Genomic DNA, 111,832 nt, shown 5'->3' with positions numbered 1-111,832 from the left:
GTCTGTCCTTATCATTCCTGGTGCTACGGCCTAAACGGGAGCCTCGTCGCAGCGCCGCATGTTGGCGGATTGAAGGACTTCAACAAGGAAGAGATCCACCTCTCCCCAGTCCAGGTCGAAGAGTTCTGTGGCTTCGTCTACGTCAATCTCGACCCGCAGGCCGCTCCGCTTCATCAGCAATCTGGAGACCTGGCAAAGGAAATACTGAATTGGGCACCGGACATCGAGAAGCTCACCTTCGCCCACCGGCTTACCTACGAGATCAAGTCGAACTGGAAGAACGTTGTCGATAATTTCCTGGAGTGCTACCACTGCCCGACAGCTCACAAAGACTTCTGCACCTTGGTCGATATGGACACCTACAAGGTGGAGACGCACGGTATCTACTCAAGCCACATGGCAGAGGCCGGCAAGGGGCAGAACTCGGCCTACGACGTATCCAAGGCCAGCGTGCGCACCCACGCAGTGTGGTGGCTATGGCCTAACACCTGCTTGATGCGTTACCCAGGTCGTAGCTCGATGATCGTCCTGAACATCGTGCCAGTGGGCCCTGATCGCACCTTCGAAACCTACGACTTCTTCCTGGAAACACCTGAGCCAGACGACATGGAAAAAGAAGCCATTCGTTATCTCGATGAGGTGCTCCAGGTGGAAGACATCTCGCTGGTCGAGAACGTCCAGCGCGGGATGCAAACCCCCGCATTCGATCAGGGGCGAATCGTCACTGACCCGAATGGCTCTGGTAAATCCGAGCATGCACTGCACCACTTCCACGGTCTGGTTCTCGACGCTTACGCACGCAGTGTGAAGCCATGAGCAGCGGCGGCCTGAAGGGAAAGGTCGCTTTGGTTACCGGTGGCACAGGCGGCATTGGCAGGGCTGTATGCGAGCGCTTGCTGAAGGAAGGGGCTGTGGTTTATGCCGCCGATCTTTCGCAAAAGCAGCCAGTGCCGGGCGCAGTACCGGTGCAGCTGAATGTTGGCGATGAGGCTCAAGTGCAGACTGTCATGCACCAAGTGACTGGGGAACAGGGACGGCTCGATGTACTGGTAAACGCTGCCGGTATTGAAGTGGAGCACACCATCGAGCACACCAGCCTTGAGGTTTGGAACAGGGTGTTCGCAGTCAACGTCACCGGCACTTTTCTGGTCAGTAAATACGCCTTGCCGTTATTGCGCGAAAGCACTGGAGCCAGCGTCATCAATTTCGGTTCCTACGACGGATTCATTGCTGACCCTGGTCTGGCGGCCTACTGCGCAAGCAAGGGAGCGGTACATGCACTGACGCGTGCCATGGCGTGCGATCACGGCCCTGAAGGTATACGGGTCAACGCGGTATGTCCCGGTTACATCGATACACCGATGCTTCGTAGTTTTTTCCAGGATCACGGCGACATCGCCAGTCTCGAAAGCGCGGTGCGCGATGTGCATCCGACGCGGCGCTACGGCACGCCAGCTGACGTCGCCAACCTCGTTTACTGGTTGGCCAGTGATGAGGCCCGCTATGCCAGCGGCCAGTTGTGGATTCTCGATGGTGGCCTGACCGCCCAAGTACAACAAATGAAATTGTGAGCCTTGCCATGCCAAAATCCGTGATCATTACCTGCGCCACTACCGGTGGCGTACACACTCCGACCATGTCGGAATACCTGCCAATCACTCCGCAGGAAATTGCTGATTCGTCTATCGAAGCCGCCAACGCTGGCGCCTCGATTATCCATCTACATGCCCGCAACCCCGAGACCGGCAAGCCAGATCCTCGCCCCGAGCTGTTCCAGGATTTCATGGGGCAAATCCACCGTCAGAGCGATGCAGTGCTGAACGTATCCACCGGTGGCGGCCTGGGCATGACCCGCGAGGAACGCCTGCGAGCGGCACTGGCTGTCAGCCCTGAGATGGCTTCGCTGAACGTGGGGTCGATGAACTTCGGCATCTTTCCAATGAAGGCCAAGTATTCCAACTGGAAGCATGACTGGGAGCCGGCCTTCCTCGACAGTACCCGCGATTTTATCTTCCGCAACACCTTCGCCGACATCGAATACATCGTCAAAGAGCTGGGCGAGGGCCACGGCACCCGGTTCGAGTTTGAATGTTACGACCTGGGCCACCTGTACAACCTGGCGTGGGTGATCGACCAGGGCTGGGTCAAGCCACCGTTCCTCATCCAGATCGTGTTCGGTGTGCTCGGTGGCGTTGGCGCCGACCTGGACAACCTGATGCACATGCACACTGTCGCGCAGAAGCTGTTTGGGAAGGACTACGAATGGTCGGTGCTGGCCGCTGGCAAGAACCAGATGAGCTTTGCCACCCAGGCTGCAATGCTCGGCGGCAACGTGCGGGTAGGTCTGGAAGACAGCCTCTTCATCGGTGCCGGTGAGAAGGCCAAAAGCAATGCCGAGCAAGTGCTGAAGATCCGTTCGATCGTCGAAAACCTCGGGCTCAAGGTTGCCACGCCTGAAGAAGCGCGAGCGCGTCTTGGGTTGAAGGGTCGCGACAAGATCACCTTGTGATTCGTGATTGGGGATACGCCATGCATACCAAAATGTTGATCAACGGCGAGCTCGTTGAAGGCGCCGCTGCGCCCCTGGCTGTAATCGATCCGTCCACGGGCGAGGAGATCATCAATGTTCGCCAGGCCGACGATGCTCAGTTGGGAAGCGCCGTGCGTAGTGCTCATGAGGCGTTCGAGTCCTATTCGAAAACTACCCCAGCGCAGCGTGCTGCTCTCTTGCAGGACATCGCCGGGGTAATTCAGGAAAACGCTGAAGAGCTGGCCTCTCTTGAAAGCCAGAACGTAGGCAAGCCCTGGCCGTCGGCACTCGACGATGAGATGCCGCTAACCCTCGACACCTTTCGCTTCTTTGCAGGCGCTGCGCGCACCATGGCTGGTGTGGCAGCCGGAGAATACGTACCAGGTCATACCAGCCTGATTCGTCGCGATCCGATCGGCCCAGTGGCGGCCATCGCACCCTGGAACTATCCGCTGATGATGGCGGCTTGGAAGTTGGCGGCGCCGTTGGCAGCAGGGTGCAGTGTGGTACTCAAGCCTTCGGAAGTCACACCGCTATCGACTCTGCGGCTGGGGCAGTTACTGGCGGATGTAGTACCCAAAGGTGTGATCAATATCGTGCACGGGATTGGTACTTCGACCGGGGCACGCCTGATCAACGCTGATGGTATCGAGGCTGTAAGCATCACCGGTTCGCCGGCAACGGGAAGTGCGGCCATGCGAGCGGCTGCGCAGCAGATGCGCCAGGTTCACGTGGAGCTCGGCGGTAAAGCCCCCGTAATTGTTTATGAGGATGCCGACATCGATAAGCTGGTCGCGACTCTGCGTGCCACGGCTTTTTTCAATGCGGGTCAGGACTGCGCGCAGCCATGCAGGGTGCTGGTTGCCAGCAAGATCTATGACCGCGTCGTCAGTGCCCTTGCCGAAGCTGCGGCGACAATCAAAGTGGGTGCACCAAGGGCTCACGGAACAGAGATGGGGCCACTCGTGACCGAGGTGCACCGTCAACGGGTAGCCGGGTTCGTAGACCGTGCTCGGGCTTATGCTGAGGTGGTAACTGGAGGATCGATCGAGCCTGGCGGTGGCTTCTTCTACAGCCCGACTGTAGTCGCTGATGTCGATCATCATGCCGAAATCGCCACCCAGGAAATGTTCGGGCCGGTGATATCGGTATCCCGGTTCACGCCGGATCAAGACCCCGTCGCTATCGCCAACGCTACCCGTTACGGCCTGGCCTCGTCGCTGTGGACACGTGACAGTGGGCGTGCAATGGAAGCCAGCAGCCGCTTGCGTTATGGCTTCACGTGGGTCAACACCCATGGTGTTGCAACGCCAGAAATGCCTTGGGCGGCCATGAAGGGCTCGGGCCACGGCTGCGACATGTCGGTGTTTGCGCTGGATGCGTATACGAGTGTTCGTCACGTGATGCTGGCCCACGGGTGATTGAGCATGAACAGATCCGCTGTGATCGTGACAGGAGGCAGCCGTGGAATTGGGTTGGCGATCGTCGAGAAGTTTGTTGCTCAAGGTCGCCAGGTCGTGGCTTGCGGACGTGGAGTCAGGCCTCGCCACATGGATCCATCGGTCGAGTGGGTACAGGCTGATGTCTCTAAATCGGATGACGCCACCTACATCGTCGAACGCGCCGTTCAGCGCTTTGGTCGAGTGGGCGTTCTCGTCAATAACGCTGGGATACAGATCGAAAAAACGGTGATGGAGTCCACCGATGCCGATTGGGACGAGGTCATGGGGATAAACGCCCGTGGCACTTTCAACCTGTGTCGGGCAGTGCTGCCAAGCATGGTTCAGTGCGGGGGTTCGATCATCAACCTCGGCTCTATCTCAGGGCAAACAGCTGACCCCTCCATGGCGATCTACAACGCGTCCAAAGCGTTCGTGCATGGGCTGACGCGCTCGATTGCGGTGGATCACGGGCCACGAGTTCGCTGTAACGCCGTATGCCCCGGCTGGATCATGACTGCAATGGCCGAAGATGCCTTCGCCATGGCGGAAAACCCTGAAAGGGCCAAAGCCGATGCTTTGGCCCGTCACCCAGCAGGCCGGTTTGGACAACCTGACGATATCGCCGAAACGGTGGTGTGGTTGGCATCCGACGCGGCGCGTTTCATTACAGGACAGTGCTTTGTCGTTGATGGCGGCCTGACCAGTGCTTCCCCCTTACAACCGAGGTTTTTCTGATGAGTGAATTTCAAAATGTCGCGGTGATTGGCGCCGGTGTCATCGGTGCTAGCTGGGCCGCACTGTTCCTGGCGTCCGGGCGTAACGTTGCCGTCTATGATCCGTCGCCGACCATGGAAGCTGATGTTCGTAGCTACATCGACAATGCCTGGCCGACACTCCGTGAACTGGGGCTGGCGAATGCCGAACCGGGCCAGCTGAGTTTCCATGGCGATGTCGCGAGTGCAGTGGAGCACGCTGACTTCGTGCAAGAAAGCGTGCCGGAGCGTATTGCGATCAAACACGATCTGTTCGCCAAACTGGAAGCATCCCTCAAGCCAGGTGCCATCGTAGCTTCGTCCGCGTCCGGCCTGCGCCTGGGTGAGATGCAGGCGGGTTGGAAGAATCCGTCACACTTCATTCTCGGCCATCCCTTCAACCCGCCGCACCTCATCCCGCTGGTAGAAGTCATGGGCAATGACAAGACCGCTGCCGGTGTTGTCGAGAAGGCTGAGCGCTTTTATGACTTGGTCGGCAAGGTGACCATCCGGGTCAATCGTGAGGTGAAGGGACATGTCGCCAACCGCCTGCAGGCCGCTCTGTGGCGAGAGGCCATTCATCTGGTCAAGAGCGGTGTCGCCAGTGTTGAAGATGTCGACAAGGCTGTATGGGCGGGCCCAGGTCTGCGTTGGGCTGCAATGGGGCCAACCATGCTGTTCCACCTGGGCGGTGGGTCGGAAGGCCTGAGTTCCTTCTGCCAGAAATACACCGACAGCTTCAACGGCTGGTGGGATGACCTGGGTGACCCACGTCTTGATGCAGAAACGGCCACCATGCTCGTGGAGGGCGTTAATCACGAAGCCGGGGCCAACAGCTGGGCTTCTCTCGCGACAAATCGGGATGAACTGATCACTCACATGTTGAAGGCAACCGCGCCACTGCGGCGCCGTTGAGTTTGGGCCCGAGACGGATACGGTCTCGGGCCAGTTTGTCGTTGCGTGAGGTTTGCCATGCCTGATGACGTATTGACCCTACAGATAACCGACCTGATCGCCGAAGCCAAAGGCGTGATGGTCATCGAGTTGCGCTCTCCTTCGGGTGATGCGCTGCCGTCCTTCAAACCCGGCGCCCATATCGAACTGCATTTGCCTGGCGATATCGTGCGCCAGTATTCCCTGTGTAACGACTCACGAGAGAACCACCGCTATTGCGTTGGGGTTGGCCTTTCGTCCGTCAGTCGTGGCGGTTCCCGGCATGTGCATCAATCGCTTCGCGTGGGAGACACGTTGAGGATCAGCCCACCACGAAACCATTTCCCATTAGAGCAAGACGCGCCAGGTTTCGTGTTTTTTGCCGGCGGTATCGGCATCACACCGGTGTGGTCGATGATCCAGTGGTGCGAAGCCAACAAGCGTCCTTGGCACCTCTTCTATCTGGTGCGCAATCGTCAGCGTGCAGCCTTTCTTGAGGAGCTTCGTGCTTTTGGCAATCGGGTCACCTTGCATGCTGACGATGAGGCGGGTGGATTGTTCGATATCGCTGGCGCGATCGATCAGCAGCCGTCCAACGTTCACTTCTACACCTGCGGGCCTACCCCTCTGATGCTTGCTGTGGAAGCGGCAGCGAGCGGCTTTCCCGATGAGCAGGTGCATTTCGAATGGTTTACGCCGAAGGAACCGAAAAGCTCGGGTGCAGATAAAGCCTTCACTGTTCAGCTGGCTAAGAGCGGTAGGTCGTTCGAAGTGCCTGCAGACAAAAGCATTCTTCAGGTACTGGAGGCTAACGGCCTTCGCGTCGAGAGCTCTTGCCGGGAGGGGACATGCGCCTCGTGCGAAATTTGCGTCCTGGATGGTATCCCCGACCATCGCGACAGTGTGCTGACAGCAGCCGAACGCAAGAAGAACGACGTGATGATGATCTGCGTTTCCCGGTCGCTCTCAGAAAGCCTCGTTCTCGATCTCTGAAATGCGCCCATGACTTCTGGAAGGATTTACTCGTGAACAACCTGCTGCTGATTCACCAGGCCACCATTGGCGAAGACTGGATCGATTACAACGGGCATTTGCGCGATGCCTTCTACTTCCTGCTGTTCAGCCATGCCACCGATGCGCTGATGGATCACATCGGCCTCGACGCCGACGGCCGGGCCATTTACGGCCACACGCTGTACACGCTGGAGGCCCATATCAACTACCTGAGCGAAACCCGGCTAGGGGAGGAGGTGCAAGTATTTACCCAGGTGATCGACCATGACAGTAAGCGGCTGCACATTGTGCATCACTTGTATCGCCCCAAGGACGGAGAACTCTTGGCTGCCAGTGAGCAGATGCTCATGAACATCGCCAGTGAGGCTGGGCGTGCGGCTAAATTCGCCACATCTGTAGAAGCGAAAATCAGCGCGATTTACGAATCTCATCGATCACTGCCGCGTCCGGGCTATTGCGGCCGTGTGATTGGCATTCGTCGCTGAAGCATCTGTGCTGCACCCATAGAACAACAAGACTGCGTTGCCTCTGAATAACAAAAAACTGCCGCTCCCCATAGCTGCTACAGAGAGGATTTGCGTCATGAAAAATGCACTGCGCGTTATGTTCTGTTCCGCCTTGGCCCTGTCTGCGAATAGCTACGCAGCTGAGCCACCTCAATGCCGCTTGGTGCGGATGTCCGATCCCGGCTGGACTGACATTCAAACCACTACCGCCATCGCCACCACACTGCTGAAAAGCCTTGGCTATCAAACCAAATCTACGTTGGTCGGTGTCCCGCTGACTTTCAAGGCTCTGGCCGACGGTAAGAGCATGGATGTATTCCTGGGCACTTGGCTGCCAACCATGGAGCCGGATCTCAAACCGCACCGTGATGCCGGTGCCATCGATATCATCCGGGTCAACCTGCAGCATGCCAAATACACACTGGCTGTTCCGCAGACCTTATGGGATCAAGGGCTGAAGGACTTTGCAGACATCCCGAAATTCAAGAATGAGCTGGGTGGAAAAATCTATGGCCTGGAGCCCGGCGACGGCGGCAACAATGCGGTACTCAAGGCCATCGGTGATAACGCTTTCGGCCTGAAGGACGCTGGGTTTACGGTGGTGGCGTCCAGCGAGTCGGGCATGCTGGCACAGGTTGAGCGTGCGCAGCGGCGTAATCAGGCGATCCTCTATCTCGGGTGGGAGCCACACCCGATGAACACCCGCTTCAAGATGAAGTTCCTCACTGGCGGCGACGACTACTTCGGCCCTGATTTCGGCGATGCCACGGTCTACACCAGCACTCGTAAAGGTTACGCCGAAGAGTGTCCGAACGTTGGGCAACTGCTCAAGAACCTGAGCTTCACCCTGGATATGGAGAACCAAATCATGGGCTCCATCCTTTACGACAAGATGGAGCCGGAGGCGGCTGCCAGGGCCTGGTTGAAGCAGAACCCTCAGGTGCTCGATGGTTGGTTAGCAGGGGTGACTACATGGGATGGCCAGCCTGGCCTTGAGAAAGTTAAAGCGCAGGTGGCGCCATGATGAACAATCTCCAAGGGCTTAAGAAGCGCCCACGTGCGCCATCCTGGATTGCACTGGGTCTTGCAGGGGCAGTGTGTGCCCTGTCGAGTAGCGGCAGCTGGGCATCTGATCCAGCCGAGTGCAAGATGGTGAAACTGGGATCGACCAATTGGTCGGATACCGTAGCGACTTCTGCAATGGCTCAGCTCGCAATGGAGTCGCTGGGTTACCAGGTGAAGCTCACAACAGCTTCCCAGCAGATCATCCTCGCCGGCCTGGCTGACAAAAAGCTGGATACGTTCCTGGGTTATTGGCAGCCAACCATGCAACCGGTTGCTTCTCCCTATATCCAAAAACAGCAGATCCAGGTACTCGCTCCCGCAGCATTGCCCGATGCACAGTCCACCTTCGCTGTACCGCGTTACGCGTTCGATGCAGGACTACGCACCTTTGGCGACATCGCGAAATTCAAAGACAAGCTCGACTCCAAAATCTACGTCATCGAGCCTGGCAGTGGCTCAAACCGCATCACCGCGAAAATGATCGAGAGCGACCAGTTTGGTCTCAAAGGTTTCACTCTGATGGAATCGAGTGAGGCGGGGATGTTGACGGCGGTGAAGCGCGCCGTGAGCAGGCAAGAGTGGGTAGTGTTCTTCGGTTGGAAACCACATCCCATGAACCTTCAGCTGGACATGGTCTACCTCACCGGAAGCGATGATGTATTCGGCCCAGGCGAAGGCGCAGCGACCGTCTCGGTGATGACAGCCAATGGGTACGAACAGCGTTGTCCCAACTCTGGCCGGCTACTACAAAACCTGTCCTTCAAAAGCGATCAGGTAAGCCACCTGATGGTGCCAATCCTGGAACGAGTTTCTCCAAGGGACGCGGCGTTTGCTTGGCTCAAAGCCAACTCCGAACAGGTAAAGCCCTGGTTTGATGGGGTGACGACACTTGATGGAAAACCCGGTTTCGACGCGTTCCAGCATTTTCTGAATAAGTAACCCTGCCCCGAAAGGGGCACTTCGAAAGGGTTGTCTGAACGGCCAGGCCATGCCTGTCTGGGGAAAGGCTCGCCTGAAAATAAGGACAATAAAATGAAAGTCGAGAAGCGAAGTATCGAATTCGTACCGCACAACGAGCGTTATGGTCGGCCACGGCGGTTGTTCACTGTGTGGTTCAGTTCAAACCTGCAGGTGACAGCATTGATGGTCGGTACATTGGGTGTGGCCTCAGGGCTGAGCCTGATGTGGACGCTCGCAGGTTTATTGATTGGCTGCATGGTGGGCACCATCTTCATGGCAGCTCATTCGGCGCAAGGGCCGCACCTGGGTGTGCCTCAGATGATCCAAAGCCGAGCCCAGTTCGGCGTCTTTGGAGCTGCTATCCCGCTGTTGGTGATGGTGACTGCCGCAGTGCTGTTCATGGCGGCCAGCGGCGTCTTGATGCGAGAGCCGCTCAAGGCACTGATCCCAGTCTCGGACAACCAAGCGATCTTGATTGTCGGCATCACGACGTTCCTGATCGGAGTCGTTGGCTATGAGCTCATCCATCGCATGGGGGCGTGGATGACTTTGCTGTCATCTATTGTGTTCGGTGCTGCCTTGGTACTGATTTTGATCCGAGCGAGCTCTGCTGAGGCCATCCATTTCGATGCAGGTGGTTTCTCGATGCCGGTGTTCAATCTGGTGATCGCACAAGCTGCATCCTGGACGCTGGGCTATGGCCCCTATGTGGCAGATTACTCCCGCTACTTGCCAGCGGACGTCCGAACCAAAGATACGTTCTGGACGACCTATTTTGGCTGCGCCCTAGGCTCTCTGGGGATGATGGCGTTAGGGGCTACCCTGGCTGCTGTGGTGCCATCCGCGCTTAATGTCGACCCAGGGACTGCGATCGCCAACCTGTTTGGCCCTTGGGCGAAAGCCGCATTATTGATAGTCGCGCTCGGCGTCATTCAGTACAACGTTTTGTGCCTTTACAGCGCCTACATGTCCACCACAACGATTTTCAGTGGCTTCGCTAAGCTGCAGCATGTGCGGCATGGCACTAAAACATTGCTGATGGCGGTTCTCTCGGTACTGGCTTGTGTCATCGCTATTCAGACCCAGTACCACTTCGACACGTTCTTCGCTGACATTTTGATTGGCCAGCTCTACCTCTTGATTCCCTGGAGCGCGATCAACCTGGTGGATTACTACGTGGTTCAGCGAGGTAGCTACAGCATCGATGATCTCTACGATGCTCAAGGTCGATATGGCCGTTGGAACCGGAAAACCATGATCGTTTATGCCGTATCGATCATCGGTACCGTTCCGTTCATGAAACTCTCATTCTTCGAGGGCTACTTTGCGAAGCTGATTGGAGCAGACGTCAGCTGGATAGCTGGATTGGTCTTGGCGGGTTTTCTTTACTGCATCTTCAGCTGGAATCGTGCTTCGTCAGCGACCACTGAACGAGCCAGAGATCGGCAAGGTGTCGGTACCTTTGCCAATGCAGAGGAGTAGGGCAGAACCTGGTGCGTTGTCGTCTGCCTGAAAAGGCAGCTTTTGGACGGTCTGAGATGTCTTAAATGACAGCCTGGGGGCGAGCGCTCCTAGGCAGCCAGCGGCAGTAATCGGCTCAACTGTAGCTTTCCGAGAGCGGCTAAATTCCGTCGCGAGGGATAAAGGCAATGCCTTTCCATGGGGGCATTGGGGCGTGAATGGTAGGTGACCACATTAGATACGCTCATGCCACCGCTATGCAGGTGCGTGGCCTGATGGTGATGACATGAGCGCAAAACTTAAGCCAGGGGACTGGGATTATTCAACTGAAGATACCCAGCAGTACGGTGGCCCCGATTACGGTGGCTGCACCGCCAATACGAGTCGAAATTTGAGCGAACGGCATTAGTTGCATGCGGTTGCATGCGGACAGGATTGCCACGTCGCCAGTGCCGCCCAAGCCGCTGTGGCAGCAGGTTACGATAGCAGACTCAACGGGGAACATTTTCAACAGGTTGCCGATGAGGAAACCCGCCGCAGTCATCGCTATTACTACCGAAGCGCAGACCATCACGTAACCAACAGAAAACACGCTTGCAACGCTATCGAGAGGGACGTAGAGCATTCCAAGTCCGATCATTACAGGCCAGATGAAAGCAGTGGAGATGAGCTTGTAGAATTTCTTGCTGCCTTTCTCCAGCTTCTCAGGTAACACGCGAATGTATTTGAAGATTACTGCTACCAGAATCATCATCACAGGGCCTGGGATATGCACGACTTTCTCGAGCAGACCACCCAAGACGAAAAAGGCACAGATGAGTAGAACACCTGCTCCCATGTAGCGGAAGTCGATGGCGCTATCATCTTCAGCTTCTTCTTTGAACGCGTCATTCTCTTCACGCGCGCGAATCAGTTGGCCGTCGCCATTCAGGTTAGGCTTACGAGTTGCCCAGCGAGCCAAGGTACCGGCACAGATGATTGCAACTATGTTGCCTACGACTGCGGCAGGAACTAGCTGTGCAACGTATTGTTCCGGGGTTCCGCCAAGGATGTGCGAATATGCAAGCGAGAGGGGAAGGATGCCCTCACCAATGCCACCGCCGATAATTGGCACAATGATATAGAAGAATGTGTGATGCACGGTGTAGCCGAAACTAACGCCCACAGCCAAACCTACCGCCACTGCCGCCAGGGTGCCGATTACAAGTGGAACGAACATTCGGATCATGCCTTGGACAAGAATTGTCCGGTTCATCCCCAAGATGCTACCTACCACTAGACTTGCGATTACAAAATAAAGGAAGTTTGCGTCCTTCATCAGCATTTTGGTGGCATCGATCGTGGTGCTACCGAAGAACCCGTAGTAGACCAGGACAGAGGGGAGCAAGAGGCACAAAATAGCCCCGCCACCAATGTCGCGGAGCAGAGGCAATCGTTGACCCACCTGTCCGAGCAGCATGCCCATGGTCATGATGACCGCTAGGCCACCAATCATTGTTTTGGGCAGATAGCCCAGATGAGCTGAAAGGAAAACGATCAGGGCGATACCGAGAAAATATGGCAGCGGGATTACGCCAATTTCGTATTCCATGAGCGCGCTGAACCGACGCCGGGCCGGCAGTGCTTGGGTTGCGAGGGTCATTTTGAATTCCTCTGTTTATTTTTGTGTGAGGAGGCTTAATGCCAGGGGTCACGGGAATTTCCTTGCTGATAAAATGCTATCCTTCGCTGAAACGTAAAGAAACGGCCCTTCTATGCACGCTATGAACACGAATCATGAAGTAACACCGCTACCAGATGACCTACGGGTTTTCCTCACTGTGATTCGTGTGGGTAGCTTCTCAGGCGCGGCGCTGGAGCTTGACCAATCGCCGGCATACGTGACCAAACGCATCAAAATTCTGGAAGAAACACTTGGAACACGGCTGCTCCATCGAAGCCCTCGCCGGATTGCCCTCACGGAGTCTGGTGAAAGAGCTCAGCAATGGGCCGTGAGGATCTTGGATAACCTTGACGAGTTCATGGGAGAGCTGAGTCAGGTGCGGAAAGCCCCCAGAGGCTTATTGCACATATGTAGCAGCTTTGGTTTCGGTCGAAATTATGTAGCTCCGGCAGTTGCAGAACTTTCGAGTGCATACCCTGATTTGGAGGTTAAGCTAGATGTCTTCGATAGGGTTGTTGATATTGTAGGTGAGGGATTTGATTTAGAGATAAGAGTCGGCGATGATATTCCCGATAATCATATAAGTCGACTGCTCGTTGCGAATAAGCGAGTAATATGCGCCACACCTGAGTATCTCGCGCAGCGAGGAACGCCAGAAAAGCTTAGTGATCTGGTAAACCATGATTGTCTTGTACTCAAGGAAAGAAACAATCCATACGGCGTATGGCGGCTACTTGAGTCACAGAAAGAAGAGACCGTAAGGGTCAATGGCCGGCTTTCATCCAATAATGGCGAAATCGTTCTCCAGTGGGCGCTAAATCACCGTGGTTTATTGCTGAGATCGATGTGGGACGTTAAGCCGCTTTTAGAACAAGGCCGCCTAGTCCAAGTGCTTCACAAATATAGCCAGAGTGCTAACGTTTGGGCTGTTTACCCAACACGCTTGGCGGACTCCGCCAAGCTGCGGGTATGCGTGGAATTTCTTGAAGCGAGCTTCAGTCGTCTTAAAGCAGATTAAGAAAGCGAGTCAGCTCTTAAACTGGGCAGCCTTTACCACGAAGCTGCTCATCAAAGCGTTCGGGGTCGAGAGTACCCGCTGCGATGGATTTCAGGATGGTTGCCTCACGATCAAGCAGTTCCGTGCACCTTGAGTAGACTTTCGGCAGTTCATCTGCACGGACTGCCACCACTCCGTCGGCATCGCCAACGATGAGATCTCCAGGACTCACCAGCATTCCAGCACAGGCAACTGGAACGTTGATTTCTCCGCCGCCGTCCGTGCTTGGCCCTCGATGCACATACCCTAACGCGAACACGGGCAGCTCACCTCCCAGCCATTCTTCCCTGTCCCGGATGGCGCCGTTGACAACCACCCCGGCAATGCCGGCTTTGATGGCCATGGCACGCATGATGCCGCCGATCACTGCACGGCTAAGATCTCCACTGCCGTCAACGACCAGGACATCACCAGGCCGCGCCATTTGAATGGCTTTGAGCAACAACAGGTTGTCCCCTGGTCGAATCCTGACAGTCAGGGCGCTTCCGCAGAGGTGGCGGAATCCATGATATGGCTTAAGTCCCAGGCCGCCGGTATTTCGTCCCAAGCAGTCGCTGATGATGGCTGAAGGCATTCCTTCAAATGCTTCTCGCCATTTATCCTCGAGAGGTGGAGCGGAGGGGTTGATGCGGTAGCCAGTAGGCCATTCCCCATCGTTTGTTACGTCGAGCATTCGAGAATCTCCAGATGCCGACCCTTCAGGGTCGGCTGACGACTAGGGGTCAGGCCAACCAAGGGTTCGCTTGCAGATGACGCTGCTCAAAGCTACGGATCTGCTCACTTCGAACGAGCGTGCTGCCGATTGCGTCAAGTCCCTGGAGAAGAGCATCTTTCCGAAGCGCGTCGATCTTGAATTCGATGCGGCGACCATCAGACAGGAGGATAAATTGCTCCTCCAAATCCACAGCGATATTGGCAGTCTCAGGCTGACTCACCATGGCACCCAGCTCTTTGAGCTCTGCTGGGGACAATTGGATCGTGAGTACACCATTGCGCTGGCAGTTGTCGTAGAAGATGCCTGCGAAGCTCGTACCGATCAGCGCTCGGATGCCTAACTGTTTCATCCCCCAAACCGCATGTTCGCGGCTTGATCCACAACCGAAGTTCGGGCCGACGACTAGGAATTTGCTTTCATTCCAAGGAGTTTGGTTCAGGACAAACTCAGGGTTTGGAGTGCCATCGTCCAAGAAGCGCAAATCGAAGAAAGCTCCACGGTCGAGGCCGCTACGGTCAATACCTTTCAAAAACTGCTTGGGCATGATTACGTCGGTGTCGACATTCGCTGCCAGGATTGGCGCCGCTACACCTTCTACTTTGTTAAACGGCTGCATATCAGGCCTCCAGAACCAACGAACGTACGTCTACTAAGTGTCCAGTTACCGCAGCTGCAGCGACCATCGCTGGGCTCATGAGGTGGGTGCGAGCTCCCTGACCTTGGCGCCCTTCAAAATTGCGGTTGGTGCTTGATGCGCAGCGATCCCCTGGGTTAAGCACATCGTCATTCATGGCAAGGCACATTGAGCACCCTGACTGACGCCATTCGAAGCCAGCGTCGCGGAAGATCTGAGCGATCCCCTCGGCTTCTGCATTGTCACGTACCAGAGTGGAGCCAGGCACGATCATGGCTCGTACACCCTCGGCCACTTTCCGCCCTTTAACGACACGCGCGGCATCGCGAAGGTCTTCGATGCGAGCATTGGTACATGAGCCAATGAACGCATGGCTGATTTTGATGCTGCTAAGTGCGGTTCCTGGTTGCAGATCCATGTAGCGGAGTGCCCGCTCCAGGTCGCGGCGCAAGATCAGGTCTGGCTGTTCCATAGGATCAGGCACTGTGTCAGAAATCGCAGCTGCTTGATCAGGGCTAGTCCCCCAGGTCACCATCGGTTGGAGGTCTGCTACATCCATGCGGACTTCCAAGTCGAATTCGGCACCTGGGTCGGTGTACAGCGACTTCCAGCTTTCGACTGCCTGATCCCATACGGCCCCTTTAGGTGCCCGCGGCTTATCAGCGAGATACGCAAATACCTTCTCATCCGGCGCCATGAACGCACCGCGAGCGCCGGCTTCGACTGCCATGTTGCAGATGGTCATTCGTGCTTCGACGCTCAGAGCGCTGATAGCAGGCCCGGTGAACTCGATGGCATAGCCAGTCGCACCCGAAGCGCCGATCTGGCGAATCAGTTCCATGATGATGTCCTTGGAAACCAAACCGGGCCCAGGGATGCCATCGACAGTCACTCGCATGCTTTTCAGGCGCTTATACACCAGCGTTTGGGTCGCCAGGAGGTGCTCGATTTCGGAGGTGCCGATACCGAAGCCAAATGCACCCAGTGCACCGTATGTTGTGGTGTGACTGTCACCGGCCGCCACCACCATTCCAGGGAGGATGAATCCTTGCTCGGGCGCGACTACGTGTTCGATGCCTTGACGCTTGTCCAAGACGTCGAACAGTTCAATACCGAAGTCGCGGCAATTCTCTTCGAAGTAGTTGACCTGCAAGGCTCCACCAGCATCTGGCATTGCGGAGATGCGATCAGGTGCGGTCGGGTTGACGTGGTCGACTACACAGAGGGTTGCCGAGGGGCGCCAAACCTTGCGACCAGCTTCCCGCAGGCCGCTGAACGCCTGAGGACTGGTGTACTCGTTCGCAACCTGGCGATCGATGTAAAGCAGCACGTGCCCTTGATCATCAAGCTCGCAAACAGTGTGGGAGTCGATGTGTTTCTGGTAAAGAGTCTTTGGGGTATTCATGGCGAATTGGCACCCGATATTGTTATTGATACAGCCCGCAGGCATCACGATCACTGGCGAGCAGTGGTGGTATCAGCTTATCGAGTCAAATTTCTAAATAAAGATGCCAAGTAAATACCTTTGATGCACGATTCGTGAATTAGCTGCTTCACCCCTTGATGAACAGCATGGTGGCCGATGCCACCAGGAAAACGGCGAACAATATCCGGAGGTGACGCTCGTGCACCCGATAGGCCCACTTCACTCCCCAGCCAACGCTCAACAGTCCTCCTAACGCCATGGCTAGGCCCATAGGCCAATCCACATGGCCATTCCAGCAGTAGGTCGCCAACGTAATCACGGTGCTTGGAAGCGCGAGCGTCAGGGCCATGCCCTGCGCAGCCAGTTGGCTGAGGCCGAAAACACCAGTGAGGACAGGAACTGCCACCACGGAAGCACCCACTCCGAAAAAACCACCTAGTACTCCACAGCCAGACCCAAGTGCACCTAATCGGAGGGGAGATGGTTGAGCCTTGGGTTTGCTTTCCCGATGAGAGATGCGGTTCCTGAGCAAGGTGAGCGCTGCGAGGCCAAGCATAAGCACTGCGAAGCCCATTCGGATGTAGAGAGGGTTGAGGTGCACCGCTGCTCGTGCACCAATCCCTGCGGTGATGAAGCCCATGGCTGCCAAGGGGAACGCATGCGACCAGCGGATGGGGCTTCTCTGCTGATCCCTCCAGAGTGCAAGGGCGACGTTCGGAACCATCATGACCAAAGCGGTAGCCTGAGCCATGGTCTGGTTTAGGCCCAGGATCAGGGTCATGAAAGGAATGGCAACAAGTCCTCCGCCAATCCCGAAAAAGCCACCCAGTGCGCCCATAAGAACGCCGAAAAGGAAGTCAAAAGCGAAGTTGATCATGCAGCCAACCGTAAGAGTCAGTAGGTAAGTGGACGTCTGCCCGCCAGGGAGACTCAGGATGCCGTGATCAAATCAAGTAATGAACGCTTTCGCCGTGAATAGGATGTGCACGATATGGGAACGAGGCTGGATGTTACATATGCGATGGGGGTTGGGCTTCGCCAGCGTTGTCGTAGGAACTGTTACGCTTACTAATCAGGCTGCCGAAGATGACGCCTATTTCGAATAATAGCCACATCGGTACTGCCAGCAAGGTTTGAGAGAAAATGTCCGGTGGCGTCAGGATCATGCCGACTACGAAGCAGCCGATGATCACGTATGGGCGGATTTTTTTCAGATACTTCACATCGACCACGCCGATCCACACCAGCAGCACCACGGCCACCGGGATCTCGAAGGCGACACCGAAGGCGAAGAATAAGGTCATGACGAAATCGAGATAGGCGGCGATGTCGGTCATCATCGATACGCCTTCCGGCGTGGCTTTTGCGAAGAAGCTGAACATCAGCGGGAACACCAGGAAATAGGCGAATGCCATTCCGGCGTAGAACAGCAGGATGCTCGATACCAGCAGCCGAATGGCAATGCGCTTTTCATGGCGGTACAGGCCTGGGGCGATGAAGCCCCAGATCTGCTGGAGGATGAACGGGATCGCCAGGAACAGCGAGACGATCATGGTCAGCTTGAACGGCGTCAGGAACGGCGAGGCCACATCGGTGGCAATCATCGTTGCATTGGCCGGCAGGTGCTCGCACAGCGGCGCCGAGACCAAGGTGTAAATCTGTTGGGCGAAGGAGAACAGCCCGGCAAAGATCAGGAAGAAGACCGCCACACAGCGCAGCAGGCGGGTGCGCAGTTCGGTCAGGTGCGAAACCAGCGGCATCGGCTGGTCGTCTTTCGGTTTTTCTTTCATTGGATTACGGCGGTAAGGGTGGTTCGGAGTGTGTCGGTGGGGTCTGCGGCTTGGGTGCCAAGGGGGGCTCTCGCTGGAGGAGGTTTTCGTTGAGCAACTTGCCGCGAACATCGTCGATACCGATCTCGCGCTCGACCTCGTCCCTGATCGCGTTAAAGCTCCGCTTAAGCCGACCGATCCAGACGCCAGCCGTGCGCGCCGCACCCGGTAGCCGATCGGGGCCGAGGACTAGCAGCGCAACGAGGCCGACGAGAAGCATTTCACTAAAACTGATGCCGAACATTGATCAAGCCTGATCTTTACGCGGTGTTTCCTGTGCGGAGTGCCCGGGCGTTGTTGCCAGTTCAATCGGCTTGTCATCATCGCTCATTGCTTTGCGAAAGCCTTTTATCGACTCGCCAAGATCGCTACCAAGGTGCTTCAGCTTCTTTGTGCCGAAGATCAATACGACGACGCCCAGCAGAACAATCCAGTGCTTCCAATCAAAAATACCCATATTGTTCTCCTGTTCAGCCTGGGTGAATCATCACGTTGATGCGGCGACGCTCAACGACCCTCAATGAGGGTGGCTGGCCAACAAGCCGGTCGAAGGTGACTGTAGTGTCAGCATCCACGGAATCATTCGGCGTGATGCGGATGATCTGGTTGAATTTGCCAGTCTCCTGCTGTGTATTCGCGATGGATTGGAAAGCGATAACAGCGGCATCCGGCGTACTGGCGACCCATCGTTCACCGGGTTCAACTTGCAGATGCGCGTCATAGGTGTCGCCAGCAACGCTATGGAACGTGCAGCCATCAATGACTGGTTGTTGAGCAGGGCAGTGCGGCGCTTTGGCACCGGGTCGCAGTGGATTTTCAATCGCATAGGTTATGGCTTGCGAGTCCTTCTGGGCGTCGGCGAGCGCAATCGAACCCAGCGCACTGAGGATCAGAGCAGATGATAATTTGCCAAACATGTCAGGGCATTCCTGCGATACAAGAGGAAGTCAGGCTGGTGCAGGTGCACCAGCCTGGAGAATTTAGGCTTCAAGCCCGGCCTTCGCTTGCCCCGTGCGTAGGGTGAAGTTCACTCCGATCGAAAGCGCCGGCTGTGGTGGGTTCCAGTTGGGCTTCGGCGCTGCCAGCAGGAATTCCGTCAGCGGCTCCATCTTACCCGCCAGCATGTTCGCCAGGAGGGTGCCGGTGGCTGTGCCACGCACGGTGCCCAGGCCATTGCAGGCCAGTGCGCCATAAACGTTTTCGCGCAGTTCGCCGAAGAACCCTGCGCCGTTGCGGGTCATGCCCAGGCCACCGCCCCAGGTGTGCTCGAACGGTACGTCGGTAAGGGTCGGGAAGCGGCGCTCGAACGACAGGCGGTGGGCGACACGCACCTTGTCGGTGTAGCCATCTTTGGAGCGGCCGTCAGGGTTGAAGCTGAAGCTGTTGCGCACCAGGATGCGGTTGTCGTGTGTACGACGCAGGGTACTGCCGAACGGATCGGCCGGAATCACGCCCCAGAACTCCTGGCCACCAATGCTGGCCTGTTCGGCTGGGGTCAGCGGTCGGGTCAGACTTCCGTAGGTAAAGATAGGCAGCATACGGTTCTCGAGGAAGCCGAAATGCTGACCGAAGTGGTTGTTGCCGAGAATCAATTTTCCGGCAGTGATGCGACCGGTCGGATGATGCAGAACAATCTGCTGGCCGTAGTCGACGGCGGTTATCACCGTGTCCTCGTACAGCGTGACGTTCTCTGGGAGGCTGTCGGCCAGACCTTTGACCAGTGCCGAAGGCTGAACCAGCATGGTGCCAGGTGTGTATAGCGCCTTGCGGTAGAACGACGTGCCGATGTGATCTTTCAGCTCGTTGCCTTCGATTAGCTCGACCTTTTCACCCAGGGCTTCGAGGCCACCACGGTAGGCGTTGAGTACCGCGATACCCTTATCTTCAATGGCTGCCTGGTACTTGCCCGAGTGGCGCAGGTGGGCGTCGACGATGTTGTGCTGCTCAACCAAGTCACGAAGGATGCCCTGGCCGCGCTGATTCAAATGCAGGATGTTTTTGGCGTTGGTCTTGTCGCCGATATAGTCCGGTGCACCGATGTCATGGGGGACGTCGATCAGGAAGCCCGCATTACGGCCCGAGGTACCAAAGCCTACCTGTTGGGCTTCGACCAGAATGACCCGGTCTTGAGGGAAATTCAGAGCTAGTTGGCGTGCCGCGGCTAAGCCGGTAAAACCGCCACCAATAACTACCCATGGCGCTTTGTCGTCGCCGATTAGCGGAGCTTTCGGTTGACGCATGCGGCTAGTGTGGAACCAGCCTGGGGAAGAATCGTCACGAGGCAGCGCATCAACCCGTACCAGAGAGTCGGGATCCTTCGGCAGACCGTCACTGAGCAGAGAAGCGGAACCACCAGCCGCGATGACACCTGCTCCAACGCCGGCACCGATAAGCACATTTCTTCGTGTAACTGCCACTTCAATTCATCTCATTCAAACGGGACTGACGGAATGGTCAGGGCTGCGCAGAGACGAACCGAACCGGCAAAACCGCATTTGGGCCAATCACGTACATCAGCCCTGACCGGCGAAATACAATGTGTATACAGATAGTATAATCCGTCCGAGCCTGCGTCAATAAGCCGCTCTACATGGGCGTGTTCACCGAAGCTACACCGGTTGTTAAGCCGTAATGCGAGTGCTGAGCCACCCACGGTTTCAGACCCAAAGTCCCGTTCCCTCTTCAAGCGCTCAGGCCTTCAGCCGCTGAACCAGGGTCGGGTCTGATGAATCAAAAGTACTAATCAACTCGACGGCCAAATTTTCAAATGGTGCGTCTACGCAGGAGTTGCACCGCATCCCTGAGGATCGTCACATGCATGAAATCACCTTGGCTTTCTTGGTTTTTGGCATTGAACATCCGGAAGCGGTTGATGAAGTTAAAACTCTGACCGACGCGAACGCCGTTGAGGCCGGGGAGCCTTTGACTGACCTGCGGGATACGATGGTCAAGCAGATCCTGCAGGCCGAGGCGGATCGTCTCGAGATTTCACTCGAGGCACTGGTGCAGAAGCTTATCGGCCAGTCGGGCGAAGTCGTAGATAACCCGGACACAGTTCCAGGCCTAGAGAAATACAACCGGATGCGCGACTTCGCTGCCTCGCCCGAGCCTTCAGGGTCATCCAAGGCCGGGCAGCGAAGCAAGCGCACCGAGCCCCAGGCTTTGCTGTTTTGCGTGCAAAAGCACGACGCCACCGGGCTCCACTACGATTTCCGTCTCGAGCTCAACGGTACACTCAAGAGCTGGGCCATACCGAAAGGGCCCTGCTTCGATCCGAAGGTGAAGCGTCTGTCGGTTCACGTTGAAGACCATCCACTCGACTACGCCACCTTCGAGGGCACTATCCCCAAGGGGCATTACGGTGCCGGCGAGGTGATCGTCTGGGATCGCGGTATCTGGATCCCTCAAGGCGATCCGGACGAGGCCTACCGCAAAGGCCGACTCAAGTTCGAACTGCTGGGCGAGAAGCTGTCAGGCCTGTGGAATCTGGTTCGAACCAATATCGAAGGTAAGCAGGAGCAGTGGTTTCTCATCAAACATCAGGACGAGTCGGCCAGACCGCTCGCTGAGTTTGATGTCGTGGCAGAGCAACCGAACAGCGTGCTCAGCGACCGAACCGTCATCCCCAAGAAACGAGGCAAGCTGAAATCCTCATTCCCGACTGAGTCACCAGATAAAGCCGAGCCGCTCCGAACGGCTCATGCAGTGCCTGCAGATCTCCCAGAGAAGTTGGCACCGCAGTTGGCCACGCTCGTCGAGTCGAGTCCGCAGGGCAGTGAGTGGCGCTTCGAAATCAAGTTCGATGGCTATCGCATGCTCTGCCGAGTCGAGGATGACGATGTGCGGCTGTTTACTCGAAATGGACATGACTGGACTGACAAGCTGCCGAAGCTGGCCGCAGCAATCAAGCAGCTCGGTTTGGAAAGCGCCTGGCTCGATGGTGAGATTGTTGTCCCGAACGCTGATGGCGTACCCGATTTCCAGCTGCTGCAGAACGCGTTCGACGCGGGCAAGAGCCAGGGCATCATCTACTACCTGTTCGACCTTCCGTACCTCAACGGCGCCGACCTGCGCCTGGTACCTGTCGAGCAGCGGCGGGGCGCTCTCAAACAGGTGATGGAAAGCAACGAACATCCCTTGCTTCGGTTCTCGGACGACTTCACCGAAGACGTGGAGGCGCTGATGAACAGTGCGTGCCAAATGAAAATGGAGGGCCTGATCGGGAAGCGCTCCGGTAGTCCTTACGTATCAAGGCGCAGCGATTCGTGGATCAAGCTCAAATGCAAGCATCGCCAGGAGTTTGTGATTGTTGGGTTCACCGATCCCAAAGGTGCTCGCAGCGGCTTCGGGGCATTGGTGCTTGCTCTCACCGATAAGGACAGTGGAGAGCTTCGTTACGCTGGGAAAGTGGGCACTGGGTTCACAGAGTCGACACTTGCCACCATCCTGCAAAAGCTGCAGCCCCTGGAACAGAAAAAAGTGCCCGTGGTGGATCCGCCAAAGGGCGTCGACGCCAGGGGCATTCATTGGTTGAAGCCGGAGCTCCTGGCTGAGGTCATGTTCGCCGAGATCACCTCGGATGGTGTGGTGCGGCACGCAGTCTTCCATGGCATCCGAACTGACAAGCCCGCTAAGGACATAACTGTGGAGAAGCCGGCTCCTGCGCCGAAGGCAGCGAAGTTTGCCAAGACGGAGCCGTCCAAACCATCAAGCGGAAAGGTCAGGATCACGCACCCCGAGCGAGTCATAGATCCGAGCAGCGGGCTCACCAAGCGTGACCTGGCCGAATATTATGCCCAAGTGTCGCCATGGCTCTTACCGCACCTCAAAGATCGTCCCATCGCGCTTGTGCGAGCGCCTGAGGGCATTACTGGCGAGCTGTTCTTCCAGAAGAATGCTGATCGCCTGGCGATCCCCAACATCACGACCGTGCCAAAGGCTGAAGCAGGCAAAGCCGGTATGGTGATCAACAACGTCGAGGCTCTGGTCGGCGCCGTGCAGATGAGCACCATCGAGCTGCATTCTTGGAACGGCACAACAGCTCACATTGAACAGCCAGATCGCTTCGTACTCGATCTCGATCCTGACCCTGTGCTGCCTTGGAAAGCCATGGTTGAGGCCACGCAGCTCACCTTGGTGGTGCTGGACGAGCTCGGATTGCAGTCGTTCCTTAAAACCAGCGGAGGGAAGGGCATACACATTGTGGTTCCGCTCACGCCAAAGGCTTCCTGGGAAGAGGTGAAATCCTTTAGTCAGGCCGTAGTGAAGTACATCGCCAAGCTCATCCCTGATCGATTTTCGGCTGTGCTCGGGCCGAAAAACCGCATCGGCAAGATCTTCATCGATTATTTACGAAACGCTAAAGGCGCCACGACGGTCAATGTTTATGCGGCCAGGGCTCGCGAAGGGCTACCTGTATCTGTCCCGATTTACCGGGAGGAGATCATCGAACTTAAGTCCGCAGCGAGGTGGAACATCACCAATCTGCAGGAGCGCCTGGATGAGCTTGCCGGTGATAATCCCTGGGCAGACATGGCCGGCACCAATCAACTCATCACCTCAGAGATGAGGCAGCGAATCGGCATGAAACAGAAGGAGTAGAACCATGGACAACTACCACGTCAGTCCCACTGCAGAAGGTTGGGAGCTCAAGAAGGCTGGAGCTGAACGGGCTTCGAAGCGCAGCACCACCAAGCAGGAGCTGGTGGCCTCACTTTCCGAATTTTTCCAAGGCAAAACGGCGTCGGTAAAAATCCACAAGGCCGACGGCACCATCGAAGAGGAGCGCACCTACCCCCGCTCAGATGACCCGCGTCGTAGCAAAGGTTGAAGGACGTAACTGCCCGTGACCTCGGCATAGAGGTCGCGGATGACCTTGGCCTGTTCAGATGGTTGCTGGCCAGTTTTCTCATGGGCAAGCCTATCCGCTCAACCGTGGCTGTGAAGGCATACCGAATCCTCGTCCATGAGCAGGGGCTGAATACGCCGCAGAAGCTTTTCCAAACTTCTTATTCGGCCCTTGTCAGTTTACTCGGTCAGGCCGGGTACACACGATACGACGAATCCACCGCCCGACGGTTGCATGCCCTTGCCAACAAGTTTGAGGTGGAACTGGCTGCCCAAGTTGAGGCACTGCAGGGAGCCACAGGCATTGAGGGCTTTAAACGCTGGCTAATGGAGTTTGAGGGTATAGGCCCTAAGACGGTGGAGATATTCCTGCGCGAAGGCCGGGCCCATTTGACGACGTTGGTAGGCCGCTGAGCAGAGGGTGGCCTATAGCCCCCATCGCCGTGCGGACACATGAGTGAAACACTCGGTGATTGGACTATGGACTGGAGTGTCTGATGAGACTCGACATCAAGGGTTTGACGCTGTCAGGGAAGACAATGATCGTCATAGAAGACGATCTGACGCTTCGAACCCTGCTGGTGGAAATTCTTAGCGAATTGGGCGCCGCCTGCGCTGCGTTCGATAATGCAGAAGATGCCTTGATCAACATGTTGGGCCTTAAAGACGAATGCTCGCTGATCGTTGTAGATCACGGTGTACCTGGAAGCATTCAGGGAATGGAATTCATCTCCATGGCACATTAGAGGTGGCCTGGGCTGCCCGCAATTCTGACCTCAGGCTATCAGTTGGACGCGTCGCAGGTGACCCCGCCTGTGATTTACCTGTTCAAGCCATGGTCGATTGACCAGCTAGCGGACGCAATATGTAAAGCCCTCAACGCTTTTGCCGTGGTGAGTGATTGTTAGTCATCTGCGCTCCCATGGTTTGCTTAAGCCTCGCTGGCCGGCAGGGTTACCAGCTTGTTAATCAGCGAGGCCAGATCGGTAATCCCCCACGGTTTGGGCAGAAATGCCGCCCTCACGGGAAGTAATTGGGTATCGATGATTGCGTGTCCTGACGTCAAAATCACGGGTAGGGTAGGCCATCTGCGCCAAATGACGTGCGCCAGGCCTAATCCGTCCATGCGACCAGGCATGTTGATATCAGTCATTACCAAGGCAGGGGTTTCTTCATGTGAAAGGTGGTGAAGCGCCTCGTCAGCATTTGCAGTGGACGTAATGGTTACTGCGAAAAGTGACGAGAGACTCTCTGCGGTGAGATCTCTGAGTAGCTCGTCGTCTTCTACGATCAAAATGGTTTTGGTCATGCGTCGTTAGCTCGCTTCTGGTATGCGTTAGGGCCTCCCGGCCATACGACGTTGCTCCGAAGCGATGAGTGGTGCGCCAAGCGTCGCTTGGGATTAGCGGCTATCTTAGGAAGGCGACAAGCGAACCGCCTTCACGCTCTGCTCGGGTTTCGGGGCGAATACCGTCAATCTGAAGGGAAGACCATGCAGCAACTACCAGTTGACGAAACTATCCGAGCGGCCTTGAAGAAGACCCACATTCGCCTGCACCGCCAACATGAACTGGTGGTGGAGTTCGGCGTGATGTCCTTGAAAGTGACTGACCTGGATGTGTTGTTGACCCATGCCTGTGAAGTCGTCGCTGAAGGGATGAGCACTCGCTTCGCCAAGGTGCTGCAGCCGGCAGAGGAGGGGGAAGGGTTCATCTTGTCACACGGCGTGGGCTGGGACGCTTCTGACATCGGTCAGGCTACTGTGGGTGCTGATGAAGCAAGCCCGGCAGGCTATGCATTGGCTACCTACAGGCCAGTGCTCTCGAACCATCTGGGCATGGAGAACCGCTTCCGAACACCGGAGTTGCTAAAAAAATACGGAATCGAACGGGCTATCAACGTACCGATCCGGGGCGTGCTTAGCCCCTTTGGCGTTCTCGAAGCTGATAGCAGTGACGGGGACGATTTCGTAGAGAGCGATCTTGTATTTTTGGAGGGTATCTCGAACGTAATTTCCATGGCCCTTGAGCGAATATCTGCGGGAACAGATATCGCTCTTCCCGACCCGTATTCGGAAACACTTCTGAACGCGAGTCCAGACTGGGTCGAGATCCTGACTTCAAGCGGCGAAATGGAGTTCATGAACGAAACGGGGCTACTCTTCCTGGCTACCCAGCTGGCGGACGTGAAAGGCCAGCGGTGGCAAGACTTGTGGCCCGAGGAATCTCGCTCACTTGTGTGCGAGGCTATGGGAAAAGTAAGCGTCGCGGAAACCGCTCGATTCGAGGCCTATCACCCTATCTCTGCAGATGATCCAAAATGGTGGGACGTGACGGTGGCGCCGATCCTCGGAGCGGACGGCAAGGTCGAGCGAATGATTGCCGTATCGCGAGATATCACCGAGCGTCATCAATATGAAGCTCAATTGCTGTCGCTCATCGATGCTCAGAATAGCAAGCAAAACCGAAGCGACCTCTATCTCGAAGAGATCCACCATCGCGTCAAGAACAGCCTTCACCTGGTAAACACACTGCTGTTGCTGCAGGCCAATCTCACGTCTGATGTAGCGGTCAAATTGCAACTTGAAACCGCCGCAGGCCGAGTGGTGACCATTGCAACGGTTCACGAGCGGCTCTATCAAGCTGCCGAAGACCAGGATCTACGCGCTCGTGACTACCTCAATGCGCTGCTGGGGGATCTGGGCAGAGCCTTGGCCGACCGAAAAATTGTGCTGGAGGCTGACGATTTCGTCTTGCCCCCAGAAAGAATGGCGCCCTTGGGACTGGTCATTTCTGAACTGATCACCAATGCCCTCAAGTACGGCAAGGGCGCCATCGAGGTGACCGTCAAGCATGCCGGCGACCATGCCTTACTCACTGTCAGGGATGAAGGCGATGGCTTCCCTGATAATTACCCTAAGCCGACGGGCACTGGCCTCGGCATGCGCTTGGTCAAAAGTTATTCCGGCTACGGCAGCGCGGCTGTTGAGGTGGATCGGACAGATCGTAAAAGCTGTATCCACGTCCGCTTCAAACTGTAGAAACCAGGCGATTGAATACGTCCCCCGGCTCAGCCGTTGCTAGTTTTGATAGCTGGTCAAAAATTACTTCCTGGAGCTTGGTTACCGGCCAGGGCTTAGGCAAGAACAGCGCATTGTCAGGGAGAGCGCGAGCTACGAAGTCGTAGTAGCCACTCATTACGATGAGGCGAATCTCAGGATTTAGCTGGTTAGCGATCCAGGCGAGGTCGACTCCATTCAGCAAGCCCGGCGTTTGCACGTCCGTGAGCAGCAACGCCCAGTCTTGTTTCATTAACTCCAACTTACCGGCATCAGCGGTAGCCACCGCTGTGACAACGGCACCCCAATCTTCCAGATAGAGGGTCAAAAGCTCTCGAATCAAGGGTTCGTCCTCAACGATGAGGACGGCATGATGGTCTTTTTTTGCGACGGGGTGCAGCTCTGTCATTACTCATACTCGGGAGAGCGGCTGCTGGAAGGGAGAGACATCCAGGTCTATCTGCTGAATTTCAGCGAGACGTAGCAGCACGCCATCACTACGACATCGCGGTTACTCAGAAAATTCAGTTCGCTTCGTAGGCACACTCAAGGTGAACCAGCTTCCGCCAGAGAACTCCAATCGAGGGGCTCATGAGCCGCTGTGGTGATGCAACGTAGCGGCATGAAAGCGTGAAGCGGCCTAAGGACTAGCCGTGTTTCAGGGCAAGGATTTGTTATGCAGCGTCAGAATGTTGAACAAGCCGAGCAATTGGTGGCAGAGGTACTCGTAGCGGCCTGCCTGGCGGCGGTGGCTGACGAAGGCTCAGCCAAAGAACGCCGTGTCGTCCGTGAATTGTTACGTTGTGCCTTTGACACCCTCTGTGCCAGGCGGATCTCCGTCCATGCGCAGGTCGGGGGACTGGAAGTCAAGCTGCCCTGTGCCCAGGACGGAAGCGTCGTTAAAGAGCAACTAGCGAAATTTTTGATGAGGAAACGCGGGGGGCAGGTGGTGTTAGATCGAGCTCGTCTCCAATCTCATGCCACGCTCTTGGCTATGGGGGAGTGGTGCCGGTCGGCGTTGAGGAGCAATCTTCGGAAAGCTTTCAAGATTCTTGGTCATACCGAGTTTTGCTGAAGGCATTGACATTGCATACGTCACATCTCGACATCTTGCTACGACTTTTCCGCTCGGCGGGGATGCGTTGCCGCTCAGTTGCGCTATGGTACAGACACCCTGGCATAAGACTAAAGTCGTAGGAGGGCGGCATGCGCATACGCGGTGACATTTTCTGGAAATGGTCAGATCCGACGCTTCATCACCGAACTCACGATGAGACGCTGGACGACGGTACGACGATGGATATCCAAGTGCGGTTATCGCGAACGGGCAGCACGCAAATGTTCATAGGCGTGTATGCCTTTAGCGGTATGGCGCTGCATGAGGAGGCCTTCGACACACGCCCAGGAGAGTCAATGACCAGGGCTCTGGCCTAGGGTGTTGGCCGTGCGAGGTGCCTTGCTACCGAGCGAAACCAGCCTTCGCAACGGCTTGCTTGAACACACTGCTGGAAGCCGTGGGGCGCAATTTTCTCAGCGATCCACGGCTTGATGAGTCCAGGCGGCATATTCCGCTTTGAGAGACTGAGGTAGGTGAGGCAAATCGGGTTTCAATCCGCCCGGCTTCTTCACCCACTCGGTGAGCCAGGCGATGACCAGAGTGCGAGTCACAGGGCTGGGCCCAACCTGGCGCTCCAGCTCGGCAGCTACCTGATCTAGGAACGCGATCTTAGCGTCCAAGTGGGCCAGCTGATCAACCAATGCCTATCCTCCTAACCCATGTGCTGCTTTGGCTCCAAGGTGGATGGAGCCAGCGCACGACCCCGGCGAGCACCCCACGCCATGGCTCGAGTCACCGATTCACCGGGGCGTTTTGCATAGGCTTCCTCAATCCTTGCCAAGCCCGAGCGTTCATAGATCCCTATAAACAACTGAGTGTTCCCAGCGCGGGAGAGCCGAACCTGAATATCGAGTTTGGCTCCGTCATCTAGCTATTCATCGTGGGAATGGTGCTGCAGGGCTGGATCAGCCCCTGCCCAAAATACTGTTCCTGGATGTCGCATCCTTGCCTCCTGATTACATCTCCTTCAAGCGAGCTTAGTCCGTTTCGTCTAGGTCGGTGTTCTCAATCATTTCAGGACATTCCAGTGCATGCTCAAACATGACTCTCGTGATTTTTAGGTGCCATCCAGGCTGGAACTGCCCCAATAGCTTTCATACGCATGATCATTGCCCATGAGCCGTGCCTGTCCTAATTCCACAAGCGCGGCGGCTCCAGTGGATGCTTGCCGGTGAACTCAGCCATGCAGCATGAGTAGTCTTGAGGTTTCTGCACAAGGAGACTAATACTTAGGTCATGCTAGATGAGGGATGATCATGCAGATGCGCTTTGTCGTGGTTCCCGCTGTACCCACGGAAAAGGAGATTTTTCCTCGCCGCATCGGAGTTCCCAATGCTTCTGGGGCAGGCTTCGACCTCTACGATAACCACAGCAAAACCAGGTTGGTTTTGAATTTCCCTACTCGTGCCGAGGCGGATTACGAATGTGCCCGTCGCAACAACCAATTCGGCGCGAGCGGATCAACCTGTACAGAAGGTGACTCAAGCTATATCGGGCGCGAGTTGGGCTTTGAAGGAGCTGGATCTAGGTGTGTAGGCCATGGCTGAAGATTCGTAGTGACACCGAGCACTATGATCTCTAACCCCCATTTCCGAGCGCCGACGGATGACCTGAACTCGTTTCCGAACGTTGGTGTCATCAGCATACGGAAGCCCGCCCCTGCGTTCAGGATGTCGCGCATTCTTCAGGTGCGATCCCTCATGAGCGTCGCCAAGCATCACCCGCCCAGAGCTAAGGCCACGATCATCTGCTCACGAAACGACAAGGTTCTACTTGTCCGCAGGAAGGGTGCTAAATGGAAGTTTCCAAGCGGCGTGCTTGCGCCCGGTGAGGCGCCAATCGTTGCCGCTGCTCGCGAGCTTTGGAAGGCTCTCGCGCTTCATTGCTCAGGCTTAAAAGCTGTGGGCACCGTCGAGGTGGGCAACGTTCTTCACCACATTTTTGCGACTGATTTACCTGACAGTTGCAGCGTCGTGCTTGGCAGAGGCATCGTCGCCTGTAAGTGGGCTTGTTGGGAGGACTTGAGCTCAACCATGCTGAAGCCCACAGCCGCTGCTTTGCTTTCACGAGACCTCCAAGAGCTCGTTCACCATGATGGGCGCCCGCAATCAGTGTCGGCTTTCAACACAAACTGAACGTCAAGATCAGCGTTCGGGTCAGATCGTTAACTGTCATAAAAAAGGATGTTAGCGATGAAAGCGATGACTCGAGTGTTCACTGGCCTGGCATTAGTTGGTGCTATGGGGGCTACTTCGGCATGGGCTGATACGCCCGGTGCTGATTGGAAGGTGAACAAGGATCAGGCTGAGGCCACCTTGAAAGGCGCAGGCTACACCCAGATTACCAAGATCGAAGCCGACGATGGTCATTGGGAAGGCGAGGGGATCAAGGGTGATGGCAAGCAATACGAATTCCAGGTTGATCCGCACGACGGCAAGATTATCAAAGACGAACTGGATAACTGATCAGGGCGGGTCTTGCTCTCTGAGCGGCCCGTGCCCAAAGCGCGGGCTTTTTTTCGTTAGTCACCAAAATAGTTTTTCTGGGCCAGTCTCCCGGCAGCGCAGGCAAGCGACGGCTTTCGACCCAGCTAACCTTAAGGTTTCTCTCCAAAGTCAAAGAGCAAGCTTTCGCTTGTTAAAGTGGGAGGGCTTATGTCGTTGGCTGTCTCGGAAAACTCACCCTAAAAGTCGTGCCTTGCTCAGGACTAGATACAACATGAATGGTGCCGGCATGGCTGGCTGTAATTTCCTTGGCTATGAACAAACCTAGCCCTAAACCTTGGCTCTGCTCACCGCCAGCACGACTTGCGCGTGTCAGGCGTGCTTCAGGATCAAACAGGTAAGTGATCTGCTCGGCAGAGATTGGTTTTCCCCAGTTATGTACCTCAATTACGGCCATGTTCTCAACGCAGGTTGCACCTACTCGGATTGGTCGCTCAACATCCCCGTGTCGTATGGCATTTACCATCAGATTGGATATCACCTGACTCATGCGTAGCGGATCGACGCTCGCCGCCAGTGCATCGGTACGTTCGAAAACGACGTTAACCTGTGGATGGGCGAAGCAGACCTCTTGTACCACCCTGGCACACAACGAAGTCAGATTGATATCCTGACGTTGTACCGTGATGCCTAGGCCTAGGTTACATCTGGCGAGATCCAGCAGATCATTTACCAACTGATTGGCGCGCTCGGCACTGGTGTCGATCTGCACCGCCAAGCTCTGTTCACGCTCTCCCCACTGCTTCGCTTTGGTAAGCAGGGCCGCTCCCATTTTAATGGCCGTTAGTGGTGATCGAAGATCGTGACCCAGTACCCCCAGCACCATTTTGCGTGTGGTATCGACAGCCTTGCCATAGGATGCGATGGACTCGACGAGCGCCTGGTCGATAGCTTCGTTGAAACGGATGATTTCGGGTACTCGATCCGCTTGATCGAGTGAGGCTCCCTGTGAAAGCCAAAGTCTTAGCACGCTAGATCTGAGGGCTCTGTATTCGGACACCATCTGATCGAGGGTGAATCCATCCAGAAAGCGAAGTGCAGCATGTGTCTCAGCAGCGCTTTCTTCCACAACAGATGGGCCTAAGCCCTGAGATTTGTCGATCTCCTGCTGCAAGCTTTGCGGCGTATCCATATCGCGAGCCACGGCTTGCAGGATAAAGGCAGCATGATTTCTCAAGCCTTTGTCACTGAGCGGTTCGCGAGGTAACTCAACGGTACGAGCAAAGTCCTCCCAGGCCTGGAGGATGGTGTCCATGTGCTGAGTGATGAATGTCGACAACCGCATACAGCCCGCCCTCCGTCCTAATTGCGTATCTTTTTCGTTGAGCCTGACTAAGCGTAGCGCGTGGGCAGTGGGCGCAACGCGACTGACTTGATACTAAACCAAGCGTTCGCTATGGGCGACGGCCCTCCCTTGCCAAAGGAGATTGAGGTGCCGGCCATCTAATCTGCTCTGCTCTAGATTGACCAAATCCGGTGAAAACGCTTTACTGTACGAATATACAGTATAGGTGTTTTCGGCATGGTCACCATCCTCGGCCCCCTTGAACCAAGCGGAGTGAAGCTCCCGCTATTCTCATTTCATGTCCCTGCGGGCTTCCCCTCGCCAGCAGCGGATCATCTGGAGAAACGCATTTCCTTGGATGAGCTGCTCGACGTCCGCGCCCCGCACATTTACCTGGTGCGTGTTGAGGGCGACTCGATGATCGGTGCCGGCATCTACCCGGGCGACCTCGTGATCGTGGATCGCTCCATCGAGGCTGAGCCAGGCCACATTGTCATCGCCGCAGTGAACTGCGAACCGCTCTGCAAACGCCTTGCCCGTGACGGTAGTCAAGTGGTGCTTAAATCGGAGAATCCGCGCTACCCATCAAGGTATTTACTGGAGGGTGAAGAGCTTCAGGTATGGGGTGTTGTCACCTTTAGCGTGCGCAGTCATGACAAAGCCTGAGCGAGTCTTCGCCCTCATCGACTGCAATTCCTTCTACGCCAGCTGTGAGCGCGTTTTTCGCCTGGATATCCGCAGCAAGCCCGTCGTCGTTTTGAGCAACAACGATGGATGTGTGATCGCTCGCTCGGCGGATGCCAAGCCTTTCGTGAAGATGGGTGAGCCGTACTTCCAGATAAAGGACAAGCTCCGTAAGCATGACATCGTGGCGTGCTCGTCGAACTATGAGCTCTACGGCGATATGAGTGAGCGCGTCATGACCGTCATTGAGTCCATGGTGCCAGCAGCTGAGGTCTACAGTATCGACGAGGCCTTCGCTGAGCTCACGGGTATGTCTGGAGATCTAGAGAGGCTGGGCAGGCAGATTCGAGTCGAGGTATACCGGCGCACGGGCATCCCAGTCGGCGTCGGTATTGCCTCGACGAAGACCTTGGCGAAGCTAGCCAATCATGCTGCCAAAAAATGGCAGAGCCATACCGGTGGCGTTGTAGACCTGCGCGATGAACTGAAGCGCAACTGGGTGCTCAAGAAGAGCGATGCAGGAGATGTTTGGGGCATTGGCCGTCGTCTCTCCGCCCACCTGGCGGCTATGGATATCCGTACTGCGTGGGAGCTTGCACATGCCGACGCTTGGTCGCTCAGAAAGCAGTTCAGCGTTGTGCTGGAGAAGACTGTACGCGAGCTTGGTGGTACCACCTGCCTGGAGCTAGACGAGCCCGATCCCCCCAAGAAAGAAATTTGCTGCAGCCGCATGTTCGGTACCCGGCTCACTGAGCTGGCCCCTATCAAGGAGGCAGTGGCGACCTACACGTCCAGGGCTGCCGAGAAGCTTCGTGCGCAGCAGTCGCTCTGCAAGCGTCTACGCGTCAGCATCCGCACCGGCATGTTCAATCCCGATGAGGCGAAGTATGCCAACGGCGTTCTTGTCGAACTGCCGTACCCAACGGATGACACGCGTTTGCTGACAAAGGCTGCGCAGGAGGGCGTGGAGCGGGTTTTCCGTAAAGGTTTCCGTTACAGCAAGGCGGAGGTGCTGCTCCTCGACCTCAGCCAGCCAAACGAGATTACCGGTGACCTATTCGCGGCTGCTCAGCCTGTGGCGAGCGAGAAGTTGATGGGCGTGCTCGATGCGGTGAATGCTAGGTGGGGTAGGGGGACGATGCGGCTGGCAAGCGTGCCGGTCGATCCAAGCTGGGGTATGCGCCGGGAGATGATGAGTCAGAGCTTTACCACTCGAGTTGATGAGCTCTGGACTGTTTACTGTAAATAACGCTGTTCCAATCTTTGAGCGCGAAGCGGTCAGAAATAGGGTACACGCGGCTGCGTCACATCGCATATCCCCCGAAGGGGCTAAGAGTCATACTATAGAGCGCGACATTGAATGATTAACGACGCAGAGGCAACCAAATGAAGCGAACACTGCTGGGAATGGCTGAAGCAGGTGAGCCTCTTCTGAAGCAAGCGCTGGAGGCCATCAGAGCCTACAACCAGGCAATGGCCCAGGGCAGACCCGAAGCCGAGATCGAGCGCCTTCGCGTTGCAGCGGATCACCTGTATCAGACCGTGGTCGATTATCAACTGTACAGAGCCGGTACGCTAGGTGAGTCGGTACATTAGATAGACATGGGGCCATAGGAAGCTGAACTGTAGGGCCCTTACTCCCGCTCTAGATTTCTCGCATCTGCTGTGACTGCATCCATAATTCCCATTAGTTCTCGAGCTAAGTCAGGCTCGAAACGTTGCAAATACGCCGAAATTGAATCGTTGCGTAAAATTCTAGTCAAATAGCCTTTTGCTACAACCAGAACCAACATGGTTTCTCCCAAAGTATCCTCAACAAGCCGGTAATCATGGTAAAGTCTCTCCATTTCTCTTTCCATTTTCACGATATTTTCAGGAGATACACCTTCGACTGAGGTCTTAGTCTCCAATAAGTCCTCAGGTCTTGTTGCGGTCAATACCATCTGCGCGTAACGTCCGGTATAGCAGTTTGCAGAAATCATCATTTCTGCAGCTTCGATCTGCCGCATTGGCTTCATTTTTCTAAGTGCATGGAAGACCGGCTGACTAACCATTCTTGTTTTTAATAATTCGATGGCCTCTTTCGCTATTCCTTTTAATAGGTTTTGCCTCAGCTGGATCCGATCAAGGCTAATGTTGAGGACTTCAGCGATTCGCTCGGCAGAAACTCCTCTCTCGATAGCCTGAGTTATCATCTTACTTTCTTGAATGGGAGTTAGTCGACTTATTTGTCTATTATACGTGAATCCCTCGTCATCGGTCGAAAGCATACAGAGTGCATGTTGTGCGCCTAGCTGTTTTAACGCTGCTAGTCGTAGGTGCCCGTCAAGTACTAAGTATCTCGATGGTTGCTCATTCAAGTCAATTGGCTCATGGTGTATAGCTATTGGCTCAATGATTCCGAGCTCTCGTATGGACGCTAGAATCGTTAAATACTTAGGCGAGCTGAGAGTTGATGCCGGGATAATTCGTGATGGCAGCAATTGAGATGTTGCCAAAGTTAATAGCCTGCCATCAAACGCGCTTTTAATTTCGTTCATATTTCTCCCTTGACGCGATCGGCTAAAACCTGTGGCATGTCCTCAATGCCTTCACTCTTCAACAGGGAGCAAAAATACTCATCAGAGAGAAGCCTTCTTAATGCTGTGACGATAAATAATAGACGTTGTTCGCCAATGTCTGCTTTCTTTACCATCAATCTTTGTCTGCGCACCTCAGATTGATACGCATTAAGAAGCTGGCGGGAAGTAGTAATCTTTTCAGGTGTTTTCTGATGTTTGAAGCATTTCCCGCCAGCGCGACGATTGTCGATTAAGCGGCGGACTTTCATTAATTGCTCGCCCTTCAGTAACCCATTTTCATATGCCTCGAGCATGGCTGCTTGAGTTACAGTATCATCTGAGCGTGCGACTGTTATAGCAATTTTAATTGGTAGCCAGCCTTTTTCTACGGCACTGATTAATCGCTCTTCACCTTGTCTTAGTAAAATTAGTATTCCGCCAACATAGTTATAGTCTAGGCACGTCTTCTGTGATATTTGTTTGGTGGTGTATCCGCGATCATGTAACGAATTTATTGCTTCTAGCAGGTCGCGGTTCGAGTGCTTTCGCCGCGCGAGATTTTCTACTAGACTAATCAGATATCTGTCCACTTCACTAGCGGTTATCACCACGCAAGGGATTTTTCTCTCTCCTAACACCTTAAAGGCTTCAAATCTACCTTGACCACACACTAGGTCGAAGCCTGTGTTAGTGCGGGCTACAGTTATAGGTCTTTTTAATCCTAGATTTGCTATATTTTCAACTAATCTGGCGAAAACTTTCTTATTGCGTTGCCTTGGGTTAATAACCTTGATGAGCTCTAAGGGGATTTGTTCAATAGACGAAGCTCGGGCGACATGTAGTGTCAGCGGAGCTTCCTGAGGCGCGTTCATTACGCGGCGCTCGTCAGATGAAATCGCTTGCTCAGCGTGGACAAGATTTCCAAACTTTCGAAGCGATACAGTTCCAGTTCTCGGGGGTTTGCGTCGCCGAGTCGCAAATTAGGCGCTACCAGATCAATCATAGGAAACAGGTAGTAATCAAGTACTTCTTCTTCCCCTGGAAGCATGCGGACGGCGACAGTGATGTCCGGGAAAAGGCTGAAGTCGAATCTTACTTGCCAGCGTCGACGATTCGCTCCTATTTGCTGGCAACGGCAGAGTACAATGGAAATTGTAAACTCATCATTAACAAGCACTAGTTGAGTGCTCGGATCTATGGTTATTCGTCCTCCTACAGCCTCAATTTTCTGCTGCGTATCAGTGAGTATCTCAGGATAACGTTCTCGCAGATGACGATTGGCTTCAATGAAACTATAGTCCCTAGCCGGCTCATATCCGATGAGACGATAGCTGTCAATCAGACTACCAAAGCGCTTTCGGTAACAGCTGCTTGATGGTATGTCCTCCTGTTCGTCAATGATAAGGCCTGAGAGACACCCTCGCTCTTGAAATAAGTCTTTTAGACTCGTCAGCATTTCTTCATTTGACCATAAGCGTGTACGAGCCTGAATTATTGCCTGGGCAGCGATAAATAGCGAGCGGTCAACTATTGCTGGAAATGCTGCGTCCGCTCTTATCCATTCAGCCGCGGGGTTGGCGATGCGAGGCATCTTTAGTTTTGCTGAGGTATGGTTCCAAACGTTGTTGCCGATATATTTTTCATTCACAAGAATTTGATGTACAACACCGCGTGTCCATGGCCTGTTTAGGTCAGTAAGTAGCCCGCGCCTGTTTAATGAATCGGCAATTTCTTTTTCTGTCAGAGCCTTTTTAATAAATGAGTTATATATCTCTAGCACTACTTCTCGCTCAGCGTCTGGCCCAGGCGCTAGAACTACCCTGTCGGTTTGAAGACTTTTGTATTCTTTGCAGGAAAGCGTTGCCTTAGGTCTGCCAGTTTGGTCTATGAGGTGGCGTCGTAGACCGTAACCTGCAGTGCCGCCCTGCCTATACCCTAGCTGAATCAAACGTGACTGTCCGGCAAATACCTTCACGGAAAGCTCGCGGCTGTATTCGCCGGCCATCATTCTTTTCATGCTTTTTATGATGCTGGATACGGGGGAGCCGTCATTTACAAATTGTTCAGCACAATATTCTACTCTGACGCCTGCTTGCCGGCAGCGTACTTCATAACTTGCGCTGACGTCTGGGTCTTGAAAGCGTCCCCACCGACTGACGTCATAGACGAGCACGGTGGCGAAGTCGCAGTTTCTATATTCTACATCCGCAAGCAGACGTTGAAGAGCCTCGCGCCCATCTAGACTGAGTCCACTTTTCCCTGCATCCGTATAGATTTTCACAACATTGAGATTGTGGGTCTGCGCGTAAATGTTGATAGCGTCCAGCTGATTTTCAGTGGAGTACTGCTGATGCTCAGTCGACATCCTGACATAAGCTGCCGCCCTGTTAGTGGTTTCTGCGCTAAATGATGTGCTCGGTCGCATTTGGCAGGCCTATCAGTTGGTTTGTGGCATACCTATTACCCTAGGCAAGACTGCTGTATGCCTATCGGCGCATATCAAATAATAAATTTGGGAGGTGGAAAAATGATCGCGAAAATGGGCAATTCTTTTCCAATAAGCTCTGACGTGTATGCCCATGCCTTGGCGTCAGCGCTGCTGAACGAGCTTGGCACTTCACACAGAGCTATTAAGACCCTGCGAAATTGGACTAACGCGAGTGAAAGAACGACAAAAAATTGGATCTCTGGAGCCAACGGGCCTAGTGGGCTACATTTGATAGAAATCATGCGGCACTCCGATGCCGTTCTTCATATCGTCCTTGAACTCGCTCAACGAAGATCTATCGTCGCAGTGGCGCTTCTCCCAGCTTTGAGCCAGCGACTGATCGAGACTGCTCAACTCATTGATGCGTGTCTTGCACCCAGCTTCCACCCAGCCACATCGTGACTTTTACGGAAACGCTCTGCCGGAATGGCTAAGTGAAGCAAGCGCTCGGGGCGATCCGTGTCTACAGTGAAGCGATCGCCCTAGGCCGACCCGGCACAAAGTCCGAGCGCCTTTGCGTCGAGGCCTATCACCTGACCGTGGCCGGCTATCACCTGCACGTAGTCGGTACGTTAGGTAAGTCGGTACATTGAGTTGAGATGTGGCATCGGAAGGCCGCTGATTCGCAGCCATGCGGATTGCGGTGCTCTCCTCAGCCTTCATGGAGCGCGAAGCCGTTACCGCAGAAGCTGACGTATTCGAGGCTATGATTCATGTAATCGTATAGGCCCTAGGAAATACCACGATGATGAAGGATCCCAATCGCGTCCTGCTTCCTGATCATCCGATGTACACCGATGCCGTGGAGGCTATGAAACGTTATCACCAGGCGCAAGCCGACGGTGTCAGCGGGGCGGAGCTCGAGCGCCTGCGGCTGTTGGCTGAGCATAGGTTTCAGGCCGTTACTGACTATCAGCTGCGCGCACTTGGCGGCCCATCCGAGACTAGTCACTAGTAAAAGCCACCTAACGCCGTAACACTTGGTCAAGGGGGGCCGCTTGGAAGGCCAAGTCGTTCTAGCGGCATGGGGTAATTTGAGAGGAGAAAAAGTGAGAAATCGTGGGCGTAGCGCGGCGGCGTGAAGGATGGAAGCCCGAAGGGCCGAGACGTCGCTAGGCGCTGGCTCGGTTCACGACAGCCGGGCCAGGGAGGGCACCCCCTCATTGCTCTACAGGGCTTTCAACATACGCTCCAGTGTCTGATGCTCCCAAGTCGATAACAGAGCAACCGGATCTGTCCGGTCACCAGGATCGAAATCCCAGCGCTGCCCATCCGGGCTAACGCACCGCTCGCAGTAATCCAGTTCGTCACAGTCGTTGTAGATCGTGATCCGCCATCCCTCTATATCCACTTCGAAGTGGCAGGCGTTAACCTGCTCCCAGGACTGGCTGCCAATCTTGGTCATTGTCCGGCGCCCGAACACCGCCTCTCGCAACACCTGGCTGACGTCCCGCGCCGTCAAAGCGCCTGACGGTACGTCGTGCTGGTTATGTTCAGTCATACGCTGCCAGTGACTCTCAGTGATCAGCCATCGATAATACCCTGTGTCAAAGAGGCTCCGGAAAACACGCAGGGTAGGGGAGTTTGGTGGATGTAGCGACAGGAAGAGGCAGGAGTACAAATGTGCTCCATGGCGCTAGTGAAAGCTGGCTTGCTCCGTCTCGTGCATGCAGCCGGCAGGTTGCGCTGCCTCCCACGAACGACAGTTCAGGCAATGTGGCGATCCGTCTTCTTCCGGTATGAAGCCTTTAAGTCATATCCGGTGTCCTTCATGTATCGCCCACGAGATCTGCGCTATGCATCCAACGACACCAGACGGACGCTATTTTGTTGTCAAAGGTCACTCTGGCGCTGCACGAACCCTTCGCTGACTGAGCAAGAGCGGCAACGCCTTGTGCATGACCTGATGGATGCTCGACGAGATGTCAAAGAGGCCAAGCGCGCTGACGATTTGAGGATGCTCAGTTCTGCGCGTGCGCGAGTGAATGCTGCCAAGGTAGAACTGGGCGAGCGGGGGCCCGTTTGGTGGGACGACGGCAGCCCGGACTACAATCGCTGTCGGATAGACCATTCGCCATACGCTGATTGGTACAACGCTTTGGATGCCACAAAGGGTGAGTAATGTACGTCGAAAAGACCTTCACTCCTCAACAGCTATTTGAAATGGTGTGGGAGCGACCTGTTCTCATCATCGCAAAGGAAATAGGTGTCTCGGATGTGGGCTTGTCGAAGGCCTGCCGCAAAGCGGGCATCACGTTGCCTACCCGAGGGCACTGGGCCAAGCCAATCTCAAAACGTCCACGTCGTCCAAAGCCCCCAGCCTCCACCACGCCAATCACGTTTCACGTTTTAAATGTCGAGAAGGCTGTAAGGCTGAAGCCAGAAAATGTAATCAAAGACCCTAGAATCTTGATCGTGCCAAAGGAGTTATCTGACCCTCATCCGTTGGTAAATAAATGGCTTGGTGCCGCGAGGAAGGCCAAGGAGCTCAACAGTGCAGTGGTATTGGACAAAAGCAAGGTATTGAACTCGCACATATCCCGGAATGAAGTGGATCGCTGCGCGCTTCTCTACGACAGCTTGATCAAAGCCAGTGAGTCGTTGGGGTACACCTGGGGTATTGGTAGTAACGGTAGCTTCGTGCGAGTCGACGGGGAAGAGTTACTGATCACAATCCAGGAACGCATAAAACGCTTCGATATTCCACCGCCCCCTCCCAGACCTACCAAGCCTGGACAGCGATGGGAGCCTAATTTTACAGCGATGAGGGCCGCTCGTTTTGGGTGGGAGCCCACTGGCGTATTTTCCCTCATCGTCGATGCACGATCCGAGGTTCTCATTCAAAAAACTTGGACTGACAGCAAGACAGGGAAGCTTGAGTTGAAGCTTGGTCAGATCCTGACAGGTTTCGTTCGTATTGCCGCCTCCGTGAAAGCCCAACGATTATCCGATGAAGCTAGTCGCCGCCGATGGGCAGAAGAGGAGCGGGTGCGCAAGGAGGTAATTGACCAGCAGCGTCGGTTAGACAAACTGCGTCAAAATCTGATGAAAAATCTAGAAAGCTGGGAGCGCGCTCAGCGGCTGCGAGCGTTCATCCAGGCGACAGTTGAAGGTTCGCCTCCGGACGAAGCAACTCAGATGGCATTAGCGATGTGGGTTAGCTGGGCTAGACAACAGGTTGAGCTGCTTGATCCATTAAAAGTAGATATCCCGAAAGTTATTGACCTATCCGTGGAATTATCGAGTTCAGGATACGGCTACTGGAGCAGCAGTAAGCAAGACGATGACTGGTGGCCATGAATTTTTCATTTGGTTTTGAACTTCAACTGCGCTAGTCTTCTCTTAAGACTATCTACACATTACGGAGTATGCACATGTCGCGTCTTGCAGAGTTTAGGCAGCTTGAGCAGAAATTGGCAGCCCAACTGGCTGAATTGGAAGCTATGAAGGGCAGCAGTGAGCTTCAGAAAGAGATCGAGTTTGAGACAAAACTGCGTGATCTGTTGAGTAAGTACGGCTTTAGCCTTCGTGACATCATCAACCTGCTCGATCCGCAGTCCGGTCGCCGCGCCGCTGCTCCTGCGGCTGTGGAAAAGGCGCCGCGTCGTACTCGTCAGGTGAAGCAGTACAAAAACCCACACAACGGGGAAATCATCGAGACTAAGGGCGGCAATCATAAGCTGCTGAAAGAGTGGAAAGCCCAGTACGGCGCCGATGAGGTTGAAGGCTGGGTAGCCAAGTAAGATCAAGGCTGGCCATCAAAAGCCCCTGAGAGCAGGGGCTTTTGGGCGAGGTTAGATTTCTTGCCCGGTGAGTTTGCTCGATGCACCTGCTGACACGCGTTACTGCAGCTGATCTGGACATGCTTTGGGTTCTGCGTCGACCTAACGAGTGTCGCCAATTTCTCATTCTTGAAGTAGCAAGTCTGACTGAGTTGATTGCGCTCCAGTCGAAAGCCTGCGTGGAGCGGATGAAGTTGGGGGCGCAATTATCCGGCGCATTTCTTTCAGGCTAATGGCTCCACTATGGCAGTCAAACCGACCATTGCAGACCATTCCAATGCACATCGTTATTGATGACATGTGCCAAGAACTCGAGGTGATTTAGGGCCAGCCCCGGGGAGACAATACTCATTTCTTTATCTGGCGTGAGGATCCCGAAGTAGAAGGCGGATGTTGTATTGATCATATGACCAAATGGCGGCATCTTGCGCTCAAATTCCTCTTTCCATCGCTTGTTCATGATCGACTTCATCAGCGATCTAGCTGCTTCCGGACGAACCAGCCAATAGCATTCCACCCCATACCGAGCGTAGCGCTCTTGCCGACGGACATAGTCGCGCAAGTGTTGGTACGATCGCTGGAGCTCGATTGCAATCTTTCGTTCTCCAATCTCAAAATAGATGTCTGCCTTCCACCGATCTTTAGCTGTACCGCCAGGCACCTCACTTCTAGGCTTCACTCCAAAAAACTTCAGGGCGCCGAAGACTAAATCCTTGCCTTCGATGTGCCAGACCGTTTCGGGAGCGGTGGCGCACTCGTCAGAATAATGCGCGAAGAACTGGAGACCATTGATGCTGGTTTTGAGCACCGCCCTGGCGTTGCAGCAGGCCATCTTGAATGCAAAAGCGTCAGTGAGGCTCCGGGCTTTCAGGCCTTCCCATTCCTCATGGCTGAATTCGCCAGCCCAGACGGGCTCCTCGTTACGATTTAATGCATCTGGAAGCACTGTTGATATCCTGTTCCGTGGAGCATTGGCGTAGCTGGGCATTCCAAGGTAGCGTGTGTCGTTCAATGAGGCGCTTGGCCACCATTAGAGGCCGTAGTTAGACAGTTTTGGGGAGTCGTCCTGGATCAGCGCACCGATCAATTCCGGGCAACCTACAGGCCTATTTGTGCTCTTATAACAGGAGATGAAGGCACATGGATATGATGAGGTTTCACGACCTTTATCTGCGTCTGTACACCGAAGACCTTCAGGCTAACGGCGAGGAATTGCTAGACCAGTTCTTTGCCCTATGGAGCGAGGCAGAGGAGAGCGGGATTGACCTCGACACCCTGAATGAAGAGGCCGACGACTGCTTCCATCGCATCGCCGAAACAAGGCTCTTTCCTCTGGCAGCTTGTAAATGGATCGGGGAGCTAGGGCGCGTGGGGATCAGCAAGCCATTGCTTCATCATGTCAGCGTCCGCTACCTGCAGCACCCAGAATTGCTGAGGTTTCAGTTGCCTGAGGGGCTGGAGCTATCCGCCTTAAGTGCAGCCAGCCGCATGTGCGTAATGAATGTGCCGGTGCCTGTGTCCCTCGGCTGGATTCTCAGTCTGAATGAAGATCTACCCACTAGCTCGCGGCTCACAAGCACAACCGCAAAGATTGTCGGTCACCTGACTACGGAGTATCCAGGCACATGCATGCGCCTTCTTAAGTCGGAAAACTCACCGTTCGCTCATTCACAGATCGCGCAGGACGCGTTGGAGCGACTTGTCGCTGCCGGTACCGCACTGGAAGACCTTCCTTATCTAACCGAGCTTGAGATGCCCCCTGCGATGGAGCGCAGCTTCCGATATTTACGCCGCAACGAAAGCCGCACGGTGACAGACCATGCGCATGAGCATTCGTTGTTCGGTACGGTCACAGCTCAGCACTTCAAATACGCATCCAGCATCGCCATGGAGTACGTGGCGAATGGCGAGGCTACCGACATGACAGTTCCCATGTTCACTCATGAGATGAGTCTTGAGTTGCCGCAAACCTGGATCGCCGACCCACTGCGCTACGCGCTGATGATGAACTCACTCTGGAACGGATCTGACGAATGAGCATCCAGCTAGTCCTCTCTCATTACCTATCAGGCCTACGCGAACGAGAAGAACTCGACGCGCTTCTGCCCGATCTACTGCTGGCCATGGGGCACTCGGTGGAAAGCCGCCCACAGGTGGGCGTCAATCAAGGCGGCGTAGACGTTCTGTCTACCCTTACCGACGCTGACGGAACAGTGGAAGCATTCCTGTACGTGATCAAATTTGGCAACGTAAGCCGGAATGACTTCTACAGTGGGCAGCAGGCTATCCAGCCCAGCGTTCGCCAGGCTGCCTCGGAATACATTCAGAATCGGTTGCCGGCGAACCTGCGCCAGTGCAAGAAAACGATCGTCGTGGTCTCCAACGGTGAGCTTAAGCAAGACGCACAGTCAGATTATGCCGCGCTCACCAAAGAGGTTTCGGAGATCAACCCGCTGTGCTCGCTGGATTTTTGGGGCATGGATCGACTAAGTCCGCTCATAGAGCAGCATTTGTTTGATGATGCCTTACTCCTAGAGAGGGGTAAATCGGATCTCAGAGCTGCCCTGGCGGGCCTGGAAGATACGCAAGCGTCCTTCAGTCGCTTCATCAGGTTTGTGGAGGACTGTGTAGCAGCACCTGAAGGGGCCGATGACGGTTCCGTGAACACCAGAAAAAAGCGCTTTCTCAAACGTGCTGCCGCAGCGGCAATGGGTTGGGCTGTGCTTCTGGTGTGGGGCCAGTCCGAAAATAATCAGAAGCCTGGTGTGCTCGCCGGCGAATACCTGCTGTTAAGACTGTGGAGCGAAGCGATAACGCTCGGCGTCCAGCAGGATAAACAGTTTCTCAGGCGCTTTGAGACCCTGGCGAGGCTTCACTTAAGCGCGCTCAACCGGTATTACGAACGGATATTCTCCTCACTCCTTAACCTTCGGAAGGTTCTTCGGTACCGCCCTGATCATGTGCTGTATATGGACTTGGTATGCGAGGAGCTTGGACGTTTGGGTACGGCCTTACTCCTGGCCCAGGCAATCGATGCCGACGAATCGGAGCGTGCATTACTTCATGTACAGCTGATCAGCTTCATGAGCGTACATCCAGCGTGTCAATTGCCTGTCTACGACGGTCAAGCTATCGACATGTCCCTCGCGATGGCCGCCTTGTTCGCAGAAGGCGATACAGCCAACACAAGGACGATCTTGGGCGAGTGCGTCGACCGATTCAGCGCGGCGCTCCGAAATAATCACTACATGCCCGTGGACACAGACGATATGGAAGACGCAATGGCGCTCCACACTGGCAAGGAAGGGCGTCACGGTCGCTTCTTTAAAACCACGACCTGGATACCGCTTTTGGGCACCGTCGCAGCAATGCTGGGCGACCGGGAAACCCTTCACAAGCTATCGAACCGCATCGTGCCCCAGCTCAAAGGGGTGACCATGGAGCGCTGGTACCCCCGTACGGGGTTGCAAACACTCACGGGCTCGAGAACGGTACTGAATACGGTTGGCGTATCCAGGGCCATTTCGGATTTTCGCGAAACGCCGGAGGAGGAGGTGATCGCATCGTTGCACCTGCCAACACACAGCGCGGCGGCGAATGAATTTGAGTGGAACAACACGCCATGGGATGTGCTGGTCGCTATCTCCGCCAGGATGCATCGTCATCCGCTGCCAACGTGGTATCTCCAGAAGTGCGCTACCAACCAGGCTATTCCCTGAGTCGACCAAAAAACTAGGAAAGTTGACGGGGGTAATCCAGGGGCGAGGGCCTGACTTGAGAAATCACTCAGACTCGAGGTGAGCTCTCAGCGCTTCCGCCAAGGTGAGGAGAGCATCCTCTAAACGACGGTCTTCCCGGGCGTCGCCCGATTGAGGGATGAATTGCTCGCAATGGCGGAGCAGGGCCTCGGCGTCATTTGTGTTCAAATCAAAAGCGATCATGTCGTGTTCTCTGCGTGTCGAAGGGAGCTATGATGCGTTGTGGGGGTCACCTGAGTCGTTCTCAGGGGGCGGGGCGATCAGGAGTCATCTGGATCAGCCTCCGGGATTTTGGCTGCTTGAAGTTTTGTAGCATGGCGCTTGAGCTTACCCGCTACTTCAAATGCCTTGTCGGCGGGATCTGGCGCCATGGTCACATAGTCGCTCTGTGCGAGCTCCAAAAACGCCTGCTCTACGGCTTTCTCTTTGGGGTTCCGGTCGATGAACGATTTCATGAATCTTCGAGTCCTGCGCTGACATAACGCGTATTATGCATGCAGGGTGACATCGCGAGGTGGCCGCGGTACGGAGCAGCGGAGCGACCTCGGGTCGGTGTTGGGTCTCTAGGGGGTCAGGTTTGATGCACGGAGGACTCAGGCGAGTGAACAAGCACATGTTCTCGATTTTGGAGCCGGGCAACCCGCTGATGACCCAGGCATTGGATGCGATGAGGCGCTACTACGAGGCTCAGGCTGCGAAGGCTTCTGAAGTCGAGCTTGGGGAGGCAGAGCAACTGCAAGTTTGCTTGCGAAACTTCCTTAAGGCTGCGTTGCAATGGAGGGCTAAGACCCTCCCTTTCGCAGTTCGGTTAGTATCGGTGGGGAGGGGCTACAGTAGATGAGTCCGTCTCGCTTACGTATCGATTAAAATAATCTTGAGCTGATGTGAACCACTTTCCGTACCAGCCTTCATAATTATCGGACATTGAATCTTTACGCCCATGATCGAAGATCTGTTCGAACCAGTGAACTCCAGCAGCCCTAGTAGCACTCATGAACAATGCCGGGTGTGTTTCTCCGGTGTGAAGGTCTGAAAATTCCTCAGTGCCGATCACACGGCCATAGATCCGCCCGCTGTAGTCGTTCGCAAGCTGCTTGAGCATTTCATAGATCTCTGGGATTTGGTGGTGGTCTCCCCACCACCCAGCAAAATTCAGGTCGAACGCGATGCTATAGATTTTCCAATTTTGTGCGTGCAGGTGCGCGAGTAATAAAAGCTGTTGAGTCTCGGCATTGACAAGCATATGCACCGATTTGGGGTCAGCATCTTTAAGTTTTTTCATCTGAGCCCAGTGATAGGTAGAAATGGTCTCGATCGGAAACATGCTGCCGGTGCCATGCATCAACCATTCTACGGAGACCCCGGTAGCCTCGCAGATGTTGGCAATCTCTGAATCGCTTACGTCGATCGTCTCAGACTCCAGATAGGCCAGTCGTTTCTCACTGACGTAGTCGATGAGTTCGATGAATCGGCTTGGGGGCATTGCCAGACTCGCCCGCACGATACCCACTCGCTTTCCGCAATCGTAAAATCGATTCTTGACTGGGTTCGGGATGGTCACCGTTGGCGGAGGAGTTTCCATGGCAATCTTTTTCCTCACCTCAGACAGTTCTTTGGCGCAAAAGGAGTCCGTTAATTCAGCGCTCTTGCTCGCAAGCTCGGCCAAACGATCCAAGAAGTAGATGGTCGCCGTCCAGCCATGTCGCTCACAAGCTTCACGATAAACAACCTCATCCGTGCTACCAGGCGCTGAGAGACAGATCACCACTTGATCTATAGTGTCTCGAATCGCGCAGTCTTCTCGTCTGAGCTTCTCAATGTCGTTCAGCACCTTGGCCTGGAGCCCCTTGATTTGGCCAGAACAAAGTACAGCGGTATAGCGACCATTAGGCTTATAGGCATAAAGATCGGCAGGGCCTTGGGTCACTCGACCTAACTGATTAAGCGTGTCGGTCAGGTGCTCGTAATCGTTAGAGACCGTTGGCAGCAGTCGTCTTACGAATTTTTCGAGCTCTGCACCTTCAAGCAGCCCAATCTTAATTTTCAATAGTTCGATCAAGTTAACTCCTACAAGTGGCAGTAGAGAATGGATGAAGCGGGGGGCGGTTCGCCAAGGGCGAACGAGCATGCTTCCGCGCCCCGAGGTAGTCAATCGAAGTCTTTTTCCCAACAAACAACATTGACCGAACGCGCTCATGACACTTGGGTATCGTGTTGGCTTTAATCGGCACCCCTCATGGGATGGATCAAGCGAGCGCTGTTGCTTGCTGGAAATTGCCCTCCTGTGAGGGCGATTTTTCATTTTTTCTCACATTGACCGAGTGAGAGGGCAATTACGACTGGACTCGGATCCGTAGATGGATATCATTGCGCCACCATAAGGGAAGTGGCTATATGACATCGCTCTCAACACCTACTCATGGAACCGAGATTCGCAAGAAGGCACAAAAGGGCCTGAGCACCAATCTACTGCGAGCAATGCAGGTCGCCGGCAGCCGCGAAGACGGCAAGCCTAAGAAACTCAGCCAACAACTTCTTTCTGATTCCTCAGGCGTAGCTCGCTCCACGATCAGCAAATACCTGACGCAAGAGTCTGAAGCGAATCCAGATCTGGAGACCCTTTGCCGGCTCGCGGCCTCGCTGAACATCTCGCCAGCGCTTTTGCTGATGACTGAGGATGACTGGCTGCATCTCGCGCATGGCTTGGTCACGGTAGCCCAGACCATCAACAACGAGCAGTTTGACGCGATGGCTCGTGAACTCGGGCAAGCGTCCCAGAGCAACCCCCTGAACCGAGCTAATGCTGTCCTGAAGATGGCGGAGCACATTGGGGTCAAACACCGCCATGAGTTCGACGTAGAGACACCAACCCAGCGCAGGGTGAAGCAGGGCATTTTGACGACTGCCGCGTTACCTATGCACCCCAAATTCCAAGACGGAATCTATGCCCAATTACTGCCGCTTTGCATCGTGATGGGCGCTCGAATAATCGACCAAGGAAATCAAGCATGAACCTGCAAGACGTAATCTCGACCACTGACATTGAAAAGCTTCTGGCTGTCTCCGATGTCGACGACATCAGCGCATTGGTGAACTACCTGACCGACAACGGTTCGGGTCGCCTGGCGCTGGATGGAGATGTCTGCAAGCGCCTGGTTGCGGCACGTGATGCCGGTCGATACTCAGCAGGGGATCGTGAGTTGATCGCTAAGGAAATTCGCCTGTTCGGCGGCAACTCCATCCTGAACCTGTTCCGTAAAGACGGTGTGCCTTATCAAGAAATCGTCGAAGACGTTGCCAAGCACCTTAAGGTCAATTTCGGCAAAGACCCTATCAACGTCATTGAGCAGGAAATCCTCGGGAAGATCCTGTCCCGGGCTTTTGAGCAGATGTCAGAAGAAGAGCGCAAGGTCATCCTGGATGAGCTGGGTGCAAGCAGTTTCTCAACCGCAGGGCCCGCTGCTGCCATTGCCACGATCTGCGCTGCGAAAGCGGGTGGATTCGCCACCTACAAACTCGCGGCCATCGTCGCAAACGCCATTGCAAAAGCCATCCTGGGCAAGGGGCTGTCCTTCGCCGTGACCGGTCAGATGATGCGGACAATCAGTGTCGCAATTGGCCCAATTGGCTGGGCTATCACTGCCCTCTGGACAGCTGCAGATCTGGCGAGTCCTGCCTACCGAGTAACCGTGCCTTGCGTGGTGCAACTCGCTTACATGCGCCAAAAAGCGATCATGGCTTTGAATGCAAAGACATGCGGTAACTGCAATGCCAGCATGGTTCAAAGCTCTCGATTTTGCTCTGAGTGCGGTACGCCTGCGGCGGCTTGATAGCGTCCAGGTTGCATTGCTGCGAACGGCCTGCGGGCCGTTTTTGCGTGATAGCACTGTCCTCTCTGACTTGAAGGGGCGCCCTTGGCTGAGCGTCCCTATACGTGACCGTCATCAGATATGCGCGAGAATCCAATCGCAAACGTCGCTATCTAACCACCCATAGTGATTTCCAATCGTTACTTTCGTGACGAAAAGGCGATCATTGTCGTCCAGCTTGCTTGCTAAGTCTTCATAGAGCCGCTCTGCAGTAGCGCTAGTGCTGAGCCAGCGGACAGAGTCGAGTGCACTGTCCTTGATATTTTTATAGCGTTCTAGGTGGCCAATAAATACCTTTCGGGCTTGTGCGTAGTTAGAACGTTCATTGTTCAGGTTCCATGTAACCAAGAAAACAGACATATATAACTCCTTGTTGTGCAGGCTGTGGCACAGGCGAGGGTGACCAGCGCCGCGGTATTAATCCACAGTGGGGTACAAGTGGTTGCAATTTCAGTGGTCGTAAAATTGGCGACGTAAACTTGTCAGTAGGCGTTCAGGCTGAATAATGGTTTTCGCTATGGTGCGTTCCGAGGAGGCGCTACAAGCGCCACTTGATAAGCTCTTCAGTAAGTCTGCGGATCTCGCGGGCAGCATGAGATTTCGGTGCATAATCTAACAACGAATCAAAGTAGTCGCACTCCTGTGGATTCGCTGGGTTCGTTTCATACATTTCGGTCGCTATGTCGTAAGCTTTGGTCAGCTCCGTATGCAGCAGCGGAAAATCGAGTGCATCAATTTTTTCCAGCAGGTGTTCACGCGCCTTGCAATTTCGATGCCTTGCGAATTGAAGCTGTTCGATCTGCGCCTCACTCAGTGTCATGTGGTCACACACAAACTCTTCCAGTTCAAAGCTCACCCCACCGACGTCATAGTTCGTCAGCAGACCAAAATATCCCGGCGTCGTCTTGCGGCATTTGATCTCGCGCAAGTCGGAAACGAACCTCTCGGCAGCACGTACGGACATGGTGCACTTCGTGTCGATGACAACGGCGACCACATCAGCAAAGCGGCGGATCAATTCGGTCGCACCATTCATATCGATGAGCACGTAATCGTAACGGGTGATCAACTCGCTGAGTTTCTCTGTTGCATGTTGCTTACGTTCCAGCGCACGTAGCTCTACCGCGTGGTGCGCGCGGTATAGTTCCTGCTCATGAGGCGGCAGACTGGCCAGGTGTTGACGCATGTCTTTACGCCGATGTTTCACAGCGTCGGTGAAAGTAATCAGGTCAAGCTCGTCATAGAAGTCGATTTTGCTGACCAGCGTGCCGGGAGCCGGTTGCTGCCCATCGTCGTGCGCGAAGCGATAGACAAGGTCATGCGTCACAATGGCAACCTTGAACCCTTTCTCCACCATGCTGGCAGCGACGTTGATGGTAATGGGCGTTTTGCCGACACCACCCTTGGCACTGGCGATAGACAAGACTTGGCCACGCGGGCTGTGCTCCATCTGCGTGACTGGTTCGGGGAGCCCTGAGCGGGCGAAGAAGCTCCAGAGCGCTGCAGCTTTCGGTGAGCGAGCCGTCTCGTTGTCTTCTTCAGTTTCCCAGCACCGCCAGGTACGAGGGTCAACCAGTGCAAAATTTGCTGCGCGGGTCACGCTCATCCCTGCTTTCGAACGGATCTTTTTGAGTAGCTTATGCTTCTTCGTTTTCATGCTGAATAACCTCCACGAGTGCAGTTAGCGCTGAAAGGTTACCTAAGGCCGCGCAGTAAAAATATCGGCGCTTTGCGCCGATCAAAATGTTGACTGCTCGGTCGACTTTATTGAGCGGCACGAGGGCTTGAGTTACCCCGTTTGTCGCTTGAAAAGTATGAGAGGCCACCAGACCTACGAAGCAAGCCAGGAGTTTTTGGGGCTTGAACGCCTGAGATTCAGTACGTGGGAGTGCAATGTGAGCCGATGTTTTTTGAAAGGGGCGCTTTCGCTTTGCGGCGATGCATGGTTCAGCATGGGTTGGGCGCAAATGTAATGGCGTATAGCCATAGTGACGCTGTAGGATCGCTACCTTCACACGGACATGGAATAGCTACGCATGGAGCTTCTGGCAATAGTCGCAGGCATTACCGCTTGTGTATTTCTCGTTCAAAGCATTAGGTCAAAGAGACTTATCGCTCAGTTGAGATTGGAGCTGACCGCCAGGCAAAGCGATCTCAAGCTGACGGAGGAAGAATCAGCAGCGCTCAAGTCGAGGCTTGATCAAACGCTCATTGAGCTGGAGCGATTCAGAGACGTCCTGAACGCAGAAGCTGAAGCCGCGAGGATCTTGAGTGAAACCCGTTCAGAACGTAACCAATTGCTGCAGCAGGCGCAGGCAAAAGTGCAGGATGCCGAAGCCCGGCTAAAGCAAGCTATTGCAGACGCGGAAGCGGTACGGGCTCAGATTCTGGGCAGAGCAAAACTTGAGCGTGATCAGCTCTTGAGTCAGGCCCAGTCCAGGGTGAACCAAGCCGAGACCCGGTTGCAGCAAGCCGTTGCAGATGCCGCGAAGATTGTTGCCGATGCTCAGGCTCGTGCTGAGCAGGTGGCAGGGGATGCCCTGGCTGCAATGGGCAAAGCCAAGCATTTCGCTGATGCAGCCCAAGCCATGAAGAACGTGGTGGAGGGCTACGGCGACGCGTACATCGTGCCGACCTACAACCTCCTGGATGACCTCGCAGAAGAGTTTGGTTTTACCGACGCTGGCCAGAAACTCAAGGCCGCCCGGGACTACACGCGCTTCATGGTCAAGGCGGGTAGGGCTGCGACATGTGATTATGTGGAAGCAAACCGTCGCGACACTGCAGTGCGATTCGTGGTGGATGCCTTCAATGGCAAGGTCGACTCCATCCTCTCCCGTTCGAAATCCGATAACCACGGCAAGCTTGAGCAAGAGATTCGCGACGCTGCGGCCTTGGTCAACCTCAATGGCGCTTCATTCCGCAATGCGCGGATCGCCGAGGAATACATGAACTCCCGCCTGGAAGAGCTGCGTTGGGCGGTAACGGCGAAGCTGCTCAAAGACCAGGAGCGCGAGGAACAACGCCAACTCCGCGAACAAATTCGCGAGGAAGAGAAGGCGCGTCGTGAGTTCGAGCGAGCGATCAAGGAGGCCGCCAAAGAAGAGGCCACCTTGCGCAAGGCGTTGGAAAAAGCCCAGGAGCAAGTTGCTGCAGCTAGTGCTGCTGAGCGAGCCGAGTTCGAAGCGCGCCTGGCGCTTCTGCAAGAGCAACTGCAAGCCGCCGAGGACAAGAATCAGCGCGCAATTTCCATGGCTCAACAGACGAGAGCGGGCCATGTTTACGTTATTTCCAACATCGGTTCGTTCGGCGAGGAGGTCTTCAAGATCGGCATGACCCGCCGACTCGAACCGCTGGATCGTGTGCGTGAGCTGGGTGATGCAAGCGTGCCGTTTGAGTTCGACGTTCACGCGATGATCTTCAGTGACGACGCCCCTGGACTGGAGAAGCAGCTCCATCGTCACTTCCTTCGGGAGCAGGTGAACAAGGTCAACCCGCGCAAGGAGTTCTTCCGTATCGGCCTTCCTGCCATCCGCGCGGAGCTGGAGCAGTTGGGCGTTGAAACGCAATGGACAATGAGCGCCAAGGCCCTTGAGTTCAAAGAAACCCTGCGCATCGAGCAGCAGATCATCGAGAACCCTGCCATCGCTGCTGAGTGGACGCGCCATCAGCTTGAGGTGGAGGAAGCCATCGAGCAGTCGGAAGAAGAGGCCTTGGCCTCTGCTTAAGCGCCCTTCGATTGTGTGAATCAGTTTTCCAAGAAAGCCGAACTGGCGATGCCGCTGGTTTGGCCCCTATCTACAGGAGTTGTAAGTGGCTAAGTTTTTCTGGGTTGTCACCATCATCATGTCGCTCTTCGGTGGGCTGTTTGCGATTGTGGGTATCCATGCTGCAAATGGGGCTCCGCAAGAAGCCGCTTCTGCAGCCATTGGGCTCGCCTGCGCCGTGATCCCTTACTGCATCGCTCGGGCAATCGGTGAGATGCGCTCGCTCGATTGATAAGTAGGGCAGAGACCTTGGCGCTGAGGAGCCGCGTGAAGCTGAATTGGAAGGACTCGCGTCTAAACCTCAAATTTGTCTATGCCGCATTCTTTTCAAAGGCGCCAGTGAATGAGCTCGTTGGTCAGCCGCCGTATCTCTCTGGCAGCATGGGACTTAGGTGCATAGTCCATGATCGAGTCGAAATAGCAGAAGTGCAGCGGGCTCTCATGCGCGAGTTCATTCCTTTCGTTGGCGATGCGATGCGCACCGGACAGCTCTGTACTGAGCTGTGGGAAATCTAGCGCATCGATCATTTCAAGTACGCGTTCTCGGTGCTCGCAAAAGCGGTGCCTTGCATCGACCAACCTCTGACGTTCTTCCTCGTTGATCTCAACGTAGTCACCGATGAACTCTTCCAGCTCATGACTCACGCCACCGACGTCGCAGTTGGTTAACAAGCCAAAGAGACTTGGCATAGCTTCTCGACACTTGATTTCCCGGAGCGCAGCGACATATTTTTCAGCGGCACGCACAGACATCCAACAGTAGGTGTCGATGATCACGGCAACGAGGCTGGCGTGCCGACGAACTATCTCTGACGCGTAGTTGAGGTCGAACAGCACGTAGTCGTAACGGGCAATCAGTTCCTCCAGCGTCTCGGTCGCACGCTCTTTTCGCTCCAGAGCCTTTCTCTCTCTCTGCAGCGAGTGCGCATTAATCTCCGCTTCGTGGGGAGGTAAACTGGCTAGGAGCTCGCGCATGGCCTTACGCTGTTGCCTGACCTCCCCTGGGAAACAGATGAGATCGTCTGTTTCGTAGTAGTGAACCTGACTGACCAAGCTACCAGGTGACGGCTTCATGCCGTCATCCAGAGCGCGTTGGTAGAAAGCATCGTTGGTGACGATCGCCACCCTAAAATTTTGCTCGGCGAGGCAAGCTGCAACATTTAACGTAATCGGCGTTTTACCGACGCCACCCTTCAGTGTTGAGATCGAGAAGGCCTCGCCACGCGGTGGCAGTTTTCCTTCTGAATCGAAGCTTGGCATCTTCAGCCCTGAGCGCGCAAAAAAACACCACAGTGCAGCGGGTGAAGGCGATCGGGCGGTCTCATTGTCTTCCCCCGTCTCCCACGCCCGCCATGTGCGGGGCTCTACCTGAGCCAGCTTCGCGGCAACCGTCACGCTGATATTTGCTTCAAGGCGTGCATTTCTAAGCTGCTTGCGCTCTTTGTTGTTCATCCTGGGTCACCTGTCAGATCAGCTATGCAAAAAGGTTACCCAAAGCATGGGTGCGAAGAAATTATGAGCATTGCTCCGCTCGAATCTCCTTCAAGGACGGCTACGGAAGACCATTTCCCTGGCTCTCTTCGGCATGGTTCGGCGCGCTCTATAACCTCTCGTGCTTGCAAAAAGGCTGCAGTGCCACATCAAAGCCAAGCAGAGCACGCTGTTCAAGGAGCGTGAAAATGAGTACGGAGGCCTTTGCCAGATAGAACCCTGCAACCCTCTGATGACCCAGGCGATCGGCGCACCCAGGCGCAGGCAACCGAGCACCCAGCATACGAAGTAGAGCGTTTATGACTGAAAGCAGAAGGCGTGTTCCCAGCGCGAGTGTCGCTTCACAGGCGTCAGGGCACTTGTGACGGATGACGAAAGCATGAGGCGTGGATGTCGCCTCGGTAGCCGGTGAGGCCTAGGTGTGCGGGCTCCAGGAATTGGGCCTACGAACAGGTTCGCTCCAAAAATCGGTGCAGTCTCTATACACGCTTCTGGCACGACGGACTTCGCGGCTTGTCGCTCAGGTGCTTGCGTGTCTGGATCATCCTGAGCCATTCGTCGAATGAACGTGGCTTTGTGACCAGTACAGTTGGGTAACCGATTAGATGTAACTCATTGATGCGTGGGCAGTACAGCTGACATGTAGGGTGATCTTATTATATATATTGAGAACTTGGCGAGGATCGTGAGGGTTTAATGGTGGCTGATGCGGTGGATTAGTTGAAGTCTCTCCGCTACGATTAGCGAGATACAGATGGTGTAATTTCGTTTTCTAGAGTGGATGGTCACCTGTGGCGCTTGGCCTTTTAATAGTGTCGTTAAGTGCTGGCTCTGTGCCGTCTGTTGCTTAGCTAGAATATTGGATGTCGATCTTGGTTGGTATCTTGAATAAGCTGGGCGGCATAGCTCATTTGTATCTGCACGATGTTCGTAGTGCTGGGCTCTCTGTATGTTGCTCTATTTGTTGGTGGTCAGTTCTGTACGAGGGACTAGGTCTTCGAGCATAGAAATGCGGAGGGCGACTCTCATGGCGATATTTTTTGAATACTCGCATCGTGAATATAGACCCGTTGTCGGTGACTCTACGAGGCGAAGAGTGGTGCTCCCGATCATTGTTACTGACCAAGGAGTGCTGCATCAATTGGTTCGTTATCTTTACCTTAGGCAACGTAAAAGCCATACGTGGAAAGATAGTTGTGTTTTTGCAGTTCAGTTGCTTCTTGATTATGTCGCCGTCAATCATGGGGCCTATAAAAGGCCGAAAGATCTTTTCACGGAATTTGCTAATGCTCTCTATACAGGGACGATCCAAGATCACCGCGACGCTTCCGGACTTTACTGGGAGCCCCGGCAAAATGATGCTCGATGGATAATTTGGCATATTACCCAATTCACAGAATGGTTATCTAAAGTTAATGACGACGCTAATCTAAAACTCAATCCCTGGCGCGAGGCGACTCGTCATGAACAACGGCTGAACTGGGCGGCCCAGTCGCAACACAAAGACAAGGCATTTCTCGCACATCTATTTATAGATAGAGGTGAGTCTAATAAGTCGAGGGAGGTTCGTTCCGAGTATCTACCTACTGAAAATAAAGCTCCAGCCAAAGCGTTTCCGGAGGAAAAGCGAGATGAATTGCTGATTAATGGTTTTCGGCGGAGCCGAAGAGATGGGCGCGGCCAAATTGATCTTCGTAACGTGCTGATTACCATTTTGATGCACTATGGGAGCTTACGCTTATCCGAGGCTCTCTCTCTGTGGAACGATGATGTAACCGTTGAGAGTGGAGAGGTTATTGTACGGATTTATCACCCAGAAGCCGGGCTCGCACCTGATATGAAAACCTCTCGGGCGGCATACTTGCAGCGCCGTTACGGTCTGGAACCTCGCAACAGGCTTGTGAAAGCAATAAACCCACTTTATCTAGGTTGGAAAAACCCCCTCATCACCGATCCCCACCGCAAGTGCTTCGAGGTTACCTTCTTTCCGACTGTGGCTGGAGAACATTTTGTCCGCCTCTGGCAGGATTACCACTTAATGCAAAGGGTAAAGCCTCGACCTGGTGTGGAACATCCATATGCGTTTACGAACAAAAATGGACAGCCCTACACCCATCGTATGTTTCGAAAAGCACACAAACTTGCTATAGAAAGGATAGGCCTGATTTCCGGTAAGATGTTGGGCACGACTCCTCATGGCCATCGGCACGCATATGGTCAGCGGTTCGCTGCTGCAGGCGCCACGAAGATAACAATTAAAACGGCTATGCATCATGCGTCAATTTCGTCGAGTGATGTTTACACGCAGCCAACATCTTCAGACTTCCGAAAATCAATGGTTGATTTGGAGTCTAAACTTTCCGAAAAGCATTTTTCCACTATATTTCAATACTTAACTAGTCGAGATGAGTCATGACGGTTCGTCGCACTAATACATACTCGTACCTGGAAGCAGAAGCTGCAGTTATTAGGCTAGGGATAAAAAACCAAAAACAATATCGCATTCGTTATCACGAAGATTCCATGCTGCCGTCTACGCCAGCTATATTTTATCAGCACAAGGGATGGATTAACTGGTTTGTGTTTGTAGGCAAAAGAAAGCCTATTCCACTATATCCCACGTATCAAGAAGCTCATGCTGCCGTATTAAAAATGGGCTTAAAAAATCGTCGAGATTACATGCGGCGCCGCGGAGAGGATCCCAGATTGCCGGGTGATCCTTCTAGTGCCTATGCAATAAAAGGTTGGCCAGGTAGCTGGCATGTTTTTCTCGGGGTCAAGAGGTATACCTACGAAGAAGCCAAAGCGGCCTGTTCAAAGCTTAAAATTAAATCAATAAAGGAATATGTTAGTCGCTATCGGGAGGATCCATTGCTCCCTTCAGTTCCTCGGGTTGTGTATAGGAACGAAGGGTGGGTGGATTGGTATAGCTTTCTTGATAAGAGAAAGGGGCCGACCTATACTTACGAGGAAGCGCAGGCGGCATGCCGCCGCTTGAAGATAACCAAGTCTGCAGAATACGCTCTTTTTTATAAAAAGGATCCTGGGCTGCCGCGCTCTCCTCATCAGTTATATGCAGGTCGAGGCTGGATAGATTGGTATCACTATCTAGGGAAGAGGCGTTTTCCGTGGTATTCATATAATGAGGCTAGGCGCGTATGTCGAGAGCTTAATATTAGATCAAACAATGATTACTGTGCTCGCTATCGCGAAGACAAAAGGCTTCCGTCTGCTCCGGAGAGGGTATACTTGGGTATTGGATGGGTGGATTGGTATGAATTTATTGGCACTAGAAAAGCTGAAGATTTTAGCTTGGACTATCCGAATATCTTGGCAGATGCGGAGCGGTGGATCAAGACACAAACCTCAATACCCATCAAGCGGACAGCATTAAGATTCTTTTTAAATGGGTATGTTAAGCCGCTAGGCTTGCCTGATGAAAGTTTGTATGTGCTGCACAGAAGCAATTCCTTTGACGTGCCCTTGTATAGTTCTTTGATTGAGGAACTAGCACCTACAGCGAAACAGTCATATAACGGTGCCCTAGTAACATTTTTTGAGTGGTTGCTGCACGAATATTGTACTGACGAGGAGGGAGATGAGCGGGTTGTGCTTCCAGAGTTTCGCAACCCTCTTTTAATAGGCATGGCAGAATACTTTGATGGGCTAGAGCGTCTGCGCCCTTCGCAGTCAGTCAAGCCGGTACTGGGCTATGAGTATATTTTGAGAGCTCGGAACTATCTGGTGCCAAATTGCGAAGCCTCTTTATTGGTAAGGCCTACTTTAAAATCTTTGGCTCATTTGCAAGGTGACTTTGACTCAAGCTCTGACTGGCTTGATGTCGATAGAAATGTAGTCGACGAGAATGATGAAAATTGCGTTTGGCGCGAGATTTCTAAATTTTATCGGAATGATGATGGGTCTTCTGGCTATGTGCAGCAGTGCCAAGTCTGGTCTCCGGTGCGTTTTGTTGCACTCTACACGCTGTTACGTTTTCCGTTGCGTGGTCAACAAATACTATGGCTCGACAGTGGCGAAGCAGATCAAGAGATCGCGGTTCTCGGTGCCAATGGCGCTATTCTCTGGGAAAAAAATCAGAGCAAACTAGTATCTAAGAGGCGGCGGACTCGCCGTCCTCAAGGTGTACTGCAGCACGGAGAACACGGCGCCTTAAAGTGCTATGTAACAACCAATAAGACGGGAAGGAAGGTTGGCGGTTATGAGGTTGACTGGATACCTGATGACTTGGCATATTGGTTGATACTCTTGCGAGACTGGCAGCGCAAATATAATCCTATTTCTAAACCAACAGCCTGGACTGATATCAAGCTTCCAGCTGAAACCAATGAGAAGATTTTAGAGGCTCGCGAGAGTCAATGCTTCTTATTTCGTGTTAACGGGTCTGGTCAGCCGTTGGATATTAAGAAATGTTTTCCATTAACGCTGCCTATGATTCTTTATAAAGTTCAGCGGGATTCCGAGGATCTTGCTACGTTTGAAGGTGGTAGGCGCCGCTATACCAGTAAGTATACACCGCACAGTCTGCGCGTGAGCTTAATTACAGCCTATATTGCCGATGGGGACGCGCCGCTTCATCTTATATCGAAGCTCGTTGGTCATGCCTCGTTAGTGATGACCATATATTACACTAAATTGAAGGGTGATCAGATCCGACGTCCTATGGGTGAGGTCGAGAAGCAAGCTGCGCAGCGTTCGGCGGAACGCACACTAAACTCGATCAGGCTAAATGGGCTCTCTGCTGTCAAAGGACAGTTGATTGCAACTGACGGGAATCGTGCTCTTCTTGAATTTGGCGTCCCTAAGACGGCATGCGTTGTGTTTGATTGCGGGATCTGCCCGATGTCTGCTGCTGGGTGTCATATCGGTGGAGAAGTAGTTGTCGAGCGGCAGAAAGAAGAATACTACAGCCCTGTGGAGGCAGGATACTTAGGTCAAAAAAATTGCATTCGCTGTAGATTTTTTATTACGGGGGTTCCGTTTCTTGGTGGGTTGGTTGCACTAGCAAATGAGATCTCGCTTGAGATTAATGCCGAGAGCGCTCGCTATGTTCGTTATACTGATGAGTTGAATAAACTGGAGCAGGAGTTTTACGATGCTTGTCGCGATGGCGGTCAGTTTATGCGTGAGTTGGAGCGCAAGCAAGCTGTGGCAAATCAGGAGTTGAGTGCTGGGAAACTTGAAGTTTTATTGCGTGACTACGCTGCTCTCAATGCTCATGTTCAAGGCTGTCTTAAACTCATTAAGCATGGAGAAGAAAACGGTGGTGGAAATGTCAGATTGATTGCTTCTGGTGAAGTGCGTGAAATTGGACTTGCATTTCAGGAGTCTGAGTCGTCATATCATTTACTTGCTGAGATCTGTCAGAATGCGACAATTTATAAATTTTCCAATCCCTCTCGTGCCATTCCATTGATCTCTCAGGTAATTGATCGGATGGCTGAAAATAATGGGTTGCCTGCAAGCATGTTCAGGCTTACTGATGAGCAGAAGCTCGTGGTCGCTAATGAGTTGACCAATCTTTTGGTTCAACGACTGGGGTCATGGGATAGAATCGACGAACTCTTCACAGGTAAACTTATGCTGCTCGATGTAGACGCTGAAGAACCATGCGCGGAGTGCATCTCAAACCAGGTACAGAAAGTTCTTGCGCGCCCGCATAAGAGTAAGCTGCAGGCTCTAGATCAGAGGGCTGTTCAAGGTGCCTGATCAAGCGCTATTGCCGGATGATACGTACGAACGGCTGATTAATGAAGCCAGTGATCCGCGTCGCAAGAGGAGCCTCGAGGCCATTAATACGGTCTGTCAACTGCTGCACGAACGTCATCACCAGGACTTTACATACAAGGCAGTCGTAACCCTTGGTAAGGATCGGGGACTCCCAGTACCCAGTGAAAAAACCATTGTGAATGATTCAGGTACGCAATACCGTGAGTTGATCCAGGCATGGAGGTTATTCTCGGTAGACCACAAGGTAAAAACCGCCTCAGTTAAGAGTGACTGGATAACGTCAATCGAAGATCCTGTGTTGCGTTTGAGTGTCACCATGCTGGCTAAACAATTGCACACTTTGCGGGCAAAGATCGCGAGGCAGGAGAATGCACACAATGCCCCAATATACTTAGGGGGAGCTAAGGAGGAAGGTAACTTCTGCTTAGAAAAGCTCAATTTGAATGATGCTGAAATCAATGCGCTAAAGGGCGCTATAGATTCTCAAGCGCTCGCACAGCTCGGGTATACCTTTGGTGATCGCGGAGAGGTGCTAGACATCAAAGGCAAACGAATTTTCAAGCCTGGGTTTCGCGATGCTGTGGAGAAGATTCTCTCACTCCATATGGCATAGGGGGCATGCAGGGCCTTCAGATTTGGTCTCACGGGTTTCGGTTGTTGAGAATCTCGGTTTTGACTGAAATTCGGCCTTCAGGGATTTCAGGTTTACGAAACCTGGGCCTTACGGGTTATCCCGAGCGGATTGTGACAGCACGCTGATTGGGGCTGTGTGCGACCTTGCAGATCAGAATTAGGCGGCTACCGGTGTTCTGGGCGAGGATATGAGCCTGTTTAGCGTTACGTCAGCACGCGTAGGTCTGCTCAATGCAGTTCACTCCTCAGGCTTTCAAACAGCCTACGAAAAGGCACGTCGCCCGGCGTCACTTCCACCAGTCCCACATAAATAGCCTCAAGCACATCTCATCCTTCTCTCTGACGCTTCGGAGCCAGGTTGTTAGCCTTGGTGAAAGCCATGTCGTTCGTAAAGGCGCACCCAAGCTCTGGACGCCTGGAACAGCTTCAGAGGCGATTATCAACTTCTCCTCTGATGCTCATCTTGGATGCCAACGCTTAGCCGAGAGTCACAAGGTGGATGAGGAATACGACCTATTCATAGCGCGCTGAGCTGCGGCACTCTGCGTGTACTGGAAGATACGTTTAGCTTGGGTGCGGCGCTGACCAGTTATGAAGGATCGCACCAAATCTGCAACTGATGGGAGACTTCAATGGATATTGGTGAAGGGAAGGAGGAGGGGGCAGGAGGACTTCTGGGACTGTAGCTAGGGATAACTAATCGTGCCGCAAGCCATCGAACAGCTTGGCGAAGTACAGGTCGAAGTCGCCCAGGAACGCGTCCATGGTGATGCAGTCGGTCAGGGCAATGCCCAGCAGCCCCCGGTATTCCCGCACCCAGCATTCCAGCGCGGCAGCCTGGCTGTCGACCAGGCGCGGGCCAAGTTGCTGGTGGGCCATGAACCACTCGTGGGCCATGGTGCCGATCGGCTTGAGCTGGTATTCGCGGGCCAGGTGCACGTTGCTGGTACCGACAAAGCGGCCCGGGAAGTCACGCTTCAGAATGTGCACCACCTCGTCCTGCACCCGGTAGGAGAAGCGCCGCCGGGTGCCGAAGTCGGCCAGTTGGAAACCGGCCAGTTCATCGGCGCTGGCTGCGGCCTTCAGCCAGTCGAGGTTCTGATACAGGCGCTCGCGGACTTGCTCGATCACCACCTCGCGATACCGATAGCGGTTGCGTACCTCGCTGATGATCGCCAGTAGCGGGATCTCGTAGAGAATCACGTGCAACCACGGCCCGCGCACGCGAATCGCCAGTTGGCCGGCATCATCCAGGCCTACCTGTACATAGCGCAGGTTGAAGCGGAACAGGCTGAGAAAGCGGATGAAGTCCGGTTTGATGAACGGGATCTTCTCCAGGTAGGCGAGCTGGTCATGCGTGACGCTGACATCGGCCAGTTGCTCGACCTGGTAGCGGATTTCCGCCAGGTAAGGTGCGAGGTTCTCGCCGTTACGGCAGCGGAATTCCCATTCCACCTCGGCGTTGGGATAGTTGTGCAGCACCGCCTGCATCATGGTGATCTTGTAGAAGTCGGTGTCCAGCAGGTTCTGGATGATGCGTGGGCCGAAAACGCTGTCGCTCATGGGCGGTCTTCCTTGATCAGAGAGAGCTGGTGGTCGAGCGCGGCTTCGTCCCCGCAGAGGATCACGCCCTCGGCAGCCAGGGCGCCACATGCCTCGATGGCGCCCGCCTGGGTGAGGGCGCGGCAGGCCGGCAGGTACAACAGCACCCGAAAGCCAGCCTGGCGCAATTGGCGAGCGGTGGTCCTGACGCAATAGTCCAGGGCCAGGCCACCGACGATCACCGCGCCCACCTGCTGTACCTTGAGGTACTCGATCACCCCGGTGGAGCGGCGCTCGGCCAGGTCGTGATAGCAGGCGCCGTAGGGGTGCAGGTCGGGCTCGACGCCTTTCCACACGAAATAGTCGTAGTCGATGGGGGCAGGTAGGCCGGGCAGCAACTCGAAGCCGGGCGTGCCGGGGACACAGTGGCTGACCCAGGTCAGGTCAGCGTTGGCCAGCTGCAAAGGCTGCAGCATGTGCGCGGGGTCGGCGACTACCCAGGCGGCGTTGGCCGGGTGGGCGTCCTTGCTGCCCAGGCGCAGGTCGGCACGCAAGGCCATGGTATTCAGATCAGCCGCGATTTCGTCACCCTCGGGGACGGGCAGTTCTTGCGGCACATTGCTGGTGAAGCCGTTCTGGGCGTCGACATCGAAACTGGCGATCTTCATGGCGGTTCTCCTCGCTGGAATGGCTATATAATTCACCTGGTGTATTAAGTGTGTCAAGTGACATTTGAAATAGGATTTTTGCTTGCCTTACTTAGATGCCCTGGTGGATTATGGGGCGCTTGAACAAGGAGTCGCCCGGTGAATGCAGTAGAAGTTCTGGCTAGCGTCGATATCGTGGCGCTGCGCATGGCCCCCGAAGCTCAGCATCTGCAGGTGCTGTTGCACCGTCGTGAGCGTGAACCGCACGCCGGCCAGTGGGCCCTGCCCGGGGTGATCGTCAATGGCCGCACCCCCGACACCAGCCTGGAAGCTGCCGCCGAACGCGCGCTGCGCGAGAAAACCCAGGTAGTACCTTGCTACATGGAACAGGTGGGCACCGAGGGCAATGCTTTCCGCGACCCGCGTGGATGGTCACTCAGCACCTATTACCTGGCATTGCTTGATCCGAGGCAGGTCGTCGAAGGCGAGCAACTGGCGTTTTTCGACTTGAACAGCGTATTGGCGCGCAAGGTGCTGTTGCCCTTTGATCATAACCTGCTGGTGGAGCGCGCCCGTGAGCGGCTGGCGGCGAAGACGGTGTACAGCAGCCTGCCGCTGTACCTGCTGGCGGAGAAGTTCACTGTGCTGGATGCGCTAGGTGCGGTGCAGGCTTGCCTGGGGCAGGCGGTGAACAACACCTCGCTGCGCAAACGCCTGGAGCGCTTGCGCGAGCTGGGGTGGGTGAGTGATACCGGTGAGAAGAACCAGCCGAGGCTGGGTAGGCCGCAGCAGTTGTATCGATACACACCACAGGGGGAGCGGGCGTTCATGTTTGATCGCAGTCTGCTGCCTGAGGGCGCTTAGTCGCCTGTATCTGTGCGTGCAGCGGTTGGCATCCTGTTGATCCGCGGGTGCCTTGCTGCACCGCGTCACTCGTCGCCGTAGTTCATGATCGACAACAGGCGGATGGGTACCTGCACCAGCTTCTCGGGGCCGTGCGGGGTCTCGCCGTCGAAAGTCAGGCTGTCGCCCGCCTGCATGTGATAGAGCTGGTTGCCGTGGCGGTACACCAGTTCACCCTCCAGCAGGTGGAGGAACTCGGTGCCGGGGTGGGCGAAGGTCGGGAACTCTTCGCTGGCGTCATCCATGGTCACCATGTACGCCTCGAAGTTCTTCTTCGGCCCCCTGGCGTGGTTGAGCAAATGGTAGGTGTGGCCTTTCTCGGTACCGCGGCGCACCACCTCCAGCCCTTCACCGGCTTTCACCAACAAGGCATTACCGTCGGGCTGGTCATATTGGCTGAACAGCTTGGCCATCGGCATGCCCAGCACGTCGCACAGGCGGCTGAGGGTGTCGAGGCTGGTGGACACCTGGGCGTTCTCGATCTTGCTCAGCATGCCTTGGCTGATGCCGGCGATGCGCGCCACGTCGGCGAGCTTGAGGGACTGGGCCTGGCGCTGGCGCTTGATCTGCAAGCCCAGGTACTGCTCCAGACGAAGGCGCGGTTCGGTTTCGGTTGGCATCGAATGTCCTGCACGGTTTCAGTTCAAGAATAATGTTTTCGCACTAGGAAAGTGCGAAATGGCAGCTGCGGTGGACGCATCTTTCCTCGGGTGAAAACAAGTTTCCCATAAACGGAGCGTGGAAATCTGCTTGGTTTTGGGTTGTCGGTGCCGGCCTCTTCGCGGGTAAACCCGCTGCCACAAGCCCGCGAAGAGGCCCGAACAGGCAACACAAGGTTGCACCTGAATGAAGTTGGCAAGCGCATTGCATTCCTGTGAGGAAAGTAAGTTTCTCTTGCGGAATCATTGCCCCTTGCTCAGGAGTGTCCAACCCATGTTGCCAGCAGAAACCCAGCGCACCCTCGATCAGCACGGCATCAAGTACGTGCTGGCGCAGTTCGTCGATATCCATGGCTCGGCGAAGACCAAATCGGTGCCGGTCTCGGGCCTGAAGATGGTGGCCGAGGAGGGCGCCGGCTTTGCCGGGTTCGCCATCTGCGGCATGGGCATGGAACCGCACGGCCCCGATTTCATGGCCCGCGGCGACCTTTCGACCTTGATCCCGGTACCCTGGCAGCCGGGGTACGGCCGGGTGGTGTGTGTAGGCCACGTGAACGGCCAACCCTGGCCCTACGACAGCCGCTACGTGTTGCAGCAGCAGGTGCAGCGCCTGGCTGACAAAGGCTGGACCCTGAACACCGGCCTTGAGCCCGAGTTCAGCCTGTTCCGCCGCGACGAGGAGGGCAAGCTGCAACTGGTGGACGCTTCCGACAACCTCGACAAGCCCTGCTACGACTACAAAGGCCTGTCGCGCTCGCGGCTGTTCCTCGAGCGGCTGACCGAGGCGTTGCAGCCGGTGGGCTTCGACATCTATCAGATCGACCACGAGGACGCCAACGGCCAGTTCGAGATCAACTACACCTACAGCGACGCCATGGAGTCGGCCGACCGCTTCACCTTCTTCCGCATGGCCGCCGGCGAGATCGCCAACGACCTGGGGATGATCTGCTCGTTCATGCCCAAGCCCGACCCCAAGCGCGCCGGCAATGGCATGCACTTCCACCTGTCGCTGGCCAGCAGCACCAACAAGAACCTGTTCCATGACCCGTCCGACAGCAGCGGCATGGGCCTGTCGAAGCTGGCCTACCACTTTGCCGCGGGCCTGCTGGCCCATGGCCCGGCGCTGTGCGCCTTCGCTGCGCCCACGGTCAACTCGTACAAGCGCCTGGTGGTCGGCCGCTCGCTGTCCGGCGCCACCTGGGCCCCGGCGTTTGTCGCCTACGGCGCCAACAACCGCTCGGCGATGGTGCGTATCCCCTATGGCCGCCTGGAGTTCCGCCTGCCGGATGCTGGCTGCAACCCGTACCTGGTCACCGCCGCGATCATCGCCGCCGGCCTCGATGGCATCGACCGTCAGCTGGAGCCGGGCGAGATGTGCAACGAGAACCTCTACAACCTGAGCCTGGAAGAGATTGCCGCACGCGGTATCAAGACCTTGCCGCAGTCGTTGAAGGAAGCCGCCGACGCCCTGGAGGCCGATCCGCTGTTCCGCGAAGTGCTGGGCGGCGAGATCGTCGACGAGTTCATCAAGCTCAAGCGCATGGAGTGGGTGGAGTACTGCCGCCATGTCTCCGACTGGGAAATCCAGCGTTACACCGAGTTCTTCTGACCGCCCCCAATCCCTTGGGCGGCCAGCACGAAAACGGTTGCCCACTGCCTAGTAAGGAGCATCACCATGTGTGGAATCGTAGGTCTGTACCTGAAAAAGCCCGAGCTGGAAGCCCAGCTCGGCAAGCTCTTCGAACCCATGCTCGAAGCCATGACCGACCGTGGCCCGGACAGCGCCGGTTTTGCCATCTACGGCGACGAAGTGGCCGATGGCTGGGTCAAGCTCACCCTGCAGGCCACTGACATCAACTACCCCTGGGCGGCCCTGATGGGCCAGCTGGAAGGGCGCCTGGGCTGCTCGCTGGACTGGTTCCAGAACGCCAGCGCCGCCGTGCTCAAGGTGCACACCGGCGAGGCGTCGGCCCGCCATGCCCTGAGCGAACTGGCCCCTGACGTGCGCATCATGAGCGCCGGACAGAGCATCGAGATCCTCAAGGGCATGGGCCTGCCGGCGGAAATCTCCAGCCGCTTCGGCCTGGCCGGAATGAAAGGCAGCCACATCATCGGCCATACCCGCATGGCCACCGAAAGCGCCGTGACCATGGAGGGCAGCCACCCGTTCTCCACCGGCGCCGACCTGTGCCTGGTGCACAACGGTTCGCTGTCCAACCACTTCCGCCTGCGCCAGGAGCTCAAGCGCGAAGGTATCTGCTTCGAGACCGACAACGACACCGAAGTGGCCGCCGGCTACCTGACCTGGCGCCTGCAGCAGGGCGACAGCCTGGCCCAGGCCCTGGATGGCGCCCTTGAGGACCTCGATGGCTTCTTCACCTTCGCCATCGGCACCCGCAATGGCTTTGCCGTGATCCGCGACCCGATCGCCTGCAAGCCCGCCGTGCTGGCCGAGACCGATGACTACGTGGCCATGGCCTCGGAGTACCAGGCGTTGGCCAGCCTGCCGGGCATCGAGAACGCCAAGGTCTGGGAACCGACCCCGGCCACCCTGTACGTCTGGGAACGCGAAGGCGCCTGACCTGCCACCGAACCACTGGAGAACCACATGAAGACGATCGACCTTTCCAGCACCTCGGTGCGAGTCCTCAACCAGTCCTTGCACGGTGAGGTGCAGGACCACGAATGGCGGGTGACCCACCCCGACGGCAAGCACAACCTGGCCGTGGGCATCAACGCCGCAGTGGCCGTGGATATCGAAGGCCACGCCGGCTACTACTGCGCCGGCATGAACCAGCAGGCCAGCGTCACCGTGCATGGCAACGTCGGTGTCGGCGTGGCCGAGAACATGATGTCCGGCTCGGTGCGGGTCAAGGGCAGCGCCTCCCAGGCCGCCGGCGCCACCGCCCACGGCGGGCTGCTGGTGATCGAGGGCGACGCCGGCGCGCGTTGCGGTATTTCCATGAAGGGCGTGGATATCGTCGTCGGCGGCAGCATCGGCCACATGAGCTGCTTCATGGGCCAGGCGGGGCGTTTGGTGGTGTGTGGCGATGCCGGCGATGCGCTGGGCGATTCGCTGTACGAGGTGCGCATCTACGTCAAAGGTGCGGTGCAGTCGCTGGGCTCGGACTGCATCGAGAAAGAGATGCGCGCCGAGCACTTGCAAGAGCTGCAGGAACTGCTGAACAAGGCCGGCCTGGACCACAAGGCTGCCGATTTCAAACGCTACGGCTCGGCTCGCCAGCTGTACAACTTCAAAGTCGACAACGCCAGCGCGTACTGATTCAGGAGCATTCCCATGAGCGAGCAATTCCCCCCGGTACTGCGTGAGTCGGCCACCTTCGATCGCCTGACCATCCAGGAAATCCAGCGTGCTGCCGAAACCGGCATCTACGACATCCGCGGTGGTGGCACCAAGCGCCGCGTGCCGCACTTCGACGACCTGCTGCTGCTCGGTGCCAGCGTGTCGCGCTACCCGCTGGAAGGCTACCGCGAGAAGTGCGGCACCGATGTGTTGCTGGGCACCCGCTTCGCCAAGAAGCCGATCCACCTGAAGATACCGGTGACCATCGCCGGCATGAGCTTCGGCGCGCTGTCGGCCAACGCCAAAGAGGCGCTTGGCCGTGGTGCGACCATCGCCGGCACCAGCACCACCACGGGCGACGGCGGCATGACGCCGGAAGAGCGCGGCCAGTCCCAGCACCTGGTGTACCAGTACCTGCCGTCGCGCTACGGCATGAACCCCGATGACCTGCGCAAGGCCGATGCCATCGAGATCGTCCTCGGCCAGGGTGCCAAGCCGGGCGGTGGCGGCATGCTGCTGGGCATGAAGGTGACCGAGCGCGTGGCCGGCATGCGCACCTTGCCGATCGGCGTCGACCAGCGCAGCGCCTGCCGCCACCCGGACTGGACCGGCCCGGATGACCTGGCGATCAAGATTGCCGAGATCCGCGAGATCACCGACTGGGAAAAACCCATCTACGTGAAGATCGGCGCCAGCCGCCCGTACTACGACGTAAAGCTGGCGGTGAAGGCCGGTGCCGATGTGATCGTGCTCGACGGCATGCAGGGCGGTACCGCCGCGACTCAGGAAGTGTTCATCGAGCACGTTGGCATCCCCATCTTGCCGGCCATTCCACAGGCAGTGCAGGCGCTGCAGGAAATGGGCATGCACCGCAAGGTGCAGCTGATCGTCTCCGGTGGTATTCGCAACGGTGCCGACGTGGCCAAGGCCATGGCCCTCGGGGCTGATGCGGTGGCCATTGGCACTGCGGCGTTGATCGCGCTGGGTGACAACCACCCGCGGCTGGATGCCGAACTGAAGAAGATCGGCTCGGCGGCCGGTTTCTATGACGACTGGCAAAACGGCCGCGACCCGGCCGGCATTACCACCCAGGACCCGGAACTGGCCGGGCGCCTGAACCCGGAGGAGGCCGGGCGCCGTCTGGCCAACTACCTGCGGGTGCTGGTGCTGGAGGCGCAGACCATGGCGCGGGCGTGTGGCAAGTCGCACTTGCACAACCTCGACCCGGAGGACCTGGTGGCGTTGACCGTGGAGGCTGCGGCGATGGCGCGAGTGCCTTTGGCGGGGACTGCCTGGGTGCCGGGGCAGGCGCGGTACTGAGTTATCGGTAATTGGGGCCGCTTTGCGGCCCATTCGCGGCACAAGGCCGCTCCTGCAGGGGACCGCGTCTCTGTGCCTGCGCGGCCCCCTGCAGGAGCGGCCTTGTGTCGCGATGGGCTGCAAGGCAGCCCAAGGGCACCCCCACCATTCACACAGGAGTGACTCCATGAAGCACCTCACCCTCGCTGTAATGTTGTTGGCCCTGACCACCCGGGCCCACGCCGCCGACCCCACCCTGGACACCGGCAACACCGCCTGGATGATCTGCGCCGCGATGTTCGTGCTGATGATGTGCATCCCGGGCCTGGCACTGTTCTACGGTGGCATGGTGCGGGCCAAGAACCTCCTCTCGGTGTTCACCCAGCTGTTCGCCGTTGCCGGGGTGATCGGCATTCTCTGGGTGCTGTTCGGCTATAGCCTGGTGGTAGACACCACCGGCATGGTCGAGGGGCAGTTGACCGTCAACAGTTTCATCGGCGGGCTGGACAAGGCGCTGATGCTGGACATCGGCCATGACAGCCTGGTCGGTAGCATCCCCGAAGGCGTGTTCGCGGTGTTCCAGCTGACCTTCGCCATCATCACCCCGGCGCTGATTGCCGGTGGTTTTGCCGAGCGCATGAAGTTCAGTGCTTCATTGCTGTTCATGGCCGCCTGGTTCGTGCTGGTGTATGCGCCGATCGCGCATATGGTCTGGGGCGGGCCGGGGGCATTGTTGGTCGACTGGGGCGTGCTGGACTTTGCCGGTGGTACCGCCGTGCATATCAACTCCGGTGTGGCAGCGCTGGCTGCGGCCTTGATGCTGGGCAAGCGCAGGGGCTACCCGCAGGTGGCCATGCCGCCGCACAACCTCGGTTTCACCCTGGTGGGCGCCGGGCTGCTGTGGGTGGGCTGGTTCGGCTTCAACGTCGGCTCGGGGCTGGCGGCCAACCAGGCGGCGGGGGTGGTGATGCTGGCGACCATGGTGGCGGCCTGTGCGGGGATTGTCGGCTGGTTGCTGACCGAGAAGGTGGCGCATGGTCGGCCGACGGCCTTGGGTGCAGCTTCAGGGGCTTTGGCAGGGTTGGTCGGGATTACCCCGGCCTGTGCATTTGTCGGGCCGCTGGGCGCGCTGGTGATCGGGCTGTTGACCGGGGCCATCTGCTTCTTTGCCGTGACCCGGTTGAAGCAGGCGCTGGGCTACGACGACAGCCTGGATGTGTTCGGCCTGCATGGCGTGGGCGGAATGGTCGGCGCGATCCTTACCGGGGTCTTTGCCGCGCCTTCGTTGGGCGGTTATGTGGAGGGTGCGTCACCCGTCGGGCAGGCATTGGTGCAATTTAAGGGGGTGGCGTTCACCTTCGTGTATTGCTTTGTAGTGAGTTGGGCGATTCTGGGGGCGATCGAGCTGACCATCGGGCTGCGGGCCAGCCGGGAAGAGGAAGAACAGGGGCTGGACCTTGCGGAGCACAATGAGCGGGCCTACAACCTCTGACTGATGTGTTGCCTGTACCGGCCTGTTCGCGGGTAAACCCGCTCCCACAGGGAAAGCACATATCCGAAGACGTGCGATATCACTGTGGGAGCGGGTTCACCCGCGAAGTGGCCGGTACAGTTTGAATCAATGCCCCATGGCCACCTTGGCGCTCATCTGACGGCGACGGTAGGCGCTGTCACGGCTGGCCAGCCACCAGTACAGCGGCGAAGTAACGGCCAACCCCACCAGCCACGACAGGTCCGCTCCGTTGATATGTTCGGAAATCGGCCCGACATACAGCGGCGTGTTCATGAACGGGATCTGCACCACGATGCCCACGGCATAGGCAATCAGCGCCTGCGGGTTGTAGCGCCCGTAGATGCCGCCATCGACCTGGAAGATCGACTGGATATCGTAGTCACCCTTGTGGATGGCATAGAAGTCGATCAGGTTGATCGCTGTCCACGGCACCAGCACCACCAGCAGCACCAGCACCATGTCGACGAAGTGGCCGATGAAGTCCGCCGAGGCGAACACCGCCACCACGCAGCAGGCCGTCAGCACTACCAGCGACAGCACGGCGCGGCTCTTGGCGGTGGGGATCCAGCGGTGGGCGAAGGTTTGCACCAGGGTGATGATCGACAGCACGGCGCCATACAGGTTGAGGGCGTTGTGGCTGATCACGCTGAGCAGGAACAGCACCAGCATGATCGGGCCGAGGGTGCCGGTGGCCAGCTTGACCGCGTCCATGGTGTCCATGCCGGCCGGGATCGCCAGCACCGCCACGGCGCCGAAGATGAACGACAGGCTCGAACCCAGGGCCGAGCCCAGGTAGGTAGTCCAGAACGTCGAGCTGACCTTCACATCCGCCGGCAGGTAGCGCGAGTAGTCCGACACGTAGGGCGCAAAGGCGATCTGCCACAGCGCCGCCAGCGACACGGTGGCCAGCCAGCCGGCCAGGTTGAAGCCGCCGCGGGTGAGAAAGTCGTCGCTTTGCACGTGGCTGAAGATGTAGCCGAAACCGACCACGATGCCGATACCCAGCACCCAGGTGCCGATGCGGTTGAGCACGTGGATGAAGCGGTAGCCGATGATGCCGATGATGCCCGAGCCCAGTGCACCGATGACGATGCCCACCGGTACCGGCACGGCATCGACCACGCCGTGCAGCGACTTGCCGGCGAGGACGATGTTGGAGGCGAAGAAGCCGATGTACATGACCCCGGCGATCACCACCACCAGCAGCGCGCCGAGCGAGCCGAACTGGGCGCGGCTCTGGATCATCTGCGGGATGCCCATCTGCGGGCCCTGGGCCGAGTGCAGCGCCATCAGTACACCACCAACCAGGTGGCCGACCAGGATGGCGACGATGCCCCACACCAGGTTCAGGTGGAACAGTTGCACACCCAGTGCACCGGTGACGATGGGCAGCGGCGCGATGTTGCCGCCGAACCACAGTGTGAACAGATCCCTTACCTTTCCATGGCGGTCTTGCGGGGGCACGTAGCCGATCGTGTGTTTTTCTATGAGGGGTGCCGAATTGGCTGCACTGGTCATGACTGACTCCAAGGCAAGGTAGGGCATTGGGAGCTGCCCGGGGGCGTGCCGGCGAAGGGCGACGCGTTCTTGTTGGAGCGATGATGCGGGGCGCGGGGATAACGAGAAATTAGTAAATATGTGCCCATAAACCTTAAAAAACCTAAGGCTGACAAAAGGTCAAGCGGAGGACGGTAGCAAGGAGGGTGCCAGGGAGCGGGAGGGCTTGGGCTAGCGGGGTTCGGACCTTGTGGAGGCGAGAGGTGGTGTGCTTTGGTGGGGCGCCGTGCACGTTTTCAGGGCAGATAAAAAGGTTGCCAGTGCCGGCCCTTTCGCGGGTGAACCCGCTCCCACCTCGGCCGCATTGATTTCAAGTCATGCGCAGTACCTGTGGGAGCGGGTTCACCCGCGAAATGGCCGGCACTGGCAACAACGCTACATCGGCAACAACCGATCCTGAATCACCTCTTTCATCACCAGCGTCGAACTCAAGCGCTTCACATTGGGAATGCTGGTCAGCTGCTCGTCATACAGTTTCTGGAACGCTGGCAAATCCTTGGCCACCACATGCAGCAGGTAATCCGGGTCGCCAAACAGCCGCTGCGCCTCGACGATCTGCGGGATCTCGGCCAGCGCCGCTTCAAAGTCCGCTACCGGCTGACGAGTGACTTCGCGCAAGGTCACGAACACCAGCGCGGCAAAGTTCAGCCCCAGGGCGCTCGGCGCCAAGCGGGCGTGATAGCCAAGAATCGCCCCGGATTCCTCCAGCGCCTTCAAGCGCCGATGGCAGGGCGACAGGCTCAGCCCCACACGGTCGGCCAACTCGGTCACAGATAGCCGACCGTCCTTTTGCAGCTCGGCAAGAATTTTTCGATCAGTCCTGTCCATCAAGAAGAATCTTCCAGCAATTGAGGGCTGTTGGGGAATATACGAAAGAAAATCCCTCGGCGGAATCCGTAATCTTTCGACATCCCAAAGCAGTGGAAAAAGGAAGATTCAAGTGGCTCTCAGTGTTCTGACGGCGTTCTGGGCCGTGTCGATGCTGTTCGTGATTACCCCGGGCGCGGACTGGGCCTACGCCATTTCGGCCGGCATGCGCGGGCGCTGGGTGATGCCTGCGGTGGCGGGAATGCTGTCGGGGCATTTCCTCGCGACCCTGGTGGTGGCGGCCGGGGTCGGCAGCCTGCTGGCCGGCCACCCGCTGGCGCTCACCTTGCTGACGCTGGCGGGGTGCAGCTACCTGCTTTGGCTCGGTGGCAACCTGCTGCTGAGCCCCGCATTGCCGGCGGCCGGGCAGGATGGTGCGGGGGAGTCGGGTTCCCGCTGGGCGTTGAAAGGGTTTTGCGTCAGTGGCCTGAACCCGAAAGTGTTCCTGCTGTTCCTGGCCCTGTTGCCGCAGTTCACAGACCCGCAGTCGAGCTGGCCGGTGCCGTTGCAGATCTTGCTGCTGGGCCTGGTCCACCTGTGCAGCTCGCTGGTGATCTACTCGCTGGTCGGTTATGGCGCCAAAGCCGTGCTGAGCACCCGGCCGGGGGCGGCGAAGCTGGTTGGCCGGGTGTCGGGGGTGGCGATGATCACGGTGGCCCTGGGTTTGATAGCCGGTCAAATAGGTTGAATTCACTGGCCTCATCGCCGGCAAGCCAGCTCCCACAAGAACCCCGCATGGCTCAGGCCTGGCAGTGAACCCGTTGACCGTCACGCCTCAGGCGGTGGCTCCTGGGGCAGGTACAGGGTAAACGTGGTGCCCTGGCCCAGGACGCTGTTCACCTGCACATCGCCCCCGGACTGCCTGGCAAAACCGAACACCTGCGACAGCCCGAGCCCGGTGCCTTCGCCCGGCGCCTTGGTGGTGAAGAACGGGTCGAAGATGCGCTCCAGCAGTTCGGTGGCAATGCCGACACCGCTGTCGCTCACCGAGATCGCGGCGAACGGGCCCGGCTGTGGCGCCTGGCCGCGCAGGGCGGGCAGGCGCTGGTCGGCCTGCAGGCGCAGCTGCAAGGTGCCTTCGCCGGCCATGGCATCGCGGCCGTTGAGCATCAGGTTGATCACTGCGGTTTCCAGCTGGTTGAGGTCGGCGCGGATATGGCAAGGTGCCTGCGGCAACTCCAGCTCGACCTGGATCCGCGCACCAGTGGCCGTGTCGAGCATGTCGGCCATGGCCTCCAGCCTTGGCCCGGCCTCGAACACTTGCGGGCTCAAGGCCTGGCGACGGGCGAAGGCCAGCAACTGGCCGGTCAGCCTGGTACCGCGGTCGACGGTGTCGGACATGGTCTTGAGGTAGCGCTCGCGGCGCTGTGCGTCGAGGTTGGGGCGCTGCAGAAAATGCAGCGACGAGCGAATGATGGTCAGCAGGTTGTTGAAATCATGGGCCACGCCGCCTGTGAGTTGGCCGATGGCTTCGAGCTTCTGGGCCTGGCGCAGCACGGCTTCTGTGTGCAGCAGCTGGCTGGTGCGTTCTTCCACGCGCTGTTCGAGGGTGGCATTCAGCGCCTCCAGTGCCGCCATGGCTTCGCGAACTTCGGCGTGGGCCTGTACCCGCTGGATGTGCGCCCAGGAGCGCTCTGTGACTTCGCTGATCAGCGCCTGTTCGTAGTGGGTCCACTCCCGTGGCGCCTTGTCGTGGATGGCCATCAGCGCAGTCAGCCGACCGCCTTTGATCAGGGGCATGCAAATGGTCGCAGTAATGCCGATGGCCTGGAAGGTGGCAGCTTCCTGCGGGGGCAACTCGCTCAGGTTGTCCTGGATGACCAACGGCAGGCCACTGCGCAGGCGTCCGAGCGCCAGCGTGCCGAAATCCTGCAACCGATAGCGGCCCAACAGATGCGGCGAGCCGGGCGCCACGGAGTCACCACAGATGGTGAAACCGTCTTCGTCTGGTTCCATCACCGCATAGGCGCAACTCGACAGTTGCAGGTGCTCGACCAGCATGCGCGTGGTAGTGGCAAGGATCTGGTCCGGGTCGGTAGAGTCGGCCACGGCGCGGCCCAGGTTGTCGAGAAAGTTCAGGCGCTGGTTGGCAAGCACGCTGGTGGTGGTTTCGGTAACGGTATCCAGCATGCCCAGCACCTTGCCGTCGTGGTCGCGGATGGGGCTGTAGCAGAAGGTGAAATAGGCCTTTTCGGGGCCACCGTTGCGGTCGATGACGAGCGGGAAGTCTTCTATATACACCGCCTCGCCAGCCAGAGCACGGTTGGCCAAGTGGCCGATATCGGCCCAGGCCTCCTGCCACACAGCGCGGAAGGGGATACCCAGGGCTGAGGGCTTTTGTCCGAGGATCTGCGAGAAAGCGTCGTTGTGCAGGGTGAGCAGGTCAGGGCCCCAGAGCACGGCTTGCGGGAAGCGTGAGGCCAGGCACAGAGCCAGGCTGGTTTTCAGCGGGTCGGGCCAATGCTCCAGCGGGCCCAGCGGGGTGGCAGCCCAATCGTGGTTGCGGATGCGCTCGGCCATCAGCCCGCCGCCGTCTAGCCATTTTGCCATGTGCTCTGCTGGTCCTTTTGCGTAAGGCCTTAAGGGTGCATCCAGAATAGACGTTTGGCGAGAATTTTTGGTGGCTGTACCGGCCTCTTCGCGGGTAAACCCGCTCCTGAAGGAATAGCATGTTGCTCAAGGTGTGTACTTTACCTGCAGGGGGGCGGGTTTACCCTCGAAGAGGCCGGCCCCGGCTAGCGAATGAAGTGCACCTTGCCAGTGTCGTCATTGCCCATGTAGATGCCATAAACCCCGGCCTGCCGCTCGAGGATATAACGCTCGAGAATCTGCCGGATTGCCGGGTAGTAGATTTCGTCCCACGGGATCTCGTCCGGCTCGAAAAACCTGTACGCCAGCGTTTCCGTCCCGTACTGCCCGGTTTCCTCGGTGGCGATGGCGCGGAAGATGATGTAGACCTCGCTGATCTTCGGCACGCTGAAGATCGAGTACGGCGAGACGATCTCGGCGCGTACGCCGCTTTCTTCCCAGACCTCGCGCAGGGCTGCCTGCTCGGTGGTTTCGCCGGCCTCCATGAACCCGGCCGGCAAGGTCCAGGTGCCGGGGCGCGGGGGGATGGCGCGCTGGCACAGCAGGTACTTGCCATCACGCTCGATGATGCAGCCGGCGATGATCTTCGGGTTGATGTAGTGGATGTAGCCGCAGCCTGTGCAGTGCAGGCGTTCGTGGGTGTCGCCTGTGGGAACGCCCCGGGCCAGTTCCGTGGTGCAGTGCGGGCAGTAGCGCGGGGCGTTGGGCATGATCGCTGGCCTGTGGGTGGCTTAAATGCGTGGGTCCTTCAAGGCCAGGGGCTCGACCATCTCGCGCACCTTGACGTTGTCATCCTGCTTCTGGCGCAGGTAGTCCAGGGCCACCTTGGCGGCGGCGCGGACGTGGTCGACCGAGGCCTGATGGGCTACCAGCGGGTCGCCGCTCTTGATCGCCTCGACGATCTTTTCCATTTCGCGGTTGCTGGCGCCGCGGCGGTTCTCCTGCGACACCGAGGTGGCACGCAGGTAGCTGATGCGCGCCTGCAACTGGCGTAGCTGCTGGGCCGCCACCTGGTTGCCGGAGCCTTCCAGCAGCACATCGTAGAAACCTTGTACCGAGTCCAGCACCTGTTGCAGTTCGCCTTCTTCGAGGGCTTCGCGGTTGACCTCCAGCGCCCGTTCCAGGGCGCGGATGTCCTTGGCCTTGGCGTTTAGGGTGAACAGCTGCACGATCAGGCCTTCGAGCACGCAGCGCAGCTCGTAGATGTCGCGGGCGTCTTCCAGGGTGATGATGGCCACGCGCGGGCCCTTGGCGTCGGCGAATTCCACCAGGCCTTCGGATTCCAGGTGGCGCAGGGCTTCACGCACCGAGGTGCGGCTGACGCCGAGGCGGTCGCAGAGGTCGCGCTCGACCAGGCGGTCGCCTGGCAGCAGGTGGAAGTTCATGATCGCGGCGCGCAGCTTGTCGAGCACGATTTCGCGCAGGGTAACGGGGTTGCGGTTGACCTTGAAGCTGTCGTCGAGTGGCTGGCGTTTCATCAAGTGCGCTCTTAAAGAGGCTGCCCGGCCGCAACCGCAACAGCACCACGAACCTTGGGTGCTCCTTGCGTGGGTTCGAACAGCCCGGTGTTAACGGGTTGACTCCGCATCGGCTTCAGCGAACGCTTCGCGGGCCAGGCGGAAACTGTCCACCGCCGCGGGCACGCCGCAATAAATGCCGACCTGGAGCAGGATCTCGCGAATCTGTTCACGGCTCAGGCCATTACGCAAGGCGCCGCGAATGTGCAGCTTGAGCTCGTGGGGCCGGTTGAGCGCGGAAATCATGGCCAAGTTTATCATGCTGCGCTCTTTGAGCGACAAGCCTTCGCGGCCCCAGATGTGGCCCCAGCAGTATTCGGTGACCAGCTCCTGCAATGGCCTGGTGAAGTCGTCGGCGTTCTGGATCGAGCGGTTGACGTAGTCCTCGCCCAGCACCTGGGTGCGGATCTGCAGGCCTTTTTCGTACTTTTCATTGCTCATGTGCAGTACTCCGGAATAAAACGGGGGACGCAACCGAGGGTGAGACGGTAGCGCGGCCCCTAAAAAAAGGGTGAAACAGGGGCCGCTGTGCGGCCCATCGCCGGCAAGCCAGCTCCCACAGATACAGCGCAGGGCCACAGGCCTGTGGAATCCCTGTGGGAGCTGGCTTGCCGGCGATGGGCTGCACGGCAGCCCCGGCGATCTCAAGGTCAGCCCAGGGGCGGCAGGGCGCCCAGCTTGCCCTTGTGATAGACCATTGGCGTCACCGGCTCGGCCGGCAGCACCAGGTTCTTCACCGCGCCGACGATGATCGCGTGGTCACCGCCGTCGTACTCGCGCCACAGTTCGCACTCGATGATCGCCGTGGCCTTGGCCAGCAGCGGGTTGCCCAGCTCGCTCAGGTGCCAGTCGATGCCTTTGGCCTTGTCCTTGCCCTTGCCGGCGAAGGCATAGGCCTCGGCGGTCTGGTCGGCAGACAGCAGGTGAATCGCGAACTGCTTGCTGTCACGCAGGATGGGGTAGGTGTCGGAGGCGTAGTTGGGGCAGAACAGCACCAGCGCCGGGTCGATCGACAGCGCGCTGAACGCGCTGGCAGTGATGCCGACGATGCCGCCGTCGGCGTCGAGGGTGGTGACCACCGTGACGCCGGATGGGAAGGAGCCCATCACGTCTTTGTAGATGCCTGGTTCGATCATCTTGTGCTACCTCTTAGCGCATCACAAACGGGTCGGGCATCGGCGCGGTGGACAGGTTGATCCACACCGTCTTCAGCTCGGTATAGGCCAGCACCGAATCGATGCCGCTCTCACGGCCGTAGCCGCTGTTCTTGAACCCGCCGATCGGCGCCATGGCCGACACGGCACGGTAGGTGTTGACCCAGATGATCCCCGAACGCACGTCGCGGGCCAGGCGGTGGGCACGGCCCAGGTCGCGGGTCCAGATGCCGGCGGCCAGGCCGAACTGCGAGTCGTTGGCGATGGCCAGGGCCTCTTCCTCGGTCTTGAAGCGGATTACCGCAGCAACCGGGCCGAACACCTCTTCCTGCATGATGGTCATCGAGTTGCTGTCGCACTCGAACAGGGTCGGCTCGTAGAACCAGCCGTCACCCTCGACCTCGGCACGTTTGCCGCCCATGTGCAGCTTGGCGCCTTCGGCCTTGGCAGCGGCAACCAGGCCTTCGACCACGGCCAGCTGCTGCGCGGTGGCCATGGGGCCCATTTCGCTGGCGTCGTCCTGCGGGTTGCCGATGCGGATGCGCTTGGCGCGGGCGATCAGGCGTTCCACGAATTCGTCGAAGATCTCGTCCTGCACCAGCAGGCGAGAGCCTGCCACGCAGCTTTGCCCGGAGGCGGCATAAATGCCGGCCACGGCGCCGTTGATGGCGCTGTCCAGGTCGGCGTCGGCGAAGATGATGTTCGGCGACTTGCCGCCCAGCTCCAGCGACAGCTTGGCGAAGTTCTCGGCGCTGCTGCGCACCACGTGGCGGGCGGTGGCGGCGCCGCCGGTAAAGGCAATCTTGCGCACCAGCGGGTGGCGGGTCAGCGCCGCGCCGGTGCTGGGGCCGTAGCCGGTGACCACGTTGACCACGCCTGGCGGGAAGCCGGCTTCGAGGGCCAGGCGGGCCAGCTCGAGGATGGTCGCCGAGGCGTGCTCGGACGGCTTGAGCACGATGGTATTGCCGGCGGCCAGGGCCGGGGCCAGCTTGATCGCAGTGAGGTACAGCGGGCTGTTCCACGGGATGATCCCGGCCACCACGCCGATCGGCTCGTGCACGGTGTAGGCGAACAGGTCGGGCTTGTCCAGCGGCAGGGTGCCGCCTTCAAGCTTGTCGGCAAGGCCTGCGGTGTAGTGGAAGAACTCTGGCAGGTAGCCGACCTGGCCGCGGGTTTCGCGGATCAGCTTGCCGTTGTCACGGCTTTCCAGTTGGGCCAGGTGTTCCTTGTTTTCGGCAATCAGGTCACCCAGGCGACGCAGCAGCTTGCCGCGCGCGGTGGCGGTGATGCTGCGCCACTCCTTGCTGTCGAAGGCACGCTGGGCGGCCTGCACGGCCAGCTCCACATCGGCCTCGTCGGCGTCGGGCAGTTGCGCCCAGGCCTGGGCGGTGGCCGGGTTGAGGCTGTCGAAGGTCTTGCCGCTCTGGGCATCGCGCCATTGGCCGTCGATGCACATCTGGAAACGAACGAGGGTCATGCAACAATCCCCTTGGCGGATTCGGTGAGGGTGCGGGCTTGCGCGAGGAAGTCCAGCAGCATCTTGTTGACTTCACGCGGTGCTTCCACCGGCATCATATGCCGTTGCTCGGCGAGGACCACGCTATGCGCGCCAGGAATGCTGGCGGCGAGCTGGCGGGTCATGGCCGGGGTGGATCCCGAGTCGAGTTCGCCGGTGGCGATCAGCGTCGGCACCTGGATACTGGCCAGGTCGGCGGCGCGGTACATGTCCTGGGTGGCGAACAGCGAGTAAGTGGTGTGGTAGCCCTGCGGGTCGTTGCTCGCCAGCACCTGGCGAATGGCAGCGACCTGCGCCGGGTTGGCAGCCTTGTATTCTCGGCTGAACCAGCGGTCGAGCGCGGCGTCGACGTTGGCATCAGGGCCCAGCTGCGCAGCCTGGGCGGCGCGGGCGATAACGCCGGCACTCTGCTCGGGGGTGCGGTTGAACACGCTGTTGAGCACTACCAGTGCGGCCAGGCGCTGCGGGTAGCCGAGGGCGAACGCCCGGGCGACCAGGCCACCCATGGAGAAGCCGATCACGGTGGCTTGCGCGATCTGCAGGTGGTCGAGCAGTTCGACGAGCTGGGCAGCATAGCCTTCCAGGCCGATGTCGGCGGCTGGCAGCGCGCTCTGGCCGTGGCCGAGCATGTCGTAGGCGATGACGCGGTAGTCGTTGGCCAGGCCAACGAACTGACCACCCCACATTTCCTTGTTCAGGCCCACGCCGTGGATCAGTACCACGGGTTGGCCCTGGCCGACGGACAGGTAGCTGGTGCCGGCGGGTGTGCGTTCAGCGACAGGCTGAATCATGGAGGGCGCTCCTTGAAGGTCGGGCGCGGCGGGTAAGCACGCCACGCCCCGGCCCGTCTTGGTTGTTGTTATTGAGCGTTGGCTTTTTCGGCGGCCAGTTCTTCCAGGTCGATATAGCGGTTACCGATGCGCGGGTGCAGGCGGCCGCCGTCGGAGGCGCCCAGGACCACGACGATTTCATCGGCACGCGGGGCATCTTCGATCTGCATTTCCAGGGTGATGTAGTGCGAACGCAGGCCTTCGTCGTCCTTCTGCATCATCGGGATCTGGATCGAGGTGCCCGGGCCGCCGCGCTTGTTGGTGAAGCTCAGGTAGCTCTTGGCCTGTACCGCTTCGCGGTAGTGGTTGCCAAAGCGCAGGGTGTGGATCACCGCCGAGGCGTGTTCGATTTCGCCGTCGGCGCCGACGACTGCGGCCTTGCCGTAGGCTTCGATCTTGTCGGCGCCGCCGATGGCAGCCGTCAGGCGCTCGACCATCAGGGCACCCAGGTCCGAGCAGTTGGCACGGATTTCCGGCTTCAGATCTTCAACAAAACCGCGACCAGCCCATGGGTTCTTGATCACGACGGCCAGGCCGACCATGGTCACCGGCTTGTCGGTGGCCTTGCCGCCTTCGATGCGGGTCTCTTCGGAGTAGGTGACGATCTTGCGGATTTCGAAACTCATGGGTGGCTCCTGGTGAGGGTTATCAGCTCTTGTTGTCTGATGGTATACCATAATATTTGTTGTGCAAGAGGTGGCTGGAAATTTCTCTTGCGAGGGGACGAAAGGCGGCCTGATGCCTTGATTCCTGCGGTTTCTGTACTGGCCTCTTCGCGGGCTTGCCCGCTCCCACAGGGATCGCACGGCATTCATGGCCTGTGCTGTCCCTGTGGGAGCGGGCAAGCCCGCGAAGAGGCCGGTGCAGGCTTCAAAAAAAAGCCCGCTCACGCGGGCCACGGGGCCCACGGGAGCGGGCGCGTCCCGCAATGTTTCAGGCAATGGGAATTCAGGCGAACGCCGGCACCACTTCCTTGATGAAGAGCTCCAGCGATTTCTTCTTCTCGGCGTGGGGCAGGCTGTTGTCGCACCAGAAGCTGAACTCGTCGACGCCGAGTTCCTGGTAGTACTTGATACGCGCGATGATCTCTTCCGGCGTGCCGATCATGGTGTTCTTGCGGATGTTCTCCAGCTCGAACGCCGGCACTTCGGCGAACTTCGATTCCGGGCTCGGCTCCAGGAAACCGTTGACCGGGGTGGTCTTGTTACCGAACCAGGCATCGAAGGTGCGGTAGAAGCGCGAGATGGCCTGGGCGCCGACTTTCCAGCCTTCCGGCTCGGCCGGGCTGTGCACGTGGGTGTGGCGCAGCACCATCAGTTGCGGGCGTGGCACGCCAGGGTTGTTGTCCAGTGCGGCCTGGAATTTGTTCTTCAGGTCCAGCACTTCCTCGTCACCCTTCATCAGCGGGGTGACCATGACGTTGCAGCCATTGGCCACGGCGAAGTTGTGCGAGTCCGGGTCGCGGGCAGCGATCCACATCGGTGGGGTGGCGTTGAACGGCTTCGGTACGCTGGTGGACGTGGGGAACTTGTACACTTCGCCGTCATGGGCGTAGTCGCCTTCCCACAGCTTGCGCACAACCGGCACCATTTCGCGCAGTGCCTTGCCGCCGTCGGTAGCCGGCATGCCACCTGCCATGCGGTCGAACTCGAACTGGTAGGCGCCACGCGCCAGGCCCACTTCCATGCGGCCCTTGCTGATCACGTCGAGCAGGGCGCATTCGCCCGCCACGCGGATCGGGTTCCAGAACGGCGCGATGATGGTGCCGGCGCCCAGGCGGATCTTGTCGGTGCGCGCAGCCAGGTACGCCAGCAACGGCATCGGGCTTGGCGAAATGGTGTACTCCATGGCGTGGTGTTCGCCGATCCACACGGTGCTGAAACCGCCGTTCTCGGCCATCAGGGTCAGTTCGGTCAGGTCTTCGAACAGCTGGCGGTGGCTGACCTGTTCATCCCAACGTTCCATGTGCACGAACAACGAAAATTTCATGGGGCTTTCCTCAACGCTTGAAAGGGGCTGGCGCCTGGCAGGGTTGGCACCAGCGGTCTCGATTCAGTACAGGTTTCAGGCAAAGGCCGGCAGGCTGGCCATCTTGCCGCGGCAGTACACCATCGGCCGTGGCGCCTCTTCAGGGACGATCAGGTTGTGTACCTTGCCGACCATGATGGCGTGGTCGCCACCTTCGTATTCGCGCCACAATTCGCATTCGATGACCGCGGTGGCACCGGCCAGGATCGGGTTGCCCAGTTCGCTCAGGGACCACTCGATGCCACTGGCCTTGTCCTTGCCCTTCTTGGCGAACGCATAGGCTTCGGCCTGCTGTTCACCGGACAACAGATGAATGGCAAAGCGCTTCTGCCTGATCAGCACAGGGTAGGAGTCGGAGGTGTAGTTGGGGCAGAACAGCACCAGCGGCGGGTCCATCGACAGGGAGGAAAAGGCGCTGGCGGTCAGGCCGACGACCGAGCCATCGTCGTCCAGGGTGGTGATGACGGTAACGCCGGACGGGAAGGAGCCCAGGACATGCTTGTAGACGGTTGCGTCGATCATCTGGTGTACCTCTGTAGGGCTGCGGTGGTCCGCGGTTTTTATCGTTGATGTGTCTGATGGTATACCGTAATACCTATTTTGCAAGCGGAATTTTCAAGCGAGGGTATTGCGCGATGAACGGCTCAAGCCCTTGTATGCCGTGGGTTTGAGCGGTAAGGCGGTTTGCCGCAGAGGTTGTGCGAGCGGATCAGTGGGTGTTTTTTCCTACGGATCAGTGTTGTCAAAAATTTGGAATACCATAATATGGTCTTCAGCTGAGAGGCCGCCTAGATGCGGTTTCCTTACAAAGATAAAAACGACCTTTCGAGCTGAATCCTATGTCCCAACCGTCGTCGCAACACCAGTTTGTCGAGAATCACACGGTCGATTACGTTCCACCTGCCGAGCGCCACGGGAAGGCGCGCGACCTGTTCACCCTCTGGTTCAGTACCAACATCGCGCCACTGCCCATCGTCACCGGCGCCATGGTGGTCCAGGTGTTCCACCTGAACCTGTTATGGGGGCTGGTCGCCATCGTGCTGGGCCATCTTGTCGGGGGCGTGGTCATTGCCCTTGCTTCTGCGCAGGGACCGCAGCTGGGCATTCCACAGATGGTGCAGAGCCGTGGCCAGTTCGGCCGCTACGGCGCCTTGCTGATCGTGTTCTTCACCGCGCTGATCTATGTCGGTTTCTTCATTTCCAACATCGTCCTGGCGGGCAAGACCATCCACGGCATCACCCCGAGCGTGCCGATGCCGGGTGCGATCGTGATCGGTGCGCTGAGTGCCACCGCCATTGGCGTGATCGGCTATCGTTTCATCCACATCCTCAACCGTATCGGTACCTGGGTGATGGGTTCGGCGCTGCTGGCCGGCTTCATCATGATGTTCGCCCAGGAACTGCCGGCCGACTTCTTCAGCCGTGGCGCGTTCAACCTGTCGGGCTTCATCGCCACCGTGTCGCTGGGCACCATCTGGCAGATAAGCTTCTCGCCGTATACCTCCGACTACTCGCGCTACCTGCCGCGTGAAGTGGGCATTGCCAAGCCGTTCTGGGCCACCTACTTCGGCGCTACCCTGGGGACCATCCTGTGCTTCAGCTTTGGTGCGGTGGCAGTGCTGTGCGTGCCGGAAGGTACCGATGCGATGGACGCGGTCAAGCAGGCCACCGGCTGGTTGGGCCCGATCCTGATGGTGCTGTTCCTGCTCAACATCATCAGCCACAACGCCCTCAACCTGTATGGCGCCGTGCTGTCGATCGTGACTGCAATCCAGACCTTCATCGCCGATTGGACGCCGAGCATCAAGGTACGGGTGGTGCTGGCTACGGTGATTCTGGTCGGCTGCGGCATGGTCGCGCTGAATGCCTCGGCGGACTTCATCGGCCAGTTCATCGGCTTGATCCTGGCGCTGCTGCTGGTGCTGGTGCCGTGGGCATCGATCAACCTGATCGACTTCTACCTGATCAAGAAGGGCCAGTACGACATCGCTTCGATCTTCAGCGCCGACGGGGGCATCTATGGCCGCTTCAACCACCACGCGATCATTGCCTATGCCTGCGGCATCCTGGTGCAGTTGCCGTTTGCCAATACGTCGCTGTATGTGGGGCCGTATTCCAATATCGTCGAAGGGGCTGACCTGTCGTGGCTGTTCGGCTTGCTGGTGACGGTGCCGCTGTACTACTGCCTGGCGACTCGGGGCACAGCTGCCGGGAAGGCGGGGCGGGTTGTGAGTGCCAGTGACTGATAGATTGGCGTTGCTGTAAAAGGGGCTGCGTTGCAGCCCATTCGCAGCACAAGGCTGCTCCTGCAAAGCAATCGCGTTGCCTGTAGGAGCAGCCTTGTGCTGCGAATGGGCCGCAACGCGGCCCCGGCTATTTCAGCTCACGCCTTGCTGCGGTCAGACGATCGCGATCAGTGGGTCGGCAGCGGCCAGTGCCAGGGCTCGGTCAGCCGCTGGCGGGTAGATCCACACCGAGTTGATCTGGCGTTTGAGGTCCTTGCCTTCCTGGCCGTGCAGCTTCAGTTCGCGCTCCCAACCCTCGCTGAACGTCGCGCCCCATTCGCCCAGGTCCAGGCAGGTGACGTACTTGGGCTGGCGGTACACCACCGGCTGCAGGCCGAGCAGGTCGGCCGCGGCGTTGTTGCCGGAGTGGCGCCCCATGGGGATGGCGTGTTGGCAGGTCATCAGGGCGTGGTTGCCCAGCTCGTCCACCGCGGCCCAGGCGGTGTCACCCGTGGCGTACACATGCTCCTGGCCCAGCACCTTCAGGTGACTGTCCACTTTCAGCCGGCCGAAGTTGTCGCGTTCGCCGGCAACCTGTGCAGTCAGCGGGCTGGCCTTAACGCCAACAGTCCAGATCACGGTGTTGCTGGCGATATGGTCGCCGTTGTCCAGGGTAACGCCACCGGCATCGACAGCCACCACCGAAGCCCCGGCCTTCCACTCGACCCCGGCCTGCTCGCAGGCGGCGATGATCGACGGCGTGATACCCGCGCCCAGCGCCGCACCAATTTGCGCACCACGGTCGAACACCACCACCCGCAGCGCCGCACTGGCGCCGAGGATGGCACGCAGGCGGGCAGGCATTTCCGTGGCGGTTTCAATACCTGTGAAGCCACCACCGCAGACCACCACAGTATTGCGTGCAGGCGAAGCGGGCAGGGCGGCCAGGCCGACCAGGTGCTGTTCCAGGCGCATGGCCGATTCCATCTGGTCGACATCGAATGCATGTTCGGACAAGCCAGGCACTGCCGGTCGCGCGACCTGGCTGCCCGCGGCAAGGATCAGGCGGTCGTAGGCGATCTGTTGCTGGTGCCCCTGGGTGTCGGTGTAGCTGACGCTGCGCCCTTCGGTATCGATGCTGTCGGCGTTGCCTGGGATGAAGTGAATGCCCACGGCTTCGAACAGCTCGCCCAGCGGGGCCTTCATGCCGTGCACATCGGCCTCGTAGAAGCGCGGGCGAATGCGCAGTTCAGGCTGCGGAGCGAGGACACTGATGCTGATGTCGGCACGTTGGGCCTGGTCGAGCAGGCGCGCGGCGCTCAGGGCGCTCCATACACCGGCAAAGCCGGCACCGATGATGAGGATGTTCGATTTCATGAGGGTGCTCCGCAAGGTTCGAAGAGGGCTTCGAGGGCGAGTTGTGTGCCACTCGAATAACTACGACTGTATTTGTCGTAGTTATTGGGTGCAAGTTTTTTTTGCACGCAGGCGACATTGCGCACCACCGTTTCCTGGCCGAAATAGCCGTATTTACTGGGACGAATGAAAAAAGCAGGCCGACCGGCGGCAGCTGCGAGCTTTGCGGCGCAGGTACTACAGGCGTATCATTTGCGACAAGATTGGTCGGAGATAGATATGTCGCTCTACAGTGCTGGCGTCGAATACGGTATCCATTGCCTGCTGTTCCTGGTGGACGAGCGGGGCGACTCGCGTGAGTCCAGCGTGCGCGACCTGGCGGAGCTGCAGGGTGTACCTCAGGAGTACCTGGCCAAGGTATTCACCAAGCTGGCCCGTGCCGGTCTGGTGGCCGCCACCGAAGGCGTGCGTGGTGGCTTCAGGCTGGCGCGGCCGTCGGATGAAATCACCGTGCTGGATATCGTCAATGCCATCGACGGGCCGAAGAAGATCTTCGACTGCCGCGAAGTTCGCGAGCGTTGCAGCCTGTTCGAGGGTTCGCCCCCGGGTTGGGCAACCGAGGGCACCTGCGCGATCCACGCGGTGATGCTGGGTGCGCAGAAGCGCATGGAAGAGGCCCTGGCGCAGCAGACCATTCTTGACCTGGCGCGGCGGTTCGGGCGCAAGGCGCCGGCCGAATTCGGGCAGAAGGTCAATGCCTGGATGGGTGAGCGGCGGGAGGGCAAAGGGGCAGGGGATATTCCAGTCAGTCAGGTCTGAATCTGTTGCCTGCACCGGCCTCTTCGCGGGTAAACCCGCTCCCACAGGGGCATCACAATCTCTGAAACTTGTGGGGTACCTGTGGGAGCGGGTTTACCCGCGAAGAGGCCAGTCCAGGCTAACGCCCCTCATGCTCTCGCCGATACGCCCCCGGCTGCACCCCCACTGCCTTGGCAAACGCCCGGGTAAACGCCGCCACCGATTGATACCCCGCCTGCGCCCCCACCTGCTCCACGGTATGCCCCGCCCGCAGCAACTGGCTGGCATGGCGCATGCGCAACGCCAGCAGTACTTGCCCCGGCGACTGCCCCGCCAGCTCATTGAAACGCTTGAAAAATGCCGACCGCGACAACCCGGTGCAGGCGGCCATGCTTTCCAGTGTCCATGCTTGCCCTGGTTGCTCGATCAACTGCTCCAGCAACCCGGCAAACGCCGGTTGCCGGGCGAGGGCGACCAGCCCGCCCAGCGATTGCCCGGCATGCACCTGCTGGCGCAGCACATACAGGAACAACAAGTGCGTCAGCCGCTCCAGCAGCGTCTGTGACGGCCCGGCGGCGCGCCGGCATTCCTCCAGGATCAGCTCGAACAACGCCCGCGCCGCATGCCCGGCCGGTTCATCGGCGCGCAGCAATATCCAGTCAGCCAAGCCCTCGACGATCAGCGCCGACAAGCCCGGCCTGAAATGGAAGAAACCACATACCAACCCCACGCCATCGACCGCGTCGGCGTCCATGGCCTGCATGTGTTGGCGCGGCTGGGCGCAAGCACTGGCCGGGTCCTGGTCGCTGGCCAGGCGATAGCCGAGATCGCGCAGCAGGAACACCGCATCGCCGGCCTCCAGACGCAGCGCCTCGGGCTGGCCATCGATGTGCAGCCAGCAATGCCCTTGCACCACCAGGTGGAAGCTGGCCCGGCCCATGCCTTCGGTGCTGGCGTGCCAGCCGCCGCAATAGCGGCCAACATGGAACAGGCTGGCATCGAGCTCCAGGCCCTCTAATAACCAATCGACAAGATGGCTGGACGAAATCATCTAATGCAAAGACTCAAGAGCAAGGAAAGGCGACTGATGAATATGGAGGGTAGTTCTTATAACCAACAGACTGTAGCGACACCCATCAAAAGGAGACCACTCCATGTCCTCGCGCATTACTTTACACACGCTGCAGAGCGCCCCGGAAGCGGCTCGTCCGTTCCTCGAGAACGCCCAGAAGAATTCCGGCTTCATCCCCAACCTGCTGGGCGTGCTGGCCAATGCCCCGGCGGCACTGGAAACCTACGTGACCGTTTCGGCACTCAACGGCAAATCCGAACTGAGCCTGGCCGAGCGTGAAGTGGTGCAGTTGATTGCAGCCACCCAGCATGGCTGTGACTTCTGCGTGGCCGGCCACACGGCTGTGGCCCTGAACAAGGCCAAGCTGCCGCAGGAGGTGGTCGATGCCCTGCGTGCCCGTGGCGAGCTGCCCGATGCCCGTTATGAAACCCTGGCTGCGTTCGCCCGCGAAGTGATCGCCACCCGTGGCAATGTCAGCGAACCCACTTACCAGGCCTTCCGCGCAGCCGGTTTCAGCGAGGGCAATGCCCTTGAGGTGATTCTGGGTGTGAGCCTCGCAACCCTGTGCAACTTTGCTAATGTGTTCGCCCAGACGCCGCTCAATGACGAGCTCGGCAAGTACCGCTGGCAACCTTCTGCTTGATCCGCGTGCGATACCGGTCGTAGCGCGATCGTTGTAGGAGCGGCCTTGTGCCGCGAATGGGCCGCCAAGCGGCCCCGGCGTTTTCAAAGGAGCAAGACCATGCAAGATTGTGCATTTCGACACTGGCTGGATGCCAATGCCGAGGCCATTGACCGGGGCCAGTGCGAGCCGCAGCTGGTGCTGGCGCAAATCGCCGAATCGCAACTGCTGCGTGTCGGTGTCGACCCGGCCTTGGGCGGCGCCGGTGGGCAGGTAACCGACGCGGTCGAGGCCATCGCCGCAATCGCCAGCCGCTCGCTGGCAGCGGCGTTCGTCTGCTGGGGCCAGCGCGCCTTCATCGAATACCTGTTGCACAGCCCCAACCAGCCCCTGCGCGAGCAGCTGTTACCGCGCCTGCTGACTGGCGAACTGGCTGGTGCCACCGGGCTGTCCAATGCCATGAAGTTCCTGTCCGGCATCGAAGCGCTGCAGGTTCGAGGGCGCCCGCAAGCCGATGGCTGGCAGTTGGAAGGGCGCCTGCACTGGGTGACCAACCTGCGCAAAAGCGGCTTCGTGGTGGCTGCGGCTATCGAAGACGAAACCGGTGGCGCACCGTTCGTGCTGGCCATTCCGTCCGACGCACAGGGCCTGGAGCGTTCCGACGACCTGCAACTGATGGGCCTGCAGTCGAGCAACACCGCTGCACTGGCCTTCCACCAGGTGCAATTGCAGCGTGGCTGGTTGCTGCACGAAAATGCCCGCGAATTCCTGCCCCGGGTACGCCCGGCGTTCCTGGCGCTGCAGTGCGGCATGGCTATTGGCCTTGCGCGGCGGGCGTTGGCGGAAGTGCAGGCACACCTGCATGGCCGTGCCTCGTTCCTCGACGAAGCACGCCAGGTGCTCGGCGAGCGCCTGGAAAATACCGTGAGCGAGCTCAAGCAGGGCCTGCTCGATGGGCGCTTCCAGCAGCAGCCAGCAGCCTTGTTCAAGCTGCGCATCACCCTGGCCGAAAGCGCGGCCGACGCCGTGCAACTGGAGTTGCAGGCCAGTGGTGGCAAGGCCTACCTCAGCGAGTATGGCGAAGGCTTTGCCCGCCGCTGGCGCGAGTCGGCCTTCGTGCCGATCGTCACGCCCAGCCTGGTGCAACTGCGCGCCGAACTGCAACGCCAGGCGGGCGCGGCATGAGCCAAGTGTTGCTCGAAGCCCGCGACATCAGCCTGGGCTACCCGCGCGAGGGGGGCTGGCAGGCGGTGCTGGCGCAGTTCGACCTGCAGCTGGCCCCCGGCGAAGTGGTGACCATCCTCGGCCCGAGCGGGGTCGGCAAGTCCAGCCTGTTGCGGGTACTGGCCGGCCTGCAGCAGCCCCGCGGTGGCAGCGTGACCCTGCACGGCCAGCCGCTGCAAGGCCCGCACCCACGCCTGGCGGTGGCCTTCCAGGACCCGAGCCTGTTGCCCTGGTTGAGCCTGGAGAAGAACGTCGCCTTCGGCCTGGACTTCGCCCGTCAGCCAAAAGTTGCCGCCGCCGAACGGCGCGCACGCATCGACCATGCGATTGCCGCCGTGGGCCTGGCCCATGCTCGCGGCCAGTACCCGGCGCAGTTGTCCGGCGGCATGGCCCAGCGCACCGCGCTGGCCCGCTGCCTGGCTCGTCAGCCCGAAGTGCTGTTGCTCGACGAGCCGTTCGGCGCGCTGGATGAAGTGACCCGGGCCGACATGCAGCAGCTGCTGCTGCAACTGATCGCCACCCACAACACGGCGGCGGTGCTGATCACCCACGATATCGACGAAGCCCTGCTGCTGTCCGACCGCGTTCTGCTACTGGGCAACCACCCAGCGCACACCCTCGGGCAGTGGCACATCGACCTGCCGCAACCACGGACGCAGCGGGTCGAGGAACTGGGCGCCTTGCGCATCGAAATCCTCAAAACCCTTCGGCGGGCAAGCCGCACAGTCGAACCTACCCCAACCCCGTTGCCCTCGGAGGCTGTCCATGTGCATGGATGACTGCTGTTCCTCTTCTTCGCGTCGCGATTTCCTCAAGCTCGGCGCCATGCTCACGGCTGCCGGTGCGCTGCCGCTGCTATCGAGCCTGCAAGCCCGTGCCGCCACCGAGCCGGACGCGCCGGTGCGTATCGGCTACCTGCCGATCACTGACGCCACGCCGCTGCTGGTGGCGCACAACAACGGCCTGTTCGAGGCCGAAGGCATCAAGGCCGAGCGCCCGGTGCTGCTACGCAGCTGGGCGCAGGTGATCGAGGCGTTCATCTCTGGCCAGGTCAACGTCATCCACTTGCTGTCGCCGATGACCGTATGGGCCCGCTACGGCAGCAAGGTGCCGGCCAAGGTGGTGGCCTGGAACCACGTGGGCGGTTCAGGCCTGACCGTGGCCCCGGACATCAGCGACATGAAACAGCTCGGTGGCAAGACCGTGGCCATCCCGTTCTGGTACTCGATCCACAACGTGGTGCTGCAACAGATGCTCAACGACAATGGCCTGACCCCGGTGTCGAAGCCTGCCAATGCGCCGCTGGCTGGCAATGAAGTCAACCTGCTGGTATTGCCGCCGTCCGACATGCCACCAGCGCTGGCCAGCAAGCGCATTGCAGGCTATATCGTCGCCGAGCCATTCAACGCCCTGGCCGAGAACCTCAAGGTTGGCCGCGTGCAACGCTTTACCGGCGATGTGTGGCGCAACCACGCCTGCTGCGTGGTGTTCATGCACGAGCACGACCTGAACAACCGCCCGGAGTGGTCGCAGAAGGTGGTCAACGCCATCGTCAAGGCGCAGCAATGGACCCGTGATCACCGCGCCGAGGCCGCCGCATTGTTGTCCAAGGCCGGCCCCAACAAGTACACCCCGCATGAACCTGCGGTGCTCGGCAAAGTGCTGGCACCGGCCGCCGAGGACCGTGCCGGTTACATTGCCAGTGGCGCCATTCGCCACCAGCAGTGGGACGAAAGGCGCATCGATTTCCAGCCTTACCCGTTCCCCAGCTACACCGAAGAGCTGGTCAAGCGCCTGAAAACCACCCTGATCGAGGGTGACAGCGCGTTCCTGGCCGGCCTGGACCCGGCACAGACCGCCCGCGACCTGGTCGACGACCGCTTCGTGCGCAACGCCATCGCCAGCGTTGGCGGGCCGTCGGTGTTCGGCATCGGCGATAACTTCGAGCGTAGCGAGGAGTTTGCGGTCTGATGCGCACGCATTTCGTTCATGCCGGCCTGGGGCTGGCCGGGTTGCTGGGTTTGTTGCTGTTGTGGTGGGCCGGTGTCGCGTTGTTTGGCCAGGCCGATGGCCTGTCGGCGCGCTTTTCGCCGGCAGCGACCCTGGCCAGCCTGGTCGAGTTGCTGGGGCAGGGCGAGGTGTACGGGCATATCTGGGTCAGCCTCAAACGTATCCTGGTAGGGCTGCTGCTGGCGCTGCTGATCGGCGTGCCGCTGGGCTTGCTGGTGGGCAGCTACCGGCACCTGGAGGCTGCGACCACGCCGGCGTTCCAGTTCCTGCGCATGATCTCGCCGCTGTCGTGGATGCCGGTGGTGGTGATGCTGATGGGCGTGGGGGACCAGCCTATCTACTTCCTGCTGGCGTTTGCCGCGTTGTGGCCGATCCTGTTGAACACGGCGGCCGGGGTAAGGCAGCTGGACCCACGCTGGTTGCAGTTGAGCCGCAGTTTGAGTGCCACGCGCCGGGAGACCTTGTGCAAGGTGATTGTGCCCGGGGTGATCGGCCATGTTCTGACTGGCGTGCGTCTGGCCATCGGCATCCTGTGGATCGTGCTGGTGCCGTGCGAAATGCTCGGGGTGAGTGCGGGGCTTGGGTATTTCATTCTCGATACCCGCGACCGGCTGGCGTATTCCGAGCTGATGGCGATGGTGCTGCTGATCGGGGTGCTGGGGTTTGTGCTGGATGCCCTGGCGCGTGGGCTGCATCGGCGTTGGGTGCATGGCTGAAGGGCCGGTGGGGCTTCTTCGCGGGCTTGCCCGCTCCCACAGTTTGGCTTTGTGAAATCCTGTGGGAGCGGGCGAGCCCGCGAACAGGCCCTTGGATCAATGCACGGTCTTGCGCTGCCGTACACACTCCTGGGCCTGGGCGGTCAGTTCGTCCAGCCGCTCATCCCGCATCTGTTCCGCTTCGATCATCGCATCCTCACCCTGCTGGTTGAGCAGGTAGGTATGGATCTGCATCACTTCCGCCGTCTGGTAGATCGGCGCAATATCCAGCCTCCCGATCAGCGCGCCGCTAGCCCGCCCGGTACTGCTCATCAGTACCTGCGGCCCATTGGCGGCCACCACCTGCATGCCCATCGCCTCGAACCACGGTACCTGGCTGGCAAAGGCATTCAGCTCGACGCAGGCATGGCGTGCCTGCAGGTCGCCCAGCAGGGCGCGGGCGATGCCCTGGCGACGATGGCTGGCGCGCACGGCGAGGAACGCCAGGGCGCACGCCTGGTCATCGTCCTCGGCCGGCAGTGACAGGGCGAACCCCAGCAATTGGTCCGGTGCCTCGGCATCCAGCGCCAGGGTCAGCGCCACGGCCAGGCCGCGGGTGCCGTCCAGTGCTTGCAGGTACTGGTGCACCTCCATGCCGACGCCATACTGGTACAGCGGGTACAGCGGGTTGTCGGCGCAGATGGCGACACTGCTCAGTTCGCCGACATTGTGGATCACCAGTTCGCGGATCTGGTTCTGGAAAGATTCAGGCGGCACGCTGTCGAGGCGGCTCAGGATGAACATCGGGGTGCGGGCTCCGGCGGGTGGATGGACGGCCCGCGCCGTGCGGGCGCGGGCTGCACAGTCTAACCGGTTTTGCCGATCAGCCTTGTACCTGCAATGCACCGAGCATCAGGTCGAGGTTCTGCACCGCCGCACCGGAGGCACCTTTGCCAAGGTTGTCGAACACTGCGGTCAGCAGCACCTGGCCATGCTCGGGGTTGGCGTAAAGCGCCAGGCGCAGGTCGTTGCTGTCGTTCAACGCCTCGGGGTCGAGGTTCGGCGCTGCGCCGTGCTGGTGCAGGGGCATCAGCTGGACATGGCGGGCACCCTGGTAGTGCTGCTGCAGGCAGGCCTGCAGCTGTTCGGCACTGACCTGGCCGGGCAGCAGGCGCAACTGCAGCGGGATGCTCAACACGATGCCTTGGCGGTAGGCACCGTAGCCGGGCATGAACATCGGCCGCGCCGACAGCCCGGCGTGCTGCTGGATTTCCGGCACGTGCTTGTGTGCCAGCTCCAGGCCGTAAAGTTGCAGGGCTGGGGTTTTGCCGACGGCGGGCTGTTCATGCCGTTCGACTGCGGCGCGGCCACCGCCGGAATAGCCGGAGATGGCGTGGATGTTCAGCGGGTAATCCGCTGGCAGCAGGCCGGCCTTGACCAGTGGGCGCAGCAGGGCGATGGCGCCGGTGGGATAGCAGCCGGGGTTGCTGACGCGCTTGCTGTGCGCGATGCGCTCGGCTTGCTGCTCGTCAAGCTCCGGCAGGCCATAGACCCAGCCTGGGCTGGTACGGTGCGCGGAGCTTGCGTCGATCACCCGCACCTGCGGGTTGTGGATCGCCGCCACGGCCTCGCGGGCAGCATCGTCGGGCAGGCACAGCAGGGCGATGTCGGCATTGTTGATTGCCTCGCGGCGGCGGTGCGGGTCTTTGCGCTCGGCTTCGGGCAGGGTCAGCAGGCGCAGATCGCTGCGGCCTTGCAGGCGGGCATGGATCTGCAGGCCGGTGGTGCCTTGGTCACCGTCGATGAAGACAACAGGGGTGTGCATGGTCAAAGTCCGATCGGGGAGGGATGGCCTATGCTCGCTTGTGGCTCTGGTAAAGAAAATTTGAATATGATGATCGAGATATTCATCTTTCCTGAACGAGTTGGCCCATGCGCGAAATCAGCCTCGATCGCCTCCGCACCCTGGTGGTCATTTCAGACCTGGGCTCCTTTGCCGAAGCCGCCCGCCAGCTCAACCTGGCACCGCCCACCATCAGCCTGCACGTGGCCGAGCTGGAGGCGCGCATCGGCGCCTCGTTGCTTACCCGCACCCGCGGCCAGGTGCGGCCCACGGTCATTGGCGAAACCCTGCTGGCCCGTGCCCGCCGCCTGCTGGCCGACGCCGACCTGGCGCTGGATGAAGTGCGCCGGCAGGTCGAGGGCCTGACGGGCCGGGTGCGCCTGGGTGCCTCCACCGGCGCCATCGCCCACCTGCTGCCGCAGGCGCTGGAGCACTTGCGCACGGTGCACCCGGGGATCGATGTGCAGGTACAGGTGCTGACCTCCCAGGCCTCGTTGGCGCGCTTGCGCGAGGGCACGCTGGATATCGGCCTGGTGGCCTTGCCGCAGGTTGCCGGCAAAGGGCTTGCGGTTACGCCCTGGCGGCGTGACCCGATCCTGGCCTACGTGCCGGCCGACTGGCAGCCACCGGCCAGGGTCACGCCGGCCTGGCTGGCGCAGCGGGCGTTGATCCTCAACGACAGCAGCACCCAGCTTTCGCGGGTGACCGGCGAGTGGTTCGCGGCAGCGGGGTTGTACCCCGAGCCGCGAATCGAGCTGAACTACAACGATGCGATCAAGAGCCTGGTCGGGGCCGGGTATGGGGCGACGTTGCTGCCGCAGGAGGGGGCGTCGGCCGAGCTGGACCGGCGCATTGCCCGCCGGCCGCTGCGGCCGGGGTTGTGGAGGCAACTGGGCATTGCCTGTCGGGAAGGGCAGGTGGAGCTGGCCACGGGGTATGTGTTGCAGTCGCTGGAGCGGTTGCGTCAGTAGGGGCTGCACAGCAGCCCCTGGGGTCACCCTCGCTCTCGGGCCCGCACTGCGGTCACTGTCTCTCCACCAACCCCCCAGTTATCGGTCGGCACCTCTTCGATCACCACGAAGGTACTGGCCGGCGGCTTGCCCAGCACCTGCTGCAGCATGCGGGTCGTCTGTTCGATCAGCTGGCGCTTGTGCTCAGCGCTTACGCCTTCATCGGTCACGCGGATGTGAACATAGGGCATGGTTCTCGCTCCTCTGTCAGTGCCAGGTGCCAGCGGTGCTACCGCCATCCACCGGCAGGATCACGCCACTGACGAAGCGTGAGTCGGCCAGGTACAACACTGCATCCACGACATCCTGCGGCGAGCCGGTGCGGCCACTGGGTGACAGCACGCCCATGCCTTGTGTGTTGCCGCCATGCAGCGGTGTGTCGATGATCCCAGGTGCCACCGCATTCACCTGCACGCCGCTGGCTGCCAGTTCCAGCGCCAGGCCTTTCACCGCCTGGTTCAGGCCGCCCTTGACCAGTACCGGCAGCAGGGCTGGCACGCGGGTATCCGGTTGCAAGGCGATGGAGGCGGTGATGGCGATGATCTGCCCATGCCCTTGCCTGGTCATGACCCGCGCCGCTTCCTGGGCTGGGTAGAAGAACCCCTTGAGGTTGGTGCCGACCAGAGCGTCGACATCCGCTTCGCTGTACTCGGCAAACGGCTTGGCAATGAAGATGCCGGCGTTGTTGATCAGCAGGTCGACCCCGCCAAAGGCTTGCTCGGCGCTGGTGAACAGTTGCTGCGCCGTGTCTGGCTCGGCGATGTCGCCAGCCACGCCGATGAAGCGCGAAGGGTTGCCGAGGCGGGCTGCGGCTTGCTCCAGGCGGGCCTGGCTACGGGCGTTGCCGACCACGTTGTCGCCGCGTTCGAGGAAGGCCTCGGCTAGGGCGAAACCCAGGCCGCTCGAGGCCCCGGTAATGATGACGGTGCGTGGCGTGTTCATGTGCATGATCTCCAGTGAAGTGAGCCAGGGGCTCGGTGTGAAGCCACTGTAGGTTGCAATAAGCACTTGAAAAATGAGGAGCTCGGCATTTCAATCGATACATCATGTAATCAATCGAGCCGTCATGACCCGCCATTTCGATGACCTGCAACTGGGCAGCCTGGAGCTCTTCTGCCTGGCCGCCGACAGCGGCAGCTTCACTGCTGCGGCCACGGAGGCCGGTGTTACGCCGGCGGCAGTCAGCCGCAGCGTGGCGCGCCTGGAAGAGCGTCTGGGCGTGCGCCTGTTCGTCCGCACCACCCGGCAGATGCGCCTGTCTGCAGCCGGCCAGGCCTATTACCAGCAATGCCGGCAAGCACTGGGGCAACTGGTCGAGGCCGAGCGCCAGGTCACGGGCGGGCAGGTCGAGCCGAGCGGCCGCCTGCGTATCAGTGCACCCACGCCCTATGCTCATCACCGGCTGTTGCCGCTGCTGCCGAGGTTTCGCCAGCGCTACCCGAAGGTGCAGGTGGATGTGCATGTCAGCAACCGCAATGTCGACTTTGCCGAGGAGCCGTTCGACCTGGCCATTCGTGGTCGCGAGCCGGCCGATTCGCGGCTGGTGGCGCGTCGCCTGGAAGATGCCGAACTGGTGGTGGTGGCCACGCCGGGCTACCTGGCCCGTGCCGGCACGCCACGGACACCGCACGATTTGCTGCAACATGAGTGCATCCAGTTCGAACTGCCCAGCAGTGGTCGACGCCCGCCGTGGAGCTTCCGCCAGGATGGCCAGCAGGTGGAGATCGAAACCCAGGGTGGGTTCACCTGCCTGGGCGACTTCCTCGCCACCGCCACGCTGGTGCGCCATGGCGGCGGGCTGATGCAGGCTTACCGCTTTACCGTGCAGGACGCACTGGCCAGCGGCGAACTGGTGGAAGTGCTCGCCGAGTTTGGCGGCACCTCGCGGCCGTTCATGCTGATCTACCCCCAGGCCCGGCACATGCCGCTGCGGGTGCGGGTGTTCATCGATTTCCTGTTTGCCGAGGGGGCATAGCCCCCGGGCTGAAGCGAGGCGCCGGGGCGTATGGCCGACTATGCTGTTTGCTGCGTCGAGCCAATGTCATCTCGACGACCCTTCAGGTTTTCCAGGAGAACGCTCCATGAAATCCACGAAATGCATACCTTTGCTGGTGATTGCCTCGGTCCTCAGTTTTGCCGCACACGCAGACCCGGCGAGCAACTGTGCGGCCAAGATCAAGGAGCTTGAAGAAATTCAGAAGACTGATGGCCAGGCACTGCACGGTGGCATGGCGCACGACTATCACGAGTTGTTGAAGCAGGCCAAGGAAGGGCAGGCTGCGAATGACATGAAGAAGTGCCAGGCCTCCGCTGACCGGGCCAAGACCATCTACAACAAGGCGCGCGGGAAGTAGCTGCAGTCCTGCACTGGCCTTTTCGCGGGCTCGCCCGCTCCCACAGGTACTGCACAGGCCTTGAGCCTGTTGGAAATCCTGTGGGAGCGGGCAAGCCCGCGAAAAGGCCAGTGCAGGAAGGCCCAGTCAGAACCAGCGATCATTCTTCCTGCGCCCACGGGTCAGCGCCGGCAGGATCAGTCCCGCCAGCAAGCCCGCGCCGGCAATGCTGCCGCCATACACCATGTAGCGCATCATTACCTGCTTGTTCTCGTCCCCCAGGCGTGCCTGGGTATCGCGCAGCTGCGACTGGCTCTGGTCGAGCTGTTCATTCAGCGCCTTGTTGCGCGCCTCCAGTTCGTCGATCAGTTTCTTGCGTGAGTCCAGGGTTTCCTGCATGCCCTGTACGCGGTTTTTCCAGCTGTCGTCGATGTTCTTCAACTGCCCGGTCAGGTCCGCGACCTGGGCATCGAGCTGCGGCAGGCGCTCGCTCTGGCCTGGCACCGACTGCAGATCGTTGCTGAGGATCCACACCACATCGCCGTTCTGCCCGCGCACCTGGCTGTAGTTGCCCTGGCTGCCGATCAGGGTCAGCTTCTGCCCGGACTTGAGCGTACCGACAATGCGGTGGCCATCGGTGGGGCCGCTGCGCACGTAGGTGCTCAGGCTGTCGCTGACCCAGCGTGCATCGCTGGCAGGCTCTTCGGCGTGCACCGGTGCGGCAAGGGCCACCAGGGTGGCGATCAGGCCGCCGCGCAGGGCAGTGAGGGCGGAAGCATTCGGGCGGGAATCGGGCATGTTGGGTCTTCGCTGAAACAGGACAAAAGTAGGCCCGGTGACTGGGCCGATGAACCGGTCGGTGGGTTGACCGTCAGCGAAAGACCGTTTTTTTGTAAGCAGGTTCACTACCTAATGTCGGAAATGTCTGCAGGATGTTGCAAGGCTTCAACCGGCGACTGTGAGACTAGACTCAAAGGCTCACACCCTTTCATGGAACAAGACCATGACAGCCAAGAACACAATCTGCCTCTGGTACGACAACGACGCCGAGGAGGCCGCGAACTTTTACGCCAGCGTCTTCCCTGACACGACAGTGATAGCGGTGCATCAGGCACCTGCTGATTATCCATCCGGGAAACAGGGTGACGTGATTACCGTGGAGTTCAGCGTCATGGGTATTCCGTGCGTGGGGCTCAACGGAGGCAAGGCCTTCACGCATTGCGAGGCGTTTTCATTCCAGGTCAGCACCGAGGACCAGGCCGAGACCGACCGCTTGTGGGATGCCATTGTCGGCAACGGCGGGGAGGCCAGCGTCTGCGGCTGGTGCAAGGATAAATGGGGGATTTCGTGGCAGATCACCCCGCGCATCCTCATCGAAGCCATCGGCCACCCCGACCGGGCGGCGGCCAAGCGGGCGTTCGATGCCATGATGCAGATGGGCAAGATCGATGTGGCCAGGATAGAGGCGGCGTTGAAGGGCTGACCACGGCAGTGAAGGCATCTTGATCGGGGGCTGCGCAGCAGCCCCCGATTCCACAAACTTGCCAGGTCAGTTGGCGGTCACTTCGGCCTCTGCCGAAGCCGGCTTGGTCGAAGTCTTCTTCTCCTGCACCACGATGTAGAACTCTTCGCCATGCTTCACCGCGCCATACAGCACGGCCTTCTCGATCAGTTCGTTGCCGCGCAGGTGGCGCAGCATCATCGGGTCCTTGCGCAGGTCGCGGTACAGCGCCAGGCACAGCAGCACCATCACCACCACGAACGGCAGGGCCACGACGATGGTCAGGTTCTGCAGGCCGGTCAGCGCCTCGCCGGGGTCGCGCGGGTCGCCAATCGCCAGCATGATTGCCGCAACAGTACCGGTCAGTGCGCCCCAGAAGATCACCGTACGTCGCGATGGCGTGGTGGTGCCATGCTCCGACAGCGTGCCCATTACCAGCGAGGCCGCATCGGCACCGGAGACGAAGAAGATGCCCACCAGCACCATCACCAGCACCGATGTCACCGAGGCCAGCGGGTAGCTTTCCAGCAACTGGTACAGCGCGTGGTTGCTGTTGACCGCACCGTTGGCCAGCTGGAATGCGCCTTCACGCAGGGCGTCGATACTCGCGCCGCCAAAGATGGTGAACCACACCAGGCTGACCAGGCTCGGTACCAGCAGCACCCCGGCAACGAACTGGCGGATGGTGCGGCCGCGGCTGATGCGGGCGATGAACATGCCCACGAACGGCGTCCAGGAAATCCACCAGGCCCAGTAGAACACGGTCCAGCCGGCCAGCCAGCTGTTCATCTGCTCGCCGCCGCTGGCGTTGGTGCGGGCCATCATTTCCGGCAGCATCTTGACGTAGATGCCGATCGAGGTTGGCAGCAGGTTGAGCATCAGCAGGGTCGGGCCGACGATGAACACGAACAACGCCAGCACCAGCGCCAGTACCATGTTGGTGTTGGACAGCCACTGGATGCCCTTGCCGATGCCCGACACCGCCGAGGTGACGAAGGCAATGGTCAGCAGGGTGATGATCGAGATGTAGAACAGCTTGCCGGGGCTTTCGATCCAGCCGTTGTATTCCAGGCCACCGGCTATCTGCAGCGCGCCCAGGCCCAGCGAGGCTGCCGAGCCGAACAGCGTGGCGAAGATCGCCATCATGTCTATCAGGCGGCCGAGCGGGCCGTTGGCATGCTTGCCGATCAATGGCCGAAAGGCGGCGGAAATCAGCTGCGAGCGGCCGCGACGGAAGGTGCCATAGGCAATCACCAGGCCGACGATGGCGTACATGGCCCAGGGGTGCAGCGTCCAGTGGAACAGCGTGGTGGCCATGGCCACCTGCATCGCTTCGCTGGACTGCCCGGTGGTCGTCCCGGGTGGTGGCGACACATAGTGCGACAGCGGTTCGGCAACGCCGAAGAACATCAGGCCGATGCCCATGCCGGCGCTGAACATCATCGCCACCCACGACACCGTACGGAATTCCGGCTGTTCGCCATCACGGCCCAGCGGGACCCGGCCGTAACGGCTGGCGGCCAGCCACAACACGAACACCACGAACAGCGTGGAGGTAAGCACGAAGAACCAGCCGAAGTTGAGAATGACCCAGGATTGCGCGCTGGAGGCGCTGGTGGCGAGGCTGGCCTGGTTGAGGAAGCCCCAGAGGACGAAAGCGATAGCCAGGAGGCTGGTGAAACCAAAGACGATCCAGTCGAGCTTGCCCTCGAAACGCCGGTCCTGGCGTGCTTCTGCGGTTTTCGAGGGGTCCGTCACGCCAAGGTCGAGCGTTTCGGTGATGTGTTCCTTTGCCATGAATGATGAGGCCCCTTTCTGGCTTACCTGCTGGTGCAGGCTTGTAGTTTTGTATGGGCTACCGAGTTCGATGACTGCCTCGGCGGGGAGATTGCTGGCTGGATTATCCTGCGCGCGAAACGGCGGCTCCTGTCCCGATTACGCCCCGGGGCGTCCATTACGCGACCTGCCAACTACTTTTAGTTCTGGGGGCGATGGCCCTTTCTGCTTCGCGTTCTGGTAACCTGATGGGCATTCCCCGGGCCTGCACATCCGAGCACCGTAGAAGCGTTGCTGCTTGTGGGCCTGGCCGTACCAGGAAACGGAGATTCGTCCAAATGGCCACTGACCGTGTGAGCCTGATTCATTTCGATAAATTGAGCATGAGCCCTGCCGCTGCCGATCGGTTCCAGAAAGCCCTCGACGCGCTGGAAGCGCTCAAGCTGCAGGACCGTTACGTGTATCTCATCGCTCCTTATCTGGGTGACATCGCTGACGCCTCCGACCCCGAGCAACTGGCCACCGCCCTGGAACAGGGCTTGCGCGTGGTCGACGAGCTGCTGGCTGCCAGGTCGGTCAGCAAGGTCAAGGCCGAGGAAGTGTGCCAGGTGTTCCACCGCGCCGCTGAGCGCGCGCAGGCAGAAATGCCTGGCTGAGTGGCGGCATGGCCAAAGACATCGACAACCCCTGCGTCTCGCTGTGCCAGCTCAACAGCGAGTTGTGCGTGAGCTGCGGTCGCACCCGTGACGAAATCCGCAAATGGCGGGGCATGAAGCGCCCCGAGAGGATGGCCACCGTGCAGCGGGCGGCAACGCGGATGAAGGCTATCGCCAAGAAGGCGGCCAAGCGGCAGAATGCCGACTGAACCTGCGCACCCTGCGCGCGGCCTTTCCTGATTGTCTGACGAGCCTGAAAATGGATTCTCACTCGCTGTTTGCCTTTACCCTGGTCGCTGCCATCGCGATCGCCAGCCCCGGCCCTGCCACCCTCATGGCCATCAACAACAGCCTGGCCCATGGCCAGCGCAGCGCGATCTGGTCGTCGCTGGGCAATGGCTCGGGCCTGTTCTGCCTTTCGGCAGCTGCCATGCTGGGGCTTGGCGCGCTGTTGGCCAGTTCCGAAATGCTGTTCAACGCCGTGAAGATCCTGGGGGCGGGCTACCTGTTCTACCTGGGGGCGCGGCAATTGCTGAAAAAGAGCCCGATGCTGGCGCAGGGCGCCGCAGAGGGTGTGGCCAAGGTCCGGCCCACGCCGCTGAAGCTCTACAAGTCGGCCTTCCTCACGGCAGTGACCAACCCCAAGGCGACCATGTTCTTCACCGCACTGTTCCCGCAGTTCATCGACCAAGGTGCGGCGTTGCTGCCGCAGTTCCTGATCCTGACCGGAATATTCGTTGCGTTGTCGCTGGTTTCGCTGAGCCTGTATGCCGCATTGGCGGCGCGGGCCAAGGGCGTGCTGACCCGGCCGTCGTTGTCGCGCTGGGTGAGCCGGGTGGTGGGCACCACCTTTATCGGTTTTGGTGCGGCGATCCTGGCGATGCGCCGGCAGGGGGCCTGAAGTACGAGGGGCGCTCCCCGCTGGCCGATAAATGGCCAACCTGATGGCCATGCATGGTCCAGACTGTCTACAGCACGCACAGAGGGGTGCTGCAGTCGACCACAGGATGTGGCAGCCTTTGGCCACCGCTCCAGGTCTGCGGAGGTCACATGTGCCGAGGGTTGTCGATGATCGAGCGCTGCTTTCGCCACGCTTTGCTGTTATTGCCGTGCCTGCTGCTGCCGCTGGTGGCGGTAGCGCACGAGGAATGCCGGCGGCTGACTGCCACCGGTAACCCGGAATACCCCCCCTACCTGTGGCGCGATCCGCAAAACCCCCAGCAACTGATCGGTGCCAATGCCGACCTGCTCAAGTATCTGGGCGAGCAATTGGGGTTGGAAATCGAGGTGGTCTACGGCGGGCCGTGGTCGCGCGCCCAGGAAGAGGTACGCACGGGCCGGATCGACCTGATGGCCGGGTATTTCCTGACCAAGGTCCGCCAGCAACAGATGGACTTCATCACCCCGGCATTTCTGCATACACCCAGCGTTATCTGGGTGCGCCAGGACAATGCCTTTGCCTACCGGCAATGGGCCGACCTCAAGGGCCGCAAAGGCGGCACGCTGGTCAACAACAGCCACGGCCAGCAGTTCGACGATTACGCCAGGACCAACCTCACCCTCGAAGCGGTACCTGGTGCCAGGCAGGCATTCGAGAAGTTGATGCACAAGCGCAGCGATTACGTGGTGTACGAGCAGTATCCCGGCTTGGCGCTGGCGCGCACATTGGGGATTGCCGACACTTTGCAGGTGCTGGAACCACCGATATCCAGCGAAGGGTTGTACCTGGCGCTGTCGCATGATTCGCCCTGCAACCAGCCGCAGCTGCGTGAGGCACTGGCGAAGGAGATGGAAAAGATCGTTGCCGGTGCGTTGCCGGAGCAACTGCTGCAGCAAAACCTGGAGCGTTGGCAATAAATAGCAGCCTGGTATGCGCTCCTACAGGGAGCGGGCCAGCTGTTCGGCTTCCTTGGCCCGGGTCACACTGACTGCGCCGGGCAGGGTGACATCGTTCTTCGCAGCGAGGATCTCGGCCATGACGCTGACGGCAATCTCGGCCGGGGTCTTGCTACCGATATAGATGCCGATAGGACCGTGCAGGCGCTGCAACGACGCTTCGCTTTCGCCAAAGTGTTCGATCAGCCGCTCGCGGCGCAGCTGGCTGTTGCGCCGTGAGCCGATGGCACCGATATAGAACGCCGGGCTGTGCAGGGCTTCGAGCAAGGCCAGGTCGTCCAGCTTGGGGTCGTGGCTGACGGCAACGATTGCGCTGCGCAGGTCTGGGGCGAAGGCGCGGACCACGTCGTCCGGCATGCCGGCCAGGTGGTTGACGCCGGCAACGTTCCAGCCTGCCGTGTACTCGGGGCGCGGATCGCACAGTGAAACGCTGAAGCCATTGAACAGGGCCATGGTCGCCAGGTATTCGGCCAGCGCGCCGGCACCGATCAGCAGTAGGCGATAGCCGGGGCCCAGGGTGCTGAGCATGTGCCGGCCATCGAAACTGAACAGTTCGGGCGTGGTGGTGGCGGTAAGGTTGGTCTCCCCGCTGCGCAGGTCAAGCCCACGGCGTACCAGATTGCCGCCGTCGAGGTCGGCGAGCAGTTGCTCCAGGTGTGGCAGCGACGGGGCGAATTCCAGCACCAGTTCGAGGGTGCCGCCACAGGGCAGGCCGAAGCGGTGTGCCTCGTCGGCACTGACGCCAAAGCGCACCACCTGGGGCATGCCGCCGGGCATGCCGGGGCCGCCATAGGCATTGGTGTAGCGGTGAATGAGGTCGTCCTCGATGCAGCCGCCAGAGACACTGCCGACCACACGGCCGTCGCTGCGCAGGGCCATCATCGAGCCCACTGGGCGGGGGGAAGAGCCCCAGGTGCGGGCGACTGTAGCCAGCAAGGTGCGGTGGCCGGCGGCGAGCCAGTCTCGGGTGGTGCGCAGGACCAGCAGGTCGATGCTTTCCATGGGTACTCCGGTAAAGCCTGGTGTTCAAGGGTGGCTGTGCCGGCCTCTTCGCGGGTAAACCCGCTCCCACAGGATTGCACCACTCCCAAGACCTGTGCAGTACCTGTGGGAGCGGGTTTACCCGCGAAGAGGCCGGTACAGCCACCAAATTTCAGCGCATGTGCAAAATGATCGGGCTACTGCTGGCCGGGTCGGTATGCCCACGCAACTTGCCCACCGCCTGCGGATTCACCGCGCCACCATGGTTCCCCCAGGCACTGCGCACGAAACCCAGCACATCGGCAATTTCCTGGTCACTCAATTGCTCACGGAAGGCCGGCATGCGATACGCATCGGGCAACCCGGCCGTCACCACCCGCTGCGAACCATTGAGGGTGATATTGATCGCCGAGGCGTCTTCCTTGGCCAGTGCCGAAGTAGCGCCTGCCAAAGGTGGCATCCATTCGGCCTGGCCCTTGCCATCCAGGCCGTGGCACGACGCACAGCGGGTTACATAGGTATGCCCCCCAGGGCTGTCGAGCAGCGCGGCCGTCGTTTCGGCCTGGTACTGCCACGGCGCACCGTCGCGTTGCGGGTCGCCGGGCAGCGACTTCAGGTAGCGGGCGATGGCGGCCAGGTCGTCGTCACTCATGAATTGCGTGGAGTTGTTGAATGCCTCGGTCATCGAGCCGAATACCACCGCATGCCGATTGCGGCCGGTCTTGAGGAACTGCGCGATCTCGGCCTCGCTCCAGCGACCCAGCCCGGTGTTGGGGTCGGCACGCAGGCTCGGTGCATACCAGCCATCGAGCAGGGCACCAGCGAGGAATGGCTTGCCGCTGTCATCCAGGGCCTTTTCGTTGAAGGCCAGGCCGCGCGGCGTATGGCAGCTGCCACAGTGGCCAGGGCCCTGGACGATGTAGGCACCGCGGTTCCACTGCGCATCCTGCCCGGCCTGGTCGGCGTACGGAGCGGTGGCGGCGAACAGCCCGTTCCACATCGCAATGGGCCAGCGCCAGTTCAGCGGCCAGGGAATGTCGCTGGCAAGGTTGGCTTGCTGCACGGGTTGCACGCCGTGCATGAAGAAGGCATACAGCGCCTTTACATCGTCATCGCTGAGCTTGGCGTAGGACGGGTAGGGCATGGCCGGGTACAGCCGCCGGCCACCGGGCGCGACGCCTTGGCGCACGGCACGGTCGAAGTCGGCCAGGCTGTAGCCACCGATGCCGGTGTTGCGGTCGGGGGTGATATTGGTGGCGTGAATCGCCCCCAGCGGGGTGGCCATTTCCAGCCCGCCAGCGAACGGTTTGCCGTCCGGCAGGCTGTGGCAGGCCACGCAGTCGCTGAGGCGGGCCACGTACTCGCCACGGCTGATCAGCGCCGGGTCGGCAGTGGTGGCCTGCACATCGGCAAATGGCGAGGCGGGCTCGCGGGTGACGTACCAGGCCAGCAGGCCTGCCGCGACCAGGCACGGCAGCGCCAGCCAGCCAGCAGTTCTTGCGAAACGATGGGTCATGGGGCGTCCTTGTCTGCTCAGCTGAAGGTATGGCGGCTCAATGGCAGGCTGCGCACGCGCTGGCCGGTGAGCTGCGCGACTGCGTTGGCCACCGCCGGTGCCACTGCGGGCAACGGTGGCTCGCCGATGCCGCCCATCTTCGCCCCGCTTTCGACAATGCGCACGTGTACCCTGGCCATGCGCGACGGCGGCAGGATCGGGTACAGGTCGTAGTTGCGCGCGCGCGGCTTGCCATCCACGTACACCGCTTCTTCCAGCAGTGTCTGCGACAGGCCCAAGGCGACGGCGCCGTTGACCTGATGCTCGATGATCGCCGGGTTGACGATGCTGCCCGGGTCGATGGCCTGCCAGATGTCGTGCACCTTGACCTGGCCATTCTCGATCGACACCTCGGCAATGACCGCTGCCTCCGAGCCGAACGGCGAGGCCATGGCCACGCCACGCGCCCGCTTGCTGCCATCCTCGGCGGTGAACGGCCCACGCTTCCAGCCGCCGGAAAGCTCTGCGACGGCCTGCAACAGGTTGGTCAGGCGCTGGTTGTCGCGCAGCAGGTGCAGGCGCAGTTCGAACGGGTCCTTGCCGCCTTTGTCGGCCAGCTCGTCGAGGAACGATTCATAGAAGAAGTCGTTCAGCGAGTTGCCCACCGAGCGCCAGTAGCCGAGCATGGCCGGGCCTTTTACATAGATCTGCGCGATGCGCTTGTTGGCGATGGCGTAGGACTTGCCCGACAGCCCTTCGAGCGCGGTAGGGTCGAGTTTTTCGCCTTGCTTGCCAGCGATGGCTTCGGTCGGGCCTTCGGTGGCGCTCACTGCTTCGAGGGCCACCGGCAGGCCATCGGCATCCAGCCCGGCGCGGAACTTGACCACGGCGACCGGGCGCAACACATCGCGGAGGAATTCCTCTTCGCGGCTCCAGATGAGTTTCACCGGCCGGCCGACCGCCTTGGCCAAGGCAATGGCCTGTGGATAGGGATTGGCCGAGTCGTACAGGAAGTGGCGGCCAAAGAAACCGCCCAGCAACGGCGAATGCAGGGTGATCTGCGCCGGGGCCAGGCCGGTGCGTTTGGCAATGTCGTCACGGAACATGTCCGGCGCCTGGTTGGGCAGCCACACTTCCAGGCTGCCGTCCGGGTTGAAGCGCGCCAGTGCCGACGGCGGCTCCAGCTGTGCGTGGTTGAGGTACTGGTTGTGGTAGGTTGCTTCGACCCGGGTCTTGGCACTGGCCAGCATACCGGCCACGTCGCCCTGGTTTTCGTCGTCGCGCGCCGGGCCCGTGACCGTGGCCAGGTGCTCGCGCCAACCATCGCTGGAGAAATCGGCCGGCATCGGCCGTACCGGGCTGTCGGCCGCGGGCTCCTTCCAGTCCACCTGGATGGCTTCGACCGCGCGCTTGGCGTGCCACCAGCGTTCGGCAACCACCGCCACGGCACCCGGCAGCTGATGCACCGAATGCACGCCTTTCATGGCCTTGACCTGGTCTTCGTTGCGCAGGCTACCGACGGTCATGCCCAGGCGTGGTGCGTGCTGCACGGCGGCGTGGAGCATGCCGTCGACCTTGATGTCGATGCTGTATACGGCCTTGCCGGTGGACTTGTCGTAGGCATCCAGGCGACGTACCGGTTTGCCGATCCAGCGAAACTGGCTGGGGTCGCGCAGCTTGACGCTGGCTGGGTCCGGTACTGGCAGGTCCATGGCGCGTCCGGCCAGTTCACCGTAGGGAATGGAGCGGCCAGTCGTGGTATGTACCACATGGCCCGGCGTGGTGGAGAGTTCTTCGACCGGCACGCCCAGCTGCTCGGCGCCCGCCTGCAGCAGCATGGCCCGGGCGAGGGCGCCCAGGCGGCGCATGGTCGGGTAGCTCATGCGCACCGACATGCTGCCGCCGGTGATGCGCATGCCGTTCTCCATCACTACATAGGCTTCGCCGGGCGGCGCGCTGTCGACCACAAAATTGGCCGGGTCGACGTCCAGCTCTTCACCCACGATCTGCGCCATGGCGGTGAAGGGGCCTTGGCCACCTTCCATGAACGGGCTGAGCAGGCGCACTTTGCCGTCCGGTCGGATCTCCAGAAACGCCGGCACCTGCGTGCCGCGCTCCGGGGTTGCGGCGGCGGCTGCCTGCACGCGGGCCGACCCCATGGGCAGGCCGAAACCCAGCACCAGGGCACCGACAGCCGTGCCGGCAAGAAAGCGCCGACGTGACAGGTTGACCGTTTCGCCCAGTTGCAGCCTGAGCAGTTCGGCGGGGGTATCGACTGGTGTGTTCATCAGGCCTTCTCCCCTTGGGCCAGCTCATGCATGGCGGCATGGATGGCGTTGTAGGTGCCGCAGCGGCACAGGTTGACCATGGCGGCCTCGATCTGGGCGTCACTGGGCTTGGGCGTGTGCTTGAGCAGCGCCGTGGCCGCCATTACCTGGCCGGACTGGCAGTAGCCGCACTGGGCCACCTGGTGCTCGACCCAGGCTGCGACCACGCGTTTGCCGACGGCATCGGCCTCGATCGCCTCGATGGTGGTCACTTCGCGCCCGACCACGCCGGCCACCGGGGTGACGCAGGCGCGCACCACGTTGCCGTCCACCAGCACCGAACAGGCGCCGCACTGGGCCAGGCCGCAGCCATACTTGGTGCCGGTCAGCCCCAGGTCGTCGCGGATCACCCACAGCAGGGGCGTATCGGCGTCTGCCTCGACCTGGTAGGTCTTCTGGTTGATGCGTAGTTCCATGGTTCACCTGCCCGTCAACGGTTGCTGTCGCTTGGATTCTTCTGATCGGGGAATACGGTGCTCCCCAGTGCAGAAACGCTAGCACAGCGGGGTGACCGCTGGTCTGTTGGCGGGCGCAGGTTCAGAGGATCAGGCAAGCAATTCGGTGAAATGCGCAAGCGGCGATGTGCGCTATCGCCTGTAGGAGCGGCCTTGTGTCGCGATGGGGCGCGCAGCGGCCCCAGGGCAGCATGCAGTATTGTAAGGGGCCGCTTTGCGGCCCATCGCGACACAATGCCGCTCCTACAAGAAAGCGCATTTGGAGGTGAAGAGGACTTCCGCAGCGAAAACCCGGATAATGCCGGCCAATTTCGTTTTGCACGCTTAAATCACGGTAATCCCCGCATGGAAATCAAGGTCAATTTTCTCGACAATCTCCGTCTCGAAGCCAAGTTCGACGACTTCACGGTGATCGCCGACCAACCGATTCGCTACAAGGGTGATGGCTCGGCCCCGGGGCCGTTCGACTATTTCCTGGCGTCTTCGGCCTTGTGCGCGGCTTACTTCGTCAAGCTGTACTGCCAGACCCGCGACATCCCCACCGAAAACATCCGCCTGTCGCAGAACAACATCGTCGACCCGGAAAACCGCTACAACCAGGTCTTCAAGATCCAGGTCGAGTTGCCCGAGGACATTTCCGAGAAGGACCGCCAAGGCATCCTGCGCTCCATCGACCGCTGCACGGTGAAGAAGGTGGTGCAGACCGGCCCCGAGTTCGTGATCGAAGTGGTCGACAACCTCGATGCCGATGCCCAGGGCCTGCTGATGCCGGTGGCGGACACCAGCACCTATATCCCCGGCAAGGACCTGCCGCTGGAGCAGACCATCGCCAACATGTCGGGCATCCTCGCCGGGCTGGGGATGAAGATCGAGATCGCCTCGTGGCGCAACATCGTGCCCAACGTGTGGTCGCTGCATGTGCGCGACGCCCAGTCGCCGATGTGCTTCACCAACGGCAAGGGCGCGACCAAGGAGGCCGCGCTGGCCTCGGCGCTGGGCGAGTTCATCGAGCGGCTGAACTGCAACTTCTTCTACAACGATCAGTTCTGGGGCGAGGACCTGGCCAACGCGTCGTTCGTGCACTACCCGAACGAGCAGTGGTTCAAACCCGGCCCGCGCGATGCGCTGCCGGCCGAGATCCTCGATGAGCACTGCCTGGCAATCTACAACCCGGACGGCGAGCTGCGTGGCTCGCACCTGTACGACACCAACTCGGGCAATACCGCGCGCGGCATCTGCTCGTTGCCATTCGTGCGCCAGTCCGACCAGCAGGTGGTGTACTTCCCGTCCAACCTGATCGAGAACCTGTTCCTCAGCAACGGCATGAGTGCCGGCAACACCCTGGCCGAGGCGCAGGTGCAGTGCCTGTCGGAAATCTTCGAGCGCGCCGTGAAGCGCGAAATCCTCGAAGGCGAGCTGTGCCTGCCAGATGTGCCGCAGGAGGTGCTGGCCAAGTACCCGGCCATCGTCGCCGGCATCCAGGGCCTGGAAGAGCAGGGCTTCCCGGTGCTGGTCAAGGATGCGTCGCTGGGTGGCGAGTTCCCGGTAATGTGCGTGACCTTGATGAACCCGCGCACCGGCGGCGTGTTCGCTTCTTTCGGCGCCCACCCGAGCCTGGAAGTGGCGCTGGAGCGCAGCCTCACCGAACTGCTTCAGGGCCGCAGCTTCGAAGGTTTGAACGACCTGCCGCAACCGACCTTCGAAAGCCACGCGCTGACCGAACCGAACAACTTCGTCGAGCACTTCATCGATTCCAGCGGCGTGGTGTCGTGGCGCTTCTTCAGCGCCAAGGCCGACTTCGAGTTCGTCGAGTGGGACTTCTCCGGCCACGGCGAGGATTCCAACGTGCAGGAAGCCGCGACCCTGTTCGGCATCCTCGAGGACCTGGGCAAGGAAGTGTACATGGCCGTGTACGACAACCTTGGCGCCACCGCCTGCCGCATCCTGGTACCGGGTTATTCGGAGATCTACCCGGTCGAGGACCTGATCTGGGACAACACCAACCGCGCCCTGTCGTTCCGCGCCGACATCCTCAACCTGCACAGCCTGGACAACCGTTCCCTCAAGCTGCTGCTCAAGCGCTTGGACAACTGCGATGTGGATGACTACACCACCATCACCACGCTGATCGGCGTGGAGTTCGACGAGAACACGGTGTGGGGCCAGCTGACCATTCTGGAGCTGAAGCTGCTCATCTGCCTGGCGGTACAGCGCTTCGAGGACGCCAAGGAGCTGGTCGAGGCGTTCCTGCAGTTCAACGACAACACCGTCGAGCGCGGCCTGTTCTACCAAGCGTTGAACGTGGTGCTGGAAGTGCTGCTGGACGACGAACTGGAAATGGACGATTACGAAGCCAACTTCCGGCGCATGTTCGGCAACCCGCGCATGGACGCGGTGTTGGGCTCGGTGGACGGCAGCGTACGTTTCCATGGCCTGACCCCGACCAGCATGAAGCTCGAAGGCCTCGATCGCCACCTGCGCCTGATCGAAAGCTACAAGAAGCTACATGCGGCGCGGGCCAAGTTCGCCGGATAGCCGCAGCGCTCCAACCGCTATCTTGTACTGTCCGTTCTGGCCCAATCGCCGGCAAGCCAGCTCCCACAGGGATAGCACAGCCCTTGAGGCCAGTGCTGTCGAAGTGGGAGCAACTGTCTTGCTCAATTTCTAAAAGCTGGCGTGATCCCTGTGGGAGCGGGCTTGCCCGCGAACACGGGCGAAGCCCGTGCCATCCATCGCGGTGTCTTCTTCGCGGGTAACCCGCCCCCACAGGGATCACGCTGTGATCTGCGCCATGTTTTCAGGCTGCGGTAAGTCATCCCGCCACGGCGTGCCTGTTCTGAGCATCGCATTGAGGCGCACGATGAAGATTCTTATGCAGGCTACAAGCGCAACCTTGGCAAGTTTCCCTCGCCCACGCAGCGCCTCATATCGGGCTTTGAGCGTTGGATTATGTTTCACCGCTACCAGGCACGCCATGTACAGCGCACGCCTGACCTCAAATCGGCCTCCTGAGATAAAGCGCTTGCCCACGGACTTTCCGCTGTCGTGATTGA

At 58.7% G+C, this 111,832-nt stretch carries 107 protein-coding genes and 6 pseudogenes (1 of these 113 cut by a window edge); 61 read left to right on the top strand and 52 right to left on the bottom strand.

From position 1 onward, the window contains the following. The 11 genes from IRZ77_RS03595 to IRZ77_RS03545 form a co-directional block, all read left to right on the top strand. Nucleotides 1-816, top strand: partial view of an aromatic ring-hydroxylating oxygenase subunit alpha gene (locus tag IRZ77_RS03595; protein ID WP_196172927.1) — the 3' portion only. It extends 327 nt beyond the left edge of the window; the window shows 816 of its 1,143 coding nt (coding positions 328-1,143); the start codon falls outside the window, past its left edge; it ends in the stop codon at nt 814-816. After that, nucleotides 813-1,571: an SDR family NAD(P)-dependent oxidoreductase gene (locus IRZ77_RS03590; protein ID WP_196172926.1), complete on the top strand. Its 759-nt coding sequence runs from the start codon at nt 813-815 to the stop codon at nt 1,569-1,571. The genes IRZ77_RS03595 and IRZ77_RS03590 overlap by 4 nt, the downstream gene beginning before the upstream one ends. A gap of 8 nt (nt 1,572-1,579) precedes the next feature. Beyond that, nucleotides 1,580-2,509 carry a BKACE family enzyme gene (locus IRZ77_RS03585; protein ID WP_196172925.1) on the top strand — a complete coding sequence of 310 codons (930 nt, stop codon included), beginning with the start codon at nt 1,580-1,582 and terminating at the stop codon, nt 2,507-2,509. Between the two features lie 20 nt (nt 2,510-2,529). After that, nucleotides 2,530-3,951, top strand: coding sequence for an aminobutyraldehyde dehydrogenase (locus IRZ77_RS03580; RefSeq protein ID WP_196172924.1), 1,422 nt, complete (start codon nt 2,530-2,532; stop codon nt 3,949-3,951). 6 nt (nt 3,952-3,957) lie between these two features. Next, nucleotides 3,958-4,707 carry an SDR family NAD(P)-dependent oxidoreductase gene (locus IRZ77_RS03575; RefSeq protein ID WP_196172923.1) on the top strand — a complete coding sequence of 250 codons (750 nt, stop codon included), beginning with the start codon at nt 3,958-3,960 and terminating at the stop codon, nt 4,705-4,707. Continuing rightward, entirely contained in the window at nt 4,707-5,639 is a 933-nt protein-coding gene (locus IRZ77_RS03570; RefSeq protein WP_065862934.1) for a 3-hydroxyacyl-CoA dehydrogenase NAD-binding domain-containing protein, read from the top strand. Before IRZ77_RS03575 ends, IRZ77_RS03570 begins: the two co-directional genes overlap by 1 nt. A gap of 57 nt (nt 5,640-5,696) precedes the next feature. Next, on the top strand, nt 5,697-6,650 hold the full coding sequence (locus tag IRZ77_RS03565) for a PDR/VanB family oxidoreductase (protein ID WP_196172921.1): 954 nt from the start codon (nt 5,697-5,699) through the stop codon (nt 6,648-6,650). 32 nt (nt 6,651-6,682) lie between these two features. Beyond that, on the top strand, nt 6,683-7,156 hold the full coding sequence (locus IRZ77_RS03560) for a thioesterase family protein (RefSeq protein ID WP_196172920.1): 474 nt from the start codon (nt 6,683-6,685) through the stop codon (nt 7,154-7,156). Nucleotides 7,157-7,253: 97 nt separating this feature from the next. Next, complete coding sequence (gene choX, locus IRZ77_RS03555; protein WP_196172918.1) at nt 7,254-8,201, top strand: choline ABC transporter substrate-binding protein; 948 nt, start codon at nt 7,254-7,256, stop codon at nt 8,199-8,201. Beyond that, entirely contained in the window at nt 8,201-9,181 is a 981-nt protein-coding gene (choX, locus tag IRZ77_RS03550) for a choline ABC transporter substrate-binding protein (RefSeq protein ID WP_196172996.1), read from the top strand. The genes choX (IRZ77_RS03555) and choX (IRZ77_RS03550) overlap by 1 nt, the downstream gene beginning before the upstream one ends. 93 nt (nt 9,182-9,274) lie before the next feature. After that, nucleotides 9,275-10,684: a purine-cytosine permease family protein gene (locus tag IRZ77_RS03545; protein ID WP_196172916.1), complete on the top strand. Its 1,410-nt coding sequence runs from the start codon at nt 9,275-9,277 to the stop codon at nt 10,682-10,684. 301 nt (nt 10,685-10,985) lie between these two features. Here IRZ77_RS03545 and IRZ77_RS03540 read toward each other — a convergent pair whose 3' ends face one another. Then, entirely contained in the window at nt 10,986-12,305 is a 1,320-nt protein-coding gene (locus IRZ77_RS03540) for a 2-hydroxycarboxylate transporter family protein (protein ID WP_196172914.1), read from the bottom strand. Nucleotides 12,306-12,426: 121 nt separating this feature from the next. Here IRZ77_RS03540 and IRZ77_RS03535 point away from each other — a divergent pair, with 121 nt between their 5' ends. Continuing rightward, complete coding sequence (locus IRZ77_RS03535) at nt 12,427-13,344, top strand: LysR substrate-binding domain-containing protein (RefSeq protein ID WP_196172994.1); 918 nt, start codon at nt 12,427-12,429, stop codon at nt 13,342-13,344. Nucleotides 13,345-13,360: 16 nt separating this feature from the next. Here IRZ77_RS03535 and IRZ77_RS03530 read toward each other — a convergent pair whose 3' ends face one another. The 9 genes from IRZ77_RS03530 to IRZ77_RS03490 form a co-directional block, all read right to left on the bottom strand. Then, the gene (locus IRZ77_RS03530) at nt 13,361-14,056 is read right to left on the bottom strand and encodes an RraA family protein (RefSeq protein WP_196172912.1); all 696 of its coding nucleotides are present in this window, start codon (nt 14,054-14,056) and stop codon (nt 13,361-13,363) included. A gap of 49 nt (nt 14,057-14,105) precedes the next feature. Continuing rightward, nucleotides 14,106-14,714: a 3-isopropylmalate dehydratase small subunit gene (gene leuD / locus IRZ77_RS03525; protein ID WP_196172910.1), complete on the bottom strand. Its 609-nt coding sequence runs from the start codon at nt 14,712-14,714 to the stop codon at nt 14,106-14,108. A 1-nt stretch (nt 14,715) separates the two neighbouring features. Then, nucleotides 14,716-16,137 carry a 3-isopropylmalate dehydratase large subunit gene (gene leuC / locus IRZ77_RS03520; protein ID WP_196172908.1) on the bottom strand — a complete coding sequence of 474 codons (1,422 nt, stop codon included), beginning with the start codon at nt 16,135-16,137 and terminating at the stop codon, nt 14,716-14,718. 148 nt (nt 16,138-16,285) lie between these two features. Then, nucleotides 16,286-17,035 carry a sulfite exporter TauE/SafE family protein gene (locus tag IRZ77_RS03515; RefSeq protein WP_196172906.1) on the bottom strand — a complete coding sequence of 250 codons (750 nt, stop codon included), beginning with the start codon at nt 17,033-17,035 and terminating at the stop codon, nt 16,286-16,288. Nucleotides 17,036-17,168: 133 nt separating this feature from the next. Further along, a complete protein-coding gene (tatC, locus tag IRZ77_RS03510) occupies nt 17,169-17,948 on the bottom strand; it encodes a twin-arginine translocase subunit TatC (RefSeq protein ID WP_196172904.1) in 780 nt (259 codons plus the stop codon). Between the two features lie 4 nt (nt 17,949-17,952). After that, nucleotides 17,953-18,231, bottom strand: a complete 279-nt coding sequence (tatB, locus tag IRZ77_RS03505; RefSeq protein ID WP_196172902.1) for a Sec-independent protein translocase protein TatB — start codon at nt 18,229-18,231, stop codon at nt 17,953-17,955. Nucleotides 18,232-18,234: 3 nt separating this feature from the next. Beyond that, nucleotides 18,235-18,444, bottom strand: a complete 210-nt coding sequence (locus tag IRZ77_RS03500; protein ID WP_196172900.1) for a twin-arginine translocase TatA/TatE family subunit — start codon at nt 18,442-18,444, stop codon at nt 18,235-18,237. Between the two features lie 13 nt (nt 18,445-18,457). Next, the gene (locus tag IRZ77_RS03495; protein WP_196172898.1) at nt 18,458-18,904 is read right to left on the bottom strand and encodes a hypothetical protein; all 447 of its coding nucleotides are present in this window, start codon (nt 18,902-18,904) and stop codon (nt 18,458-18,460) included. 63 nt (nt 18,905-18,967) lie between these two features. Beyond that, nucleotides 18,968-20,290 (bottom strand): NAD(P)/FAD-dependent oxidoreductase, encoded by a 1,323-nt coding sequence (locus IRZ77_RS03490; protein WP_196172992.1) that lies wholly within the window; start codon nt 20,288-20,290, stop codon nt 18,968-18,970. A 511-nt stretch (nt 20,291-20,801) separates the two neighbouring features. Here IRZ77_RS03490 and ligD point away from each other — a divergent pair. The 4 genes and pseudogenes from ligD (at nt 20,802) to IRZ77_RS03470 (ending at nt 24,742) form a co-directional block, all read left to right on the top strand. After that, on the top strand, nt 20,802-23,588 hold the full coding sequence (ligD, locus tag IRZ77_RS03485) for a DNA ligase D (RefSeq protein WP_196172895.1): 2,787 nt from the start codon (nt 20,802-20,804) through the stop codon (nt 23,586-23,588). Between the two features lie 4 nt (nt 23,589-23,592). Next, entirely contained in the window at nt 23,593-23,817 is a 225-nt protein-coding gene (locus IRZ77_RS03480; RefSeq protein WP_196172893.1) for a DUF2188 domain-containing protein, read from the top strand. Further along, entirely contained in the window at nt 23,814-24,248 is a 435-nt protein-coding gene (locus IRZ77_RS03475; protein ID WP_196172891.1) for an HhH-GDP family DNA glycosylase, read from the top strand. The genes IRZ77_RS03480 and IRZ77_RS03475 overlap by 4 nt, the downstream gene beginning before the upstream one ends. Before the next feature lie 83 nt (nt 24,249-24,331). After that, nucleotides 24,332-24,742, top strand: a pseudogene (locus tag IRZ77_RS03470) (response regulator). Nucleotides 24,743-24,765: 23 nt separating this feature from the next. On the opposite strand, the gene IRZ77_RS03465 reads toward IRZ77_RS03470, so the two are convergent. After that, the gene (locus IRZ77_RS03465; protein ID WP_196172889.1) at nt 24,766-25,143 is read right to left on the bottom strand and encodes a response regulator; all 378 of its coding nucleotides are present in this window, start codon (nt 25,141-25,143) and stop codon (nt 24,766-24,768) included. 183 nt (nt 25,144-25,326) lie between these two features. On the opposite strand from IRZ77_RS03465, the gene IRZ77_RS03460 reads away from it, so the two are divergent. Further along, nucleotides 25,327-26,874 (top strand): sensor histidine kinase, encoded by a 1,548-nt coding sequence (locus tag IRZ77_RS03460; RefSeq protein WP_196172887.1) that lies wholly within the window; start codon nt 25,327-25,329, stop codon nt 26,872-26,874. On the opposite strand, the gene IRZ77_RS03455 is transcribed toward IRZ77_RS03460, so the two are convergent. Further along, complete coding sequence (locus tag IRZ77_RS03455; protein WP_196172884.1) at nt 26,864-27,301, bottom strand: response regulator; 438 nt, start codon at nt 27,299-27,301, stop codon at nt 26,864-26,866. The two genes, IRZ77_RS03460 and IRZ77_RS03455, sit on opposite strands and share 11 nt — an antisense overlap. Before the next feature lie 267 nt (nt 27,302-27,568). Here IRZ77_RS03455 and IRZ77_RS03450 point away from each other — a divergent pair, with 267 nt between their 5' ends. After that, the gene (locus IRZ77_RS03450) at nt 27,569-27,967 is read left to right on the top strand and encodes a hypothetical protein (RefSeq protein ID WP_196172882.1); all 399 of its coding nucleotides are present in this window, start codon (nt 27,569-27,571) and stop codon (nt 27,965-27,967) included. 131 nt (nt 27,968-28,098) lie between these two features. Then, nucleotides 28,099-28,323, top strand: a pseudogene (locus tag IRZ77_RS26870) (hypothetical protein); the annotation flags it as partial. Between the two features lie 338 nt (nt 28,324-28,661). Here IRZ77_RS26870 and IRZ77_RS26865 read toward each other — a convergent pair. Next, nucleotides 28,662-28,952 (bottom strand): annotated as a pseudogene (locus tag IRZ77_RS26865) (hypothetical protein). A 307-nt stretch (nt 28,953-29,259) separates the two neighbouring features. Between IRZ77_RS26865 and IRZ77_RS03445 the strand changes: the two are divergent. From IRZ77_RS03445 to IRZ77_RS03435, 3 genes and pseudogenes are all read left to right on the top strand, one after another. Beyond that, nucleotides 29,260-29,475 (top strand): annotated as a pseudogene (locus tag IRZ77_RS03445) (hypothetical protein); the annotation flags it as partial. Nucleotides 29,476-29,709: 234 nt separating this feature from the next. Further along, entirely contained in the window at nt 29,710-30,144 is a 435-nt protein-coding gene (locus IRZ77_RS03440; RefSeq protein ID WP_087534949.1) for an NUDIX domain-containing protein, read from the top strand. A 57-nt stretch (nt 30,145-30,201) separates the two neighbouring features. Beyond that, complete coding sequence (locus IRZ77_RS03435) at nt 30,202-30,474, top strand: PepSY domain-containing protein (protein WP_087534944.1); 273 nt, start codon at nt 30,202-30,204, stop codon at nt 30,472-30,474. A 187-nt stretch (nt 30,475-30,661) separates the two neighbouring features. On the opposite strand, the gene IRZ77_RS03430 is transcribed toward IRZ77_RS03435, so the two are convergent. Next, nucleotides 30,662-31,768: a sensor histidine kinase gene (locus IRZ77_RS03430; RefSeq protein WP_230386337.1), complete on the bottom strand. Its 1,107-nt coding sequence runs from the start codon at nt 31,766-31,768 to the stop codon at nt 30,662-30,664. Nucleotides 31,769-32,035: 267 nt separating this feature from the next. Between IRZ77_RS03430 and IRZ77_RS03425 the strand changes: the two genes are divergently transcribed. The 3 genes from IRZ77_RS03425 to IRZ77_RS03415 all read left to right on the top strand — a co-directional run bounded on the left by IRZ77_RS03425 (nt 32,036) and on the right by IRZ77_RS03415 (nt 34,078). After that, the gene (locus tag IRZ77_RS03425) at nt 32,036-32,464 is read left to right on the top strand and encodes a LexA family protein (RefSeq protein WP_196172878.1); all 429 of its coding nucleotides are present in this window, start codon (nt 32,036-32,038) and stop codon (nt 32,462-32,464) included. Continuing rightward, nucleotides 32,451-33,731, top strand: a complete 1,281-nt coding sequence (gene umuC, locus IRZ77_RS03420) for a translesion error-prone DNA polymerase V subunit UmuC (protein ID WP_196172876.1) — start codon at nt 32,451-32,453, stop codon at nt 33,729-33,731. Before IRZ77_RS03425 ends, umuC begins: the two co-directional genes overlap by 14 nt. 137 nt (nt 33,732-33,868) lie before the next feature. Continuing rightward, nucleotides 33,869-34,078 (top strand): hypothetical protein, encoded by a 210-nt coding sequence (locus tag IRZ77_RS03415; RefSeq protein WP_139657732.1) that lies wholly within the window; start codon nt 33,869-33,871, stop codon nt 34,076-34,078. A gap of 38 nt (nt 34,079-34,116) precedes the next feature. Here the strand turns inward: IRZ77_RS03415 and IRZ77_RS03410 are convergent, their stop codons facing one another. Genes IRZ77_RS03410 through IRZ77_RS03400 form a run of 3 tightly spaced genes read right to left on the bottom strand, consistent with a single transcriptional unit; the run spans nt 34,117 to nt 37,468 of the window. Next, on the bottom strand, nt 34,117-35,022 hold the full coding sequence (locus IRZ77_RS03410) for a plasmid partitioning protein RepB C-terminal domain-containing protein (protein ID WP_023663152.1): 906 nt from the start codon (nt 35,020-35,022) through the stop codon (nt 34,117-34,119). After that, complete coding sequence (locus IRZ77_RS03405; RefSeq protein WP_139657731.1) at nt 35,019-35,915, bottom strand: ParB/RepB/Spo0J family partition protein; 897 nt, start codon at nt 35,913-35,915, stop codon at nt 35,019-35,021. Before IRZ77_RS03405 ends, IRZ77_RS03410 begins: the two co-directional genes overlap by 4 nt. After that, nucleotides 35,915-37,468, bottom strand: coding sequence for a recombinase family protein (locus tag IRZ77_RS03400; protein ID WP_196172874.1), 1,554 nt, complete (start codon nt 37,466-37,468; stop codon nt 35,915-35,917). The genes IRZ77_RS03405 and IRZ77_RS03400 overlap by 1 nt, the downstream gene beginning before the upstream one ends. Nucleotides 37,469-38,276: 808 nt before the next feature. On the opposite strand from IRZ77_RS03400, the gene IRZ77_RS03395 reads away from it, so the two are divergent. Continuing rightward, nucleotides 38,277-38,486, top strand: a complete 210-nt coding sequence (locus tag IRZ77_RS03395) for a hypothetical protein (protein WP_023663148.1) — start codon at nt 38,277-38,279, stop codon at nt 38,484-38,486. 213 nt (nt 38,487-38,699) lie between these two features. Here IRZ77_RS03395 and IRZ77_RS03390 read toward each other — a convergent pair whose 3' ends face one another. Continuing rightward, nucleotides 38,700-39,032 carry a DUF7693 family protein gene (locus tag IRZ77_RS03390; protein ID WP_186600986.1) on the bottom strand — a complete coding sequence of 111 codons (333 nt, stop codon included), beginning with the start codon at nt 39,030-39,032 and terminating at the stop codon, nt 38,700-38,702. Nucleotides 39,033-39,327: 295 nt separating this feature from the next. On the opposite strand from IRZ77_RS03390, the pseudogene IRZ77_RS26860 reads away from it, so the two are divergent. From IRZ77_RS26860 to IRZ77_RS03380, 3 genes and pseudogenes are all read left to right on the top strand, one after another. Next, nucleotides 39,328-39,653: pseudogene (locus tag IRZ77_RS26860) on the top strand (hypothetical protein). Beyond that, nucleotides 39,653-40,831, top strand: a complete 1,179-nt coding sequence (locus tag IRZ77_RS03385) for a hypothetical protein (protein WP_196172873.1) — start codon at nt 39,653-39,655, stop codon at nt 40,829-40,831. The pseudogene IRZ77_RS26860 and the gene IRZ77_RS03385 overlap by 1 nt, the downstream one beginning before the upstream one ends. A 74-nt stretch (nt 40,832-40,905) precedes the next feature. Next, nucleotides 40,906-41,274 carry a histone-like nucleoid-structuring protein, MvaT/MvaU family gene (locus IRZ77_RS03380; RefSeq protein WP_196172871.1) on the top strand — a complete coding sequence of 123 codons (369 nt, stop codon included), beginning with the start codon at nt 40,906-40,908 and terminating at the stop codon, nt 41,272-41,274. 289 nt (nt 41,275-41,563) lie between these two features. On the opposite strand, the gene IRZ77_RS03375 is transcribed toward IRZ77_RS03380, so the two are convergent. After that, nucleotides 41,564-42,259 carry a competence protein CoiA family protein gene (locus tag IRZ77_RS03375; protein ID WP_328314286.1) on the bottom strand — a complete coding sequence of 232 codons (696 nt, stop codon included), beginning with the start codon at nt 42,257-42,259 and terminating at the stop codon, nt 41,564-41,566. A 194-nt stretch (nt 42,260-42,453) separates the two neighbouring features. Here IRZ77_RS03375 and IRZ77_RS03370 point away from each other — a divergent pair, with 194 nt between their 5' ends. Together IRZ77_RS03370 and IRZ77_RS03365 are read left to right on the top strand one after the other, a co-directional pair. Next, on the top strand, nt 42,454-43,350 hold the full coding sequence (locus IRZ77_RS03370) for a hypothetical protein (protein ID WP_196172867.1): 897 nt from the start codon (nt 42,454-42,456) through the stop codon (nt 43,348-43,350). Further along, nucleotides 43,347-45,032: a hypothetical protein gene (locus IRZ77_RS03365; protein ID WP_196172865.1), complete on the top strand. Its 1,686-nt coding sequence runs from the start codon at nt 43,347-43,349 to the stop codon at nt 45,030-45,032. Before IRZ77_RS03370 ends, IRZ77_RS03365 begins: the two co-directional genes overlap by 4 nt. A 299-nt stretch (nt 45,033-45,331) precedes the next feature. Here IRZ77_RS03365 and IRZ77_RS03360 read toward each other — a convergent pair whose 3' ends face one another. Both IRZ77_RS03360 and IRZ77_RS03355 read right to left on the bottom strand, forming a co-directional pair. Next, a complete protein-coding gene (locus IRZ77_RS03360) occupies nt 45,332-45,526 on the bottom strand; it encodes a hypothetical protein (RefSeq protein ID WP_196172863.1) in 195 nt (64 codons plus the stop codon). 353 nt (nt 45,527-45,879) lie between these two features. Beyond that, the gene (locus IRZ77_RS03355; RefSeq protein WP_196172861.1) at nt 45,880-47,130 is read right to left on the bottom strand and encodes a hypothetical protein; all 1,251 of its coding nucleotides are present in this window, start codon (nt 47,128-47,130) and stop codon (nt 45,880-45,882) included. A 335-nt stretch (nt 47,131-47,465) separates the two neighbouring features. On the opposite strand from IRZ77_RS03355, the gene IRZ77_RS03350 reads away from it, so the two are divergent. Beyond that, nucleotides 47,466-48,083, top strand: coding sequence for a helix-turn-helix domain-containing protein (locus IRZ77_RS03350; RefSeq protein ID WP_041166944.1), 618 nt, complete (start codon nt 47,466-47,468; stop codon nt 48,081-48,083). Then, nucleotides 48,080-48,901, top strand: coding sequence for a ubiquinol-cytochrome C chaperone family protein (locus tag IRZ77_RS03345; protein ID WP_100413907.1), 822 nt, complete (start codon nt 48,080-48,082; stop codon nt 48,899-48,901). The genes IRZ77_RS03350 and IRZ77_RS03345 overlap by 4 nt, the downstream gene beginning before the upstream one ends. Nucleotides 48,902-49,015: 114 nt before the next feature. Here the strand turns inward: IRZ77_RS03345 and IRZ77_RS03340 are convergent, their stop codons facing one another. After that, nucleotides 49,016-49,300: a hypothetical protein gene (locus tag IRZ77_RS03340; RefSeq protein WP_196172859.1), complete on the bottom strand. Its 285-nt coding sequence runs from the start codon at nt 49,298-49,300 to the stop codon at nt 49,016-49,018. A 178-nt stretch (nt 49,301-49,478) separates the two neighbouring features. Then, nucleotides 49,479-50,597, bottom strand: a complete 1,119-nt coding sequence (locus IRZ77_RS03335; RefSeq protein WP_196172857.1) for a ParA family protein — start codon at nt 50,595-50,597, stop codon at nt 49,479-49,481. Nucleotides 50,598-50,976: 379 nt separating this feature from the next. On the opposite strand from IRZ77_RS03335, the gene IRZ77_RS03330 reads away from it, so the two are divergent. Beyond that, a complete protein-coding gene (locus IRZ77_RS03330; protein ID WP_196172855.1) occupies nt 50,977-52,668 on the top strand; it encodes a DUF4041 domain-containing protein in 1,692 nt (563 codons plus the stop codon). An 85-nt stretch (nt 52,669-52,753) separates the two neighbouring features. Then, entirely contained in the window at nt 52,754-52,939 is a 186-nt protein-coding gene (locus tag IRZ77_RS03325) for a hypothetical protein (protein ID WP_196172852.1), read from the top strand. A gap of 95 nt (nt 52,940-53,034) precedes the next feature. Here IRZ77_RS03325 and IRZ77_RS03320 read toward each other — a convergent pair whose 3' ends face one another. Further along, entirely contained in the window at nt 53,035-54,159 is a 1,125-nt protein-coding gene (locus IRZ77_RS03320) for an AAA family ATPase (protein WP_196172850.1), read from the bottom strand. Nucleotides 54,160-55,147: 988 nt separating this feature from the next. Between IRZ77_RS03320 and gmtY the strand changes: the two genes are divergently transcribed. The 3 genes from gmtY to gmtX are packed head-to-tail and all read left to right on the top strand — an operon-like array spanning nt 55,148 to nt 60,559. Continuing rightward, complete coding sequence (gene gmtY / locus IRZ77_RS27065; protein WP_329603695.1) at nt 55,148-56,614, top strand: gamma-mobile-trio recombinase GmtY; 1,467 nt, start codon at nt 55,148-55,150, stop codon at nt 56,612-56,614. Then, complete coding sequence (locus tag IRZ77_RS03310; protein ID WP_196172846.1) at nt 56,611-59,925, top strand: VPA1269 family protein; 3,315 nt, start codon at nt 56,611-56,613, stop codon at nt 59,923-59,925. Before gmtY ends, IRZ77_RS03310 begins: the two co-directional genes overlap by 4 nt. Beyond that, nucleotides 59,918-60,559, top strand: a complete 642-nt coding sequence (gene gmtX, locus IRZ77_RS03305; RefSeq protein WP_196172844.1) for a gamma-mobile-trio protein GmtX — start codon at nt 59,918-59,920, stop codon at nt 60,557-60,559. The genes IRZ77_RS03310 and gmtX overlap by 8 nt, the downstream gene beginning before the upstream one ends. Before the next feature lie 719 nt (nt 60,560-61,278). Here gmtX and pncB read toward each other — a convergent pair. Then, nucleotides 61,279-62,142: pseudogene (gene pncB / locus IRZ77_RS03300) on the bottom strand (nicotinate phosphoribosyltransferase); the annotation flags it as partial. Beyond that, the gene (locus IRZ77_RS03295) at nt 62,139-62,789 is read right to left on the bottom strand and encodes an isochorismatase family protein (protein WP_046615248.1); all 651 of its coding nucleotides are present in this window, start codon (nt 62,787-62,789) and stop codon (nt 62,139-62,141) included. The gene IRZ77_RS03295 and the pseudogene pncB, both read right to left, overlap by 4 nt. A 138-nt stretch (nt 62,790-62,927) precedes the next feature. Here IRZ77_RS03295 and IRZ77_RS03290 point away from each other — a divergent pair, with 138 nt between their 5' ends. After that, nucleotides 62,928-63,632 carry an NUDIX hydrolase gene (locus tag IRZ77_RS03290; protein ID WP_108480616.1) on the top strand — a complete coding sequence of 235 codons (705 nt, stop codon included), beginning with the start codon at nt 62,928-62,930 and terminating at the stop codon, nt 63,630-63,632. Nucleotides 63,633-63,697: 65 nt separating this feature from the next. On the opposite strand, the gene IRZ77_RS03285 is transcribed toward IRZ77_RS03290, so the two are convergent. Then, nucleotides 63,698-64,291: a helix-turn-helix domain-containing protein gene (locus tag IRZ77_RS03285; RefSeq protein ID WP_046615250.1), complete on the bottom strand. Its 594-nt coding sequence runs from the start codon at nt 64,289-64,291 to the stop codon at nt 63,698-63,700. A gap of 313 nt (nt 64,292-64,604) precedes the next feature. Between IRZ77_RS03285 and glnT the strand changes: the two genes are divergently transcribed. The 5 genes from glnT (at nt 64,605) to IRZ77_RS03260 (ending at nt 70,425) form a co-directional block, all read left to right on the top strand. Next, nucleotides 64,605-65,939: a type III glutamate--ammonia ligase gene (gene glnT, locus IRZ77_RS03280; protein ID WP_046615251.1), complete on the top strand. Its 1,335-nt coding sequence runs from the start codon at nt 64,605-64,607 to the stop codon at nt 65,937-65,939. Nucleotides 65,940-66,005: 66 nt separating this feature from the next. After that, a complete protein-coding gene (locus IRZ77_RS03275; protein WP_085599139.1) occupies nt 66,006-66,911 on the top strand; it encodes a class II glutamine amidotransferase in 906 nt (301 codons plus the stop codon). Nucleotides 66,912-66,938: 27 nt separating this feature from the next. Next, nucleotides 66,939-67,613 (top strand): GltB/FmdC/FwdC-like GXGXG domain-containing protein, encoded by a 675-nt coding sequence (locus IRZ77_RS03270; RefSeq protein ID WP_025338783.1) that lies wholly within the window; start codon nt 66,939-66,941, stop codon nt 67,611-67,613. A gap of 15 nt (nt 67,614-67,628) precedes the next feature. Next, on the top strand, nt 67,629-68,954 hold the full coding sequence (locus IRZ77_RS03265; protein ID WP_085599135.1) for an FMN-binding glutamate synthase family protein: 1,326 nt from the start codon (nt 67,629-67,631) through the stop codon (nt 68,952-68,954). Nucleotides 68,955-69,120: 166 nt separating this feature from the next. Beyond that, nucleotides 69,121-70,425, top strand: coding sequence for an ammonium transporter (locus IRZ77_RS03260; RefSeq protein ID WP_196172842.1), 1,305 nt, complete (start codon nt 69,121-69,123; stop codon nt 70,423-70,425). Nucleotides 70,426-70,551: 126 nt separating this feature from the next. Here the strand turns inward: IRZ77_RS03260 and IRZ77_RS03255 are convergent, their stop codons facing one another. Together IRZ77_RS03255 and IRZ77_RS03250 are read right to left on the bottom strand one after the other, a co-directional pair. Further along, nucleotides 70,552-71,964, bottom strand: a complete 1,413-nt coding sequence (locus tag IRZ77_RS03255) for a purine-cytosine permease family protein (RefSeq protein ID WP_025338785.1) — start codon at nt 71,962-71,964, stop codon at nt 70,552-70,554. 414 nt (nt 71,965-72,378) lie between these two features. Continuing rightward, nucleotides 72,379-72,831, bottom strand: coding sequence for an Lrp/AsnC family transcriptional regulator (locus IRZ77_RS03250; RefSeq protein ID WP_015270735.1), 453 nt, complete (start codon nt 72,829-72,831; stop codon nt 72,379-72,381). 112 nt (nt 72,832-72,943) lie between these two features. Here IRZ77_RS03250 and IRZ77_RS03245 point away from each other — a divergent pair, with 112 nt between their 5' ends. After that, on the top strand, nt 72,944-73,558 hold the full coding sequence (locus IRZ77_RS03245; protein ID WP_085599129.1) for a LysE family translocator: 615 nt from the start codon (nt 72,944-72,946) through the stop codon (nt 73,556-73,558). A gap of 80 nt (nt 73,559-73,638) precedes the next feature. Here the strand turns inward: IRZ77_RS03245 and IRZ77_RS03240 are convergent, their stop codons facing one another. The 10 genes from IRZ77_RS03240 to IRZ77_RS03195 form a co-directional block, all read right to left on the bottom strand. Then, nucleotides 73,639-75,420: an ATP-binding protein gene (locus IRZ77_RS03240; protein ID WP_196172840.1), complete on the bottom strand. Its 1,782-nt coding sequence runs from the start codon at nt 75,418-75,420 to the stop codon at nt 73,639-73,641. A 185-nt stretch (nt 75,421-75,605) separates the two neighbouring features. Beyond that, on the bottom strand, nt 75,606-76,169 hold the full coding sequence (locus IRZ77_RS03235) for an NUDIX hydrolase (protein ID WP_024087306.1): 564 nt from the start codon (nt 76,167-76,169) through the stop codon (nt 75,606-75,608). A gap of 21 nt (nt 76,170-76,190) precedes the next feature. Next, on the bottom strand, nt 76,191-76,937 hold the full coding sequence (locus IRZ77_RS03230) for a GntR family transcriptional regulator (RefSeq protein WP_013973031.1): 747 nt from the start codon (nt 76,935-76,937) through the stop codon (nt 76,191-76,193). A 90-nt stretch (nt 76,938-77,027) separates the two neighbouring features. After that, nucleotides 77,028-77,417 carry a carboxymuconolactone decarboxylase family protein gene (locus tag IRZ77_RS03225; protein ID WP_196172838.1) on the bottom strand — a complete coding sequence of 130 codons (390 nt, stop codon included), beginning with the start codon at nt 77,415-77,417 and terminating at the stop codon, nt 77,028-77,030. A gap of 209 nt (nt 77,418-77,626) precedes the next feature. Next, a complete protein-coding gene (locus tag IRZ77_RS03220) occupies nt 77,627-78,112 on the bottom strand; it encodes a flavin reductase family protein (protein WP_003258675.1) in 486 nt (161 codons plus the stop codon). Nucleotides 78,113-78,125: 13 nt separating this feature from the next. Next, on the bottom strand, nt 78,126-79,607 hold the full coding sequence (locus tag IRZ77_RS03215; RefSeq protein WP_108480611.1) for an aldehyde dehydrogenase: 1,482 nt from the start codon (nt 79,605-79,607) through the stop codon (nt 78,126-78,128). Continuing rightward, on the bottom strand, nt 79,604-80,437 hold the full coding sequence (locus IRZ77_RS03210) for an alpha/beta fold hydrolase (RefSeq protein WP_085599121.1): 834 nt from the start codon (nt 80,435-80,437) through the stop codon (nt 79,604-79,606). The genes IRZ77_RS03215 and IRZ77_RS03210 overlap by 4 nt, the downstream gene beginning before the upstream one ends. Before the next feature lie 68 nt (nt 80,438-80,505). After that, the gene (locus IRZ77_RS03205) at nt 80,506-81,102 is read right to left on the bottom strand and encodes an amino acid synthesis family protein (protein WP_003258678.1); all 597 of its coding nucleotides are present in this window, start codon (nt 81,100-81,102) and stop codon (nt 80,506-80,508) included. Between the two features lie 322 nt (nt 81,103-81,424). Continuing rightward, a complete protein-coding gene (locus IRZ77_RS03200) occupies nt 81,425-82,465 on the bottom strand; it encodes an LLM class flavin-dependent oxidoreductase (RefSeq protein WP_046615473.1) in 1,041 nt (346 codons plus the stop codon). Between the two features lie 75 nt (nt 82,466-82,540). Continuing rightward, nucleotides 82,541-83,026, bottom strand: a complete 486-nt coding sequence (locus IRZ77_RS03195; RefSeq protein WP_003259250.1) for a flavin reductase family protein — start codon at nt 83,024-83,026, stop codon at nt 82,541-82,543. 317 nt (nt 83,027-83,343) lie between these two features. Between IRZ77_RS03195 and IRZ77_RS03190 the strand changes: the two genes are divergently transcribed. Beyond that, a complete protein-coding gene (locus IRZ77_RS03190) occupies nt 83,344-84,750 on the top strand; it encodes a purine-cytosine permease family protein (protein WP_108480609.1) in 1,407 nt (468 codons plus the stop codon). 153 nt (nt 84,751-84,903) lie between these two features. Here IRZ77_RS03190 and IRZ77_RS03185 read toward each other — a convergent pair whose 3' ends face one another. Beyond that, entirely contained in the window at nt 84,904-86,106 is a 1,203-nt protein-coding gene (locus tag IRZ77_RS03185) for an NAD(P)/FAD-dependent oxidoreductase (protein WP_196172836.1), read from the bottom strand. A 258-nt stretch (nt 86,107-86,364) separates the two neighbouring features. Here IRZ77_RS03185 and IRZ77_RS03180 point away from each other — a divergent pair, with 258 nt between their 5' ends. Further along, nucleotides 86,365-86,904 carry an RrF2 family transcriptional regulator gene (locus IRZ77_RS03180; RefSeq protein ID WP_003259245.1) on the top strand — a complete coding sequence of 180 codons (540 nt, stop codon included), beginning with the start codon at nt 86,365-86,367 and terminating at the stop codon, nt 86,902-86,904. A gap of 118 nt (nt 86,905-87,022) precedes the next feature. Here the strand turns inward: IRZ77_RS03180 and IRZ77_RS03175 are convergent, their stop codons facing one another. Beyond that, a complete protein-coding gene (locus tag IRZ77_RS03175; protein WP_196172835.1) occupies nt 87,023-87,934 on the bottom strand; it encodes an AraC family transcriptional regulator in 912 nt (303 codons plus the stop codon). Between the two features lie 103 nt (nt 87,935-88,037). Here IRZ77_RS03175 and IRZ77_RS03170 point away from each other — a divergent pair, with 103 nt between their 5' ends. The 5 genes from IRZ77_RS03170 to IRZ77_RS03150 all read left to right on the top strand — a co-directional run bounded on the left by IRZ77_RS03170 (nt 88,038) and on the right by IRZ77_RS03150 (nt 92,527). Further along, the gene (locus IRZ77_RS03170; protein ID WP_085599111.1) at nt 88,038-88,598 is read left to right on the top strand and encodes a carboxymuconolactone decarboxylase family protein; all 561 of its coding nucleotides are present in this window, start codon (nt 88,038-88,040) and stop codon (nt 88,596-88,598) included. Nucleotides 88,599-88,697: 99 nt separating this feature from the next. Beyond that, complete coding sequence (locus tag IRZ77_RS03165) at nt 88,698-89,762, top strand: acyl-CoA dehydrogenase family protein (protein WP_196172832.1); 1,065 nt, start codon at nt 88,698-88,700, stop codon at nt 89,760-89,762. Continuing rightward, complete coding sequence (locus IRZ77_RS03160; protein ID WP_108480606.1) at nt 89,759-90,580, top strand: ABC transporter ATP-binding protein; 822 nt, start codon at nt 89,759-89,761, stop codon at nt 90,578-90,580. The genes IRZ77_RS03165 and IRZ77_RS03160 overlap by 4 nt, the downstream gene beginning before the upstream one ends. Then, nucleotides 90,567-91,772, top strand: coding sequence for an ABC transporter substrate-binding protein (locus tag IRZ77_RS03155; protein WP_153670819.1), 1,206 nt, complete (start codon nt 90,567-90,569; stop codon nt 91,770-91,772). The genes IRZ77_RS03160 and IRZ77_RS03155 overlap by 14 nt, the downstream gene beginning before the upstream one ends. Beyond that, nucleotides 91,772-92,527 carry an ABC transporter permease gene (locus IRZ77_RS03150; RefSeq protein ID WP_108480604.1) on the top strand — a complete coding sequence of 252 codons (756 nt, stop codon included), beginning with the start codon at nt 91,772-91,774 and terminating at the stop codon, nt 92,525-92,527. The genes IRZ77_RS03155 and IRZ77_RS03150 overlap by 1 nt, the downstream gene beginning before the upstream one ends. Before the next feature lie 96 nt (nt 92,528-92,623). On the opposite strand, the gene IRZ77_RS03145 is transcribed toward IRZ77_RS03150, so the two are convergent. Both IRZ77_RS03145 and argC read right to left on the bottom strand, forming a co-directional pair. Then, complete coding sequence (locus IRZ77_RS03145) at nt 92,624-93,310, bottom strand: GNAT family N-acetyltransferase (RefSeq protein ID WP_108480603.1); 687 nt, start codon at nt 93,308-93,310, stop codon at nt 92,624-92,626. A gap of 79 nt (nt 93,311-93,389) precedes the next feature. Further along, complete coding sequence (gene argC / locus IRZ77_RS03140) at nt 93,390-94,331, bottom strand: N-acetyl-gamma-glutamyl-phosphate reductase (protein WP_108480602.1); 942 nt, start codon at nt 94,329-94,331, stop codon at nt 93,390-93,392. Between the two features lie 107 nt (nt 94,332-94,438). Here argC and IRZ77_RS03135 point away from each other — a divergent pair, with 107 nt between their 5' ends. Beyond that, nucleotides 94,439-95,320 (top strand): LysR family transcriptional regulator, encoded by an 882-nt coding sequence (locus IRZ77_RS03135; protein WP_196172830.1) that lies wholly within the window; start codon nt 94,439-94,441, stop codon nt 95,318-95,320. Nucleotides 95,321-95,343: 23 nt separating this feature from the next. Here the strand turns inward: IRZ77_RS03135 and IRZ77_RS03130 are convergent, their stop codons facing one another. Beyond that, nucleotides 95,344-95,550, bottom strand: coding sequence for a tautomerase family protein (locus tag IRZ77_RS03130; RefSeq protein WP_061551649.1), 207 nt, complete (start codon nt 95,548-95,550; stop codon nt 95,344-95,346). 16 nt (nt 95,551-95,566) lie between these two features. Further along, nucleotides 95,567-96,301, bottom strand: coding sequence for an SDR family NAD(P)-dependent oxidoreductase (locus tag IRZ77_RS03125; protein ID WP_108479848.1), 735 nt, complete (start codon nt 96,299-96,301; stop codon nt 95,567-95,569). A gap of 124 nt (nt 96,302-96,425) precedes the next feature. Between IRZ77_RS03125 and IRZ77_RS03120 the strand changes: the two genes are divergently transcribed. Beyond that, complete coding sequence (locus IRZ77_RS03120; protein WP_196172829.1) at nt 96,426-97,334, top strand: LysR family transcriptional regulator; 909 nt, start codon at nt 96,426-96,428, stop codon at nt 97,332-97,334. A 106-nt stretch (nt 97,335-97,440) separates the two neighbouring features. Further along, nucleotides 97,441-97,713, top strand: a complete 273-nt coding sequence (locus tag IRZ77_RS03115; RefSeq protein WP_085599090.1) for a hypothetical protein — start codon at nt 97,441-97,443, stop codon at nt 97,711-97,713. Between the two features lie 126 nt (nt 97,714-97,839). On the opposite strand, the gene IRZ77_RS03110 is transcribed toward IRZ77_RS03115, so the two are convergent. Continuing rightward, on the bottom strand, nt 97,840-98,490 hold the full coding sequence (locus IRZ77_RS03110; RefSeq protein WP_046615460.1) for a TIGR04211 family SH3 domain-containing protein: 651 nt from the start codon (nt 98,488-98,490) through the stop codon (nt 97,840-97,842). A 205-nt stretch (nt 98,491-98,695) separates the two neighbouring features. Between IRZ77_RS03110 and IRZ77_RS03105 the strand changes: the two genes are divergently transcribed. Continuing rightward, the gene (locus IRZ77_RS03105; protein ID WP_015270715.1) at nt 98,696-99,175 is read left to right on the top strand and encodes a VOC family protein; all 480 of its coding nucleotides are present in this window, start codon (nt 98,696-98,698) and stop codon (nt 99,173-99,175) included. A gap of 66 nt (nt 99,176-99,241) precedes the next feature. Here the strand turns inward: IRZ77_RS03105 and IRZ77_RS03100 are convergent, their stop codons facing one another. Next, nucleotides 99,242-100,990: a BCCT family transporter gene (locus IRZ77_RS03100; protein WP_196172827.1), complete on the bottom strand. Its 1,749-nt coding sequence runs from the start codon at nt 100,988-100,990 to the stop codon at nt 99,242-99,244. A 317-nt stretch (nt 100,991-101,307) separates the two neighbouring features. On the opposite strand from IRZ77_RS03100, the gene IRZ77_RS03095 reads away from it, so the two are divergent. From IRZ77_RS03095 to IRZ77_RS03080, 4 genes are all read left to right on the top strand, one after another. Next, nucleotides 101,308-101,625, top strand: coding sequence for a hypothetical protein (locus IRZ77_RS03095; RefSeq protein ID WP_046615458.1), 318 nt, complete (start codon nt 101,308-101,310; stop codon nt 101,623-101,625). Between the two features lie 8 nt (nt 101,626-101,633). Next, on the top strand, nt 101,634-101,834 hold the full coding sequence (locus tag IRZ77_RS03090; protein WP_108479853.1) for a DUF1289 domain-containing protein: 201 nt from the start codon (nt 101,634-101,636) through the stop codon (nt 101,832-101,834). A 50-nt stretch (nt 101,835-101,884) separates the two neighbouring features. Further along, nucleotides 101,885-102,526, top strand: coding sequence for a LysE family translocator (locus tag IRZ77_RS03085; RefSeq protein WP_025338811.1), 642 nt, complete (start codon nt 101,885-101,887; stop codon nt 102,524-102,526). A gap of 167 nt (nt 102,527-102,693) precedes the next feature. Then, entirely contained in the window at nt 102,694-103,482 is a 789-nt protein-coding gene (locus tag IRZ77_RS03080) for a substrate-binding periplasmic protein (RefSeq protein WP_085599086.1), read from the top strand. A gap of 21 nt (nt 103,483-103,503) precedes the next feature. Here the strand turns inward: IRZ77_RS03080 and IRZ77_RS03075 are convergent, their stop codons facing one another. The 4 genes from IRZ77_RS03075 to IRZ77_RS03060 form a co-directional block, all read right to left on the bottom strand. Then, nucleotides 103,504-104,523, bottom strand: coding sequence for an XdhC family protein (locus IRZ77_RS03075; RefSeq protein ID WP_196172825.1), 1,020 nt, complete (start codon nt 104,521-104,523; stop codon nt 103,504-103,506). A gap of 151 nt (nt 104,524-104,674) precedes the next feature. After that, the gene (locus IRZ77_RS03070) at nt 104,675-106,018 is read right to left on the bottom strand and encodes a c-type cytochrome (protein ID WP_196172823.1); all 1,344 of its coding nucleotides are present in this window, start codon (nt 106,016-106,018) and stop codon (nt 104,675-104,677) included. A 17-nt stretch (nt 106,019-106,035) separates the two neighbouring features. After that, nucleotides 106,036-108,285 (bottom strand): xanthine dehydrogenase family protein molybdopterin-binding subunit, encoded by a 2,250-nt coding sequence (locus IRZ77_RS03065; protein ID WP_046615454.1) that lies wholly within the window; start codon nt 108,283-108,285, stop codon nt 106,036-106,038. After that, the gene (locus IRZ77_RS03060; protein ID WP_046615453.1) at nt 108,285-108,740 is read right to left on the bottom strand and encodes a (2Fe-2S)-binding protein; all 456 of its coding nucleotides are present in this window, start codon (nt 108,738-108,740) and stop codon (nt 108,285-108,287) included. Before IRZ77_RS03060 ends, IRZ77_RS03065 begins: the two co-directional genes overlap by 1 nt. A 384-nt stretch (nt 108,741-109,124) precedes the next feature. Here IRZ77_RS03060 and IRZ77_RS03055 point away from each other — a divergent pair, with 384 nt between their 5' ends. Next, nucleotides 109,125-111,314, top strand: a complete 2,190-nt coding sequence (locus tag IRZ77_RS03055; RefSeq protein ID WP_046615452.1) for an OsmC domain/YcaO domain-containing protein — start codon at nt 109,125-109,127, stop codon at nt 111,312-111,314. Nucleotides 111,315-111,551: 237 nt separating this feature from the next. Here the strand turns inward: IRZ77_RS03055 and IRZ77_RS03050 are convergent. Continuing rightward, on the bottom strand, nt 111,552-111,832 hold a 281-nt coding region (locus IRZ77_RS03050; RefSeq protein WP_196172821.1), incomplete at its 5' end, for a transposase.

This window comes from Pseudomonas pudica (assembly GCF_015680405.1).
Classification (GTDB): Bacteria; Pseudomonadota; Gammaproteobacteria; order Pseudomonadales; family Pseudomonadaceae; genus Aquipseudomonas; species Aquipseudomonas pudica.
Note: the sequence above shows the minus strand (reverse complement) of the source record. Positions and strands in the feature narration are given on the sequence as shown.

Bases quoted from the DNA above. Each gene is read 5' to 3' on its own strand.
- IRZ77_RS03590 (WP_196172926.1), top strand. From the start codon at position 813: ATGAGCAGCGGCGGCCTGAAGGGAAAGGTCGCTTTGGTTACCGGTGGC.
- IRZ77_RS03585 (WP_196172925.1), top strand. From the start codon at position 1,580: ATGCCAAAATCCGTGATCATTACCTGCGCCACTACCGGTGGCGTACAC.
- IRZ77_RS03580 (WP_196172924.1), top strand. From the start codon at position 2,530: ATGCATACCAAAATGTTGATCAACGGCGAGCTCGTTGAAGGCGCCGCT.
- IRZ77_RS03575 (WP_196172923.1), top strand. From the start codon at position 3,958: ATGAACAGATCCGCTGTGATCGTGACAGGAGGCAGCCGTGGAATTGGG.
- IRZ77_RS03570 (WP_065862934.1), top strand. From the start codon at position 4,707: ATGAGTGAATTTCAAAATGTCGCGGTGATTGGCGCCGGTGTCATCGGT.
- IRZ77_RS03565 (WP_196172921.1), top strand. From the start codon at position 5,697: ATGCCTGATGACGTATTGACCCTACAGATAACCGACCTGATCGCCGAA.
- choX (WP_196172918.1), top strand. From the start codon at position 7,254: ATGAAAAATGCACTGCGCGTTATGTTCTGTTCCGCCTTGGCCCTGTCT.
- choX (WP_196172996.1), top strand. From the start codon at position 8,201: ATGAACAATCTCCAAGGGCTTAAGAAGCGCCCACGTGCGCCATCCTGG.
- IRZ77_RS03545 (WP_196172916.1), top strand. From the start codon at position 9,275: ATGAAAGTCGAGAAGCGAAGTATCGAATTCGTACCGCACAACGAGCGT.
- IRZ77_RS03540 (WP_196172914.1), bottom strand. From the start codon at position 12,305: ATGACCCTCGCAACCCAAGCACTGCCGGCCCGGCGTCGGTTCAGCGCG.
- IRZ77_RS03535 (WP_196172994.1), top strand. From the start codon at position 12,427: ATGAACACGAATCATGAAGTAACACCGCTACCAGATGACCTACGGGTT.
- IRZ77_RS03530 (WP_196172912.1), bottom strand. From the start codon at position 14,056: ATGCTCGACGTAACAAACGATGGGGAATGGCCTACTGGCTACCGCATC.
- leuD (WP_196172910.1), bottom strand. From the start codon at position 14,714: ATGCAGCCGTTTAACAAAGTAGAAGGTGTAGCGGCGCCAATCCTGGCA.
- leuC (WP_196172908.1), bottom strand. From the start codon at position 16,137: ATGAATACCCCAAAGACTCTTTACCAGAAACACATCGACTCCCACACT.
- IRZ77_RS03515 (WP_196172906.1), bottom strand. From the start codon at position 17,035: ATGATCAACTTCGCTTTTGACTTCCTTTTCGGCGTTCTTATGGGCGCA.
- tatC (WP_196172904.1), bottom strand. From the start codon at position 17,948: ATGAAAGAAAAACCGAAAGACGACCAGCCGATGCCGCTGGTTTCGCAC.
- tatB (WP_196172902.1), bottom strand. From the start codon at position 18,231: ATGTTCGGCATCAGTTTTAGTGAAATGCTTCTCGTCGGCCTCGTTGCG.
- IRZ77_RS03500 (WP_196172900.1), bottom strand. From the start codon at position 18,444: ATGGGTATTTTTGATTGGAAGCACTGGATTGTTCTGCTGGGCGTCGTC.
- IRZ77_RS03495 (WP_196172898.1), bottom strand. From the start codon at position 18,904: ATGTTTGGCAAATTATCATCTGCTCTGATCCTCAGTGCGCTGGGTTCG.
- ligD (WP_196172895.1), top strand. From the start codon at position 20,802: ATGCATGAAATCACCTTGGCTTTCTTGGTTTTTGGCATTGAACATCCG.
- IRZ77_RS03480 (WP_196172893.1), top strand. From the start codon at position 23,593: ATGGACAACTACCACGTCAGTCCCACTGCAGAAGGTTGGGAGCTCAAG.
- IRZ77_RS03465 (WP_196172889.1), bottom strand. From the start codon at position 25,143: ATGACCAAAACCATTTTGATCGTAGAAGACGACGAGCTACTCAGAGAT.
- IRZ77_RS03460 (WP_196172887.1), top strand. From the start codon at position 25,327: ATGCAGCAACTACCAGTTGACGAAACTATCCGAGCGGCCTTGAAGAAG.
- IRZ77_RS03455 (WP_196172884.1), bottom strand. From the start codon at position 27,301: ATGACAGAGCTGCACCCCGTCGCAAAAAAAGACCATCATGCCGTCCTC.
- IRZ77_RS03450 (WP_196172882.1), top strand. From the start codon at position 27,569: ATGCAGCGTCAGAATGTTGAACAAGCCGAGCAATTGGTGGCAGAGGTA.
- IRZ77_RS03440 (WP_087534949.1), top strand. From the start codon at position 29,710: ATGAGCGTCGCCAAGCATCACCCGCCCAGAGCTAAGGCCACGATCATC.
- IRZ77_RS03435 (WP_087534944.1), top strand. From the start codon at position 30,202: ATGAAAGCGATGACTCGAGTGTTCACTGGCCTGGCATTAGTTGGTGCT.
- IRZ77_RS03430 (WP_230386337.1), bottom strand. From the start codon at position 31,768: ATGGACACCATCCTCCAGGCCTGGGAGGACTTTGCTCGTACCGTTGAG.
- IRZ77_RS03425 (WP_196172878.1), top strand. From the start codon at position 32,036: ATGGTCACCATCCTCGGCCCCCTTGAACCAAGCGGAGTGAAGCTCCCG.
- umuC (WP_196172876.1), top strand. From the start codon at position 32,451: ATGACAAAGCCTGAGCGAGTCTTCGCCCTCATCGACTGCAATTCCTTC.
- IRZ77_RS03415 (WP_139657732.1), top strand. From the start codon at position 33,869: ATGAAGCGAACACTGCTGGGAATGGCTGAAGCAGGTGAGCCTCTTCTG.
- IRZ77_RS03410 (WP_023663152.1), bottom strand. From the start codon at position 35,022: ATGAACGAAATTAAAAGCGCGTTTGATGGCAGGCTATTAACTTTGGCA.
- IRZ77_RS03405 (WP_139657731.1), bottom strand. From the start codon at position 35,915: ATGAACGCGCCTCAGGAAGCTCCGCTGACACTACATGTCGCCCGAGCT.
- IRZ77_RS03400 (WP_196172874.1), bottom strand. From the start codon at position 37,468: ATGCGACCGAGCACATCATTTAGCGCAGAAACCACTAACAGGGCGGCA.
- IRZ77_RS03395 (WP_023663148.1), top strand. From the start codon at position 38,277: ATGATGAAGGATCCCAATCGCGTCCTGCTTCCTGATCATCCGATGTAC.
- IRZ77_RS03390 (WP_186600986.1), bottom strand. From the start codon at position 39,032: ATGACTGAACATAACCAGCACGACGTACCGTCAGGCGCTTTGACGGCG.
- IRZ77_RS03385 (WP_196172873.1), top strand. From the start codon at position 39,653: ATGTACGTCGAAAAGACCTTCACTCCTCAACAGCTATTTGAAATGGTG.
- IRZ77_RS03380 (WP_196172871.1), top strand. From the start codon at position 40,906: ATGTCGCGTCTTGCAGAGTTTAGGCAGCTTGAGCAGAAATTGGCAGCC.
- IRZ77_RS03370 (WP_196172867.1), top strand. From the start codon at position 42,454: ATGGATATGATGAGGTTTCACGACCTTTATCTGCGTCTGTACACCGAA.
- IRZ77_RS03365 (WP_196172865.1), top strand. From the start codon at position 43,347: ATGAGCATCCAGCTAGTCCTCTCTCATTACCTATCAGGCCTACGCGAA.
- IRZ77_RS03360 (WP_196172863.1), bottom strand. From the start codon at position 45,526: ATGAAATCGTTCATCGACCGGAACCCCAAAGAGAAAGCCGTAGAGCAG.
- IRZ77_RS03350 (WP_041166944.1), top strand. From the start codon at position 47,466: ATGACATCGCTCTCAACACCTACTCATGGAACCGAGATTCGCAAGAAG.
- IRZ77_RS03345 (WP_100413907.1), top strand. From the start codon at position 48,080: ATGAACCTGCAAGACGTAATCTCGACCACTGACATTGAAAAGCTTCTG.
- IRZ77_RS03340 (WP_196172859.1), bottom strand. From the start codon at position 49,300: ATGTCTGTTTTCTTGGTTACATGGAACCTGAACAATGAACGTTCTAAC.
- IRZ77_RS03335 (WP_196172857.1), bottom strand. From the start codon at position 50,597: ATGAAAACGAAGAAGCATAAGCTACTCAAAAAGATCCGTTCGAAAGCA.
- IRZ77_RS03330 (WP_196172855.1), top strand. From the start codon at position 50,977: ATGGAGCTTCTGGCAATAGTCGCAGGCATTACCGCTTGTGTATTTCTC.
- IRZ77_RS03320 (WP_196172850.1), bottom strand. From the start codon at position 54,159: ATGAACAACAAAGAGCGCAAGCAGCTTAGAAATGCACGCCTTGAAGCA.
- gmtY (WP_329603695.1), top strand. From the start codon at position 55,148: ATGTTGCTCTATTTGTTGGTGGTCAGTTCTGTACGAGGGACTAGGTCT.
- IRZ77_RS03310 (WP_196172846.1), top strand. From the start codon at position 56,611: ATGACGGTTCGTCGCACTAATACATACTCGTACCTGGAAGCAGAAGCT.
- IRZ77_RS03295 (WP_046615248.1), bottom strand. From the start codon at position 62,789: ATGAAGATCGCCAGTTTCGATGTCGACGCCCAGAACGGCTTCACCAGC.
- IRZ77_RS03285 (WP_046615250.1), bottom strand. From the start codon at position 64,291: ATGCCAACCGAAACCGAACCGCGCCTTCGTCTGGAGCAGTACCTGGGC.
- glnT (WP_046615251.1), top strand. From the start codon at position 64,605: ATGTTGCCAGCAGAAACCCAGCGCACCCTCGATCAGCACGGCATCAAG.
- IRZ77_RS03275 (WP_085599139.1), top strand. From the start codon at position 66,006: ATGTGTGGAATCGTAGGTCTGTACCTGAAAAAGCCCGAGCTGGAAGCC.
- IRZ77_RS03270 (WP_025338783.1), top strand. From the start codon at position 66,939: ATGAAGACGATCGACCTTTCCAGCACCTCGGTGCGAGTCCTCAACCAG.
- IRZ77_RS03265 (WP_085599135.1), top strand. From the start codon at position 67,629: ATGAGCGAGCAATTCCCCCCGGTACTGCGTGAGTCGGCCACCTTCGAT.
- IRZ77_RS03260 (WP_196172842.1), top strand. From the start codon at position 69,121: ATGAAGCACCTCACCCTCGCTGTAATGTTGTTGGCCCTGACCACCCGG.
- IRZ77_RS03255 (WP_025338785.1), bottom strand. From the start codon at position 71,964: ATGACCAGTGCAGCCAATTCGGCACCCCTCATAGAAAAACACACGATC.
- IRZ77_RS03250 (WP_015270735.1), bottom strand. From the start codon at position 72,831: ATGGACAGGACTGATCGAAAAATTCTTGCCGAGCTGCAAAAGGACGGT.
- IRZ77_RS03240 (WP_196172840.1), bottom strand. From the start codon at position 75,420: ATGGCAAAATGGCTAGACGGCGGCGGGCTGATGGCCGAGCGCATCCGC.
- IRZ77_RS03235 (WP_024087306.1), bottom strand. From the start codon at position 76,169: ATGCCCAACGCCCCGCGCTACTGCCCGCACTGCACCACGGAACTGGCC.
- IRZ77_RS03230 (WP_013973031.1), bottom strand. From the start codon at position 76,937: ATGAAACGCCAGCCACTCGACGACAGCTTCAAGGTCAACCGCAACCCC.
- IRZ77_RS03225 (WP_196172838.1), bottom strand. From the start codon at position 77,417: ATGAGCAATGAAAAGTACGAAAAAGGCCTGCAGATCCGCACCCAGGTG.
- IRZ77_RS03220 (WP_003258675.1), bottom strand. From the start codon at position 78,112: ATGATCGAACCAGGCATCTACAAAGACGTGATGGGCTCCTTCCCATCC.
- IRZ77_RS03215 (WP_108480611.1), bottom strand. From the start codon at position 79,607: ATGACCCTCGTTCGTTTCCAGATGTGCATCGACGGCCAATGGCGCGAT.
- IRZ77_RS03210 (WP_085599121.1), bottom strand. From the start codon at position 80,437: ATGATTCAGCCTGTCGCTGAACGCACACCCGCCGGCACCAGCTACCTG.
- IRZ77_RS03205 (WP_003258678.1), bottom strand. From the start codon at position 81,102: ATGAGTTTCGAAATCCGCAAGATCGTCACCTACTCCGAAGAGACCCGC.
- IRZ77_RS03200 (WP_046615473.1), bottom strand. From the start codon at position 82,465: ATGAAATTTTCGTTGTTCGTGCACATGGAACGTTGGGATGAACAGGTC.
- IRZ77_RS03195 (WP_003259250.1), bottom strand. From the start codon at position 83,026: ATGATCGACGCAACCGTCTACAAGCATGTCCTGGGCTCCTTCCCGTCC.
- IRZ77_RS03190 (WP_108480609.1), top strand. From the start codon at position 83,344: ATGTCCCAACCGTCGTCGCAACACCAGTTTGTCGAGAATCACACGGTC.
- IRZ77_RS03185 (WP_196172836.1), bottom strand. From the start codon at position 86,106: ATGAAATCGAACATCCTCATCATCGGTGCCGGCTTTGCCGGTGTATGG.
- IRZ77_RS03180 (WP_003259245.1), top strand. From the start codon at position 86,365: ATGTCGCTCTACAGTGCTGGCGTCGAATACGGTATCCATTGCCTGCTG.
- IRZ77_RS03175 (WP_196172835.1), bottom strand. From the start codon at position 87,934: ATGATTTCGTCCAGCCATCTTGTCGATTGGTTATTAGAGGGCCTGGAG.
- IRZ77_RS03170 (WP_085599111.1), top strand. From the start codon at position 88,038: ATGTCCTCGCGCATTACTTTACACACGCTGCAGAGCGCCCCGGAAGCG.
- IRZ77_RS03165 (WP_196172832.1), top strand. From the start codon at position 88,698: ATGCAAGATTGTGCATTTCGACACTGGCTGGATGCCAATGCCGAGGCC.
- IRZ77_RS03160 (WP_108480606.1), top strand. From the start codon at position 89,759: ATGAGCCAAGTGTTGCTCGAAGCCCGCGACATCAGCCTGGGCTACCCG.
- IRZ77_RS03155 (WP_153670819.1), top strand. From the start codon at position 90,567: ATGTGCATGGATGACTGCTGTTCCTCTTCTTCGCGTCGCGATTTCCTC.
- IRZ77_RS03150 (WP_108480604.1), top strand. From the start codon at position 91,772: ATGCGCACGCATTTCGTTCATGCCGGCCTGGGGCTGGCCGGGTTGCTG.
- IRZ77_RS03145 (WP_108480603.1), bottom strand. From the start codon at position 93,310: ATGTTCATCCTGAGCCGCCTCGACAGCGTGCCGCCTGAATCTTTCCAG.
- argC (WP_108480602.1), bottom strand. From the start codon at position 94,331: ATGCACACCCCTGTTGTCTTCATCGACGGTGACCAAGGCACCACCGGC.
- IRZ77_RS03135 (WP_196172830.1), top strand. From the start codon at position 94,439: ATGCGCGAAATCAGCCTCGATCGCCTCCGCACCCTGGTGGTCATTTCA.
- IRZ77_RS03130 (WP_061551649.1), bottom strand. From the start codon at position 95,550: ATGCCCTATGTTCACATCCGCGTGACCGATGAAGGCGTAAGCGCTGAG.
- IRZ77_RS03125 (WP_108479848.1), bottom strand. From the start codon at position 96,301: ATGAACACGCCACGCACCGTCATCATTACCGGGGCCTCGAGCGGCCTG.
- IRZ77_RS03120 (WP_196172829.1), top strand. From the start codon at position 96,426: ATGACCCGCCATTTCGATGACCTGCAACTGGGCAGCCTGGAGCTCTTC.
- IRZ77_RS03115 (WP_085599090.1), top strand. From the start codon at position 97,441: ATGAAATCCACGAAATGCATACCTTTGCTGGTGATTGCCTCGGTCCTC.
- IRZ77_RS03110 (WP_046615460.1), bottom strand. From the start codon at position 98,490: ATGCCCGATTCCCGCCCGAATGCTTCCGCCCTCACTGCCCTGCGCGGC.
- IRZ77_RS03105 (WP_015270715.1), top strand. From the start codon at position 98,696: ATGACAGCCAAGAACACAATCTGCCTCTGGTACGACAACGACGCCGAG.
- IRZ77_RS03100 (WP_196172827.1), bottom strand. From the start codon at position 100,990: ATGGCAAAGGAACACATCACCGAAACGCTCGACCTTGGCGTGACGGAC.
- IRZ77_RS03095 (WP_046615458.1), top strand. From the start codon at position 101,308: ATGGCCACTGACCGTGTGAGCCTGATTCATTTCGATAAATTGAGCATG.
- IRZ77_RS03090 (WP_108479853.1), top strand. From the start codon at position 101,634: ATGGCCAAAGACATCGACAACCCCTGCGTCTCGCTGTGCCAGCTCAAC.
- IRZ77_RS03085 (WP_025338811.1), top strand. From the start codon at position 101,885: ATGGATTCTCACTCGCTGTTTGCCTTTACCCTGGTCGCTGCCATCGCG.
- IRZ77_RS03080 (WP_085599086.1), top strand. From the start codon at position 102,694: ATGATCGAGCGCTGCTTTCGCCACGCTTTGCTGTTATTGCCGTGCCTG.
- IRZ77_RS03075 (WP_196172825.1), bottom strand. From the start codon at position 104,523: ATGGAAAGCATCGACCTGCTGGTCCTGCGCACCACCCGAGACTGGCTC.
- IRZ77_RS03070 (WP_196172823.1), bottom strand. From the start codon at position 106,018: ATGACCCATCGTTTCGCAAGAACTGCTGGCTGGCTGGCGCTGCCGTGC.
- IRZ77_RS03065 (WP_046615454.1), bottom strand. From the start codon at position 108,285: ATGAACACACCAGTCGATACCCCCGCCGAACTGCTCAGGCTGCAACTG.
- IRZ77_RS03060 (WP_046615453.1), bottom strand. From the start codon at position 108,740: ATGGAACTACGCATCAACCAGAAGACCTACCAGGTCGAGGCAGACGCC.
- IRZ77_RS03055 (WP_046615452.1), top strand. From the start codon at position 109,125: ATGGAAATCAAGGTCAATTTTCTCGACAATCTCCGTCTCGAAGCCAAG.